This window comes from Bacillus ectoiniformans, assembly GCF_016908875.1.
Classification (GTDB): Bacteria; Bacillota; Bacilli; order Bacillales; family Domibacillaceae; genus Bacillus_BX; species Bacillus_BX ectoiniformans.
Genome location: NZ_JAFBES010000001.1, coordinates 230685 through 346027, shown reverse-complemented (window position 1 = coordinate 346027; position 115343 = coordinate 230685). Strand labels below are relative to the sequence as shown.

The following is a 115343-nucleotide window of genomic DNA, read 5'->3' as shown; positions in this document are numbered from 1 at the left end:
GGCTTGCAGAACCTGCCTACCCAGCTCACGCAGCGCACCTATGAAATTCTTGGATCAGGTGGTGTACTGCTGACGGATGATACACCTGAAGTCAATCGTTTGTTTACACCTGGGAAACATTTGCTTACATCCTCCTCCCCAGAGGAAACGATTGCCCTAATAAATGAATACCTGTCATCTAAAGAAAAAAGGGAGAAAGTCAGAAAGCATGGGATGAAAGCTGTGAGGAAGCATTCCTATAAAAGAAGAGCGGAATATATGATTGATGTGTTATATGATGCAGGAATATTTGATGGCAGACGAAATGCGTATACCATAAAAGCACCTGCAGAAAAAACATTCAACGTCGGAGAATTCGAATGTTACCGCATTCGGAACGGTGAGACATTATCGAGTGTAGCGGCGCAATTTGGTCTATCCGTCCAAACGATTAAAAAATGGAATGGGTTAGATTCGGACATTATTCAAGCTGGTTATCCGTTAAAGGTAAAGAGAGTAGCAGAAAAAGACAAAGAAGCGCCGGGTTCTCAGTTCAGTTATTACACCATTTGTTACGGGGAAACGTTGAGTTTGATTGCGGATCAGTTTGGTGTTTCTGTAGAAAAGCTAAAACAAGACAATCAATTATCCTCTGATTATATTTATGCTGGTCAGCTATTAAAGCTAGATAAAGGAGCGGCAGAAAGCGTATCAGATACCTCTGTATTAATTACGAAAGGAGAGACGAATGAAAAAATGGTCGCTCTAACGTATGATGCGGGGGCGAGTGCGGAAGAAACAGCAGGCATATTAGATGTCCTCAGCGATCATCAGGTTCAAACAACAGTCTTTTTAACAGGAGAATGGGTAGAACGGTATCCAGAATTAGCTAAGCGCATGATTTCAGACGGACATGAATTGGCTAACCACACCTATTCTCACCCAGATCTTACGAAGATATCGACGGTGAATATTATTAAGGAACTAAATAAAACGAGCCGAACGTTTAATAGAATATTAGGGACGAAAGGCAGCCCTATTTTCCGTCCTCCGTTTGGTCATTGGGATAAAAAGGCATTACAAGCGATTGGCCGAGCGGGATTCCCGTTTACTGTTAATTGGAGTATCGATACATTGGATTGGCAGGAGCCTCCTGCAGAAACGATTGTTCAGTCTGTGGTGAACAAAATCCAGCCAGGAGATATTGTCTTGTTTCATTTAAACGGGAAACCAACGGCAGCAGCATCTGACAAAATCATTTCTGAATTGAAACGTCAGGGATATCGATTAGTAAAGGTAAGCGAACTTCTTAATGAATTCCCTTAAAGGTAAGGAGAAAATGATGCAAAGGAGCAAGTTTTCGTGCGGATATTATTTTTGGAAAGTCATCCAATGTGGATTCATGGGCTTCCGAATGGTTTTTGTGATGCTGGACACGATGTGCTTGTATCAGGAGCACTGACGGAAAACGGGATACAGGACATGGTATCCCGTTTTCAGCCAGATTTAATCGTTACTTTAGGTCACACACCAGAGCACACAGAGGAGAAGCAGCAATGGATCCGCAAGTATGTAAAGCCTTCTGGCATTCCTCATGTGTACTGGGCGACAGAAGATCCCGGCTATATTCATACCTTTTCTTTGCCTCTGATTAAAACCACTCAGCCGGATTTTGTTTTTACGATTTGTTTAGAGAAGGTAGCCTTCTATAAGGAACAGGGGATTAGGGCAGCCCACTTAGATTTCGGCTATCATTCCAGTGTTCATCATCCAGCACAGACAGAACAGAGATATGCTGTTAATTTAGCGGTTGTGGCAAATGGCTATCCCATGCTTCATAAAGAAAGACCAGATCACTTTCGCTTTCAGGCAATGAATAGGCTGCTCAGTCCATTTTTAAAAGAAAATAAGCGGATTGATTTTTGGGGGCGTTATTGGGACCAAATGGATCACATCATCGGAAAGCCCATACCGAAAGAATGGATTCACGGATATCTGCCATATACAGAAGCCAATAAAGTGTATAGTTCGGCGGATATTATACTGGGGATTCAAAACCATTTGACTCAAGTCACGCAGCGGACGTATGAAATATTAGGTTCAGGCGGGCTGCTGTTAACAAATGATACGCCAGAAGTCAGACGGATGTTTCAGCCGGGAGAAGATTTGCTTGTCTCTTCATCTGCTGAGGAGACAGTGAAATTAGTGAATTATTATTTAAATCATCCGGAAGAACGCAAAGAAATAGTCAAGTCCGGGGTGGAGAAGGTAAAGAGGCATTCCTATGAACAAAGAGCGCGCTATATCATTAAGACTCTAATTCAAGCCGGCCTGCTCTCTAATGAAAAAGCTAGACCAGGGAAAGGCAGCCTCACAGATTATTCTGCCATGCTTAGTAAAGAATATGAAATCTATCAAGTTCAGCCGAATGATACATTATGGGCTATTTCAATCAAGTCAGGGATCAGTGTGGAGCAGATCAAACGGCTGAATGGGCTAAAGACAGATCTGATTAAAGTCAACCAAACCCTTAAGTTAAAAGAGAAGTAATATTTATTGCCGCTTATCCTACACGCATGATTCCGACTGTAAGTAAACTAGTAGAAAGGAGGAGATTGCATGCGTATTATTTTCTTAGAGAGCAGTCAAATTTGGTGTAATAACCTTCCTGTTGGGTTTCAGGAGGACGGGCATGAAGTGATGATTTCAGGTCCAATCAATAAGGTAAACCTTGAAAAAATGTTCGCTGAATTTCAGCCCGATGTTGCTGTGTCCATTGGCTGGGGGCTAGAGCAAACAACAGAAAAACAGCTGCTTATTCACGAGCAAGTAAAGAAGTCAAACGTACCCCTTGTTTACTGGGCTGTTGAAGACCCTGCCTATACGGACGTATGGTCCATCCCTTTAATTGAACGAATGAAGCCTGATTTCGTCTTTACTCTTTGCCCTAAAACGGTCAGAAGGTATAAGGAGTTAGGAATTCCTGCCGCTCGGCTGGATTTCGGGTTTGAACCTTCCCTTCATTGCCCCGTACAGCCTATCGCTAGATACTGCGCCAATATTGCAGTAGTCGCTAATGCCTACCCTGATATTTTAGATAAGTACCCGGATCATTACCGCCACCAAGCGATTCAGACATTAATCCGCCCGCTGCTCGAACGAAATATTCGCGTAGATTTTTGGGGGAAGAACTGGGATAAGATGGGTGATTATTTTGGCAAAGAAATCCCTTCCCATTGGATTCATGGGCATATGCCGTATCCAGAGGCGAACAAAGTCTACAGTTCAGCCAATATCATGATCGGCTTGCAAAACTATCCCGATCTATTGACGCAAAGAACGTTTGAAATTCTCGGATCAGGCGGATTTCTGTTAACGCTCGATACGCCAGGTGTAAGAAGCATGTTTAAACCAGGAAAAGACGTCGCGGTGTCTGCTTCTCCAGAAGAAACGGTGCAGCTGGTAGAAGACTTTTTAGCACACCCTCATAAGCGTCATGCCATTCAAAAAAAAGGCAGAAAATCTGTTCAGCACCATACGTATCGGGCTCGTGCGAAGCAAATGGTCGATATATTAATTGATTCTGACATACTCTCAATAGAATCAGACCGCCGCCGTAAAAACGGGACACTTATTTATTTCGAACAAGAAAAGGAAGACGACTATCTTTTCTATACAATTAAAAAAGGAGACACCTTATATAGTATTGCTAAATCCTTTGGTGTCACAGTGGCATCCATTCAATCATTAAATCAAATGACTTCTGAGATGATTTATGAGGAACAAAGAATCAAAGTGAAAGATTTGAGAAACGAAGGATAAGAGGAAATCCTAAATATAAACCGATGAAAGGAAGGACAGAATATGTCTGATGCGGCGGAGTTTCATCGTCCGGTTATTGCAGTGACGGGAAGTTCGGGGAAGACAACAACAAAGGAAATGACTGCGTCGATCTTGCACCAGCGATTTAAAACGTTTAAATCACGAGAAAATGGCAACGATGTCTGGTTTACTTCCCAGTATGTCAAACAAATCGAAGAGTCAGATGAAGCTATTGTTTTAGAATACGGCATGCTTCAAGCGGGTCAAATCGCGAAGCATTGCCAACTGATACAGCCAAACATTGGAATGATTACAAATGTCGGAAAAGCTCACATTGGCAATTTCGAAAAGCGGGGAGGATTAGCAGGGGTAGCTGCAGCGAAATCTGAGTTAATACACGGGATGAAGCAGGATGGCTGGCTTTTCATCAATGCTGATGATGAGAATTCAAAGCTATTATCAATCAGCGGCTTTCAAGGGGAAGTCATTACGATTGGAATGAAAGGTTCCGCAGATTATTATGCGAAAGACATTCTTTATACGGAAGATGGGATGTCGTTTAAGGTCTTTTTGAATGGAGAATACATTCTGTTTACTGTTCCTATCTATGGAGTTCACCACATTTATAACGCCCTATTCGCCATTGCAGTTACTCATCGATTAGGGTGCAGTCCACTCGAAATGCAAGCAGGGCTCGATACATTTTGCGACAATTACTCCTCTTACTTCAGGTTAAATGTACACCGTTTAACGAATGGAATGACGTTTATGTATTACACGTTTGACGCGAAGCCTTGTGCAGTCAAAGCAGGACTCGACGTTTTAACGGAAGTCGGCAAAGGTGTGAATATTGCTGTCTTAGGAGACATGCTCAGCCTAGGTATCTATTCCAAAGATGAGCATCTGCAATTAGGAGAGCACGCAGCCAAAAAGAACGTAAATTATTTATATACGTATGGCCAAGAAGGTAAATGGATTGGAGAAGGAGCTCTTGCAAGCGGATTTTCAAAAGAGCAATGGATGCATTTCGAATCTATTGAGGAATTACAAGGGAAAATAATTGAAAAGGCACAGCCGCAGCTTTCCATTCTTCTTATGGGGTATATGAGCATTGAAAATAAAAAAGAAATTGAAATGACTGAAACGGTTCGATACCTGCTTCAAAACCTTCCAACGATCAAGTTAGATCCAGAAAAATATACACAGCCTAAGAAAGAACTGGCTAAAGATGCTCCTGCCATATCAACAGATTCTAAAGCGCCTAAAACATTCTTTGGGTCGATTCAGCAGTGGTTTCCATTTCCCTTCTTTTATAACAAAGAGAAATAGGAACGGAGAAGAATATGAGCAGACATTATGGAATCATTCATGTAAATGGGAACCCGATAGAAACAGAATATTGGATACAAGATGGAAATGTGATGGTTTCTGTGCTTTTTTTTAAAAATACAGGAGCTGCAGTAGATGTGAACCTGGTGCAGCGGATGGCCTATATTTATACTGACGCCCTCTTTTTGGGCGTCTATCGTTCAGGTGAGGATGGACATTTTTTTCTGAGACATCCTGATGGTTTGGTTCAAGGCTCCTTGCGAACACCGTTAGTCGTCAAAAATGGCCGGTTATGTGTCTCGCTAAGAGAAATAGGGAAGAAACTCGGTATGAAAATATGGACGGAAGATCAGCTTTCAATCATTCATGTGTGTACTAACTTATGCGATGATTCCAATCAAGATCTCTATTACAATGGGACTGGTGCATATAAACAGATTGCCCTCTCATTCGATGATGGACCGGATGAAGAATATACGCCTAAAATTTTAGACATTTTAAAAGAAAAACAAGTGAAAGCGACCTTCTTCGTAGTCGGACAACAGGTTAAGTGGTTTCCGGAAATGCTGTGCCGGATCATCGATGAAGGACATGAAGTTGGTAACCACAGCTTTACTCATCCGGAATTTAGTGAATTGACAACGTCTGAATTAATAGAGGAGATCGACCAAACGGAGCAAGTCATCGCGCAAGTGTCCGGCTGTTTTCCAACGGTCATGAGGCCTCCATTTGGAGATGTTACAGCGAATGACATAGAGGTGATCAATGATTTAGGGTTAAAGGTAGTGTTGTGGTCGGTGGATACACAAGATTGGAAAGGGCTTTCTAAAAAGAGGATCATTCATAAGGTGATGGATCAGGCAATGCCTGGTTCAATTATTTTACAGCATTCCCATAACTGTATGCCTTTAGATGGAACAGTGGAAGCACTGCCAGTTATTATTGACCGGTTATCAGAGCAAGGCTATCAGTTTGTTACGATATCTGAAATGATGTTTCTGGATGAGTAATTGAATTGAAAAAAGGTTATCGCTAAAAAGAGATAACCTTTTATCTATTAAGCCAGCTTTTTTATTTCATGTCTTTTTTCAATGCGAGTTTCTATTTTCTCCAATGCCTGCTGATCATTTAACAACTCTTGCTTATTTTCCTTCATGAGTTCTTCAAATGTTTTTTTGCTTTTGCGGCGCATGTGAAACACTCCTTATATTTAATTGATTAAAAAATCAGAAAATAAACTCTTTTTAAAATAATACAACAATTATGAGGTTTTGTAACAGAATAAATTTGACGAAAGTATGACAAATGGTCACATACCTCCGTTTTTAGATGTTAGTTAGGAATAGTGGAACATTTGAGCAGAGAAAAGGATTGACAGAGGGGCTTATAGTCCATTATTATTAATTTTAATTAAATGAATGTGTCTCCTAAAGGGGAGTAGCTTTTACAGCAAAGTCGTCATTACGGTGGTTGGTATGCCCCCCGGCTTTGTTGGCAACCTGACGTTGTTAGCAAGACCTTTACCATGTTGGGTAAGGTCTTTATTTATTAAAAAAACCTTTACCTGAAATGGGTAAAGGTTTTTTCTGTTTAAGCACACAAATGGAGATATAAATAAATTGGAGGATGGTTATGATACTTAGAAGATATATGTCTTTATTGGGAATAGGCTCAGCAAAGATTGATTTAATACTAGAAAAGGAAACTTATAAACCGGGTGAAAAAGTAGAAGGCTACTTTCTGATCAGAGGAGGAACGGTAGAACAGCAGCTAAAAGGGATTAATTGTGATTTAGTCGTGACCGATCATGAAGAAAAAACGGAAACATCAGTTGATACAGTAACGATTTTTACTTCGACGCGCATTCATTCTGAGGAGTTGAATAAAGTGTCATTTACCTTCCGGTTGCCAGAAACTCTGAAAGCGTCCGCTAGCCATTTGTCTTATCGTTTTAAAACAAAGCTTACGTTTAATGAAGGCGTGGAGAGCTATGATCTGGATATGATTCGCATAATTGAATAAATAGAGAAGAGTGCCTGACCTCTTTAGGCCGGGCACTCGTAATCTCTTGTTTAGAAACCGTCTTCAGAGGCAGCAAAAGGTATGTTTAATCTGTTTTCTACTGCTCTTAAACGCTGGTTTAAGCGATTCAGGCGGCGTGTGTGCCGCTGATCATTTTGATTCAGTCGATTAATTTCCTGGTTAATGCGATTGATTTCTCGATTGATTCGGTTGATCTCTTGATTTTGGCGGTTAATTTCTTGAGTTTGACGTTCATTTTGTCTTTCAAGCGCAGTTACTCTTCGCTGCAGCTCCTGACTCGGAGGCTGTCGGTCGTCTTGAACAGATTGATCTTGAAGCTGATAAGAATATGGATCGTATGGCATAAATGAAGCATCCTGCTGGGGGTAATATCCATAAGGAAATTGATATGGATTCATTCGCTTTCGTCTCCTTTTCATAAAAAAATTTGGGTGAATACCTTATAGATTATGTAGGCAAAGGCGAATTGACAGGGTAAAAGCCTAGCAGACAAGAGGGAATAGAGAAAGAAGCCCTCCGATTACTCGGAGGGCTATACACTTTAGTGTCGAGGATCTACATAATCTGGATAGTCTGAAATAATGGCATCTACATTCATTTTTAATAGAAATTCAGCTGTCTCTGGACTGCGGACCGTCCAAGAAGAGATTTGCATTCCTTCTGCATGCACTTGGTCAACCAAGTCTTCTGTTACAAGGGAATAACTCGGATTAAAGTAATCAGCATACTGTGCGAACTCCTTTAAGGCTTCTGGAGTCGTATCCAGCTTAGAGGAGGTTAATACACCGATAGGCACTTTGGGCAGAAGCTCGTCCATTTTTTTCATAGATTCAAAGTTAAAAGATTGAAGAATTGTTTTTTCATTCTGTGGCTGATCCAGCTTTCTTTCCTTTAACTCTTCAGCTACTTGTTCTTCCATCCCTGGATAAAGTTCTGGTGATTTTAATTCGATTAAAATGCCGATCTTTCCGTGATATGTATCTAACACTTCTTCAAATGTAGGAACCTTTTCTCCTTTAAATTCTTCGCCTTTAAAACTTCCGGCATCAAGTTCTCTTATTTGGTCAAAAGTTAAATCTTTGATGTAGCCTGTTCCATCCGTTGTACGATCAACTGTATGATCATGAATAACCACTAATTCGCCGTCTTTGCTTCGTTGCACATCTATTTCGATATAGTCTGCCTTCATTTCCATTGCCTTATCAAATGCGGCCATCGTATTTTCAGGTGCATACCCCGCAGCGCCCCGGTGAGCCACATTATCGACTTGTCTAATCTCTCCGATTGAATCTGTTGCATAGCTTTGTTGAATAGGCTGAACCATAAAAGCTAACGCCATCCCTGCTCCGATTAAAGCTTTTTTCGTCATTCTCTCAGCTCCTCATTATTATTAACTACATCGTCAGTTTATCGATTGGATATTAACCCAGTATGTGGAGTGTGTGGATGTAAGGTGACATTTATATAAACAATAACAGGAAGATTCTCACCTAAATCTTTACAATGGGAACAGGGGCATTGACTGGGAGGAGGCAGAAAATTTTTTAAATAGTCAGCTCTCTCTAGAATTTTATATTGAAATAACAATTGTAAATAGATTGATAATATAAGAATCATTCGTTTTGTCTACTCTACTGTAAAGGTTGATTGTAAAGAAAAAGTAAATATAAAAGAAGGATTATATTACTTTATGTTGAAATATATTATAGTTATAAAGAAATAGTCCATGATATCTGTGGGGGATGTGAATGGGTTATTGTAGCTAAGGAGGGAAAAATGATGGTTGCATTATTTGGTAGGAAATCACAAGAAGTAAAGTGGTTAGAGAATTTGACAGACGTGCCAGTCACCCTTTCTATTGACCATTCTCAATTAGCAGCGAAATTGGAAATGATCCATTTAAAAAAAGAAGATTTACAATTGATCTGTAAAGTGCAGCCTTTAATTAAAGAGTATATTGATCAATTGGTGGAAGAGTTTTACTCAACGATATTAAAAGTAAACGAGTTAAGTGATATGGTTCAAAAGCATAGCAGTGTAGACCGGTTAAGAAATACACTCAGTGACCATTTGATTGATCTATTTAACGGCCGTATCGATCAGTCATTCGTCGAAAAAAGAATCCGAGTGGCAAAAATCCACTACTTAATCGGCTTAAAGCCGGCTTGGTATATGGGCGCCTTTCAAAACCTTCAATACGCCATGCTCCGCTTAATCTTTGAGCATGTCCCGTCAAGAGAAGAAGTAGAAAAGATCTCGTTAGCCATAACAAAATTGTTGAGCTTAGAACAGCAAATTGTGTTAGAAGCGTATGAAACGGAGAGTATTCTTCAAAGAGAGAAGCAGTATGACCAAGTAAAGGGCGAGATTAAAGGGAAAATTCTTGATACCAGTACAGAACTTGTTGCTCTTTCGGAACAGACAACGGCTTCACTAGAAGCATTGATCAGCAATAGCAATGAAGTGACCCAGCTAGTATTTGAAACAAATGAACAGTCCAAGCGTGCGCAGCAATTAGCTTGTGAGGGCCAGCAATTAATAGACGACTTAACGGCAGAAATCCAAGTCATTTTTGATCATAACAGCAAAATGAATGAAATTGTTAATCACTTGATTGAATCATCCAGCCAAATAACAGATGTAGTAAAAATTGTACAAACCATTGCCGATCAAACGAATCTTTTAGCATTGAACTCTGCCATAGAGGCAGCAAGAGCGGGAGAGCACGGAAAAGGGTTTGCGGTTGTGGCCGATGAAGTAAAGAAGCTAGCCGATCAAACGAAAAATTCGATCGCTCAAATTGATCATTTGATTAAGACATCGAATGAATACACGAAGAATGTGAATGAAACATTACAGGAAGTGAATGAATCCGTTCAAGCGGGTAAAGAAAAATCATCGCAAACAAATGAAGCCTTTCACCATATATCCTCTTATATGACAGAAAGTGTAGTGAAGATATCGGAAGTTGGTTCTCAGATGAATACGCTTTCAGAAACAATTAGAGAAATTGGTTCTGCTATGACAGGTGTAGCCGAATCTGCCGAGAATTTAAATGAAGCTGCTAACATGGCTTAATTAAGTGGAAAGCCGTCCGAATAGGATTCGGGCTTTTTTGTCGTTTGCTAAAGTATTCGTTCGTCACAACTCCTTGTTTTTTTGCATTTTTCAACAATAAGTATCAGAGAATTAGCAATAATTTTGCTCTTGTGTCAGCAAACCTTTATAATTGAAGTCAAAGAAATAACTTTTAGGAGGTGCCGGCTTTGAAGAAAGAGTTAGAAACGTTTTACGACATTTTCACAACGACGAAAGCAGCTATTGAAGACTTTATGGGGATGCTTGATCCTGTGATCAATCAGGCAACTGATGAGCATGAGCGGCTTTATTATCATCATATTTATGAAGAAGAAGAGCAGCGGCTTTCAAGGCTTGCTGAATTAATTCCGTTAATTGCGAAGTTTAAACAAGAGGACAATGAAAAAGCATTTTCTCCTGCTAACAATGAGTTCAACCGGCTGTTGCAGGAACTGAATTTAGAAAAATTTGGTCTGCATAATTTTGTAGAGCATCTTGATTTAGCTTTATTTCAATTTAAAGATGAAGAACGCCAGACCCTATTAACAAGCATGCGCGAAGTCAGCTATAAAGATTACCAGCAGTTAAAAGCATGGCTAGCAGAAGTAAACGCGCGATTCGATACGAATTTTCATGATCCGCATGCCCATCATGATGAGCACCATGATCACTTATCCAAGCCAGCATCCAATACCGAATCTGTTCAACCTCCGGCTAAAAAAGGTTTTACAGTCGGCACATTAATTTCTAAACATTGAGGAGGATTTATATATGAATAAAGCCCAGCTATATCCAGATGCACCTTTAAAGAGCCACGATTTCGATTTATTAGATCAAACAGTCATTGAATCCGCAAGAAGACAGCTAGTAGGCCGCCGCTTTATTGAGCTGTATGGTCCGCTTGGAAGAGGCGTGCAAAGCATCCATAATGACATCTACATGGAAAACAGCGAAGCAAAAATGGATGTTCAAGGAGCTTTCGATACCGACTATGAACCCGGAAAACGAGTGAATTACACGATCCCAATGATTTATAAAGATTTTGTTCTATTTTGGAGAGATTTAGAGCAAGCCAAAACATTAGATATTCCGATTGATTTCTCCCCGGCTGCAAATGCTGCCCGTGAAGTAGCAAGACTAGAAGACCAAATGATTTTCCACGGATCAAAAGAATTGGACATTCCTGGACTCATGAACGTAAAAGGACGTCAAACGCACCTGATTGGCAATTGGTATGAGTCAGGAAGTGCATTCCAGGATGTGGTAGACGCCCGCAATAAGTTAATGGAAATGGGACACACTGGCCCGTTTGCCATGGTTCTGTCTCCTGAACTTTACTCATTGCTGCACCGCGTGCATAAGGATACGAATGTATTAGAAATTGAGCATGTTCGCGAACTAATTACAGACGGCGTATTTCAGTCTCCTGTTCTAAAAGGGAAAACAGGCTTAATAGTGAATACAGGCAGAAACAATTTAGATTTGGCTGTTTCTGAGGACTTTGACACCGCTTATTTAGGTGAAGAAGGCATGAATCATCCGTTCCGCGTGTACGAAACTGTCGTGCTGCGTATTAAGCGTCCTTCCGCTATTTGTACATTAGCAGACCCGAAGGAATAAATGGAGGGGTTGGATGACGAAGAAAGCTTTTTCTGTCGGTTCCTTAATTCCAGGGAGAGAAACCGTTCATCAATCGCCTCAGCAGGTAAAGAAGGATGATCATATCCAACTCTCTCAAAAATCAGACGCTGTTCAAGAAATAAAAGGTTCTCAAAAAGGAGTTTCATGGAAAGTTACGCCAATAAAAGGGCAAAGCTTGTTAGAAACTGCATTAGAACAAAAACAACAGATTCAGTATAAGTGCAGGAAAGGAACTTGCGGGGTTTGTACAGTAACGGTAGAAGAAGGACAAGCCTTGCTTTCCGAGCCCAATACTGCGGAAGAAAAGAAGCTTGGAACGGCACTAAAAGATGACTGCAGGCTTGCATGCCAAGCAGCGATTATATAAAGAAAGACACAAGTCGATGCAGACTTGTGTCTTTCTTTCGTTTGCAAAAAAAAAGAGACTCAAAAGAATCTCCTTTATGCAAACAGTTTCTTATTCATCATAACCAGGTTGTTCTCAATAGGGAAAGGAAGCTGAACTTTTCTTTTTTGAAGTTCAGTGACACTAATATCCTGCACAAGCTTTAAAGCTTCTTTCTTGAAGGAATTCGTAACGAAGCCATCATTCACTTCACAAAGCTTTCTTAAATAAAGAAGGGTTTCATCCATCAGCATATTCTTTACATAGGTGTTATTCAGCTGGCAAATTAATTTATGTTCAAGCCCTTTCATAACGGCAATTTGGTCGACATGGGCCATGACGTTATTTCCTTGATCATCAATAAAGCAAAGAGACACATATTGTCCTTTAGACACGTCCACGTTTGTAAACACAGGATGATGATATGTTTCGCCAGAAGCTAAAGTAATTGAGCTGGCCTCGGCAGCTCCGCCAATTTTACGGTGATTGGAAATCACCATCTGAATATCTTTTAAACCATGCAGCATAGAAAGCATGATGTTCCTCCTTCTTCTTGAATATGTATCACAAATCCGAAAGTAGTTAATTTCATTGTAAGGAAAATGATAATCATTGTCAATTGCATTTTTATATAATTATTATTTGCGATTTACTTATTAATTATGACTATTTTTTTAACGAATGCGCAGAAGCTTGAAATGTAAATACACGATACGTATACTAAAACCACAAAGTAACAGGGGGAAATTGAGCATGAAAAAAGTTAGTTTTATCATCGGAGCATCATGTTTAGCGTTAGGATTAGCATCATGCGGCAATGATGAAAAACAGCCGCCAGCGGAAGAAAAAGTGAAGACCGAAGAAAATGCGCAGACGGAAAAAAACTCTAAAGAGAGCCAGAAACCATCTGAAAACCAAACAGTAACCATTGCAAATGATGATTTTTTTCAGCCATTTTCAGGAAAGATGGAACATATACATGGTATGGGCTATGCGGGTAATGAGGACGCTCTTTTTTTCGCTTCTCATCATGGACTAAAAGTGTATGAAGACGGCAAGTGGTTAGAAACGAAAGAACAGAAGCATGATTATATGGGGTTTGCTCCGGTAAATGACGGGTTTTACACGAGTGGCCACCCCGAAGAAGGATCTAGTCTTCCCAATCCTTTTGGCATCAAACGCAGTGTCAATAATGGCAGAACTCTTGAGACCTTAACGTTAGAAGGAGAAACAGATTTTCATGTGATGGGAGTCGGTTATAATCAGCATACAATTTATGTGCTGAATCCGAACAAAAATTCAGAGATGGAAGCAGGAGCTCTTTATTTCAGTGAAGATGATGCCAAGACATGGACGCAAGCGGAAGCAGAAGGATTAGGTAATGAAATTTCGATGATGGCCGTACATCCAGATAACCCTGAGGTTGCTGCAGCTGCTGGAAAAGATGGAATCTATCTGACTGAAGACAAAGGAAAGACGTTTACGTTACTTACAAAGGGTGGGCAAGGAACCTCTGTATTTTTCACGTCTGAATCACTATGGTACGGCAGTTATGACAGCAAACCAGGATTAATTAAACGCTCACTCACTGATGGGACGGAAAAACGTATCGATTTACCGGTAATGGATCAAGATGCAGTCATGTATTTGGCAGTGAATCCTAACAATGAGGAAGAAATTGCCTTTACTTCATTTAATGGGAATGTCTATTTAACGAATGACGGGGCCAAATCTTGGGATATGATTACAGAAAAAGGCAGTATTAAATAAAAACACCGAGCCGTTGGACTGATGAGGTCCAATGGTTTTTTTATTGACGAAATTTGATTATAATTATAAACTTAGTTACATAAAGTAACTTATTGATGATAAAAGGAGTGAGGAAAATGGTTCCATCATTATTTCTAGCTCATGGTTCGCCTATGCTTGCACTTGAGCAAAATGAGTACACCGATTTTTTAGGCAGTCTAGGACAAAAAATTAAACCGAAAGCTATTGTCCTATTTACGGCTCATTGGGAAAGTGAGCAGACGATCATGTCCTATCGTGATGATACGTATGAGACGATCTACGACTTTGGAGGGTTTCCTGATGAGTTATATTCCGTTGAATATCCTGCCGCTGGCTCAAAGAAGATAGCTAATATTGTAATGAACCAGTTAGAAAGCCAGGGAATATCTGTGGAGTTAAATGAAACAAGGGGGCTTGATCACGGCTCTTGGACACTTTTATCCCGCATGTATCCTAAAGCGGATATTCCGGTTGTACAAATGTCTATCAATCCTTATCTTCCTGCAGAAGAACAGTTTAAGCTGGGCCGATCACTTCGAGCATTAGGCGAAAAAGATATATTGGTGATTGGCAGCGGAGTGACGGTCCATAATTTGCGTGTGCTAAAATGGGGAGAAACGGAACCTGAATCATGGGCGACTGAGTTTGATGATTGGCTCATCGAAAGAATGGAGCAAGGAGATACGGAATCATTATTTCAATGGGACACACTTGCACCGCACGCCCAATTAGCTGTACCGAGAGCTGAACATTTTGTGCCGCTTTTTATCGCTATGGGGAGCGGAAATGAGGCAAGAGGAACGGTTATTCACCGCGGGTATCAATATGGAAATTTAAGTTATCTTTGTATGCGGTTTTAGTTCCCATACTAATTTGATAAGAGGAAGACATCTAGGGTATGTTTTTAATGAATTTTGAAACCTTTTAATGTTAAAGATTTTGCGAGTGTTATTTTTCTCGATGTACTCTTATTTTGTTTGGTTTTTTTCTATATAATGTAGAAAACGAAACAGAATAAATGAGGTATAGCATGAGAAGTAAAATATTCAAGCTTACAGAAAGATTATCAACCGTCCAATTAATTGTTCTTTACTATGTCACAGCAGTTGTTATTTCAACCATTTTAATTAGTTTACCGATATCATTGAAATCTAATGTGGATATTTCCTTAATAGATGCGATCTTCACTTCAGTGAGTGCCATCAGCGTAACAGGATTATCAACAATTCCCATAAATGAGGTGCTTAGTGTTCCAGGCACTTTCATTTTTGCGGTTATTCTGCAGTTTGGCGGGATTGGAATTATGACTTTGGGAACTTTTTTTTGGCTTATTCTTGGTAAAAAAATTGGGTTGAGGGAAAGAAAGTTAATTATGACTGACCAAAACCAATTTGCGCTGTCTGGAATAGTAAAGCTCATTCGCCAAATACTTGTGTTGATTATTACAATTGAAGCAATAGGTGCGTTTATTTTAGGAGTTTATTTCCTGAGATATTTTCCTACGTGGCAGGAAGCCTTTCTTCAAGGTTTTTTTGCCTCTGTAAGTGCAACCACCAATGCAGGATTTGATATTACAGGTGAATCTTTAATACCCTTTGCTCATGATTACTTTGTTCAATTTATTAATATTTTATTATTAATCATAGGAGCGATCGGTTTTCCTGTTCTTATTGAAGTAAAAGAATATCTCAAATATAAAGAGAAGGTGCCTTTTCATTTTTCTTTGTTTGCGAAAGTAACCACCTTTACTTTTTTTGGTTTAGTTGTCATAGGGACTATATTGATTTATTTATTTGAATTCAATCACTTTTTTGTAGGTAAGACATGGCATGAAGCTTTCTTCTACTCGTTATTTCAATCAGTAACCTCCCGTAATGGGGGACTGGCGACCATGGATGTAAATGACTTTTCAATCCCAACTCTTGTCTTACTATGTATTTTGATGTTTATCGGAGCTTCTCCAAGCAGTGTGGGGGGAGGCATTCGGACAACCACTTTTGCTATCATGGTATTGAGCATTTATTCTTATGCCCGTGGCCAAAGCAGAGTGAAAGTATTTAAAAGAGAAATTGTATTGGATGATATTGTGAAATCGTATATTGTCATTTCTACGGCAGTAATGATTTGCAGCTTAGCGGTTATGGTGCTTGCCTATATTGAACCTCAATTTTCGTTAATGGAAATTATGTTTGAAGTTTCTTCCGCATTCGGTACAACAGGGCTCTCGATGGGAATTACAGCAGATCTAAGTATAGCCGGAAAAGCTGTAATTATTGTCTTAATGTTTATTGGACGGATTGGAATATTTTCATTCTTATTTTTAATACGAGGAGTGCCAGAGAAAGAAAAGTACCGTTATCCGAAGGAACGAATAATTATCGGATGATGACACGAAGGGTTATTGCAAAGCGTAGAATATTAAAAAAACTGGGGTCTCTTATTCATAGAGACTCCAGTTTTTGGTTAAGCATTTAAAAAATTTCATTAACTATATTTTTCTTCAAGCTGGTCCAGCTTTCGATCATAAATAAAGTTGCCAAATGGAATAAATGCAACAGCGACAGCGATGACCGACCAAATAATATTCCAGCGCACCTTTAATTGGACATAAGCTATGATGACGCAATAAGTGACAAATAGAGCACCGTGAATGCTTCCCACAATTCTTACTGCTTCAGGAATATCTAATCCATATTTTAAAGGCATAGCAATGAACAATAATATAAGCAAGGAAATTCCTTCGAAGTATCCCATAAAGCGAAGCTTGCCAATTGGCGTTTTTAACATCTATTTTTTCCTCCAGTCATAAACGAATAAGCATAGTAAGATTACGATTACTAACATAACGGAAAAATAAAAAAATTTCATCTTTTTTTATTTAAGTTCACTGGATTGTCAGATATATTGGGGATAGATGGTACGGGAAAGAAGCAGAGTGATAGGTCGGTTCTCTGAAAAATGACTGCAAATATCGTTTATCAGCAACTTCAGGGGTAATATCGGCAACTTTGGAGATATATCAGCAACTTCAGGGGGAATATCGGCAACTTTGGAGATATATCAGCAACTTAAGAGGGTATATCAGCAACTCCTAAATATAGACAAGTATGAAGAAAAAGGAGAGGTTACAATGGAGCAGCACATATTTAAGCATATGGATACGATTCGTGCCATTACACTTAATGTACTTAATGAGGTTCCGGAAGAAAAAATGGCCGTTTTGCCGCCGGGATTTAACAACCATATTCTATGGAATGCAGGTCATATAGCGTTTGTCCAGGAAAAAATAGTATTAGGTTTGTCAGGGGATGAAGGGCAATTAACGCCATCTTTTGAGGAATTTTTTGGTGCTGGGACTAAACCCGCAGACTGGGAAGGGACTCCGCCATCCATTAAAGAAGTAAAGGAAGCATTGATCAATTTGCCTAAACGGATTAAGGAGACGATGGCAGGTCGTATAGCAGAACCGCTAAAAGCCCCTTACACGAACAAAACTGGTGTTACATTTACAACAGTGGCCGATGCGCTTTTCTACAGTTTTTACCATGAAGCACTTCACCTTGAAAAAATGAAGCTTATCATGAAACATCTTCTGTAATCGTCTGCGTATGCACTGGTAAAATATTGTTAATAATGGAATAAGCACTTGATTTTAACGTGTGCTTATTTCATTTATTGAAAGGGTGAAACTTTTCGTGGCAATTGTTTACTGGCTGCTCTCGCTTAGTTTTTTTGATGCGTTATTTACGGATGTAGGACTGCAGCATGGAGTGATCGAAGAGGGAAACCCGTTTGCTAAATTTCTTTATGAGATCCATTGGATAGCCTTTTATGGATGGAAACTTTTACTGCCGTTGTTCTTAATATGGATTTATCCATTGGCAGCCTCTCACCGTGCTGTTCCTATCGCTATGAAGACAGCGGTATTCATTTATGCTTTTTTGTTAATATATCATTCGTGCTGGCTTATATTAGCTATAAGGCAACAAGCTTTTTTAAATAATTATACATACTAATAAAACAAACCGGCAGATCATTCTACGATGCCGGTTTGTATAATTTGTACGTCCATCTTATAAGTAATTGGTATACTGGGATACTTAGACTGCCATTCCTTTTCATTAAAACCACGGTTTTGACTGCGAGCATATTCGCCAAGCCCCACCGGATCAACATTTAATTTTTGAAATTTCTTCAGCATATTTTCAGCTTTTCTTTCAGCCTCTTTTTTTAAATCCTCTTCAAGTGATTTTATTGTTTTTTTACGATCTAAAGACAGTCCTGATGCTTCTGTGACTTTCCCTTGCATGGTGACATGAATGGTTGCTTTAGGCTGGTCTGATCCATCTCTCACTTTGATCTTCACTTTAGAAGACAGATTTTCAATTGCAATAAAAGTCCCTTTGGAAGATCGAAATTCAAAGGTTCCATTTTGAAAGTTTTCTAAAATTGTTTTAAAGATAAAGCTATCTTTGAACGGCAATGTGCCAACCAATCGATCATCTTTGAACAAAGCGATTTCTGTAAAGCGAATGTGCTCGCCTTGCGACTTAAGAATAGGCAAAAAAGGATCAGCTCCAGTCCCTTCATATTGAGCGACAAAATGATGCAAATTCGTCTTCGGGATATTTTCCTCTTTATTTTCTGCGATTAAATCTGAGATGTATTGGGTCGTGGTATCGGCAACTGGATAATCCTGATTCAGTATATCCTTTGTTTGACCATCTGCTACGACCAAAAAAACATCTCTCCCTAAGTGGGGTTCACGAAGAATTGAATCAATTAAAGAACTCAGTCCCTTTTCCGCAAGCTTTTTGTTAAAGAGAATGGTATTAAGCCGTCCAATAACAAGGGGAGCGGGAGATTCCCGCTGCAGGCTTTGTTTAATGTCCTTCGTTGTATGTCCTGTTGCAGTGAAGGTGATCGTTTCAGGCTTTGGATTGTCTCCTGCAAAGTAAGCAGGAGAGGCGGCAGTCCCTTGATAAAGGTCTTTATCTACATAATCATAGCCGATAGCTGTGACAAGTTGAACATCCTCTAAAATGTGTGGCCGAATGGAGTAGTTGGTCACAAGGACAATAAAAAATATAATCCATCCATATTTACTCATAAGCTTTTCCTCATTTTATTTTTTACTAGCTGTACGATAAAGATAAAGGGGATGTAAAGATAAATGGTGATGATCCCCATGTTGCCAGACAGTGTATTCAGCTTATCGATTGAAAACCGATCGGTAATTAACACAACTGCCACTAGTGTAATGAATAAAAGTGCGATAAGTGAATCCTTTTGTTTAATAGAAAACAATTGCTTGACTCCTCTTGAGGCAGCCCAGGTGTACATACATAGGTTGGGCAGAATGACGAATAGCCAAATTGCGATTCCCGCATATTCAAATCGTTCAATAAAAGGAAGATCGACAACTTTCCACAAAGTTAGCGTAGCCCATATGGTACGCTGAAGCTGTTCTTGACTGTAATATAAAAAAGAGACGATAGCGGATAACAAGTAAATGAACGTACTGAATAGCACGCCAAAATGGGCCCATTTTTGGGAACTTTGAGCGTTTTTTATAAATGGGTAGAAGAAAAGCAAGGCTTCAAAACCGGCGAAGCTGAATGCCATCGTTTTTGCGCCTTCATAGATCTCAAAGACTGAATGGTCCATAACAGGCAACAGATAGGATGGTTTCGCTTCTTGTAAGGGAAACCACTTTAATGCAAGCAGCGGAATGGTCATGAAAAAACCAAAAAAACAAATCCCAACAACGGCACGAAAGCCGCCAGACACATACATATACGTCAAGGCGAGGAGAATAATGGCCATATACCAAGTGGCCAGGTGAGGAAAAATCCATATTTGGATGACCTCAATATATGTTCGCACATTCGTAATGAGGAGAAGAATGATATAAGCAATAAGGTATAAACTGAACAATCCGCCCAGCCATTTTCCGAATAGCTGTCTGTGTATGACAACAATATCGTTCTTGCCGCTATTTAAAATATAATAGCTCATCCAAATAATGATTTGGATGGATGCTCCTGATAACAAAATCGATATCCATGCGTCATGCCCGGCTGATTTCGCTATATAACGCTCAAACCCAAGCACCGCCACGCCGATTTGGAGGTTATATATAATATAAAACACAAAAAACGGTGATACCTGTCGATTTTGTCCCGGTAATGGCAGCATTATATACACCTCCAATTAAGCTTATTCATCTATGTCCTGCATCTTGGGTTTTTTCGGCTTGGATTCAAATCTTACAGGCTGATTTGATCTCATTTGCAGGGGGCGCGTGGTCTGTGTCTCTAAAGGAAGACGGATAAAAGCATCCTTTAAATCCTTGAACCGGAAAGGATACAGAGGTTCGAGATAGGGTCTTCCAAGAGATGTAAGTTTTAATAAATGTCCAAGCATGCAAGCAAAGCAGACAGCCAGTCCAACCAATCCTAACAGCTGAGCCATGATCAGAAAGGGAAAACGAATTAATCGAATGGTATTGCTCATTTGATAGATAGGTGTGGTAAAAGAGGCTAAAGCACTTAGAGCCACAATGATTAATAGGACGTTGCTCGTGAGTCCTGCTTCCACTGCTGCGGTTCCGATAACAATCCCTCCTACAATCCCGATAGTTTGGCCAATTTTTGTCGGTAGTCTTGCTCCAGCTTCCCGAAGCAATTCAATCGTGATCTCAAGGATAACAGCTTCTAAAATGGGAGGGAAAGGAATCCCGCTTCGGGAAGAGACTAATGTATTTAACAGATCCTGCGGTATCATTTCATAATGGTAAGTAAGAATGGCGACATATGCGGGTGTCGCTAAAACAGAAAAAATCACCGCAAATATCCGGATTAGCCGAAAAGCAGAAGCGATATGCCAGGTGATAAAGTAATCTTCTGTAGCTGAGAAAAACTCAATAAATGTGGTTGGCCCAGTTAATGCATGAGGAGAACCATCTGCGAGAATAATTATTTTGCCCTCCACAAGACTGCCAGCAACCCGATCGGGACGTTCGGTATCGATTAATTGCGGAAATGGCGAGTGCGGATTATCCGTAATCAGCTGATTAATAAATGAACTGTCAATCACTTGGTCATACTCAATCGCCTGAATCCTCTGCATGACGGTTTGAATATTATCCTCATCAGCAACCCCCTTGATGTAGATCACGGCTACACGAGTTTTTGTTAGCTTCCCAACGTGTAATTCTTTAATAGTCAAGTCAAGGATAGGCAGCCGGGATCGTATTAAATTCAAGTTAGTATCTAACGATTCAACAAAACCTTCTTTAGGCCCAACCACACTGTACTCTGTTTCGGGAATAGAGATTTGCCGCTTCTCTTCAAGCGGCGCAGGCAGCAATAAATAGGAATCCAGGTCGTTTTCGAGATGAAATAGGACAAATCCAGTTAAGAGCTTTTCCTGAACCTCATTTAAATCTGTCGTCAATATTGGATTCTCAATAGGTACAGCACATGAAATTTCCGCTAGCGAGGAAACCTCTTTTTCCTGCACATTCGAAAGGATCTCCTGATGAAGCATATCAGCATCTACTAATGTCTTAAAGTAGGATATGGTAACCATTTGCTTGGGATCATATTTATAAGTTAAGAAATCCTTTGATTGCTTACATTTTTCAAGAAGCTGGGACAGCTCAGGACGAAGGGACTCGCGTTTTTTTATGGGAAATTTTTTTCTCATCCATCCTGTCCTCCTTTTCTTTTTTTAGAGGAAAAATCCTCTTAGTGCGAAATAATAATAATATTGTTAAAAAAAACAAAAAAAGTTTAGATGGAAATAAAAATCCAATATATAATATAAGAATGCTAAGACATTTCTTGTAGTTGGTATATAGAAAATATTTATTTAAAGTAAAGATTGTTTTTCAAAAATAGCTTCTCCAAACGGGGAATCAAGTATACAAAAATACAGGATAGTTATATAGCTAAGAACAAAGGAAAGAGTTTAGAGGGGGTTATGAGTTGAAGCATTCAGAAATTATAGATTCTGACGAAAAAAGCCAAGTGCACCAATCAGTCGATTTTATTGTCACAATAGGTCAAGGAGGGCACTTGCGCTATGCTAATCCTTCATTTAAAAAGTGGCTTGGAACCGATCGAGATAAAACTCATTTTGATTGGTACGAAACGATTCATTCTGATGATTTAGCAAACGTTACAGATAAATTAGATCGATGCAGAGAAAACCGATCTGACGAGATTCTATTCATTCGTATCATGAATCATCAGGGAAAATATCGCCGTATGATTTGGCAATTTACATACAATGATAAAGACGGCGCCTATATTGGCATAGGAAAAGAGGCAATTAAGAAAAACACCAAATCATTTATTTCCACGTTTCTCAATACAACAAGAGAAGCTTTAGCTATCTTAAGTCCACAAGGGCATGTTATTAAAGTAAATAAAGGGTTTGAAGAGCTCTATGGCTGGAAACTTGAAGAGATAGAGGGGAAAGAGCTGCCGATTGTTCCTATACAATTCATGGATGAATATCATAGTGTGAAAGAAAAGACGATGGCTGGTAGCACTGTCAATGAACATCAAACCATTCGGCAAAAGAAAGATGGCACGCTTATTTATATTAATTTATCCACAGCACCGATCTATAATGAAGCGGGTCAGCTGCTGGGAATCATAGGGATTACTCGAAATGTGACGGAACAGGTCAAAACGTCTTTGCTGTTAAACCAAAAAGCGGCAGAGCTCAAAGTGAACGAGATGAAATTTCTTGAAATCGCTGAAAATATAAATGAGATCTTTTCTGTATACGACGTGGAGAAGAAAAAAGTCATTTATATTAGCCCCTCTTATGAAAGAATTATGGGTCATTCTGTCAATAAAATATATAAAGATCCTCGAGCTTTTATAGATACGATCCATCCTGAAGATCAAAAGGAATGCATGGAATTTATTAAAGGGAATTCACAGCAGGAAATTGAGTATCGGGTGATCCATAAAGATGGCTCGATTAAATGGATGAGATCAAGGGTGGCGGTTAAAACAAATAGTGACACTCCATTTAGATTGAGCACCATTACTCAAGATATTACCACGCTGAAAGAAAAGGAGTTTCTTTTAAGCAAGAGGGACAAGCTAGGTGTAGTAGGCCAATTAGCAGCAGGCATTGCCCATGAAGTCAGAAATCCTTTGACAGCTGTCAAAGGGTTTGTGCAAATTTTAGGGGAAGAAACAAATAATAAGTATACACAAATTATCTTGTCTGAACTTGACCGAATCGAATCCATCATGCAGGAGTTTCTGTTACTTGCTAAGCCTAATCAAGATTTCTTTTTTGAAAAGGCGGATCTTAATCAAGTGATTAGAGAATCGGTAGAGTTCCTGCAGCCAGAAGCCTTGCTTTATAAGACAGAGCTAAAAATGGATCTTCATAATCTTTCTAAATTAGTTCGGCTTGAGAAAAAGCAAATCAAGCAAGTCATATTTAATTTAATTAAGAATGCGATCGATTCTATGCCAGACGGAGGAGTCGTGTGGGTTAAAACCATTGAATATGATGAGGAGTATGTTGGTATTCAAGTGATTGACCAAGGATTGGGGATCGCGCCAGACAGGATTACTAGGCTCGGAGAACCATTCTTTTCCAATAAAGAAAAGGGAACCGGCTTAGGTTTAATGGTCAGCTTCAAAATTATTGAAAATCATAGCGGAAAGATTTTCTTTACTAGTGAAGAAGGGCAAGGGACAAAGGCAGAGATCTTATTGCCTTATATTTAAAATGAGTTCGAAATAAAGCATCACGAGTGGTCTATGGCGGCTCGTGAGCAGAAAAAATAAAATGATAACGCTTCCAATAATGTTGGAATCAACGTAATATGGTAATAAAGGACAGAGCAAAGGCATAAGGGAGTGTACTCATGAAGAAAGATCAGATGAAGATGGAAACAAGCGTTATTCACAGCGGGTATGATTCAAAAGATTATTTAGGAAGCTTGGCGACACCAATTTTTCAGACGTCTACCTTTACATTTGAAACAGCGGAGCAAGGGGAAAGCAGATTTGCCGGTGAAGAAGAGGGCTATATTTATTCAAGGCTTGGCAATCCGACCGTTCGGTCATTGGAAGAGCGAATTGCGGCATTAGAAGAAGCCGAAGCTGGGCTTGCTTTTGGATCAGGGATGGCTGCCGTATCAGCGATTCTTTTGTCACTGACTAAAGCGAATGATCATGTGATCTGTTCGGATGGAATCTATGGCTGCACATACGGCCTGCTAAAGCTAATGAATGAAAAGTACAATATTTCCACAGATTTCTGTGCGATGCAAACGGCTGAGCAGATCGAACAATTGATTCGTCCAGAAACAGCTTGTATTTATATAGAAACACCGATTAACCCAACAATGAAAATAGTCGATTTAGAATTAGTTGTGAAAGTGGCTAAAGCTCATGGCATTCCAGTAGTAGTAGATAATACCTTTTCTTCTCCATATTTGCAAAAGCCTATACCGTTAGGCTGTGATGTGGTCATTCATAGTGCAACGAAATATATTGGAGGGCACGGCGATGTGATCGCAGGTCTTGTTGCGGGGAAAAAAGAATTCATCCAGCACGTGGCTATGACTACTTTGAAAGATGTAGGCGGAGTCATTTCACCATTTGACGCCTGGCTGCTGCTTAGAGGGGTGAAGACACTCCCTGTACGCATGGATCGTCATTGTGATAACGCTCATTTTGTCATGGAGCAGCTTAAAAAGCATCCATTTGTTAAAGGTGTTTATTACCCGGGAGATTCAGAGCACGCAGATTATAGCGTCGCTAAGAAACAAATGAGAGCAGGCGGCGGAGTCATCGCTTTTGACATCCGGGGCACAAAGAAAGAAGCGCAAGCGGTCTTAAATCACCTTTCCTTAATCAAGATTGCTGTAAGTCTTGGTGATACTGAGTCACTCATTCAGCATCCGGCTACCATGACTCATTCTGGCATTCCAGAAGAGGAGAGAAATAAAATGGGAATTACGGATCAGCTCATTCGCCTGTCCGTTGGTTTGGAAGCGAAAGAGGATATATGGGAAGACCTGAAGCAGGCTTTGGATCAAGTTCAGTCAAATTAAAAAAACAGGCAGCTCTAGATGTGAGCTGCCTGTTTTTTTAGGATTAAACCCCGACTAATTCTTTATTGACAGCAGGAAGGTTCACAATTTCCTGAACTTCACTGCCTTCAAGTGTTTCTTTCTTCAGAAGAGCATCTACGAGCAATTCAAACTGATGGTCATGCGTCCGGATCAATGCTTCTGATTTTTCCAATGCTTTTTGGAAAAGCTCTTGCATCAATACATCGCGATCCGCTTTGCTGAACGTTAATGTAAAGCTGTCTTGCAGGACGCCTGTATCTACCATTTGCTCAATAATCTTCTTCGCTTGCTGCACATCTCCGCTGACGCCGATGCTATGTTCACCAAGGTACATTCTTTCAGCTACACCACCCGCAAGAATCATGGAGACTTGATCCATTAGCTCGCTTGCCGTGGAAAGATGCATTTCCTTAGGAATCGGTGCCACATAACCTAGAGCTTGTCCACGTGGAATGATCGTTGCTTTCCTAACCGATCCCGGTTTCGTTGCTGCCTGAACTAAGGCATGACCCGCTTCATGAATGGCCACACGCCGTTTCGTTTCAGGGTCTTGCAGCGAACGCGAGGTGCTGCCAAGAATCGTGCGGTCTAGCGCATAATCGAGGTCGCTTTTCTCAATGATGTGGCGCCCTTTTCTAATAGCGCTGCGGCTAGCTGTTTCAAACAGCGAGTGCAGTTCGGCACCGGAAAATCCTGAAGTGCTTTCAGCTAATTCGCCAAGTGAAGCTGCTACACTTTCTTCAAGCTGCTTGCCCTTTACATGAATATCAATAATTTCTCTTCTTCCTTTTGTATCCGGAAGCGGAACAAGGAAGGAGAAGTCAATACGGCCGGGACGCAGGAAAGCTTCATCTAACATATCTTTTCTGTTAGTGGCCGCAATAAATAAAATATTGTCATTAGCATATCCGCCATCCAGCTGAACAAGCAATTCAGTCAATGTTTTTTCGCCTTCTTCACCGCCATGAGCTTTGCGGCGTCCGGCTAAAGCATCCACTTCATCAATAAAGATAACAGCAGGAGCTTGCTTTCTCGCTTGCTCAAACAAACTGCGCACTCGGGAAGCACCGACACCAACGAATAATTCGGTAAATGCAGATCCGCTTGCTGAGAAGAAGCTTGCATTTAAATCTCTAGCAATCGCTTGAGCGAGCAGAGTTTTTCCTGTTCCAGGCGGTCCGTAAAGCAGTATGCCTCGCGGTGCCTTAAGACCAACTTTAGATGATTGTTCCGGCTCTTTCATAATAGCCAGTGTCTGAAGAATCTCTTCTTTCATTTCATCCGAAAGTCCGCCGATGTCATCCATCGTAACAGACGGCAGCGGTCTTGCTTTTGAGACCGTATTTTTCATCGATCTTGCGGTGCTTTCGCCGCCTTTTCCTCTTCTGTTCATATAATAGGCGATAGCGATCAAGAGGAGAATAACGCCGCCAATCATCCAGCCTTCATAGGCATTGCTATTAGAATAAGAGTAAGTAATATTGTATTTTTCAATGAGCTTATCTGCTGAGAGAGTGCCCGGTGATATATGTGAAGTGTATTCTCCATCTTGTGTGTGGAGGATCAGTGTTCCATCAAATTTTTCTACGAGAGAAACAGATTGTCCATCTTGCTCTTGAATAATCTTTTCTAATGAAGAATAGGGAACGGTCTTTGTTTGATCAGTGTCTATTATTATCCAAAAGATGCACGCAGCTACTACTAGAAATCCTAAAGCATAAGGAAGTATTTTCTTCGTGAAATTGGATGGTAAATTCAATAACTTCACTCCTTAGAGAATATATTTACCATTATAAAAGGTTAAAAATATTAATAAATAGGAAAATAGAACTATATATTGTGGAGATTATATGAAAAAAGTATTTATAGTTAGCGAGCTGTCCGAAATATTTATGGCTACAAGCAGCTGTTTTAAGATTGCGTTTATATCAAGTATAAATTTTCCTTGTACAGCCAATAACAAAAGCTGAAGGGGGTATTTATTATGAAGGGAATAGTCTTATTTAATAAAGGAATACACGCTCCAAGTCAGAATGGTACTCTTACTAGTATAAATAATTGGCTGTTTCAAGCAGGTATACAGCCAGTTAAACTGAATCGATTTCAATTTAATGCTTTTTATACGATTCCGCATGCCTTATTATATGATTTACAGAAATCAGATCTGTACTTAGACTGCCTTGTAATTGATTCCTTTCTTTCTGTAGAAACATTTATTCACATTTTTCCTGAAAAGTGGGTGCTGTTGACGAGCTATTTTCAAAAGGTAATCTTTCTTCAAGATTTAGACATGACTGGACAAGCTTAAGCAGAATGGTTTTGTTTTCTGAATAAAAAATGCTATGATAAAGCGTAAGTCATTATACATAAAAGGAGATGTTTCTTATGGCAAAAAAAGGATATATCTTAATGGAAAACGGCGAGAAAATTGAATTCGATCTATTTGATGATGCAGCGCCAAATACGGTAGCAAATTTTGAGAAATTAGCAAACGATGGTTTTTATAACGGTGTAGTATTCCACCGCGTCATCCCTGGTTTTGTTAGCCAAGGTGGAGATCCTACAGGAACTGGTATGGGCGGCCCTGGCTACTCTATCGATTGCGAAACAGAAGGCAATCCTTACAAGCATGAAGCTGGAAGCCTTTCAATGGCTCATGCCGGCAAAAACACGGGCGGAAGCCAATTCTTCATCGTTCATGAACCACAGCCGCATTTAAACGGTGTTCACACGGTGTTTGGTAAAGTAACTTCTGGTCTTGAAACGGCTAAAGCAATGAAAAACGGCGATAAAATGGAAAAAGTAGAAGTATTTGAAGCATAATTGAAATCGAACAGAAATCTGCTGGTTTAGCGGGTTTCTGTTTTTTTTGTGGGAAAAGATTTGGGAAAAGGACGAGCGCCGTTAGAAAGTGAAAAGCCGCCGATAGAATTCGAAAAGCCGCCGATAGAATTCGAAAAGCCGCCGTTAGAAAGTCCAAACCCGCCGATAGAACCCCACACGCTGCTAAACGAACTCAATATTTTACTGAAAGTCTCCTTTTAAGAGAATGAGCAGCCGTTTCATTTGTCCCGACGAAACTTTAACCGGTATGATAGTAGTAATAAAAGATAAAGAGGTGTTTCCATTGAAAATTGAAGTATGGTCAGATTATGTGTGCCCATTCTGTTACATAGGGAAAAGACGTTTAGAAGAAGCGATTGAATCCTTTCCACATAAAGACAATATCCAAGTCGTGTTTAAAAGTTTTGAATTAGATCCAGGCGCTGATCGTGATTTGAAAGTAGGCATTCATGAGAAGCTGGCTGCTAAATACAATATGACCATCGATCAGGCGAAAAACTCAACGAAGGAAATGGAAAAACAAGCAAAAGCTGCAGGATTGGATTTTCAGTTTGACGGTATGGTTACGGCCAATACATTGGATGCTCACCGTTTGGCTAAATACGCAGAGGTGCAAGGCAAAGATAAAGAGGTAGCTGAACTGTTGTTAAAAGCTTATTTTACTGAAGCAAAACATATTGGAGAACTAGACGTTCTGTTAGAAATTGCTGAAAAAGCAGAGCTTGATCGATCGGAAACGTCGAAAGTCTTAGAGAGTGGTCAGTTTACTGAAGAGGTGCGTGCAGATGAACAAGCTGCACAGCAAATGAGTGTCCGGGGTGTTCCGTTTTTTGTGCTGAATCAAAAGTATGCGATCTCTGGAGCGCAGCCCGCAGCTGTGTTCCAAGATGCCCTAAAAAAGGTTTGGGAAGAAGAACAGGCGTCACCTCAAATTCAACATTTGTCTTCCGATCAGCAAGAAGTATGCACTGAGGATGGATGCGACATACCAGAGAATAAATAATCGAGGCTCATAGGTTTGACGCTTTTCTTTTTCATAGAAAATAAAGGTATTATTTACTATTTTGTAGAAGTATGTCTTGAAGCACTTAATGTCAAAAGAAATATTTTTCGATTTTATTTTCATCAGAAATATTTTTTGTGCTATTCAAATTTTTAGTGAAAGGGAGAGTGTACGAATGACGGTGACTTCAACAACAACCCTAAAGAACTTTATTAATGGCCAATGGATTGATGCCCAAACGGATTCTTATGAACAGGTGCCTAATCCGGCGACAGGAGAGATTTTGGCGGAAGTGCCTATTTCAACGCAGGAAGACGTTAATCAAGCGGTAGCTGCGGCAAAAGCAGCTTTTAAAACCTGGAGTAAAACGCCGGTTCCAAAAAGAGCCCGGGTCATGTTTAAATATCAGCAGCTGCTGATTGATCACACAGATGAATTGGCAAAAATCATTACGCAGGAAAACGGCAAAAATACGAAAGAAGCGCTCGGTGAAGTGCAGCGCGGAATTGAATGCGTGGAATTTGCGGCCGGAGCTCCTACTTTAATGATGGGAAGCCAGCTGCCGGATATTGCAACAGATATCGAATCCGGCATGTATCGTTACCCTGTCGGTGTAGTTGGAGGCATCACGCCGTTTAACTTCCCGATGATGGTTCCATGCTGGATGTTTCCTCTGGCCATTGCGACAGGAAATACATTTGTATTAAAGCCTTCGGAACGGACGCCGCTTTTAGCTAACCGCTTGGCAGAGCTATTAAAAGAAGCTGGATTGCCGGACGGCGTGTTTAACATTGTCCATGGGGCACATGATGTGGTGAATGGATTATTAAATCATAAAGACGTACCGGCTATTTCATTCGTCGGTTCACAGCCGGTTGCTGAATATGTCTATAAAACCGCTGCAAATAATGGCAAGCGTGTTCAAGCATTGGCGGGAGCGAAGAACCATTCCATCGTTATGCCAGAAGCGGATTTAGACATTGCCGTCAAAGAAATCATCAATGCGGCATACGGTTCAGCAGGCGAGCGATGCATGGCGTGTTCCGTAGTGGTGGCAGTGGGCGATGTGGCAGACAAACTAATCGAACGTCTGAATCAGGCAGCAGATGGACTTACAATGGGAGACGGCCTGGATGAAAATGTCTTTTTAGGACCTGTCATTCGTTCGGAGCATAAAGAAAAAACAGCCGGATACATTCAGTCTGGTGAACAAGCTGGAGCTGTATTGGTGAGAGATGGACGGAAAGATGAATGTCATTTGGAAAAAGGATATTTTATCGGACCGACCATTTTTGATCAAGTGAAACCGGATATGAAAATTTGGAAAGAAGAAATTTTCGCGCCGGTACTATCCATCGTTCGTGTGGACAGCTTAGAAGAAGCAATTGAGCTGACGAATCAGTCAGACTTTGGAAATGGAGCTTGCTTATTTACCACGAGCGGTCATGATGTTCGCTACTTCCGTGAAAATATTGAAGTGGGCATGCTCGGAGTAAACATTGGCGTGCCGGCTCCAATGGCGTTCTTCCCATTCTCAGGCTGGAAGAATTCTTTCTACGGTGACTTGCACGCGAATGGCCAAGACGGAGTCAATTTCTATACGAGAAGAAAAATGCTTACCGCTAGATGGTAATTTTCCGCCCCCGGTGAAGATCTCTTCGCCGGGGGTTTTCTTTTTTGTCAGAACCACTGAAAAAGGTATAATAGGAAGCAAATATTTTTGTTTGACAGGAGCTGTGAAAATGGATTTACACTTACAAGGTAAACACGTACTCATTACAGGCGGATCAAAAGGGATTGGCAAGGCAATTGCTAAAGCATTTGTTTCAGAAGGGGCGATTGTTTCCATTGCGGCGCGCGGGGAAGAGGCGCTTCTGCAAACAAAAGAGGAACTGGGTGGAAGCATGACAATTTTTCCAGTGGATATCACGGATGCTGATGCACGGGAGCGATTGATTCAAACCTACATAGAGCAGCATGGAACGATTGATGTTTTAGTTAATAATGCAGGCGGCAGCAATGGAAGCCAAGCGATGGATACAGATATGGAATTATTTCATCAAGCCATGGAATTAAACTACTTTTCAGCTGTACATTTAAGTAAGCTGGCTGCCGAGGAGATGAGAAAGAACGGTGCGGGTGCCATCATTAATATCACATCGATTTTTGGAAGAGAAAGCGGCGGGAAAGTGACTTATAATAATGCTAAATCAGCGCTGATCAGTTTTACGAAATCTTTCGCTGATGAGGTGATTAAGGATGGCATTCGAGTCAACAGTGTCGCACCGGGAAGTATTTTGCATGAAACAGGCAACTGGAAAAAACGCCTCGAGGCAAATCCGGAAGCGATCAACAAGTTTGTAGAAGATGAAATTCCAGCCGGCCGGTTCGGTACACCGGAAGAAGTGGCAAACGTGGTGGCCTTTCTAGCTTCGGAAAAAGCCTCTTGGGTGGTGGGCGCCAGTTTGAATGTAGATGGCGGACAATCGCGGATGAATTTTTAACTGGTGAAATATACTAACAAACACCCCCAATCGTTTTTGGGGGTGTTTGTTGTAGAAACTTTTTTATACCATTAACAGCATGGGGCAGGTTTAGGGGGTTGAACTTTCGAGAAATTTATTTTCATTTTGACCCGATCAAACCAACTAGTATTTGGCAAGTCTTTCTGATATTTAGTCTGTGATATATAATGTTCCAGTTCTCTCTTTTTTTCGTTCATATGAATTTCATAGTCATGCATCATTTTCTTCGCTCCCTATATCAATTTTTTTTGATTAATTAACCATGGCTTATCTCAGCAGGATGGCCGGAATAAGCAGCAAAGCTCTTCAGATAAAAGGTGATTAATAATTGGCTGGTTTAGCTGGTAGTAGCTCCATGTACCTTTTGTTTCTTTGGTCACGAGGTCTGCATCCAGTAGAATCTTTAAGTGGTAAGACAATTTAGACTGAGGCATATCCATCTTTTCACTCAAATCACAGACGCATTCCGAGCCTGCTTCGCATAAAAGATTTAAGATTTTTAAGCGCTGCTGATCCGCTAATGCTTTAAACTTCTTTTCATATTCAACAAGAGAATCAGATTCAGACAATTGTATAGGTTTCATAATAACCACTCCTTAATCAATATTTTTTGATATATTCACATCATATGCTAAAGTTTGGTAAAAAACAACTATTAAATCAAAAAAATTGATTTAATAACTCGTGTAAATTGATGATTCTTTCCAAAAGTGCCCGTATTCTTTCCGATATGCAGGTTATTCTTTCTAATAAGTAAAATAATCTTTCCAAACTCAGCGTTATTCCTGCCAAAATAGAGAATAATCCGTCCAACACATAGATTGACGCTAATACATAAGTAGTTTATTATATAAGCAATTAATTATATAAAGACAGGAGGTGCTTGGAAATGGTGATCACATCAGTTGATATAGCGAAAGCTTCTGATATTTTAAAGCTTCTAGGTGATAAGACGCGGCTCTCGATGGTGAAGACACTTGATTCGGAAGATGTATGTGTCTGCGAATTTGTTGCACTTTATGAAATGAGCCAGCCCGCGGTTAGCCAGCATTTGCGGAAATTAAAAGACTTTGGACTGGTGAATGAAAAGAAAAGAGGGCAGTGGAAGATCTTTTCTTTGAACAAAGAAAGCGAGTATTATCCATTTGTTCAAAGCTTGCTTGCTCATTTGCCAAGCCAAGAAGATCGTTTAGCAGAACTTGCTCAAAAAGGGTTGCGCATTTCTTGTGAATAATCGAGCGGTCAGACACGTGTAAAAAAGAAAAGAGGGTTAGACAGTGAGTTCAGTTATTTTCGCTTCAATTATTTTTCTATTGACGTTAGTTCTCGTCATTTGGCAGCCGAAGAATCTGTCTATTGGCTGGTCTGCAGTTGGAGGAGCACTCCTTGCGCTTGTTTTCGGAGTTGTTGACTTTAATGACGTCGTAGATGTGACACAAATCGTATGGAATGCGACGCTTGCATTTATTGCGATCATCATTATCTCGTTAATTTTAGATGAAATTGGCTTTTTTGAATGGTCCGCCTTACATATGGCCAGAGCCGCGGGCGGGAATGGATTAAAGATGTTTGTGTATGTATCCTTTCTCGGAGCGCTAGTTGCGGCTTTATTCGCCAATGACGGAGCGGCGTTAATTTTAACCCCGATCGTTCTTGCGATGGTTCGGGCATTGAAATTTGATGAAAAAATGGTCTTTCCGTTTATTATGGCGAGCGGATTTATTGCCGATACGACCTCACTTCCTTTAGTCGTATCCAACTTGGTGAATATCGTCTCAGCAGATTTCTTTGGTATCGGATTTGTCGAATATGCTTCAAGAATGATTGTACCGAACTTCTTCTCGTTGTTCGCAAGTATTCTTGTGCTGTATCTGTATTTCAGAAAACAAATACCAAAAAACTATGAAGTAAAAGATTTAAAACAGCCGTCTGAGGCCATTAAAGATCATCGGATGTTCCGTCTTTCATGGATCGTACTTGGTGTGCTATTAGTTGGTTATTTCGCCAGCGAATTCTTAAGCATTCCTGTTTCCATTATTGCAGGAATCGTGGCAATCTTTTTCTTAATCATGGCCAGAAGAAGCCCGGCTGTTCAAACAGCGCAAGTGGTGAAAGGTGCGCCATGGGCGATCGTGTTTTTTTCCATTGGCATGTATGTCGTTGTTTACGGTCTTAGAAATGCCGGTTTGACGGATGTGCTGGCTGATGTCATTCGCATGGGAGCGGATCAAGGACTGTTTGCGGCTACGATGTCCATGGGATTCATTGCGGCGATTCTGTCTTCAGTGATGAACAATATGCCGACAGTAATGATCGATGCCTTGGCGATTCAAGCAACAGGAACAACTGGCACGATTAAAGAAGCGTTGATTTATGCCAACGTAATCGGGTCTGACCTCGGGCCGAAAATTACGCCAATCGGTTCCTTGGCCACGCTTTTATGGCTTCATGTCTTGAGTCAAAAAGGCGTAAAAATTGGCTGGGGCACGTACTTTAAAACGGGTCTCATCTTAACGGTTCCGACTTTATTTATTACCTTATTTGGCTTATACATCTGGCTGTTAATCATTTAATTAATCAAGAGTTGTGTATAAATCTCAACTGAGGCTTTACTATATAACAATACTTACAATAGGCAATCAAGCCAATACAAAGGAGCGAATCCATCATGACTAAAAAAACAATTTATTTTCTATGCACAGGAAACTCTTGCCGAAGCCAAATGGCGGAAGGATGGGCGAAACAGCATTTAGGAAACGAGTGGAATGTTTATTCAGCAGGAATTGAAGCACACGGGTTAAACCCCAATGCAGTAAAAGCAATGAAAGAAGCAGGAATCGATATTTCTAGCCAAACGTCGGACATCATCGATCCCGAAATTTTAAACAATGCAGACCTAGTGGTGACACTATGCGGAGATGCAGCAGATAAATGTCCGGTTACGCCTCCAACTGTCAAACGCGTTCATTGGGGATTTGATGATCCAGCGAAAGCAGAAGGAACAGAAGAAGAGAAATGGGCGTTTTTCCAAAGAGTCCGTGATGAAATTGGTGAGCGTATCGACCGTTTTGCGAAAACAGGTGAGTAATAGAAAGGGGAAATAAACATGAAAAAAGTTGAAATCTTCGACCCGGCTATGTGCTGTTCAACGGGTGTATGCGGACCGAGTGTAGATCCTGAGCTGACTCGTGTAGCGGCTGCCGTTTCTTCTTTAGAGAAAAAAGGGTATTCCATTGTACGTTACAATCTAGCCAATGATCCAGCTGCCTATGCAGATAATCAAACAGTAAACACCATTCTTCATGAAAAAGGACCGGATGCATTGCCAGTGGTCATGGTTGACGGTCAGGTGGAATTAACAGGAACATACCCTTCAAATGAACAGTTAGCAGAGTGGTTTGCGGTGTCTCCTGAGGAATTAAAAGGAGAGAAACCTCGGATCCGTTTAACATTAAAGACGTCTCAAAATCAGTAAGGAGCGATTCATATGTTTCCTTTATTTAACCCTGACACTTCCGTTCAAACACCTTTTTTATTTTTCACAGGAAAAGGCGGGGTCGGAAAAACGACTGCGGCAAGCTCTACTGCTGTAGCTCTTGCGGATGCTGGCAAGAAAGTGCTGATTGTCAGTACAGATCCAGCTTCCAATTTACAAGATGTATTTGAAGTGGAATTGTCCAACGATCCAAAGCCCGTTCAAGGTGTTGCCAATTTGTTCGCCTGCAATTTAGACCCAGAAGAGGCGGCAAGGTCTTACCGTGATAAAATAATCGGCCCCTATAAAGATAAACTGCCAGATTCTGTGGTTGCTTCGATGGAAGAACAATTATCAGGGGCTTGTACAGTAGAAATTGCAGCTTTTGATGAGTTTACTAATTTACTTTCTAACGAAGAACTGATTCGAGACTTCGATCATATTATTTTTGATACGGCACCGACTGGTCACACGCTGCGTTTATTGCAGCTGCCAAATGCCTGGACCGATTTTTTAGAGGATAACACTCATGGTGCTTCCTGTTTAGGACCGCTGTCCGGTCTAAGTGCAAAGAAAGATCTTTATGCAAAGACGGTAAAGGCTTTATCTAACCCTGATCAAACGACATTAATTCTAGTTGCAAGGCCGGATGCATCTTCACTGGCAGAAGCGGATCGTGCGGCCAATGAATTGAAACCAATCGGCTTAAAGAACCAGGTTCTAATCATCAATGGATTAATGGAAAATTATAAAGCGGGAGATCCGATCGCTGAAGCTTTCCATCAGCGGCAGCAGAAGGCGATTGAGAAGTTGCCTTCGGGATTAAATGAACAGACGATTTATTATCTGCCGTATGTTTCTTTTTCTATTACGGGCATTCAGCAGCTCCGCCGATTTTCGTCACAGAAAGATGAAGAGTCACCAGCAGCGGCTTCTGAACCAAAAGAAGACCTCGTTCTACCTGGTCTGAAAGCCGTAGTAGATGATCTATCAGAAAGCGGCAAACGGGTGATCTTCACTATGGGGAAAGGGGGAGTCGGTAAAACGACCGTTGCTGCGGCTATCGCGGTTGGATTGTCTGAAAAAGCGCATCGAGTACACTTAACGACAACCGATCCAGCTGCTCACCTTGACTATGTAATGGGGGATCGCAGAGAGGAACACTCTTTATCCATCAGCCGCATTGACCCTAAACAAGAAGTAGATCGCTACAAGCAAGAAGTGTTGAATCAAGCGAGTCCGGATTTAGACGAGGAAGGTCTTGCCTATTTAGAAGAGGACTTGAATTCGCCATGTACAGAAGAAATTGCGATTTTTCGCGCATTTGCCGATGTCGTGGCCAAAGCAGATGAGGAAATTGTAGTTATTGATACGGCACCGACTGGACACACATTGCTGCTGCTTGATTCTACCGAGACCTACCATAAAGAAATGGAACGGTCTACTGGAAATGTATCCGACAATGTGAAAAAGCTGCTTCCTCGTTTAAGAAATCCTGAAGAAACAGGAGTCATCATTGTGACACTGGCTGAAACGACCCCTGTATTAGAAGCTGAACGCCTGCAACAGGATTTAAAACGCGCAGCTATTCAGCCGGCCTGGTGGGTCATTAATCAAAGTCTGTATGCGACGAATACGAGTGATCCAATTCTTGCTGGCAGGGCGGCATCCGAAATGAAATGGATTCGTTACACCAGTGACTTGATGCCGGAGAAAACAGCTATTATACGGTGGGCAGCTGAAGAAAAAATTGGCTACGATCAAATGAAAGAGCTTATTTTATAAGGAAAGGGAGAGAAGAAATTGATTATTACCGATACAGCAAAAGCCGTGTTAGAAGAAGTGTTAAAAGAAAATAAAGCAGAAGGCATCCGTTTTTATTCTGAAGCCGGGGGATGCTGCGGACCGCAAGTGGGTCTGTCACTTGATGCACCTGAGGCCAAAGACAGAATCGAAGTGATCAATGGAATCCAAGTCGCTCTTGATGAAGAAGTGGCTCCGTTGGCAACGGATCTAACATTGGATCACCAGGAAGCAGGCGACCAAGCAGGATTTGTTCTGCTTGGCGTGAGTGATTGCTGCTAAGATCAATTATTTTTAAAAGAAATATATATAGCTGCACCCCTATTGTCAGTCAACACGATATTAGGGGTGCAGTTTTTTATATTGAAGGCGGCTTTATAGAAAGCAAATATTTGGGTATATATAAAGAGTTTCAGATCATGTAAATAATATGAAGGCGGGTGGATAGAGTGTCAAGAAATACATTTTTTGTCTTTTTTCTAGGCTTCTCAATAGGTGCGCTTATTTTAGGGTTCATAAAAGGTGAGTTTAATTGGTCGACATGGATTGGAATGATTGCAGGACTGACCTTCTTATATTTGATTATTAATATGATAAAAAAATAGAATGATATGCAAGTATTTTACAGAAAATTTCCTCTATATCGACAATATTGGCAGGAATTTTTTCAATCATAGAGAATGATCAATAGTAAGTCATATAATGAGGTGAATAGGTATGGAAGAAACTAGGTACGAAATAGGAATGAAAAAATTTAGAGAATATACAGCTAATTTGCCTGAGGCAGCAGTCGGGCAAAAAATGAGTGATCCGCTAGATTCAGTGGCGCCAGAATTTAGAAAATGGATTATCGAGTTTGCTTATGGAGACATCTACAGCCGGCCGCATCTTGATAATAAAGAACGAACGTTGATCGTGATTGCCTCTCTAGTTACACAGGGAATGACGACACAAATCGCCACTCATATTAAAAGAGGGCTCGTAGCAGGATTAACTAAGGAACAAATTAGTGAATGTATCATTCAGTTAATCCCTTACACTGGTTTTCCTAAAGTACAGCAGGCGTTAACCACTGCTAAAAGTGTATTTGATGAATCTAACCAATAAGAATACATATAAATGATAAGAATGAGGGGCTGTCTGCTAATGATTAAGTTTAGCAAAGAGGCAGTCCCATTCTCATGCCATAAAAATGGAGATGGGTTATAAAATGGAGTGGATGTTTTCGTGAAGACATGGATTGTATTTATTGTGAGTTTCTTAGCACTTGATCTGTATTTCCAGCTATCCGTCCAGTGGGCGCCGAATGTAGTTTGGAAATTAGCTGCTATAGGTTTGTTTTTCCCGTTTGTTTATTTCGTGATGAAGTGGACCAACAAAGGCGGGTTTAGAGAATTAGGTCTTCATTTTCATGCAAAATGGAGGCGGAATTTACTTTATGGATTTCTAATCGGCTTTTCTTTTTGGGCGAATAAATACGGCATAGAATACGCTTTCGGGGCTTTTGAAATAAAAGGAATAAATGCTGGACCAGATATGGGTTGGATGACTTTAGAAATTGTAGGAGGATTCTTTTTAGGCTCACTAGTGAACGATTTGATCGTACGGGGCTTTGTATTTGCTCAATTAAAAGATAAACTATCGATCCCGCGAATTTTCGTGCTCTCTGTCTTTCTGTATTCAATGGAGGATATTTGGATGGAAGGATTTAGTCTCGGAAATACCATATTTTCAGTTGTTTTAGGCCTGTCTTTAACCTATGCATTTATGTACACAGGCTCCATTTGGGCCAATACCGGCTTGCACTGGGGGTTGAACGTTTGCTATGGAATGTTTAACGGCATGGTGGGCGATGGCGGCGGAGGTATCTTCATCATTGAAAATGGGACTAATACGATTGCTTCTGAACTAACGGGATATATCATTCCGTTGCTCATGTTCTTTTTTGTATGGAAATTTCGTGCGATTTTTTGTGAAAGTTTGACAGCTGATGAGCCTCCTGAAGTAAAAAAGGCTCTCACATCCTAATATTAAGGGAGCTGCATTATGAAAAAAATTATATTAACGCTCGTCGCTGTGGCAATCGGTTTCTTACTTAGTGCTTGCAGCAGCGAAGAGCCTAAAAGTCAGAAAGGATATTTAACAATCGAACCGTCTCAGTTGTTTGTCGGCGACACGAAAAAATTAGAGCCGCACATGGGATTAATAGGAGGAGCGGTGCATTTGAAATATGACGGGGATTATAAAATTCTTCAAACTAAATATGAAATATGGGAAAAAGGAAAGTTAACCAAATCATCGAACGCGTTTGGAACTTCCTTTGAAGAAGGTCTTGACGATGAGTTGACATTTTCTTTGAAAACCAATGAGAACATGTTTGATGCTGTTTTGGCTGTCTCATCAAATAAAAAAGGCTACAGTTCTTCTCATTTTTCCGTACCGAAATTTAATGAAGAGTATGCGTATGGACCTGTTCCTATTGAAGAGTCGATCAAAGTGAAAGAAGGAAAGGATGAAGCCATGTGGGGGCTGATCGCGAATAAAGATGGCCGGATCTCCTCGGAAGGTGATATAAATAAAGCAGCTAAAGTAGCGGATTGGGCGTTTGTTGTTAAGGTATCTATTGAAGAAGAAATGAAATAATGAACACTTTAACAGCTTGAGAGAATAAAATAGATTGCCACTCTTGATAGTTGTGCAACAAAACATATATAAAAGAACCACTCACAAAAATTAACAATGAGTGGTTCTTTTCTTTGGAGAAAGAATTAGCTGTTTGCTTTCTGCAAGCCCTGTGAATTGACTAAGTCTCGATACATCGCGTGCTGATCGTATAGTTCTTCGTGTGTACCCGTTCCAGTCACTTCACCGTTTTCAAAGAAAATGATTTGATCGGCGTGAAGAACGGTAGACAGTCTGTGAGCGATAACGACCGATGTTCGTCCTTCCATTAGCTTGATCAGTGCCTCTTGAATTAAATTTTCAGAAGCAGCGTCCAAGCTTGATGTGGCTTCATCAAGTAAAAGCAGCTCAGGGTCTGCGATTAAGGCTCTGGCAATAGCAATCCTTTGGCGCTGGCCTCCTGAAAGCTTCATCCCTCTTTCGCCAATTTCAGTTTGATAACCATCGGCCAGATCTTCAATAAATGGGTGTGCATTAGCTAAGACCGCCGCTTCAACAACTCTCTCCATAGGAACTGACTCATCTAATCCATAGCAGATATTTTCATAAATCGTGCCGGATAATAACGGACTTTCCTGCGACACATAACCAATGGACTTTCTCCAAAAAGCTAGATCAAACGCCTCTGCAGGACGTTCTCCAAGCAGAATTTCTCCTGCATCTGGCTGGTAAAATTGTTCAATTAATGCGAACAGAGTCGTTTTTCCGCCGCCGCTTGGTCCTGTAATCGCCGTTGTCTTTCCAGGAGGAATCGTAAATGAGACGTCTTTAATAATGTGCTGCTCTTTTGAGTAGCTAAATGATACCCGGTTAAAGTGCAGAGGATCATTGCTCCATTCCTTCAAGCCTCCTTGGTCAAGCGGCTCTAGGGACATTTTGATTATTTCTTGAATACGTTCCGTTGCCCCGGCTGCTTTTTGAAAAGCGGTGAAGGAAGAAGCCATTTGTGTAAAGGGAACAATGATTTGAAACAAATAAAAGATAATCGCTACAAGCGTGCCGGCAGAGAGTGCACCTTCAGATACCCGCACGCCGCCATACCCTAAAATGACAACGAGAACAGCCATAATGATAAATGTCATGACAGGTGAAATGATGGAAAGGATTTTTGCTTCTTTTAAGCCAAGTGTGTAGAGAGAGTCAATGCCATTATTTCCTTTGACCTCCTCTTTATTCTCCGCGTGGAAGGACTTCACCAATCTGATTTCGGACAGTGTCCGGCCAAGAAGTCCGGAGAAATTAGAGGTTTCATCTTGAGTACGCCGAGAAATCTTATACATCATGGCGCCAAGTGGCCGAATAATCAGCAACATGACCGGAACACTTGTCAGCATAATAAGTGTCATTTTCCAATCAAGCACAAGCAGGAATGCGATGGAACCGATTATGGAAATGATTCCGGTGATCACATTAATTAAATGGCCGGTAATTAAATTCTTTAGTGCCCCAGTATCCTGCGTAATCCGGCTCATAGTCTGCCCAGTCTCATGGCTGTCAAAGTAACTGACAGGTAAGCGCAGTACGTGTCCCCATAAGCGGTTGCGCAGCTGTTTGACAATGGTCTCTCCGATTTTAGATAAGAGATAGTAGGAAAACCCACCCGAGATTCCTTGAAGCAGAAAGACGGTAATGAGTATGGCGATTCCCTGCCATTGAAAAGTCTCTCCAGTCAATCCATCGACGAGGCGCATCGTGAAAAGAGGGACTGCGAGTTTAAAGAAAGTTTCGGCTAAAGCAAGAATAAGTGCAATGATCACCAGTTTTCTTGGCCAATGAATGGATTGCAGAAATGCCCAAAGTGAACGCAGGGAAGAGCGAGAGGCTTTTGATTCGTCTCTCTTCATCTTTTAGCCTCCCAGTAATATTCTGCCGCCTCTTGAAACCACTTCGTTTCTTGTTCGGATAAAGGGTATGGAAAGAGTGCTTCTTCCTGATCGATCGCTTGGTTTAACTCTTCTAGATCATCCTGTTCGCGGACAGAATTTAACGGGAAGTAAGCGGAGATTTCCGTAATAAATTCATGAATAAATTGCTCGGCCACCGGCTCATTTGGAGCAACGGATTGCTTCATTAACTCCTGCATGGCTAAAAGCTTATTGACATATATCTTCTCGATCTCAATTTTATCAGCATCTGAAATATGTAAGATAGGCTTCAAGTTTTCTGGCATTTTATCCGCCAGTACTTCCATTTGCTTGTTTTCTAACTGAGCATTTCGCACAAACGAAAATAGAATGGAATCATTTACGTTCTCATTCCCATCAAGAAGGGCCGCTGTATGTTCAATAGAGCGAATCCTTTGCTGCAATTCAAGCTGTTTTTTCTCTAATAATTTCTTTTGCCATTGCAGGGATTCCTTTAACGTTCCGCGATCCGCATGCAAAAGCTTTTTCATTTCGTCTAACGGGTAGCCTAAGTATTTTAATGTAGAGATCTTGACCACTGCGGCAAGTTCTTTATCGCTATATTTGCGCCGTCCAATTGCATCGATGTGCGCTGGTTTCAGCAGTCCAATTTCATCATAATAATGGAGCGTCCGAATCGTCATGCCTGTTTTCTTGGCGAATTGTCCAATGGAATACATATATTTCACCCTTTCGTTACTTCTATGATAAATCATAATGTAACGTCAGATACAAATATTTTTTCAAAGAAAAGGAAAGAGCACCAATCGCTACGATTCATAGTAACGGCTGGTGCTCAATGTACTTATCTCGCGTTTGGAAACACTCTTCTCGTTGTTTCAGTAAATTCATCGTAGAATCCATCTACAGGCTCGCCGCGCTGAATTCGATCGCCGTATCCAGTCATACGGTTCATGAAATCAGGGTCCGTTGACACATACACATTATCAATGTCATTGTCAGCTGATTTCACTGCACGAGAGATTTTTTTCTCGATCTCTTTCGTCATTTCACCTTCGTAATTATCCGTTAGATCGGCTGACACATAGGCATTGTTTTCAGTGACAATCACGTTAGCCTCTTTTACTTCTTTTAAGTCGACTACTTCCTTCGCTGCATCATCAGCTACTTCCATGCGTGTTTCGTTTCGAGTTACATCATTTTGGTCCATATCCATGTTACCATCATTCACATCTCTGACATCGTAACCGACATTATTGTAACGAACGTCACGAGTCTCCATGCCTTGGTTCGTGTCATTTCTGCCTTCCTCATTACCAGCACAAGCAGCGAATAAAGGGATAGCTAATAAAAAGGTGAAGCCTAAAGATAATTTTCTCATTGAATTTCCTCCTTCTTTTTGATTCTTTATTAAGGTCAACAGAATTCACAGAAAGATACGGTGTAAATATTGTAAAAAAAGAAAAAACTCCTGCATGAAGGCAAGAGTTTAATGATCAACTGCTTTATTAATTTTCACTTTCTGAATCCGGTTGTATTCCATCTGCAGAATTTCAAAATGTAAATCTTCATACTTTAAAGAGGCACCAGGCTTTGGAACGTATCCAAGTTCATGCAATATAAACCCTGCGACAATGCCTTCTTCTTCGGGTAAATCTGTATGGAACACTTCATTTAAACGATAGAGGGGAAGGCGGCCGTTACAAACGATGTAAGAATCGGTTATTTCTTCGATCAGTTTATCTTCCTCAACATCCGTTTCATCTTCAATTTCCTGTCCGATCATCGCTTCAATAATATCTTCATGGCTGATAATTCCTGATGTGCCGCCGTATTCGTCAAGGACAATGGCTAAATGCTTTTTCTCTTTTATCATCATTTTAAATACTTTTTCAATCTGAGTGGATTCTACCACATACAAGGGATGATTATCGGTGAAATCTTCTAATTTTTGATCGGGGTTTAATGCCCAATTTAGCAAAAGCTTTGAGTGAAAAACACCAACGATGCTATCCATATCCCCATCATATACAGGATATCTGGTGTAGTTATTATTTAAAATAATATCTTGTGCCGCCTTGAAATCGCTTCCCAATGGGATGCCGACAATGTCCATACGGGGGGTTTTAAGGGCATCACGAACACCTTTTGTATAGAAGTCGATCACACCTTTAATTCTTTCCGTCTCATCTATTTGAAAGGTTCCTTCCGTTGAAGCAATATCCATCATCACTTTTAATTCTTCTTTTGAAAAAGAAGCTTCTTTTACTTTTCCTTTAGATAAAAATGAAATGATGATTCCAGTAAATTTTGATAATAGAAAAGTAAGCGGTTTAAGAACAAATACCAGCAACGAAATAATTGGGGCTACAATGTAGGCAATTTTCTCAGAGAAAGTGGCCGCGATTGTTTTAGGAACCACTTCTGCAAACACAATGAGTGCAACAGTTAATATTCCAGTAGCGATCCCGACATTCCAGCCATACTTTAAGGCAATAATCGTCACGAGGGTAGGAAGCATAATATTGGCAATGTTATTACCAATTAATATCGCAGTAATTAACTCATCGGGTTTAGAGACAAGGTCTAATAGTTTTTTTGATTTCACATCACCGTTTTCGGCCTTTGTTTTAATTTTCATTTTATTTACTGCAGTTAAAGCTGTTTCGCTTCCTGATAAAAAGAAGGACATAAGCATAAAAAAAAGTATCGCGAATAACAAGTAAATTCCTCCTTAAATATGTATCGATCATGTCAGGTATGGGCTATTCTTCACACCTGGGCAAACGGCTTTTACTTTTCGGTGTGTCTAGTAAAAGCCGTTAGGTGCTTGGGTCAAAAGATCTTTAACCCTAAAGGCAAAGAGCGCCTTTTGGGTTAAAGCCTATTTGCCCTTCACACCTGGGCAAACGGCTTTTACTTTTCATTTTTCCCTTAATGATAAGGATAAACCTTTATGGTGTAAAGATAATTGCTTTTTGGCAGCGGATTTATTTGAACCGGTGCTGTTTGGTGTGCATAGGATGAACAGTGAATAGGAAAAGGGGGCGAATGGTTTGAATAAAGAGAGCTATGTGGATCAGATGAAACAGTGGACGGAAGATCTTCTGAAGCAGCAGGAAACATTCATCGATCTATGTGATCAAAGGGAACATGACAAGTTAGCAGCTTGGAAAGAGAGAGTAGAGAAGTTTCGCGATTCACTAAATGACATAGAGGATATAGAAGGTGAACAGCTGAAAAAGATGGCTGAAGATTTATATCTTGAAGGTGAACAGGTTTATACAGGTATTTCTTTTACTCAGCCATTTAATGAATTAGATTTGGGAGAGGTTCAGTTTGCAGAAAGACAAATGGCCGTACCTATTGGCCAGCATAAACTTCCGCCTCTTCCCTATCCATATAATGCGCTTGAACCTCATATTGATCAAAAAACGATGAGGCTGCACCATGATAAGCACCATCGAAGTTATGTGGAAGGTCTTAATAAAGCAGAAAAAGCATTGCAGCAAGCTCGTCTGGTCAATGATTACCAGCTAATTAAGCATTGGGAAAGGGAGCTGGCTTTTCATGGAGCGGGTCACTATTTGCATACAATCTTTTGGGAGATTATGTGTCCAGAAGGTGGAGGGAAACCGTCTGGCGAGCTGCTGCAAGAGATAAATGACGCGTTCGGAAGCTTTGCTCAGTTTCAGAAGCAGTTTTCTGAAGCGGCAAAAGCTGTGGAAGGCTCAGGCTGGGCGATTTTAGTATGGGCGCCACGAGCACATAGGCTGGAAATTCTTCAGGCGGAAAAGCATCAAAATCTTAGTCAGTGGGACGTCATTCCTCTTCTTGTTTTAGATGTTTGGGAGCACGCGTATTATTTGAAGCATCAAAATAATCGGGCGGGCTACGTGGAAGCATGGTGGAATGTGGTTTGCTGGAAGCAAGTGACTAAACGGTTTAATGAAGCAAAGAAATTGAAGTGGAAACCGTATTGATGAATAACTAATTTTTTTTGCCTATTAACAATTATCGAATTTTGTCGATTTTAATATTATTGAAAAAAATAGTAGCAGGATATAACATAATGAAATTTTTATATATCTTACAGGGGTCAGAAAAGGAGAAAAACTAATATGAAAAAGAGTAAAAGTATTTCCTTAAAACTTTCCGGGCTGATTATTGGATTGTTTTTATTATTGTTTATGATTTATTCAATTGTAACGAATGTTAATTTGTATAAATCCAGTACAACCAGCACCGAAAAAAGTACAGTAGAACATACTGAACTTTACGCAGCTCAAATAGAGAAAAGGTTCAATCAAACAAATGAAACATTACGAACAACGAAGCATATTTTTGAATCATTAAATGCGGAAGGGGAACTTACTGCCAGTACAACATTAAACGTAATTGAAAACAACTTAAAAGAGAACCCAGATATTTTTGGAATGGCTATGATTTTGGAAAATGGGACTGTACCAATCGAGCCTGATGTCAACAAGCAATTAGTAGATGGAAATCAGCGTTTTGTTCCTTATTTATATAGAGACGGTGAGAATGTAAAAGTCGAACCTTTAAGTGATTACGAAGAGGATGGCAGCGGGGATTGGTATTTAATTCCCAGAAAAGAAAACCGAGCAATTTTAACAGAGCCCTACGAATATCAAGCCGGTGGATCCAGCGTTTTAATGGCGACCATTTCTGTACCTTTATCAGCAGAAGATGGTACATTCCTAGGAGTCATTACAGCGGATTTTTCAATTGACTTTCTGAATGACTTAGTGAAAAGCATGAAACCGGCTGGCGGATATGCAAGTATTGTGACGGATCAAGGTTTTCTAGTCGCGAACAGCATTAATCAAAAGTTAATTGGTTCGAATATGAAAGATTCTATTGATTGGAAAAGTATAAAATCTAACTTGGATAATGACAAAACTTCTACTCTGAATGTAGACTCTAAACAATTAAAAGAAGAAGCCTTCAATGCATTTGCACCTGTGGAGGTTGAAGAGATAAAGGAAACTTGGTCTGTTCAAACAGTCGTTCCACAGTCAACTATTCTTCAACCGTTTATGACGAATTTAATGATGACAATCACAGCAGCCATTTTAATGATTATTTTGATGTCTAGTGTGACGTTCTGGTTTATCCATAAACAATTGAAGCCGCTGACTTATTTGCGTGAATCGCTGGAAATGGCGGCTTCTGGTGATTTGACCAAGGTTGTAAACGAGTCTCATATTCGCGAAGATGAAATTGGAGCGGTGGCTGTTGCTTTTAATGATATGCTGCAAAAAACAAGTGACGTCATCCATACTGCTAAAGGATCTTCACATCAGTTAAATTTATCTGCGCAGAAAGTTCATGACATATTTGAAGAAGTTGTTGCTTCTAGCCAGGAAGTGTCGGTTGCTGTTGATGAAATTGCACAAGGTGCTTCACAACAATCGGAAGACACGGAAGATACGAACCATCAAATGGTTGATCTTTCTGAGCAAATCGATTTTCTCTCAACTATTTCTGATGAAATGTACGACTTATCTCAAGAAACAGCTCAATCGACTAAACAGGGAATGGAGCAAGTAAAGCTGCTTCGTGAGCATAATATTGCTACAAATGACATGAACGAAAAGATTCAGCAACAAATTCAGGCATTATCTATTAAGATTTCAGATATTGATAAGGTGATTGAGTCTATTCATGGGATCACTGCTCAAACAAATTTATTAGCATTAAATGCAAGTATTGAAGCAGCGAGAGCGGGTGAACATGGGAGAGGCTTTGCTGTTGTAGCGGAAGAGGTACGAAAATTAGCGGAGCAATCCAGTAAAGAAACAGATATTATTCAAAAAACCGTACAGGAAATCTTAAAAGAGATGAGTCAGACAGTATCAATTATTACAGAGAATATTCAACTCATGGAAGGTCAAAACCAGTCTGTTTCTGATACGGAATCAGCCTTTACTCATAATGCAGAGCTTGCATATAATCTTGGTCAATCAGTCAGTGACCTTACTGCTAAATTGAAAGATATGATCGGCTACAAAGAAAAAGCGATGCTCTCTATTCAAAGTGTTTCTGCTATTTCCGAACAAACGGCTGCTTCTGCTGAACAGGTTAGTGCATCGGCTTCAGAGCAGCAAAGAGAGCTTGAACGGGTGGCAGAGACAACTGAACAAATGAATCAAATTGCTAATGAATTAGAAGAAGTCGTTAATCGCTTTACTCTATAGTTATTTACTCTTTTCAAATGATTCGGAATCATTTATACTATAGTCGCAGTCAGATAAGGAGATTGCTTTTATAAAAAAATAATCTTTACTACTAGGGGTGCCTGTTTGGCTGAGAGAAAAGCGAATGCTTTTCAACTCTAAGAACCTGATCTGGTTTGTACCAGCGTAGGGAAGTAGTGTGAAAACGCCTATTTTCTTATGCACATATTTAAACCAGATCCTATATACCGGATCTGGTTTTTTTACGTTAAGAAAGGGAGGTGAGATAGCTGAGAAAGGTTAACCATTTAACTGTAATGGCGTTATTTGTTGCGATTGCAACATTTGGATCATCTTTTTTAGCGATTCCGGCTGGAGTGGCTAAAGCATACCCAGTACAGCATGCAGTGAATGTGATAGCAGGTGTACTTCTTGGCCCCGGTCCGGCCGTCATCATTGCTTTTGTAACTGGGCTGTTAAGAAATGTATTAGGAACAGGTTCCTTATTAGCCTTTCCAGGAGGCATGATCGGGGCCTTTGCTGCGGGGTGGCTATATCATAAAACGAATCGAACTTGGAGTGCTTCGGTTGGTGAGATGATTGGCTCAGGAATGATGGCGCCGCTATTTGCTGTACCATATGCCAAACTATTCATGGGCACAACGGCTGGCTTTTTCTTTTTCCTGCCTTCTTTCTTTGTCAGCAGTTTGATTGGAGCAGTAATAGGTTTTGTGCTTGTTCAGCGGCTTTACAAGCTAAAGGTTTGGAAAGCGTCAATAAACTAATGCGTAAAAGTTACCTCCATTTCAGTGCGATCGTTAAATGGCAGCAGTCATACCCATTCGTTTTTCCAATGAAGTTTAAATGAAGACCGTCAGGCGTAAATGATGTTTCAACTGTCGATTGAATACCAGTTGATTGAATGAGGCGATCTACTTCTTTATTATTTGACTGCTGAGCAGCCGACATGATCTTTTGATCAAGATCTTTAGACGCGGCTAATTTTTTTATAAGCAGCTGAGCATCCTTCATTAGATTTTCCATCTCAATGGCTGATTGATTAAAAAGTGAAGCATCGACCTTTGGAAATTGCCTAGAGGCAACTGGCGTAAAGTAAATAGGGTGAGAGTAAAAGGCCGGGTGGCCGCAATGATAGGGGCAGTTAAAGATCATCCGCGCATTCCTCCTATTTATTCATCTTTTACAATATACGGTGAAATGTTTTTTGAGTGTATGATTCAGGCGATTAGACAGAAGCAATTCGGCTTAACACTAGAGGCTGATCAAAAAATTTAACTCAAGTTTTTTTTAGCCTTCTATGTTACAGTCGGAAAAACAGAAAATTTGAATGAGGTGACTGTCTTGGCAAAAGGATTGAATAATAAGCGTATCGTCATTGCGGGTTCGCGAAAAGTCGAGGAAATGAGTACATTAATTGAAAAGCAAGGCGGACATCCGGTTTCACGTCCGCTTCAGGGAACCATTTTTTTGGCAGAAGAAGATGTATTGCCGGATTTAAAGCAATTGATTAAGCGGCAAACAGACTGGTTTATATTCACAACAGGGGTTGGAACGGATGCTCTTGTTGATATGGCGGACAAATTAAATATTCGCAATGAATTTCTGACTGTCATCCAAAAGGCAAACATAGCATCAAGAGGATATAAAACCGTAGCATCACTAAAGAAGCTGGGAGTTCAGCCAATTGTTACAGATGATGATGGTACGACAAATGGGTTGATTCGCTCTTTACAAGGTCACGACTTTAAGAATAAGCGCGTAACGATTCAGCTTCATGGAGAAACGGCTCCTGTTTTAACCGAATTTCTTGAAAGCAATGGAGCGGAAGTTCTTTTACTTCTTCCTTATCAGCATATTCCCGCTGACGATCATATAGCTGAAACATTATACAAAGAACTGATTGACAGTAAGGTTGATGCAGTATGCTTTACTACAGCGGTTCAGGTTCGATCGCTTTTTGAGTTTGCAAGAAAAAGAGGAGTTAAACAAGAAATTATTCGCTTATTCAATGAACATGTGGAAGCTTGTGCGGTAGGAAAAGTGACGGCAGAAGCATTGAAGAATGAAGGGGTCAAAAGGGTGCTGACACCTGAAAAGGAGAGAATGGGTGCGCTGATTATTGAATTGTCTCGTTATTATGAGTCTAAAAAAGAACATGGAGATTGAAAGAAAATATAAAATCAAAGGGGATAAAAAAATGGATGTATCTGCGGTGAGTCAAACATTCTCAAAAGTGAGAGAAGGAAATCCTCTCATTCACAATATTACCAATATAGTAGTGGCTAACTTTACAGCCAATGGATTATTAGCTATAGGGGCATCTCCCATTATGGCAGACGCAGTAGAGGAAGTAGCTGACATGGCCAAGGTCGCTGATGCACTGGTGTTAAATATGGGGACAATTGATGAAACAAAAGTAAAGGCTATGATTATTGCAGGACAATCAGCTAATCGGCATGGAGTGCCAGTCATATTTGATCCTGTAGGTGCAGGGGCCACTCCGTACCGGACAGAAATGGCGAAAAAAATCTTGCGGGAAGTTAAGGTGTCCCTTATGCGGAGCAATGCGGCTGAGGCGGCCAATGCAACAGGTCGACATTGGGCGATTAAGGGAGTCGATTCTGTTCAAGGCCAAGGCGATCCTCAGCAGCTGGCTGAAACAGTAGCAAGAGAGTTTGGAATTTTAACAGTGATTTCAGGAGAGACAGATATCATTACAGACGGCAGCCGGACATGCCTTGTGGAAAATGGCCATCCGCTGCTGACAAAAGTAACAGGAGGAGGCTGTTTATTAACTTCGGTAATCGGTGCATTTTTAGCTGTTGAATCGGACTATTTCACCGCTGCTTATTCGGCCGTTTCAGCCTATGGGGCAGCAGCAGAAAAAGCCGTTGAAATAGTGGGAAGTGAAAAACCGGGCAGCTTCCAAATAGAATTTATAAATCAGCTGGCTCTTGTTTCAGCTAATGATTTGACTAAACGAGCTCGATTTAACGTCATACATACAAAGGATTCAGAGAATGACACCATTTAAAGCGTTAACAATAGCGGGATCAGACAGCGGAGGCGGAGCAGGCATTCAAGCCGATCTGAAAACATTTCAAGAGCTCGGGGTATACGGCATGTCCGCCGTTACAGCGGTAACCGCTCAAAATACGACAGGTGTACATGGAGTATATCCGTTATCTGCTTCAGCTGTGGAGGAACAATTATATGCCATAGGGACAGATCTTGAGCCGCAGGCAGTAAAAACGGGCATGCTGTTCAGCGGTGAAATCATTATGGCCGCAGCCAATCAAATCAAAAAATTCGGCTGGAAAAATGTCGTAGTTGACCCTGTTATGATTGCCAAAGGCGGAGCTTCTCTGCTGCAGCAGGAAGCGGTTCAAGCTTTAAAAGAGCATCTGCTTCCTCTAGCCACAGTCATCACTCCTAATATACCGGAAGCGGAAGCGTTAACTGGTATGGCGATTCGAACGCTGGATGATCGTAAAGAAGCAGCTAAAAGGCTGCATCAGCTTGGGGTGAAATATGCAGTCATCAAAGGTGGACATGCTGAGGATTTAGAAGAAACCGGGGAACTGATAGACTTGTTGTCTGTCGGCAAAGAATTAATTTACTATACAAGCCGCCGCATACCCACAAAAAATACACATGGAACAGGGTGCACATTCGCTGCTGCCATTACAGCAGAGCTAGCCAAAGGTCGAAGTATAAAACAAGCTGCTGAAACAGCTAAATGCTTTATCCAGGCTGCGATTGAAGATGATCTTCACATCGGGAACGGGAATGGACCAACCAACCACTGGGCGTATAAGCAAAGAAAAAAGCAGAGAGGCGGCTGACAATGACCATATCGAAAACGATACAAGAAAGACTCAGTCTATACTTCATTATGGGAAGTATAAACAGCAAAAAACAGCCAGTAGATGTGTTAAAAGAAGCGATTGATGGCGGAATTACGCTTTTTCAATTTAGAGAAAAAGGAGCCGGTGCATTGACAGGCCGTGAAAAATATCTTCTAGCGGAACGGCTTCAGCGAGTGTGCCAAACACAGGATATCCCCTTTATCGTTAATGATGATGTAGATTTAGCCGTTCAGCTCGGAGCCGATGGTGTGCATATTGGCCAGGATGATGCGCCAGTTGATGCAGTACGAAATAAAATAGGCCGCAAATGGCTAGGTGTATCCGTTCATACATTAGATGAAGCTCAAACGGCTATTTCACTTGGAGCAGACTATCTTGGAATAGGTCCCATATTTCCAACGACTACAAAGCAAGATGCTAAATCTGTGCAAGGAACCAAACTGATTCAGCAAATTCGAAATGAAGGTTGGACAATTCCGATTGTAGGTATTGGCGGTATCCATGAAGATAATGCCCAAGAAGTAATACGGGCGGGAGCGGATGGGGTATCTGTTATTAGCGCAATTAGTTTATCGGAGTCACCCAAGGACAGTTCAAAAAAATTAATAAAAATGGTGCGTGAGGCTGAAATAAAGAATAAAGACTAATGAAATTGCTTAAAAGTTAAACCTTTCAGTATACAAAGGTTAAGCTTTCAAAATGGAGTATAAAACGATAAAAAGTTTTGTACTCCATTTTTTTGTTTCTTGCATTTGAATCTATTTTTTATATAAAAAAATGGAATAGGGTTGAGCAGGATCCTTGCAGCTAATAATCAAAAAAGAGCTCAGATCGAAAGTCAGATCTGAACTCTTTTTGTGAGAAATGAAGGGAATTAGCTTAATATTTTGGCACAATAATAATTAATTAAAAACAAGAGAAATGATGAAAAAATTTTTTATTAAAGATTTTTTGCAGGGGTATTTTTTAATTTTCAATCTCTTGAATGTATTTTTCCGCTTCCATAAACAATTCTTCTGGTGAATCAGCTACGATATTTTCTCCGTTAATTAACACATAGGGCTGCACTAGACATTGCCCGCAATAATTCAAACAGCGCTCTTCAATTACTTCTGTATTAGGCATTTGACTCAGTTTTTCCTTGACTTCATCCAGTTCATCTTCAAAATTGCAGGGGCAGAATTTAGCTATAATCTCCATGTTAGCAGGCTCCTTTTTTTAGAAAATATTTGATTTATATATTAAAAGATGTGCAGAAAATATCTCAAGTATGTGCGACAACGCAACTATGCTTTATCGCGTTAAATAAATAATACAGGAAAGAGAAAACGCGTTAATGTAAGCGCTTGCAAGATGGAAATGTATGTTATAACATTTAAAACATTACAAATAGTTGTTTGAATTAAACTATTTGAAAAAATTAAATTTTTATTTTGTGGAGGGGATATATATGTCTCAAAATCTTAAAGAAAAAAATCAGAAAAAAGAAGAAGTATTTCCAGTTCAAAGCATTCACCATTTAGAGATTTATGCAGGGAATGCGAAACAATCTGCCTACTACTATGCAAAAGCATTTGGCTTCAGTATTAAAGCATATAGAGGACTAGAAACAGGATGCCGTGATCGTGTGTCTTATGTTCTTGAACAAGGAGCTATTCGCCTAGTTATCACTGGTGCTTTGCAATCAGACACGGATGTGGCTGAATTCGTTAAGCTTCACGGCGAAGGAGCAAAGGATATTGCCTTAAAAGTTAAAAATATTGAAGAAGCATATAAAGGTGCAGTGGAGCGCGGCGGCATCGGCCTTCGTGAGCCTTGGACGGAAGAAGACGAAAACGGTAAAGTCAAAAAAGCAATCATTGGAACATACGGAGACACGATTCATACTCTTGTTGAAAACGTAGATTACAAAGGTGCGTTTATGCCAGGTTATGTATCTTACGAATTCGAGGTAAACTCTGAAACTACTGGATTGATCGGTGTTGACCATATTGTTGGAAACGTAGAAGTCATGGATGAGTGGACTTCTTATTACGAAAAAGTATTTGGATTTAATGTACTGAAGCATTTTGATGATGAAGACATTTCAACTGAATATTCCGCTTTGATGTCAAAAGTTATGATGAATGGAACTGGACGCATTAAATTCCCAATTAATGAACCGGCTGAAGGAAAACGCAAATCTCAAATTCAAGAGTATCTAGAATTCTATAATGGTGCAGGAGTTCAGCATTTAGCTCTTTTAACAAACGATATCATCGGAACGATCAGCGCACTTAAAGCCAATAATGTGGAATTCTTAGAAACGCCGGCTACTTATTATGAAGAGTTAACGAATCGTGTTGGGGAAATTGATGAAGATGTGAAGAAGCTGCAGGATTTAAACATCTTAGTTGACCGTGACGACGAAGGTTACTTGCTGCAAATCTTTACTAAACCGATTGTTGACCGTCCGACATTCTTTATCGAAATTATTCAGCGTAAAGGTGCGCAAGGATTCGGAGACGGAAACTTCAAAGCTCTTTTTGAATCTATTGAGCGTGAGCAGGAACGCCGAGGCAACATTTAATCACATTCGAAATTAGGAGGGAGAACGCTTTTGAAGGCAGAACATGTTACTTCATCAGTTACACATGCGAGCACTCAAGCATTCTTGTCAACATTAATTGACTATGCCGGCTTATTTCCGCCGGCTAAACTTCCGCTTAATGAAGCGGTGCAGAATTATGCTCATTATTGCCGCGGGGAACACGCTTGGATGCTCGGCCCATTTATTATACCAGCAGCGCAATTAGCGGACCTTTCTCCGTTCCTTTCCATGTTCTCAAATGAACAGCCGATGACGATATCTGCCATTGGACAAAAAGGATTGGACGAAAAAAATGCCATCCAAAACTTGAAAATGAACATGAGCCATATTCAATCATTTAGAAGCCAGTTTTCCGAAGAAGCGAAGGTAGAGGTATTTGAACTTCCTCTTCCTGCGATTGAACTAAATCAGTCATTATTATCAGAGATTGCTAGTCAAACAGGTGAATTAGAGTTAAAGACATTTTGTGAGGTCTCTGTTCCAGAACATCTAGATTGGCACACTGGTTTAACTCAAGCTTTAGATGCCCTGGCTTTACATAACAAAGCGAATGAGCGCACACTCGGCGTGAAAATGAGAATGGGCGGGCTGACACCAGACGCTTTTCCAGCGCCAGAACGAGCTGCTGACGTATTAATTGGCTGCCGTGATAGAGGGCTGTCTTTAAAATTTACGGCTGGCCTCCATCACCCGATCCGGATGTATCGAGACGAAGTTCAAACCAAAATGCATGGATTCTTAAATGTGTTTGCGGCTGGAATGCTTGCACATAGACACAATTTAACGAAAGAACAAGTGATCGAGATCTTAACAGACGAAGCACCGGGACACTTCACTTTTTCTAGTGATCAGCTAGCTTGGAAAGATGCAAGCCTGACTGCTGAAGAAATAAGCGGATTAAGAAAGAAATTTGTCTGCTCCTACGGAAGCTGCAGCTTTGATGAACCGCGTGAAGACCTAGAAGCTCTTGGGATTTTATAACAGAAAGGAGAACAACTATGAAACGGTCTTTTATTGAGGTAAAGTCTGAATCGCATTTCCCCATTCAAAACCTTCCTTATGGGGTCTTTCAGACGAAGGATAAAGAACCCCGAGTCGGAGTAGCCATCGGAGAGTATATCTTAGATTTAGCCGTATTAGATGAAGCGGGTCTTTTCAATCAAACAGGTGTGGCTCAGAAAGAAGTATTTAGCCAGCCGTCTTTAAATGCGTATATGGCCCTTGGGAAGAAAGTATGGAAGGAAGTCCGCAGCCAAATCCAGCACTTATTAAGTGAAGATGTGCCGACACTTCGAGATGACTCAGAATTAAAGGAGCAAGCACTTGTTCTGCAGTCTGAGGCAACGATGCTGCTCCCGGCAGAAATTGGTGACTATACGGATTTTTACGCCTCTAAAGAACATGCAACAAATGTGGGGATCATGTTCCGCGGAAAAGAAAACGCGCTAATGCCGAACTGGACGCGTTTGCCTGTTGGGTATCATGGCCGTGCGAGCTCGGTTGTTGTCAGCAACACAGATGTTCGCCGTCCGATGGGTCAAATGAAAACGCCTGACAGTGATGAACCTATTTACGGTCCGTGCCGCCAGCTGGACTTTGAATTAGAAATGGGCTGGTTTATCGGAGAAGGCAATCAGTTAGGGGAGCCTGTTTCTATTGAAGAAGCAGAGGACAGAATCTTTGGCCTGACACTTGTGAATGATTGGAGCGCGCGTGATATACAAGCGTGGGAATATCAGCCGCTTGGTCCGTTTTTAGGGAAAAACTTCGCGACATCTATTTCTCCTTGGGTGATTCCTGTAGAAGCTTTAGAAGACTTTAGAACGGCAGGACCCAATCAGGATCCGAAACCGCTTCCTTATTTACAGACGGATAAACAAGGCGCGTTCGATATTCAATTAGAAGTTCATTTGCAAGGGGAAGAGATGGAAGAATCATCTAAGCTTGCTGTCAGTAACTTTAAATACTTGTATTGGAACATGGCGCAGCAAATTGCTCACCATACAGTAAATGGGTGTAACCTGCGTCCGGGAGACTTGCTGGCCTCTGGCACAATCAGCGGACCTGACAAAGAAAGCCGAGGCAGTATGCTAGAGTTATCATGGCGAGGAGCAGAACCGATTCAACTTCCTAACGGCAAAGAGCGTGTATGGCTTGAAGATGGGGATCGCTTAACGATGACAGGCTGGTGTCAAGGTAACGGATATCGAATTGGCTTCGGCGAAGTGACAGGAAAAATACTTCCTGCTCATGGAAACGTGTCTGCATCTAAAGGATCAATGGTCAAAGCATCTAAATAAATTCGAGATGATAATCGCGGGGGGATTGGCATGGCACTGCTTGAACAAAAAATTACAGCTAGAAAAGAATTAGACGGCCTCGGCGTTTATAAACCGGGTAAGCCGATCGAAGAAGTGAAAAGGGAATTAGGGCTTGAGCGAGTGATTAAGCTTGCTTCAAATGAAAATCCGCTGGGCTATTCTAAAATGGCGAAAGAAGCGATGATGAAAGAACTTGAAAATATTGCGTTTTATCCAGAGGGAACGGCTCCTGTCTTAGCTGAAGCACTGGCGAAAAAACTAAACGTACAGCCTGAACAGCTCATTATCGGGAATGGGTCAGATGAAATTCTTCATTTAATTACACGCAGCTACATCCGCACAGGTGATGAAGCGGTGATGGCCAATGTCACATTTCCTCGATACGACACGAATGTACGAATTGAAGGAGGGACGCCAGCCATTGTTCCTCTCATTGATGGTGTACACGACTTAGATGGCATGCTTGCTGCTATTAATGACCGGACACGCATGGTGTTTGTCTGCAACCCTAATAACCCGACAGGTACGATTGTCGGCAAGCAGGCGTTAGAGGCATTTATTTCGAAAGTACCTGAGCATGTGCTGATCGTCGTTGATGAGGCGTATTTTGAATATGTGACAGAAGAGGATTATTTAAATACAGTTCCTCTTGTTGCCTCATACCCGAATTTAATTGTACTTAGAACATTTTCGAAGATCTATGGCCTCGCTGCATTACGCATCGGCTATGGTGTGATGAATCCTTCAATTGTACAGGAATTAATGAAAGTAAAAGAACCTTTCAATACGAACCGAATGGCTCAAGCGGCAGCAATCGCTTCTCTTCAAGATGAAGAGTTCCTTCAAACATGTATTCAATCGAATGAGGAAGGACGCAAATACATCTCTTCAGAAGCTGAAAAGATGGGATTAAGCTATTTCCCATCACAAGGAAACTTTGTCATGATCCAGTTGGGACGAAGCGGGGATGAAGTGTTTGAAGCACTGCTTAAAAAAGGGATTACCGTCCGTTCAGGCGGCGTTCTTGGCTATCCGGAAACAATTCGGGTTTCAATTGGTACGGAAGAAGAAAATGAAACGTTTATAAAAACATTAAAAGAAGTGCTGAACTAGAGAGGAGAATCTTACATGCCGCATTATGTAAAGATGGGAACTATCCCTCATAAACGCCATGTGCAATTCAGAAAAGAAAATGGAGAATTATATTATGAGCAAGTGATGGGAACAAAAGGGTTTTCTGGCATTCAATCGATTATTTATCATGCACACCCGCCAACACAGATTCGGGCTGCGAAAAAGCTAAAAGAAATTAAATATGAATATGAAGCGAAAGATGCGCTGAAGCATCGTCATTTTCGCACGTGGGATACAAAAGCTGGAGGAGATTTCTTAGAAGCGCGAAAGATCTTTATGGCAAATGATGACCTAGCTATAGGAATCGCGAGGCCAACAGAACAGATGTCTTATTTCTACCGTAATGGAGAAGCAGATGAAATGCTGTTTGTTCATGAAGGGAAAGGAAAAATCGAAAGTATTTTCGGTGAGCTATCATTTGTGCCTGGTGATTATGTTGTCATTCCTATTGGCACTACTTACCGAGTAGTACTTGAATCAGAGGAAGCTAGAATCTTGATCGTTGAATCGAATTCTGCCATTATGCCTCCGAAGCGTTATCGTAATGAATTCGGCCAGCTGCTGGAACACTCACCATTTTGTGAGCGAGACATTCGTCCGCCTGAAAAGCTTGAAATGAAAGATGAAGCAGGCGAGTTTGAAGTTCGTGTCCGGGCGCAGGGCATGATCACTTCTTATACTTATGACTACCATCCTCTAGATGCGATCGGATGGGATGGCTACCTGTTCCCGTATGCCTTCAGTATTCATGATTTTGAGCCAATTACAGGAAGAGTTCATCAGCCGCCGCCAGTACACCAAACGTTTGAAGCGCATAATTATGTTATTTGCTCTTTTGTTCCAAGATTATATGATTACCACCCAGATGCTATTCCTGCCCCATATGTACACAGCAATGTAGAGAGCGACGAGGTTCTATACTATGCTGATGGTGATTTCATGAGCCGCCGAGGAATTGAAGAAGGATCGATTACTCTTCATCCAAGCGGATTACCGCATGGCCCTCATCCAGGAAAAGTGGAAGAAAGTATTGGCAAGAAAGAAACGAAGGAATTGGCAGTCATGATTGATACTTTCCGTCCGCTCTATATTGTCACAGAAGCTCATTCGTATGAAGATGATTCTTATATGTATAGTTGGCTCCCTGAATAATAAGTAACAGGAATGACTGCTTTTTTAGCAGTCATTCCGCCTATTAATGTTTGTAAGCGTTACCAGTGAGTAGCATATTGAAATAATTTGTGAAAGAGGGGCTCATATGCCGAAAAAACTGAATTTTTCTACTTCTCTTATTCTTCTTTTTGCGGTCATTGCATTAATGATTTACAGTTTACTTATTCTTAAGCTAGAACCTCATATTCCTATCGTTATGGCGGCAGTGTTGGTGGCTGTTGTTGCCTTTGTGAAGGGGTGTTCATGGAAACAAATTGAGCAGGGACTGACAAAAGGTATTGCTTCAGGCGTTGTTCCAATGATCATTCTTTCCCTAGTCGGTATGCTGATCGGTGTCTGGATGATGAGCGGAACCGTGCCGACATTGTTATACTATGGCTTTCAAGTTATTTCTCCAGAATGGTTTGCAGTTAGTGCTTTAACATTGACCATTATTGTTTCCTCGTTTTCGGGAAGTTCATTTACTACCATCGGAACAGTTGGCGTTGCTTTAATAGGGATTGCCATTGGGTTGGATATCAATCTTGGTATAGCTGCGGGAGCTATTGTTTGTGGAGCTTGTTTCGGAGATAAAATGTCTCCATTATCTGACACAACTAACTTCGCTTCCAGTGTATCTTCAGTAGATATTTTTGATCATATTCGCCATCTGATGTGGACAACCGTTCCAGCTTTAATTATCACATACGTGGTGTTCTTCTTTATTGGAAGAGAATCAGGAGGCGCAAGTATTGAACAAATTACTGCGGCAAATCAAGCACTGCAATCATCATTTTCCATTTCATGGTTAACTCTTCTTTCTCCATTATTAGTTGTTGTGCTTGCTTATCGTAGAATGCCGACGATACCAGTAATTATCATCGGGTTAATCAGCGGTCTTTTAACAGCAGCTTTATTGCAGGGAGCTGTTAATCCAGCAAACTTAATGAATACGATACAAAATGGATTTACTCTTGAGTCAGGAAATGAAATTATCGACGGAATTGTTAACCGTGGCGGATTCCAGTCAATGATGTGGTCTGTATCTTTAATATTTGTTGCATTGGCTTTTGGCGGAGTCATTCAAGAAGTGGGTCTGCTTCAAAGTTTAATTGAAAAAACAGTGGCGGGCATTAAAAACACGGGAGCGATTGTTTCTCAAACTGTAGCTGCTTCTATAGGTATTAATCTATTAACGGGAGAGCAATATTTATCCATTTTATTGCCGGGTCAAACGTTTAAGCCAGTATATGAGCAGGCAGGACTTTCGAGGCTAAACCTTTCCCGAGCACTTGAAGATGCAGGCACTCTTATTAATCCTTTGATCCCTTGGGGAGTGAGCGGAGCTTTCTTTGCAAGCACGCTTGGTGTACCTGTCTTAACTTACCTGCCATATGCCATCCTTCTTTACTTGTGTCCGATTTTCTCTATTTTATTAGCATTTACAGGTATCGGGATAAAAAAAGAACTAGCAACCTTAGAAGCAGTTAGTTTGGATCAGCAAAAAATGAATGATTCTTCAAATAATTCTTCAGTTATATGAATCACTAAACACTAGGCGGACTTTGTCCGGCTAGTGTTTTTAGTTGTGCTTAAAATGGATGTCAGATCTATAACGGAAGGACATCTTCCATTTGACTGTTTAACGTGAAGAATGTCTGTGAAAAAAGAGAATTGTTATTTGAATAATCTTATTCTATGCTTTTAGCCGAAAGTTACTAGATTTCACTTGACTAAACAGCAGAAATAGTAATATTCTAATAAGCGTAATGATTCCTATTTAATGTGATTAGCGCATATAGTTTTTTTATAGAACGGTTAATAAGAAAGGAGAAGGAGAATGAAATCCTTTATTTATCTATGTATATCAATGATCATTTTTTCACTTGTACTCAGCGGATGCGGGACTGGTGAGAACAAGCAGGAGAGTGAAGAAAAATCAGAAGATAAAAAAATACAAGTCTATGCAACGATTTTTCCCTTGAAAGATTTCACTGAAAAAATTGGCGGCAAACATGTTGAAGTGAAAAGTGTGTATCCCGCAAATGTAGATGCCCATTCTTATGAACCAACGCTTAAAGAGCTCAAAAGTATGGCAGATGCAGATATGTTCATATACAATGGGGCCGGTTTTGAAGGGTTCTCTGATAAAGTCAGTGAGATGCTGAAGAGTGAAGATGTTACAGTGGTGAAAGCAACAGAAGGAATGGACTTAGGACACGAAAATGAGGCGGCTCACAGTGAAGAAGAACATGGTCATGAGGAAGAAGCTCACAGCGAAGAACAACATCATGATCACGGTGATACAGATCCTCATGTTTGGATTGACCCGGTTCTATCCATTGAACTTGCTCATACTATTAAAGACGCATTAGTAAAAGAAGATCCTGCCCATAAAGAAACATACGAAGAGAATTATAAAAAGGTAGAAGCTGAATTGAAAAAAGTGGATCAGGAGTTTGCAAAGATAGTCAATGAATCGAAACAAAAACATGTTTTAGTTTCACACGCTGCCTATGGATATTGGGAAGAGCGCTATGGAATTAAGCAAATTGCAATAGCAGGCTTATCTCCAACTCAAGAGCCGAGTCAAAAACAATTGAAAGAAATTATCGAGCAGTCTAAGAAACATGATGTAAAGTACATTTTATTTGAGCAAAATGTATCTTCTACCGTAGCCGACATTATTCAAACGGAAATTGGAGCAAAACCTTTATCGCTTCATAATCTTGAATCGGTGACTAAAGAAGATATTAATAACAAAGAAGATTACTTTAGCATTATGAGAAAAAATATTCAGGCGATCAAGACAGCATTAAGCGGGAAATGAACTGAAAGAACGTGAGACTGATTCATTAGTCTCACGTTCTTTTTTATGGACTCAAATGTCCATGTGGAGGGGGCATATCCCTAATTCATCTCCCGTTCTGCAGATCTCATGAATGGCTTCAGTAAGCTGTTCGTCACTGTGAGTAGCCATGATTGTAAAGCGAATACGGCTTTTTCCGACAGGAACCGTAGGAGGGCGGATCGCTGGAGCGAATATTCCTCTTTCTTCTAATAACTTTGAAAAATGCAGAGCTTTTTCGGCTTCTCCTACAAGCAGAGCAATAATAGGTGTTTGACCGGGAACTAGCTGAAATCCATGTTTGAGCAAGCCACTTCTAAATGAAGAGGAAAGGGAAAGCAGTCTTTCTCTGCGTTCAGGCTCCCTTTGAAGGATGTCAATAGCAGCGATGCTCGCTCCAACGACACCAGGAGATAAAGAAGTTTGAAATATAAAGGGACGGGAACGGTTTTTTAAATATTCCACAATGTCGTGAGAAGCTGCGACAAAACCACCTTCTGTTCCAATCGCTTTGCTGAGCGTACCCACTTGTATCTGAATTCCAGTTTCGATCCCAAAAAATTCTGCTGTGCCTCTCCCATGCTTCCCTAATACTCCAGTAGCATGAGCATCGTCGACCATCACCCAAGCTCCATAAGCTTTAGCAAGATTCACGATATCGGGAAGCGGAGCCAAGTTGCCATCCATGCTAAACACTCCGTCTGTCACGATCAATTTCTTAGAATGTCTAGGCAGGGCAGTCAATTTTTGTTCAAGATCTAAGACATCTGTATGCCGGTATATGACTGTAGTTGCTTTACTTAACCGGCATCCATCGATAATGCTTGCATGATTTAATTCATCACTTAAAATATAATCTCCTTTTCCCATGAGAGCCGAGATCGTTCCAATATTCGCTAAGTAACCACTGGAGAAGAGCAGAGCAGACTCCGTTTTTTTCCATTCGGCTATTTTCTGCTCCAGCTGCTCATGAATAGAGAAATTTCCTGTCGTTAATCTTGAACCGCCTGACCCAGTGCCATAAACATCGATCGCTTGAATGGCTTGTTTCTTTAGTTCAGGATGTGTAGACAGACCTAGATAATTATTAGTGGAAAAAAGCCGGACAGGATTTCCTTCGAGAATCACTTCCGGTTCGCTGGGAGAGTCTAGCTTGCGAACTTTGCGGCGCAAATGCAATTTGTCTAATTCCTTTAATTCTTTTTCTAAGTTAAACAATTTCACTCACCTCCTTTGTCACCATTACGGGTACTTTAGTTAAGTAATGAATTAGCTGGTCTATGTTTGCCTCTCCTTTGACAAAGAATACTCTGCCGCCAGAGTAACAATTCTTCTCTTTAAGCGGAGTTAGTCTGATATAACCGACACTTTGGCTGGCTACATAGCCCGTTAAATAGCCTGGGTCATCTGACCAGCATAATTCTGCCGCAATGAATGGAGAAGCTGCCGTTTTAGAGGCTAAAGCGACGGCTTCGCGAATTCTAGACAGACTATGTACAGCATGGGTCTTGGACCATTCTGAGAAATTACGTTCATCCCAGTCAATCTGAGACACTCTTATCGCTTTATTAAAGGGGTTTAATATCTTACCTGTTTCAGCATCCAATAGGTAAGCTCCGGGAAAGTCTTCAGCATTGGCTAATAATGAAACAGCCATATTAGCAGCAAGTTGTGCAACGCCGGATTTCAATAAATACTCTTGGGCTCTATTGCGAGACTCTGCCACATCACGGCAATCGACCGTTTTGGGAATGAGGGCAGGAACATATTCAATAAGACTTGTATCTATTTTTTCAATCGTAATTTGGATAAAGTCTGCTTGTCCGCGTTCATGGATCATGGCTCTTTTAACTAGTTTTTGTGCTTCTTCTTCTAATTGTTCTTTCGCCACAATTCTTTCCGCTCCTGAAATGTGCATACCGCCTGCCTCGTGAGCACCGCCTTCAGCGGATCTCATTCTTATGCTGTAACGGTCGTTGTACAAGCTGAACACCTGCCCTTTGAATAGTTAATTTAAGTGCTTTATATAATGGCCATGATAGTAGAACAGTAAAAATCATGCCGGGTACTGCCGCTAAAAGAAGCGGGATGAAAGGAACACCTAGAGTGAGAGATAACACTAAGCGGGCAAACAAAGTGCTAAGAGGTCCGGCTATGGACACAATCAAAAAGCGAGTGCCGAACACGCCAATAAGAGCAGCGGCTGCCACGCGAAAGGCCATAGCAACTTCGACGTTAATAATTGTATGCAGACCCAATAGTAATAAAATGGAGCTCGCAATTACTCCTGCACATAAATATCTCCATATCCCAAATGCTGCCGCAATCGCCACTCCGATGGGGGCAGAAAGCTGAAATTCCGCACCGGGAATAATGGAAGGAAGTTTTATCATTCCTGTGACGGCAATCAGGGCTGCTAATAGGCTGGTTAAAGCAATTTCTTGAGGGGAAATTTTCATCAAAGCGATCCTCCTTGGTTTTATGTTAACTTAAATTCACTCTACGTTAACATTTTATAAGGTTTATAGTATTTGGTCAATATAGATTAAATTAGAAAGATGTTAATTAAGCAGAACCCTCCGGTAACCCAAATACTATTTTATAAGGTTGTTTATTTTGTTATAAAAATAGCTTTTAAAACTGATAAAATATGGTTACACATAAAGTTTGGGCATCAAGCAGAAACCAATTTGAAATGATGAATAGTAAAAGAAATAGAAATGATCATTGTGCAGGGGAGGGCGGGCTGTTTGTATGTAGTGGTAGTGAATGAAAAAGCGGGGAATGGGCGGGCTTTAAAGCAATGGCAAGAGCTTGAAACCATATTCACATCAAAGCAAGTAGACTTCCAGCTAGTGTTGACTGAATCAGCAGTTGAAACGAGAGAAAGGTTATGGGAAGTGAAGAAAGCAAGTCTAAAGATCAAAGCAGTCATTATTATTGGAGGAGATGGTACAGTCCATACGGTCATTCAAGATATAGCGGAAACAGCTATTCCAATAGCCATTCTTCCAACAGGCTCAGGAAATGATTTAGCCAAATCGTTAAAACTTTCTTCTTCACCGAAGGTTTTTGCTGAAGCACTTTTACGGCACCAAGTGAGAGGAATGGACGTATTGCATGTGAATGGAAGTTATTGTATAACTGTAGCTGCGGCGGGAATGGATGCTGAAATAGCGGATCATGTCGATCGATCTGTCTATAAAAGATGGCTTAATACTGTAAAAGCTGGTTCTTTAGCGTATGTGATAGGCACTCTTGCTATAGTAAGAAAGTTTAAACCGGCACATGCCGACATATTCATAGATGATGAAAAGTACATAGCCGAAAATGTTTGGCTTCTAGCTTGCGGAAATACGACAAGCTACGGGGGTGGGATGAACATTTGTCCCCTTGCTCATCCGGCAGATGGACTTATTGATATTACCTTTCTTCATAGCGTCAGCCGAATGTCTATATTATGGAAGTTGCTTCCTAAAGTATTTTTAGGGACACATTTGAATGAAAAGGGTGTGGCAAATTTTAAAGGGAAGAAAATCATGATCTCTGCCAATAGACCGCTGAAAGTTATTGCGGATGGGGAAGTAATTAGTGAAACACCCGTCACTATACAAGTGAAAGAAAAGGGCATTAAAATTTTGCTGACGAGTAAAAAATAACAAAAAAATGGTGCCCGTTTTAGGGGCACCTTAAGAAAAATAGGGAGTATAGTGTTGCCTGATACAAGTTCTTAAAATCAGTTATCTGTTAAGCAACTTCACTTTGTTTAGAGTGAACTTTTTGCATGAACAAGTTAACATCAGATGGAACTTTGCGATCCAATTTAGAAACAACGTATACAGTTAAGAAACCAATCGGCACTGTGATGATGCCAGGCACTTTAAATTGAAGCGCTGCTGGTAAAGAAGAAGCAAAGAAGATCATGATCATAGAAGCGGCAAGACCGACTAGTAGGCCTGCAATAGCTCCTTTTTCAGTAATTCCTCTCCACCAAATGCCGAATAAGAATACAGGTGTGAATGTACTAGCGGCAACTGTAAAGGCAAGTGCAACCAAGTGACCGATAGATTGACCTTTAACTAATAGACCAAGAGATCCGTATAATACACCAAGTACAACGATAGCTAATTTACCAGCCATAACACGCTGCTTTTGAGTTAATTCCTTTTTAGAGAATGATGCATATAAATCGTGAGCTAATGCTCCAGAACTAGCGATGAATAGACCTGAAAGGTTAGAGAAGATTGCGGCGAATGCACCAGCGATAACTAGACCTAACAGCCATTTGCCTCCTAATACTTCAGCAATGGATGGAATAACCATGTTGTCTCCGCCAGTAACTAGGTTTTTCATTACTTCAGGGCTGATGTTGCCTTCAAGAATGATCGCACGTCCAACAACGCCTAAGTATACAGCGAATAAGAAGAACGCACTGGCAATTCCAATCGCCATTAATGCTGATTTACGAGCTGCTTTCGCACTTGGGTTCGTATAGAAACGAAGCAAGATATGCGGAAGGCCGATCGTACCAAGTGATAAACCAAGGACAAGTGAGAACGTGTGTAAGAAGTTAGGTGTGATAACACCAGTAGTACCCCAAGCAGCACCATTAAACATGATATCTTTGCCGTCTTCAGTGAAAGCGGCAGTGTTAGCGATTGTACCTGTAAACTCAGTGATAGATGCAAGAATTTTGTGGTAGTGAAGTCCGCCGTAAATTGCAGCTCCTACCATTAGAATAAATGCTCCGACACGAATCCAAAGCTCAAGAGCCTGATTGAGTGTCGTTCCTTTCATTCCGCCGACGCCTACATACAAAATCATTACTGAGCAAGTAAAGATAATACCGAATTCATAAGAAGTGCCAAAGAACATGCTCAAAATTTGAGCTGCGCCAAGCAGCTGAGGAGCTGCATAGAATCCAGAGATAGCCAGTACGACAAGAACGGCTACTAGTCGTGCGCGTTTGCTGTGGAAACGGTAGGCGACAAAGTCAGCAATCGTGTAAGCTCCGAACCTTCTAAGAGGACCTGCAACGAAAATGGCTAATAGAGTTAAACCGATAGAGAAACTGAAAGTGTAGAATGCGCCATCGTAACCAATGGCAAATGTTAAACCAGCTAATCCTAAGAAGGTAGCAGCAGATAGATAGTCACCTGCGATGGCTGAACCGTTTGTGAACCAGCCGAACGAACGTCCGCCAACGAAGAAATCACTGGCACTGGAGCTTTTTTTAGATAGGTAAGTAATGTAGACAATCGTTCCCATTAAAATAAAGGTGAAAAGATATTTAGGCTCAAGAAACGTTTCCATCATGCCGTATTCCCTCCTTTAATAGAGTCTTTGTTTTCATTTGAAGAAGAGGCCGGCTGATACAATTCAAGGCGGCTTTCATATTTCTTCGTGTGGATAGCAGCAATAGCAAATGCCATGACCATTCCGACGATCGTTGTTAAGAACCAAGTAAACGTCATGCCACCCCATATGCGATTGAAAGCGAAGTCTTTGAAGAACCAGTTAATGACCGGGATGAAGAAAATAAACACATAATAAATGGATGATAACCCTAAGCCTGTTTTAAACTCAGACTTCATGATATTACTTGTATCCTGATCCATCGGCTCCAGTTTGCTTACATCAACTGTACCCAAACTAGTATCTGTCATTTGATACTCTTTCATATTCTCATCTCCTCCTTATTTCATAATTATAAATGACAAAATAATGAAAACCCTTACAATTTGATGTCTGAATATTATAAAAAATTGCTTGTTTTTGAAATATTTGAAAGGTAATATATAGGTAGAGAGGAGGGTTAAAAATGAAATATACCATTTGCCTCAGCGGGATAAAAGATATTGATCAAGAGCCGCTGAAGAGGTGGGTTGAAGAAAATTATCATGAGAGATTTCGCATTCTAACCAATGAATTTTCAGATAACCCTATACATGTTCGCGTGTTTCAGATACGCGACATCTATGACTGGGTCAAATTATCCAGAATGAAAAAGCATTATAATTGCTACTACATAGTTATTTTAGATCAGCATCTATTACACACCTCTCCGCTTGCCGTCCGGTTACAAGTTCAATCTTTAATCATTAACCCTTTTAAGAAATCTGCTTTTTTTAGAGAGATGGGTATAGCTTTAAAAACATTAGATCAGCAGCAAATTGCTCTGATCCAGTTCGAAGGCAAAAAGATTATTTCTGTACATAAACCTAAAGCTATGGTAAATGAATCAATGGAAGTTTATATGCTCAGGAGGCTTCTGCACGGGGACGTACATTCGGAAAATGAAATTTTAGAAGCGCTGTCTATCTTTAAAGAAAATGATTTCCCTAACACGGTTTGTTATGTACAGGGATTTGTTCATTTAGATCACGACCCCTTAGAAAGCAATCGTTCCGTACAATTTATCTGCTCCTATTTTGAAAAGGAGTTTAAAGATATCGTTCCAAGATTGTACTTTATCCCTTTTCGCAAGTCGCTCCTGGTATTATTCAGGCAAACCGAAAATCTGCATTCCATCAGTAAATGGGAGGAAGGAAGAGCAATTTTTGAGAAAATTGTTTCAACGCTGCTTGAAAAACACAGAATTCAACTTTATATAGGAGTGGGATCGCTAAATAATAATCCCCATATGCTTCACCATTCTTTTAAAGAATCAAAGATTGCCAGAAGTCTGCCTCCTTATCATGAAGTGTCATTAAGGTATTATGAAGAAATATCGAAGGAACCAAGCATTATCAAAAGCACCCGATATATAGAAGATCATTTTTCAGAAGAAGTAACAGCGAAAGACGTTGCTAACCATGTCAACTTAAGCTATTCACATTTTGTGAGACTTTTTAAGAAAGAGACAGGAAATACATTTTCCAATTATTTAACCTTTGTGAGGCTGCGAAAAGGAGTATGGAATTTAAGGTATACAGACAAGACGATTGAAGAAATATCCGACCTTGTGGGGTTTAATACGCCAAATTATTTCAGCTCGACTTTCAAAAAGTATGTGGGCAGCACCCCAAGCGAGTTTAGATTGACGAAAGAGATTCTTTTTACATAAACTGATTAGTCGGTCGATCAGGCAAACTGCTCGGGATGTTTAATTGATATACATGAGGGAACACAATTAATATATAAATAGACTTTGGTTGGAAAGCCATTCTCACATAAAGGGGAATGGTTTTTTTTGTGTGACGGGAAATGATTCAATGCATAGAGTATGGAAAGATATGAATTTCTGGTTTTTTGCCTCAATGTAAAAATGAGCGATTTAAAATATTTACATTGTTGTAATAGGAATATGCTTTTTCAGAATTGAATACTGTAAAAGTTGGGTAAAGATAAATAAGAATATTATTTTGATGGGAGGGAGCAGCAATGGATCTAGGGTCAGTCTCACTTACAGAAGTGTATGAGTCATTTGGCTACGCGGGTTTACTAATATATGGATGGCTAGGTCTGCTTGGCTTGCCTCTCCCTAATGAAATGATTGTTATGACAAATGGCTATATGGCAGAGAAGGGATTATTTCAGCCGGTGCTGGCATTTATCTTAACCTATGCCAGTGTGATTTCTGTTATCTATCTCAGCTTTTTAACCGGCCGGATACTCTCAGCCTTTTATTCCCATATACTTGAGCGCCGAATGTTTCAAAAAAGCCGGCAAAGAATCGAAAAACATGGAGCAAAGGCATTATCGATAAGTGTGATCGTGCCAGGTCTCCGGCTCCTTCTGCCTTGCGCCGCAGGCTTTAGCGGATTTTCACATAAAGATCTGCTGAAATATTCATTCATTCCTAACTTTATCTGGGCGCTTGTCTATTTCTTATTGGGCTATTATTTCTTTAGTGAAATTCATATAAAAAGCATTCAGATTGGCGTAATTTCTATAGCGGCTTTACTTATTCTTGCTATGATCATCCCTAAAATGAGTAAAGACAAAAAACTTCAAGAAAATTAATAAACTAATTAATAAATAAAATTTTTCGAAAAATAATTGACAAAAAAGTAATATTTATATAATATTGCTTTAACAAATAAATAACGCATATCTCTTATTAAGAGTGGTGGAGGGACTGGCCCTGTGAAACCCGGCAACCGTTCTTGCGGCTAAGCAAGAAAAGGTGCTAAATCCTGCAAACGAAAGTTTGGAAAATAAGAGAGGAACTTCTTTTACTTTGATATGAAAGAGCCTCTCGAATTTTCGAGAGGCTTTTATTTTTGTACAATAAGACCTCTCTATAACCTAAGAGAAAGGAGAAGAATGTAGAATACTACATACTTAAAACCAACTATACTTATAAAATTAATTGATATTACGGAGGAGAATTTATTATGAAAAAGTATTTATGGTCATTCATTCTGATTTTAGCAGTTGGACTTTTATCTGCATGCGGAGGAGAAGAAAAGAAAGAAGAAGCAGAAGCTAATGATAGTAAAAAAGAAAAAATTGTTGTGGGCGTTACTGCTGGCCCACATGAACAGGTAGTAGAAAAAGTAAAAGAAGTGGCAGCAAAAGATGGTTTTGACATTGAGTTAAAAGTGTTCAATGAGTACGTTATGCCGAATGTCGCATTAGACGAAGGGGAATTGGATCTTAATAGCTTCCAGCATGATCCATATCTTGAGCAGTTTAAGGCAGACCGTAATCTAGATTTAACAAACATTGCAGATACAGTTAACTTTCCGATGGGGATTTACTCTAATAAGCTGAAAAGTGTTGAAGACATTAAAAAAGGCAGCAAGATCGGTCTTCCAAATGATCCGACAAACGGTGCTCGTGCCTTATTATTGTTCGAGCAAGCGGGTTTAATTAAATTGAAAAAAGATGCAGGTGTGAAAGCAACAGTGAAAGATGTAGAAGAGAATAAGCTAGATTTAGAATTAATTGAATTGGAAGCTTCTCAGATTCCTCGCCAGTTAGATGAACTCGATGCAGCGGCAATCAATACGAACTTTGCAGTTGAACATGGCTTTACGCCGGCTAAGGACTCAATCTATATTGAACCGAAAGAAAGCCCTTGGGTAAATGTAGTAGCTGTCCGCACAGAAGATAAGGATGCAGAATTCGCGAAGAAATTTATTAAATACTATCACACGGATGAAGTCAAACAATTTATTGAAGAAGAGTTCTCAGGCTCTGTCATTCCATCCTGGTAAACGTTCTTTAGAGGAGGCGCTGTAAATGATTCAGCTCAAACATGTATCGAAAGTGTTTAAAGGTAAAAAAGGAGATATCCATGCGTTAAAAGATGTCTCTCTCCATGTGAACAAAGGAGAAATATTTGGTGTCATAGGCTATAGTGGAGCTGGAAAAAGCACTTTAATTCGTTGTGCTAATCTGTTAGAGCGTCCTTCCTCTGGAAATATTCTGGTTAATGACATAGATTTAACAAAGCTTTCGGCAGGCAAGCTTCGGGAAGCACGGAAAAAAATCGGTATGATCTTTCAAGGGTTTAACTTATTAAAAACGGCTACCGTTTATGATAACGTTGCTATTCCGCTAAAGCTTTCTGGATTAAATAAACAGGAGGTAAAAGACCGTGTAGATCAATACTTGTCGATTGTGGGGCTCGAAGATAAACGGCATTCATTTCCCGGGGAACTATCCGGGGGTCAAAAGCAGCGGGTAGCGATTGCCCGTGCTTTAGCCCACGAACCAGAAGTGCTTTTATGTGATGAAGCCACAAGTGCTTTGGATCCTGACACCACGGAAGCGATTTTAGATTTACTTTTAACAATCAATCAAGAGTTTGGCATTACGATCCTCTTGATTACTCATGAGATGAACGTGATTCAGCGGATTTGTGATCGAGTGGCGGTTATGGAAAACGGGGAAGTGATTGAGCAGGGACCGGTTAGTAAAATATTCAGCTCTCCTGTTGAAGCAACAACGAAAAAGTTTATCCGCAGCGTGTTTTCACATCATATTCCTGATGAGATATTACAGAATTGCCAATCAAGCGGACAAGTGGTTCTTCTCTCATTCTTTGGCTATTCGCCTGAAGAGCCGGCTTTGGCGCTTGTCAGCAAGAAGTTTAATGTGTATCCAAATATCCTGTCCGGATCGATGATTCAATTAAAGCAAGAACCATATGGGCAATTGCTCGTTCATTTAAAAGGTGAGTCCTTAGAAGTTGAAAGAGCGATACGTTTTTTGAGTGAACAGGGAGTGAAAGTGGAAGGAGAGAGCAGAGATGGCATTAAAAATCAGCGAATTTCTTAACCTGTGGGGGGAAGATATCTGGCTTGCCACCATTCAGACTTTCCAGATGGTCTCTATGGCACTTTTACTGTCCATTCTGATTGGTCTTCCGCTTGGGATCTTGCTTGTTTTAACAAGACCTGGCAAAGGATTGGATAATAAATATATCTACCAGACACTAAATATCTTCATTAATATTATCCGCTCGATTCCTTTTATCATTTTATTGTTCTTTATTTTGCCTTTTACAAAGTTCATCGTGGGTACATCGATTGGGGTAAAAGGAGTAATTGTGCCTCTCGTTGTATACACGGCGCCATATATTGCCCGTTTGATGGAGTCAGCCGTTTTAGAAGTAGATCGAGGAGTGGTAGAGGCCTACGAAGCAATGGGTATGAAAACAAGGCAGATTATCTGGCATGTATTAATAAGAGAATCGAGAAGTTCGATCATTTTGGGGTTAACAATCGCAACGATCGGCTTGATTGGAGCTACAGCAATGGCGGGATTAGTAGGCGGAGGAGGGCTCGGAGACCTTGCATACAGGTACGGTCATTTGAGATACGAAGCTGATGTCATGTATGTAACCGTTGCTCTTCTTATTGTACTTGTCCAAGGACTTCAATCGATTGGAAATGCGGCGGCAGCTAAATTGAAAAAAGAATAGCATGAAAAAACCGGCCTTATTTTAGAAGGGCCGGTTTTTTTATGCTATTTAACGATGCGGAATAATTGGCGTTGTTTCATGACAGGTTTAATTTTGAAGAGTATATGCTGTAGGATTTGACGCTTATACACAGATGCTAAAGCTGGGGAGAGAGAAAGTGATTTTAAAAACAGGGAGGTTCGTCTCTCGATGAGCCGGTCAATTTGATCTTGGTAAAATATCGTCCGATTGCTCATCATATCTTGAATTTCTTTTGATAATTGCACAGCAAATTGAGTGACAGAATAATCGGTAGTTCCACAGAATTCATGTAATGTCATTTGAAGTGCCTCCTTCCTCTTATCATATTATGAAGTAATTATCTAATATATTAACATAAAATTTACAATAACTTAACAATAAAAGCCTTTTTTTATTTAGAGGAATTTTTCAGAAAAAATATTTTTATACAATTTTTGTATGATTATGTCGTTTTTCTCAGTGGGTGAAATTTGTAATTTTTAGAATATTTCGATTGGAGCTTGCTAATTTCTAGAGGTTTTCCTATAATAGATGAATACATACCGAATAACGGAATTTAAGTTCCGAAATATGGAACGAGAAAGGAGGGGGAATATGTCGAATAAAACGGTGTTGAAGTCGATGGAGATCATTAAGTTATTTTTTCAGCACGAAGAGTTGACGCTGCAACAAATTGTTAAGCAAACAAATCTTCCAAAAACCTCTGCTCATCGAATGGCCGAATCGCTGGAAGAGATGGGGTTTTTACAAAAAACGAATGAAGGCGGTTACAAGCTGGGACTGATGTTTTTGCAGCTTGGAACGCTTGTAGCCGATCGTTTAGATATTCGTCAATTAGCTTACCCAGTCATGAAACAGTTAAAAGAAGAAACGGGAGAAGCAGCCAATTTAGTTATTCGAGACGGGGATGAAGCAGTCTACATAGAAAAAGTGGATACAAGCGAGCGGGTGAGAGTGTATACACAAATTGGCCGGAGAGCTCCTTTATATGGAGGTGCGTGTCCAAGAATACTGCTTGCTTTTATGCCTGAGAATGAAAGAGAACGATTCATTGATGCGGCAGATATCCAAGCGTATGCGTCAGGGACGGTAACGGATAAAACGCGCTTAAGAGAAATTTTGCAATTCAGCCGTGAACATGGATATTCAATCAGCCATTCGGAACTTGAGGATTATTCGTCTGCTATCGCTGCTCCTATCATGAATCATAAAGGAGAAGTCATCGCAGGATTAAGTCTTGTAGGACCTGAAATCCGCTTCCAAGATGAGCAGCATCTGCAGGTGCTGATAAAAAAAATAAAAAATGCAGCCAAGGAAATTTCGATATTGTCCGGCTGGAAAGAAGGTGCAGAATGATTGAATCGAACATTTATCCGCTAGGAGATAAAGCAGTAACCGTCCAATTCGGGAGCCAAATTGATAAGGATACGCATAAAATTGTCCGTACGTTTGTCCGTCATTTAGAAACAGAATCATGGCCAGGCGTGCTTGAATGGGTGCCAGCTTTTACAAGTGTGACATTATACTATGATCCGATGCAAACTGATCTGGACAAATTAACTGACCATATTCAACAAGATATTCAGCAAATGGAACATGAGGAGGAAGAAGCACCTCGTCTTCTTGAGATTCCTGTTTGTTACGGGGGCGAACTTGGAAAGGACCTTGAATATATCGCCGATTATCACCAGATGACGACTGAAGAAGTCATTAAGCTTCATACAGAGCCAGAGTATATTGTGTATATGATCGGATTTGCACCAGGGTTTCCTTATATCGGCGGATTATCTCCAAAGCTTGCGACACCAAGAAAAACTTCTCCTGACTTACGAATTCCAGCAGGCTCTGTCGCCATCGGCGGCCAGCAAACAGGCGTGTATCCGATCGAATCTCCTGGAGGCTGGCATATTATCGGTCAAACTCCATGGGAATTATTTAATCCGGGTCATCAGCCTCCTAGTCTTTTGCGTGCGGGAGATCGAATTAAATTTACTCCAATTGACTTTAAGCTATTTGAGCAGGAAAGAGGGAAAACTCCATGGGAATGACAATTACACGTCCAGGTCTGTATTCAACCGTTCAAGACCGTGGAAGAATAGGCTATCGTCAATACGGTGTAGTGGTTTCGGGTGCGATGGATGATGTGTCCCATCGAATTGCCAATTGGCTTGTGTTAAATGATGGTGGGGCAGCAACAGTCGAAATGACTATGACTGGCATCAGTGCGGTTTTTGAAGAAGATACCTTTGTGGCCTTTACTGGTGCTGACGCAAAGATTCAGGCCGACGGCAAAGAGATCCCTATGTGGAGACCTGTCTTTTTGCCGGCTCAATGTGAGATTCATGTGAAGCAAATGAAGCAAGGCAGCAGAGTGTATATGGCGGTCGCGGGCGGAATAGATGTTCCTGTAGTCCTTGAAAGCCGTTCTACCTTTCAAAGAGGAGGTTTCGGAGGCTTTAACGGCCGGATATTGGCCAAGGGTGATGAATTAGAGATCGGCGAGAGCAATAAAACAGTCCAAAGTGTAACTGACAGTCTCTCCTCCGAACACCCGAAAGTAATGGGGACTAATTGGGGAGTGGCTTACGGTGTATACAGCTGTTTAAACAGTGATTCCATTCGCTGCATTAAAGGAAGTGAGTATGAATTTTTTGATCAAGCAGCAAAAGATTCATTCTTTAATAAACCATATCAGATTACACCAAAATCAGACCGGATGGGTTTCCGGCTTGAAGGTTCTGAACTGACACTTCAGGAAGCAAAAGAAATGATCTCCGAAGCCGTAGCTTTTGGTACCGTTCAAGTTCCATCGGATGGACAGCCGATTATTTTAATGGCAGACAGGCAAACGACAGGCGGCTATCCTAAAATCGCAAATGTAATTGGAGCGGACCTTTCATGTCTAGCACAAAAACTTCCCGGAAACACAATAACTTTTAAAGAAGTCAGTCTCGCAGAAGCTCATCGAATTTACAGAGACAGAGAACATGAATTGAAAACTTTACGAAATTCTATTGAGCTAAAGTGGAGAAAGGAGATGAAGAAATGAAGGTTGACATCAATTGCGACATGGGAGAAGGGTTTGGTTCTTATGTAATCGGACAAGATGAAGAAATCATGCCCTATATTACTTCAGCGAATATAGCATGCGGATTTCATGCAGGGGATCCAGATGTAATGAAAAAGACAGTGAAGCTTGCTGTTCAACATGGCATTTCCATTGGTGCGCACCCCGGGCTTCCGGATTTGGCGGGGTTCGGACGCCGCCCGATGAAAGTATCCGCCGATGAAGTGTACAGTATGGTTCTGTATCAGATGGGGGCCCTTTATGCCTTCGTTAAAGCAGAGGGTGGGAAGATTTCACATGTAAAACCTCACGGCGCTTTGTATAATATGGCAGCTAAAAGCAAAGAATTGTCTAATGCCATTGCAAGTGCCGTACAAGATTTCGATGATCAACTCGTTCTCTTTGGACTTTCAGGAAGTGAATTAATTAAAGCTGGCAAAGCAAAAGGTCTTCGAGTGGCTGAAGAAGTATTTGCTGATCGAACGTATCAAGCAGACGGCAATTTGACGAGTCGCCGTGACCCCCATGCTTTATTGACGAGCAATAAAGAAGCGGTGGATCAAGTGGTGCGCATGGTGAAGGAAGGCAAGGTGCGTGCTGTCACAGGAGAAGACGTTTCTATCGCAGCGGATACTATTTGTATTCATGGTGACGGAGCTCATGCTTTGGAATTTGCTCAATTTATTAAAAATGAATTAGAGAAGAATGGCATTGTTATACAAGCAAATTAAAAGTCAGGAGGAAGATAAATGAAACAGCAGGGAAAACCGGCGGTACCGCCAGCGGGCGGAAAAATTGATATTACTCTATTACTGGGGGCAGCTTTCTTAATGGCTACCTCAGCTATCGGACCAGGCTTTTTAACACAAACAACGGTCTTTACTCAACAGCTGGCAGCAAGCTTTGGTTTTGTTATTTTAATTTCGATTATTTTGGATATTGGAGCGCAAACGAATATTTGGCGGATATTAATTGTCTCTGAAAAGCGTGCACAAGATGTCGCTAACCTCGTTTTACCGGGGCTTGGATATTTTGTGGCAGCATTGATTGTACTTGGGGGCATTGCTTTTAACATTGGGAATGTCGGCGGAGCTGGTCTTGGAGCCAACGTTATTTTTGGCGTATCACCTGTTACAGGTGCGGTCATCAGCGCAGTGATTGCCATTACTATTTTCTTAGTGAAAGAAGCAGGAGTGCTGATGGACAAGTTCACACAAATATTAGGATTTGTCATGATCGGATTAACATTATTTGTGGTATTTAAAGCTCAGCCGCCAGTTGGGGAAGCAGTCATCAAAACATTTGCTCCTGATACAATTGATATGCTGGCCATTGTTACACTTGTTGGAGGAACGGTCGGAGGATATATTACCTTTGCAGGCGGTCATCGCTTACTTGATGCTGGAGTTAAAGGGATTGATGCCATTCCTCAAGTTACGAAGAGTTCTGTTTCCGCGATCGGGATTGCATCCATTATGCGTATTTTCCTTTTCTTAGCTGCATTTGGTGTTGTAGCTCAAGGGTTTACATTAAATCCGGATAACCCGCCAGCTTCTGTTTTCCAGCACGCAGCTGGTAACATTGGATATAGATTATTCGGAGTAGTTATGTGGGCCGCAGCCATTACTTCTGTTGTAGGAGCTGCATATACTTCTGTTTCTTTTATCCGTACATTCCACCCTTGGATTGAGCGCCATCACAAAGCCTTTATTGTTGGGTTCATTATTCTTTCAACATCTATTTTTGCTACGATCGGAAAGCCAGTTAAAATGCTGATTTTGGCTGGATCTCTAAACGGACTCATTTTGCCTATTGCACTAGGAGTTATGCTGATCGCTGCTCATAAAAAGTCGATTGTTGGTGAGTACCGCCACCCAGTGTGGATGACTATTTTTGGAGTTCTTGTTGTTCTCTTAATGGCTTACATGGGTGGATATACGTTAATTACACAACTTCCAACATTGTTTGCTTCATAAAAACATGATGAAAGCCCTGCTGAATTTGACAGCAGGGCTTTCTGTTTCTGATGCATATAGATCTTTCTTTTCTAACGGCTAACAAGCATCGGCCGGAGTATAGGCCATTTAAATGATAACTTCTGCAGGCTTCACTTGAATAGCAGAGAGCTGATAGGTTTTATTTCGCAGCGAGTCAATATCAATATGTTTTCTCGCTACACCGGAATCCATTGCTGCTTTTGCGACCGCAGCCGCCACTTCAGGAGCTACACGCGGGTCAAATGCAGATGGGATGATATAATCCTCTGATAATTCATATTCTGCCACGAGAGAAGCGATGGCATAGGCTGCTGCCACTTTCATTTCTTCATTAATATCTCTAGAACGGGTGTCAAGCGCGCCTCTGAAAATCCCTGGGAAAGCAAGCACGTTATTGACTTGATTAGGGAAATCAGAACGGCCTGTGCCAATGATTTTTACACCAGCTGCCTTCGCGTCTTCTGGCATAATCTCAGGGTTAGGGTTTGCCATTGCAAAAACGATAGGGTCGCTATTCATCGATTGGATCATCGAAGGAGTTAAAGCCCCAGCGACAGATACGCCTATAAAAACATCGGAGTCTTTCACGGCATCTTCTAATGTGCCCTCTAAGCGGCTTTGATTAGTGAAGGCAGCAACCTCATCTTTAATCGGGTTCATCCCGTAAGGACGGCCTTCAAAGATCGCTCCTTTGGAATCACACATAATAATTTCTTTTACATTAAAGTTAATTAATAGTTTAGCAATGGCAATACCTGCCGCCCCAGCACCATTAATGACAACTTTAAGATCGGTAAATTGCTTATTAACTAATTTCAGCCCATTAATTAAACCGGCCAGTGTTACAATGGCAGTTCCGTGCTGATCATCATGAAAAACAGGAATATCGAGCTCTTTCTTTAATCTTTCTTCAATAATGAAGCAGTTCGGTGCTTTAATATCTTCAAGGTTGATTCCTCCGAAAGAAGACGTTAACAGCTTCACTGTTTTAATTATTTCTTCTTCATCACTTGTGCTGATACAAATTGGAAAAGCATCAACCCCTGCGAAGTTTTTAAATAAAATGGATTTCCCTTCCATAACAGGCAAGGAAGCATCCGCGCCAATATCTCCTAACCCCAATACGGCTGTTCCGTCGGATACAACAGCGACCGTATTGGCTTTCATTGTATATTCATAAATTTTTTCAGGTTCAGCGTGAATTTCAAGGCATGGTTCAGCCACGCCAGGAGAATAAACCAGACTTAAATCTTTTAAGTTCTTCACATTTAATTTAGCGGATGTTTCCAGCTTTCCTTGGTGGTGGCGGTGAATCTCTAAAGCTTCTTCTTTTAAATTCTTCATGATTAACTCTCCTCTATATTTATATTTTCTGTATCAATACAGTTTATAATAATGTTTTTTATTATATAACAGTAAAAAAGGAGAATCAACAGAGTTTTCAGAAAATTTATTAATTTTTTAGAAACTTTGTCAGATTTGTTAAAAAATTTATTTAACCAATTGACATCCTAGGCATAGAGTATATAATACTTATAAATCCGATAATACAAATAAGAATAATAAGTTGGGTGGTTAAAACATGTTTTTAGAAATTAATCATGTGAATAAACAATACAAAAAAGATAAACAAACGAATGACGTGTTAGTTGATATTGATACATCTGTAGCAGAAGGGGAATTTGTTTCAATTCTTGGGCCATCCGGCTGCGGGAAATCGACTTTACTTTCTATTGTAGCGGGACTGGATCAAGTGACTTCTGGAGAGATTCGCTTAGATGGGAAGCTCATTAAAAAGCCGGGCAAGGACCGCGGAATGGTGTTTCAGCAAGCAGCACTATTTCCATGGCTGACTGTAGAAGATAACGTCATCTTTCCGCTTCGTAAAGAAATGACGAAAAAAGAGGCTCAAAAAAGAGCGCAGGAATATTTACAAATGGTTCAGCTATCTAATAGCGCTAAACAATATCCGCATGAATTATCCGGCGGCATGCAGCAGCGAGTGGCCATTGCGAGGGCACTTGCTATGAATCCAAAAGTGTTATTAATGGATGAACCATTTGGCGCACTGGATGAACAAACGAGAGCAAGAATGCATGTGGAGCTCGAGAGAATTTGGCTTGAAACAAAGAAAACCATTTTATTTGTGACACACAGCATTTCAGAATCAATCAAATTATCTGACCGGATTATTGTGATGGGGACGCGACCTGGAACGATCATTGCCGATATCCAAGTAGAGTTGCCTAGACCTCGCCGTTTCGATCAGAAGGAAACGATCCAGCTTGAAAAACAAATCAACCAATTATTGAAAAAGGAAATCGATAAAGTGGTGGAAGAGGAGCTAGCATATGCTGCGAACCAGTAAGCAAATCATTTTTTTTCTAACATTATTAATCGCATGGGAATTGATCGTGCGTGCAGGGGGCTGGACAGCCGACGTCATGCCAAAACCGACAGATGTTTGGGAAGCTCTTATTCGTGGATTCAGCGACAACACGTTAACGTATGATCTAGCCGCGAGCTTTCAAAGACTGGCGATTGGATTGGCTATTTCCCTGCTGCTAGGAATGGGCCTTGGGATCTTACTCGCTAAATCAAAAACAGCGGATGACACGCTTGGAACGCTCGTACTTGCGTTGCAAAGTGTGCCGAGTATCGTATGGCTTCCTTTAGCGATTATGTGGTTCGGGTTAAATGAAAAATCCGTCATCTTTATCGTGGTGCTCGGCGGGACGCTTGTCATGACGATCAATATGCGTATGGGAATTAAAAATGTTTCGCCTCTATACTTGCGGGCAGCTCAAACGATGGGGTCTCGTGGAGTCGATTTATTTGTTAAAGTGATCTTTCCTGCAGCGATACCATATGCAGTGACTGGAATGAGGCTTGCTTGGGCGTTTGCGTGGCGTGCATTAATGGCTGCGGAAATCTTAAGCACAGGTCCAGGGCTTGGCTATACGCTGAAATATGCCTCGGATTTTGGAGATATGAGTCTCGTGATCGCTGTCATGATATTAATAGGAATTATCGGCACGCTAGTAGATCTCGTGTTGTTCCAGCGCATTGAAAAAAATGTCATGCGCCGCTGGGGATTGGAAAGCAGCTAAACTCAATGATAACTGGCTATAAAAAGAATAAGGCCAAAGTGATAAAAAGAAAGATAGTGGAGGGAAGAACATGAAAAAAAAGTGGGCGTTTATTGGGGTATTTTTAATATTGGCAGCAGGAATTCTTTCAGCTTGCAACTCAAATGAAAAAAGCGGAGAAGAAGGAAAGAAAAAAGTAGTGATAGGCTATTTTCCAAATCTTGATCACGTTCCGGCGATGATTGCGAAAGAAAAAGGGTTTTATGAAAAAGCGCTTGGTGAAGATGTAGATATTGAATACAAGTCATTTCCGGATGGAGGCGCCTTTATGGTCGCGCTGAAAACGGGAGATGTGCATGCCGGATTAGTAGGGCCGGGTCCAGTTATGAACAACTTCTCCAATGGAGCCGATGTGAAGATCGTGGCAGGCGGTTCATCAGGCGGAACAGTCATTGTCGCCCGTAAAGGCAGTGGAATTAAGTCAGTAGAAGATTTTGCAGGTAAAACGTTTATTACACCGGGTGTCGGCTGTACTCATGACGTTCAAATGGAAACGTTTATTAAAGATTACGGCATTAAATCTAATCGTATTGGCGGAAATTTAAAGCATACGACTGGTAAGCCGGCTCAGTATGCAGGATTATTCGAGTCTGGGAAAGTGGATCTAGCTGCTGTGCCGGAGCCATGGGGGACTTTACTTGTAAAAGAGCAGGGTGCAGAAGTAATTGTAGACAGCAAGGAAATATCATTTGGTACGACACTTCCAAACTCTGTCTTAGCTACGAGCGGCAAGCTGATTGAGGAAGATCCGAAATTAGTTCAACAAATTGTAGACGCTCATCAGGAAGCCATTAATTTTATTAACGAAAATCCAGAAGAAGCGAAAAAGCTGACAATTGCAAGCATTAAAGAGGCGACAAAACAAGAGCTTGATAAAGATGTGGTGGATGCTGCTTGGGAAAGAATTACGTATACGTCTGACGTAAATAAAGAAGTTGTTCAAGAATTTGCTAATTCTTCTTATGACCTCAAGTTCTTAAAAAATCAGCCGGACTTCGCCAAGTTAATTGACTCTCAATTCGTTCAATAAAAAATATTGAATCAATGGTTGTAATTTCGATCATTTTACTGTACATTAGAACAAACCTTAAAAATTTCATAAGCTCTTATCCAGAGAAGCGTAGGGACTGGCCCGATGATGCTTCAGCAACCGGCTTTAATTAGTCAAGGTGCTAATTCCAGCGGACGAATGTGTCCGAAAGATGAGGAGAAGCTATTTTAAAAAAAGCCTTCTTCTATAAGAAGGCTTTTTATTTTTTTGTAATGTACATAGAAGGAGCGATCATGATGACAAACACACGAATTGAAACAATATTAGCTCAGATAGGCAACCGAAGTGAGGAAGCCACGGGGACGGTTAATCCGCCTCTATATTTATCTACTGCCTATCGTCATGAAGGCATCGGCCGTTCCAGCGGATATGATTATGTAAGAACAGGGAATCCAACAAGAGAAATTGTGGAGCAGGCGATAGCTGATTTAGAAGAGGGAGATGCGGGGTTCGCCTTTTCATCAGGCATGGCGGCAATTCACACACTGCTTTCACTATTCGACCCCGGCGATGAGTGGATCGTATCTGCAGACATCTACGGAGGAACGTACCGTCTATTTGAAAGAGGATGGAAAAAGTTTGGCTTTTCATTCTTTTATGATGACTTTCAAAATCTTGCTGAAACAGAAAAAAAACTTACCGATCGAACGAAAGTTATTTTCTTAGAAACACCAACTAATCCGTTAATGCAAGAAGCGGATATAGAAGCGATTGCAGCCTTCGCTTCCAAACATGGATTGCTTTTAATTGTTGACAATACCTTTTACACACCTCTTTTACAGAAGCCCCTGACAAAAGGTGCAGACATTGTCATCCATAGCGCCACAAAATATTTAGGCGGGCATAACGATGTACTGGCTGGCTTGATTGCTGTAAAGGGAGAAGAACTTGCTAAACAAGTAGGAGAGTGGCAGAACTCGATTGGGGCCGTCTTGTCGCCGTTTGATTCATGGCTCCTGATTCGCGGAATGAAGACGCTCAGCCTGAGAATGAAGCAGCACGAAGCGAATGCTAAGCAAATTAGCGAATTTCTTCGATGTTGTCCGGAAATTACAGATGTGTTGTATCCGGGCCGTGGCGGTATGCTTTCGTTCCGAGTTCAATCAGAAGAGTGGGTCGATGCCTTCTTGCAAAATTTAAAATTGATTACATTTGCTGAAAGTCTTGGAGGAGTAGAGAGCTTTATTACATACCCGGCTACCCAAACCCATATGGATGTTCCGGAAGAAGTGCGTATGAAAAACGGCGTTTGCAACCGTCTGCTTCGCTTTTCCATTGGTATTGAGCACGCGGAGGATTTAATTGACGACTTAAAGCAAGCATTTAAAAAAATGAAGGAGTGATCGGATATGACGAACAACTATTCTTTTCAAACCAAGCTATTGCATAATAAACATAAGTTCGAGGAAACGACAGGAGCTGTCAGTGTTCCGATCCAGCATGCTTCAACATTTCACCAAAATGATTTTGATCAATATGGAAAGTTTGACTACAGCCGTTCGGGAAACCCGACAAGAGCCGCTCTTGAAGAAGCGATTGCTGAATTAGAGGGCGGAGCGAGAGGGCTTGCTTTTTCATCGGGAATGGCCGCTATTTCTACAGCATTTCTGCTTCTTTCACAAGGGGATCATGTATTAATCACAGAGGATGTGTATGGGGGAACTTATCGTATGGTCACTTCCGTGCTAAATCGTTTCGGGATTGAGCATACGTTTGTTGATATGACGGACCTTCACGAAGTTGCCCGCCACATCAAAGAGAATACAAAGCTGCTTTATATTGAAACGCCTTCAAATCCTCTGCTCAAGGTGACAGATATTGAAGGTATTGTAAAGCTTGCAAAGGCTCATGACTGCCTGACATTTGTTGATAACACCTTCTTAACGCCAGCCTTGCAGCGTCCCCTAGATTTGGGGGTGGACGTTGTATTGCATAGCGCGACTAAGTTCTTATCTGGACATAGTGATGTGCTGGCTGGTCTTGCTGTCACAAAAGATGAGGAGCTCGGACAGCGTTTATATCAGCTGCAAAATTCATTTGGAGCCGTTCTAGGCGTTCAGGATGCTTGGCTGGTGTTAAGAGGGATGAAAACACTTCATGTGAGACTGGAGCAATCTTCTAAAACTGCAGAGGCACTGGCAAATTTCTTGCAAAAACATGAGCTGGTCAAAAAAGTGTACTATCCAGGGTTAAAGGATCACCCGGGGCATGCGGTTCATACCTACCAGACGAATGGAGCTGGCGCTGTTCTTTCGTTCGAATTAGAAGATCAAGAAGCAGTAAGGCAATTTGTGAATTCGGTTAAAATTCCTGTGTTTGCGGTTAGTTTAGGGGCCGTTGAATCGATTCTATCCTATCCGGCTAATATGTCTCACGCAGCAATGTCTAGAGAAGAAAGGTATAAAAGGGGAATTACAGACGGTTTATTGCGCTTATCTGTTGGTTTAGAATCTGCGGAAGATTTGATTGCAGATTTTGAAGAGTCATTTCTTGCGGTAAATAAAGAAAAAGTGAATCAATAATATAACAAAAGAACACCCGGTCATTTAAATGACCGGGTGTTCTTTAAGAAAAAAATCAATTATGCATGACTCATTTTTTTCATGATAAAGCTTACGACAAATACTAAAATAATTGCACCAATTAAAGCAGGGATAATAGCCATACCGCCTACAGTTGGTCCCATGTCACCAAGTAATGCTCCACCAATCCAAGCACCAATAATACCTGCAATAATGTTACCGATAATTCCGCCTGGTACGTCTTTACCTAGAATCATTCCAGCTAACCAGCCAATGATTCCACCTACGATTAAGAAAATAATGAATCCCATTTTTGTTTCCTCCTTCAAAAGTTTTTCTTGATTACTTGCTTGGTTTATGTATTCCCCAGAAACGAAATATAAAACATAAATTATAAATAAAAAATTATTTAGATTTTTCCGATAAAAGTAAAGAAATAAAAAAAGAAGCGGATTTCCGCTTCTTTTTAGATATTCTACAATTTTCGCACCAGTAATTCACATTCCCCTTCAAGCGCTTTGAGAAGCGGGCAGAGGCCGCTTGCTTCATCAAACACACGCTGGTCTAATATGTCACTGTATCGTCCTCCGAAAAGCTTCACTAAAAGGGTAATTCGCAGTTTAAATCCTCCGCGTTCCGGGTCTTTAAGAACGTCGATTTGTGTAGCAACATCTGCAAATGCTTCTTCAACATGGTCATCGATTCTCGCCGCTTCTTGAAGGGCGTTGCTGTAGCAAGAAGCAAGTGCTGCACCTAAGAGGTCCAGATAGCTTCCTTTTGGTGTACCTTGACCGCCGAATGCCTCAGGAGTTGTAATGTCTAAATTAAAGTTTCCATGATCAGAAGATACATTGCCCTCTCTGCCGCCTTTAACGGTTACTAATGTGGAATAAACTGCATCGTTCAAATCCATTCATATCTCTCTCCTTATCAGTTGTGTTATAACTGTTATCTCCCCTTTTACAGAAGAGGATAAACTAAACAGAGAGCATCGAAGACACCTATGAACGAATTAAATCAGCATTCCAGCAATAGCCGCACTTAACAGTGAAGCAAGCGCTCCAGCAAGTACCGCTTTTAGACCAAGCCTTGCGATATCAGAGCGTCGGTTTGGGGCTAAATTTCCAAGTCCTCCAAGAAGAATCGCCATTGAAGACAAGTTGGCAAATCCGCATAAAGCGAAACTTAGGATAGCGACAGTTTTATCTGATAACTGATCAATTTCTGGAGCAAAGTTTGAATAGGCTACATATTCATTAATAACAAGTTTTTGGCCGATAAAGTTTCCGGCTTGAACCGCTTCTTCCCATGGCACTCCGATCGCAAAAGCCAATGGAGCAAATACATACCCTAGAATTAATTCGAGTGAAAGCTGTCCAAAACCGAACCAGCCTCCAATTAAGCCGAGAATACCATTCAGCATCGCAACTAAAGCAATAAACGCAAGAAGCATCGCACCAATGTTTAAAGCTAGCTGCAACCCAACGCTGGCTCCTTTGGCTGCTGCATCAATCACATTTGTTGTATCCTTGTCCATTTCCATCTGAATATCGGCTGGTTCCGGTGTTTCATCGGTTTCAGGAATAAACAGCTTGGCCATGACAAGACCAGCTGGAGCTGCCATAAAGCTTGCAGCCAGTAAATACTCAAGAGGAACACCTAATAAAGCGTATCCAATAAGAACTGAACCTGCGACTGAAGCCAAACCGCCAGTCATCACCGCAAATAGTTCGGACTCTGTCATGCGGTTAATGTAAGGACGGATGACCAGTGGCGCTTCCGTCTGCCCAACGAAGATATTAGCAGCTGCTGAAATAGATTCTGCTTTTCTAGTTCCAAGCAGCTTAGCAAGAGCACCGCCGATAATCTTGATAAAAAACTGCATAATTCCTAAATAGTACAAAACAGAAATTAAAGCTGAAAAGAAAATGATAACCGGCAATACATTTAAGGCGAATACGAAGGTGATATTTGATTCATCTGTATACAGACCGCCAAATAAAAACTTAATCCCTTCATTCGAATATTCAATAATGGCATTAACTACCATTGTTAACCCTTGCATTTGCTCTTTGCCCCATTCCCATTTGAGAACGGTGAAAGCAAAAAGAAGCTGAACGGCTAAGCCTCCGAGTACTGTGCGCCATTTAATATGGCTTCTGCTGACAGAAAACGCATAACCAATACCAAGAACTACCAAGATGCCGAATATTCCCCATACATAAGTCAACGCGCTCACTCCTTCATAATTATTTTGTTTTCCAAAGATGCAAGTGTATAGTTTATAATGAAATGATAAGTAATACAATGCGCTATAAGACAGATTTTATGAGCCGAAAAATTGTGAAAATTGTCTGCTATAGTTATATTCTTTTAAGAGGGTGAGTAAACGTGAAGATCAGAAAGACAGTCTTACAAGATCAGGAAATAAAAGTATATATTTACGAAAATAAAAAGGAAGAATCCTTTATGGTCGCCGTGCCGGCACAGGAATGGTCTGCTGCTTTTTCATATGAAGAAATGGATGCAGAACTTGTAAATAAACTTAACGGATCTTTTTTAAACAGAGGCTTAGATGAGGAAAGCGCCTCACAAATCGCCTGGAGAATTAACCAATGGGTTCGGGAAATGTAATAGACTTTTTTAGGTGATTTCGCTATAGTAACATTTTGCACACAGCCTAAAAAGAAGGTAAATAAAATAAAGTTAAATAGAAGATTTTTATTTTGAAAGGATTGGACATACAATATGGCTTCATTAAAAGAAGAAGTTCTTTCTAGAAGAACATTCGCAATTATTTCCCACCCGGATGCCGGTAAAACGACGTTAACAGAGAAGTTGCTGCTATTCGGAGGAGCGATCCGAGATGCGGGTACCGTAAAAGGAAAAAAAACAGGGAAGTATGCGACATCAGACTGGATGGACATCGAAAAGCAGAGAGGGATCTCGGTTACTTCTTCTGTTATGCAATTTGAGTATGACGGATATCGTGTAAACATCTTAGATACACCAGGACATCAAGATTTCAGTGAAGATACATACCGTACGCTGATGGCAGTTGACAGCGCGGTGATGATCGTCGACGCGGCGAAAGGGATTGAGGCGCAGACACTAAAGCTGTTTAAAGTGTGCCGTATGAGAGGGATTCCGATCTTTACATTTATTAATAAGCTTGACCGTCAAGCGAAACAGCCGCTGGAATTGCTGGCTGAGCTAGAAGAAGTGCTTGGTATTGAATCTTATCCAATGAATTGGCCGATCGGTATGGGAAAAGAATTCTTCGGAATTTATGACCGCTTTAATAACCGCATTGAACAATTCCGGACAGAAAAAGAGGAAGACCGTTTCTTGCCTTTAAATGATGAGGGCGAATTAGCTGTTGATCATGAGATTAAGCAATCTGATTTATATAATCAGACACTAGAAGAAATCATGCTGCTTGAAGAAGCGGGCAATGAATTTTCTGAAGAACGAATTGCTAATGGAACGTTGTCACCAGTGTTTTTCGGAAGTGCGCTTACGAACTTCGGTGTGCAAACCTTTTTGGAAACCTACCTTCAATTCGCTCCGGCACCGCAGCCGCGTATGTCAGATCAAGGAGAAATCGACCCGGTAAGCGAGCAATTCTCAGGTTTTGTATTTAAAATCCAAGCCAATATGAATCCGGCTCACCGTGACCGTATCGCTTTCTTCCGCATTTGTTCAGGGAAATTCGAAAGAGGGATGAGCGTCACATTAACTAGGACAGGTAAGTCATCAAAGGTGTCTCAATCGACCCAATTTCTAGCAGATGACCGCAGCACCGTGAATGAGGCAGTAAGCGGCGATATCATCGGTCTTTATGACACAGGCACTTATCAAATTGGGGATACACTGGTTGGAGAGAAGCCGTTGCTTCAGTATGAAAAGCTTCCTCAGTTCACGCCTGAACTGTTTATGAAGGTTTCAGCGAAAAATGTCATGAAACAAAAAAGCTTCCATAAGGGAATTGAACAGCTGGTGCAAGAGGGTGCGATTCAGCTGTACAAAACGCTAAGAACAGAAGAATATATTCTTGGAGCGGTAGGCCAGCTGCAGTTTGAAGTATTTGAGCACCGCATGAAAGGTGAATACAATTCAGAAGTGATGATGCAGCCGATCGGTTCAAAAATCGCCCGCTGGATAGAAAATGAAGAGGATGTAAATGAAAATCTTTCTAATTCACGCAGCATGCTAGTGAAAGATCGTTTTGACCGTTTAGTCTTCTTATTTGAAAACGAATTTGCTCTTCGCTGGTTCCAGGATAAGAACGAACAGATTAAACTATATAGTCCAATGGAATAGAAATGAAGAGATTGTGCAGTAATTAAGCCTGGGGGTGTAAGTAAATGACTGGATGTATTCATTGCGGTATCCACATTCCGCTCTACAATAAAGGGTATTTATATGTAAAATCTGATAAAGAATTGAACCCATTTGATCAAATGGAGATTCCTTATCAGCGTGGTTACTATCAGCTGTCATATACGAGCAGTGAAGCGCTGGCTGAAAGAATGGAAAGCTGGACAGCCAGAAGTGATTTTTCTGCTATTCTAGCGGGTTTATCCCAAACGTCAGACCAGCCGCATCCAGATCGCCTTATTCCTTTTGGGGAATTGCTCAACCGGCTCAAAAATAAAAAAGTGATCGATTTTATACAAACAGGAAATATGGTGGCTCATCTTCAGCCAATTATTAACTTGCAGAATATGCAGCTTTACGGGTATGAATCACTTTTACGATCAGGCTCGAAGGACGAGAACTATTCTCCGATGGAAATTTTTCGCACAGCCAATGAAACGGGGTTGCATTCCCTGCTTGATCAGCGGGCAAGGGAAGCGGCGATTAAAACGAGGAAAGAAAAAGTGCCAGCTGACCTGAAAAGCTTTATTAACTTTCTTCCTTCTACCATCTATAATCCGGAGTTTTGTTTGAAGCATACTTTTAAGATCGTTGATGCCTATGGGGTTGACCCCGCTAACCTAGTATTTGAAGTGGTTGAAACGGAAAATATCGTCGATGTTCCGCATTTAAAAAACGTCCTGGATACATATAAAAGAGAGGGAATGAAAGTCGCTCTTGATGATGTGGGATCAGGGTTTGCTACAGTTGAAATGCTGAAAAAGCTTCAGCCTGACTACGTTAAAGTAGACCGGTCTTATATTTCATTCTGTGATCAGGATGAACAGAAACAACAGTTCCTTCATGAAGTGCTTTCTATCTCAAATGGTTTAGGGATTACCATGCTCGCAGAAGGGATGGAACGGCAAGAAGAAATGCAATATTGTCAATCCATCGGTATTCCTTTGGCACAAGGCTACTACATTGGCAAACCAAGTCCAGAGGCGCTAGTGCCTAACCTGATTTAACAATAAAACCAGTCTGTTCCAGTGGAATAGGCTGGTTTTTCGTATAAAGAATACAAATGTTGAAAATATTATTGACACGTAACCTATCATGCTTAATAATTATAATTGCTGCTAAATCACTTTATTGCATAAAAGCGTTTAAGCAGAAAAGTTATCTACTTACATGAGGAGTGTCATCTATGTTTAAAATTGTACCGGTCACCAGGCCATCTTTAGCAGCGGCTATAGGCATGACGATCGTCATCATGGCAGTTATCAGTTCTTCTATCATTTGGCTTGAATCTGTACCGCATATTCCGATTTTACTTTCTATCTTTCTATTGGCTGCCTATGGAATGGGGAAGAAGATATCGTTTGCAAAATTGAAAGAAGGTATGATCGATGGGGCAAAATCAGGCATGGATGCTGTATTCATCTTCTTTTTAATTGGAATTCTTATCAGCAGCTGGATTATTTCTGGAACAATTCCTACGATGATTCATGCGGCTTTCGGACTTGTGACTCCATCCTTTTTTTATAGCATTGTATTTATCGTTACAGCCATCGTCGGAATTGGAATTGGGAGTTCGCTTACAACAGTTGCAACCATCGGTGTTGCGTTTATAGGCGTCAGCCAAGCAATCGATGCAAGCGCTGCCATCACAGCAGGAGCTATTGTTTCAGGTGCATTCTTTGGAGATAAAATGTCTCCGTTATCAGATACAACTAACTTAGCGGCATCAGTCGTAGGGGTAGATTTATTTGAACATATAAAAAATATGGGCTGGACGACGATTCCTGCTTTCTTCCTGTCCCTTGTTCTGTTTGGCGTGATTTCTCCAAAAGCCGGGGAAGTGCAATTCCCTAAAATTGATATGATTAAAGCTACCTTAGTACAAGAGAATTTAGTTCATTGGTATGCGTGGATTCCGTTACTGATATTATTTATCATGTCTATTAAAAAAGTCTCACCATTCATTACGCTTGCTGTCAGCTCTATTGCTGGTGTGTTGTTGTCATTCTTTCATTCCAATCAGACATTGGCTAGTGTTTTTCAAGTGCTATTTTCTGGTTATACAGCAAAAACAGGGAATGCCGAAGTAGATGCACTGCTGACCAGAGGCGGAATAGAAAGTATGATGTTTACCGTTTCGCTTGTTTTATTATCTCTTAGCCTTGGCGGTTTATTGTTTACTCTTGGGGTTGTGCCAAGAATGTTTGAAGCAGTAGAGCAGCGATTAAAAAAGGCGAGTACGACCGTTACTTCTGCTGCGGCATCGGCAATTGGAATTAATCTCGTGATCGGTGAACAATATTTATCTATTTTGCTGACAGGAGAAGCTTTTCAAAAACAGTTTGAAAAAGTGAAACTGGCCAAAAAGAACCTGTCAAGAACGCTTGAAGATGCCGGAACGGTGATCAACCCCCTTGTTCCATGGGGAGTGTGCGGAGTATTTATTACGAATATGCTGGAAGTGAAAACAATCGATTACTTGCCATTTGCTTTCTTTTGTCTGTTAAGCCCCATTTTAACACTTGTGTTCGCATGGACAGGCTGGACACTGACTAAAACAGAAAGTAAATAAGTTTTTTTGGAAGCATCAGGCGCTGAAATGCCTGGTGCTTTTATTTCGTTTATTTTTTGTCAAAAATAAGCAGGATTATCTATAAATTAGCGTTTTAAAGTTGAATAACAAAACGCTGGTGATTTATAGTTAGTAAAGCAAGTATTTACAGGAAGATGGAACAGCAGAAGAAAGGGGATTGTTTGTTGAGAATCAGTAATTTTTCAATTAAGAGACCGGTATTCACCACAGTCATCATGTTTTTAGTCATCATTTTAGGTGTCGTGTCTCTTTTAAAAATACCATTAAAACTTATACCGGATATTAATCCGCCAATTGCCGTCGTCGTTACTTCTTATGAAGGAGCAAGTCCTGCAGAAATTGAAGAGAAAGTGACCAAGCCATTAGAGGCAAGTTTAGCTACTCTTCCTGGCATTCAAAATATCACTTCGACGACGAGGGAAGGCTCTAATTTAATACTAATGGAGTTTTCTTGGAGCACCAAAATTGATGAGGTGCAATCAGACGTATTGCAGCGAATTGACCGAACTCCTATACCAAGTGAGTCTAATAAGCCGCAATTCTTTAAGTTCGACCCTTCACAATTTCCAATCATTCAATTGTCACTTCAGTCAACAAAAAGTAAAGATGAACTTCAAAAACTGGCTAAAGAATTAGAGCAAGATTTAACGACAGTTGAAGGGGTAGCGAATGTCAGTGTGACGGGTTCTTTAGAAGAAGAACTTCAAATTAAACTGGATGAAAAAAAGCTTGAGGAATATAACTTGTCGCAGTCAGATGTGGTTCAGCTGATTCAAGCCAATAATATTTCACTCCCGGGTGATCCCGTTGAGTCTGACGGCATGTCACTTACTACAAGAATAGTCAGCAAGCTTACCAATGTTGAAGACATTAAAAACCTTGTGATGTCTGTTAATCCTCTAAGCGGAGAAGAAGTAAAGGTGTCGGATGTAGCAACTGTAGAAATTACACCTAAAAAAACAGGATCTATTACAAGAGCGAATGAAAATCCCGCTTTACTTCTAAGTGTGCTTCAGCAAGCAGATGCGAATACAGCGGAAGTGTCCAAACAATTTCAAACAAAACTAGATGAATTGTTAAAAGAGGATCAATATAAAGATGTGGATGCAGACATTTTATTTGACCAGGGAGACTATATTCGATTATCTATAGGAAATATCGGAAATTCGCTGCTCTTAGGTGGAGCTTTTGCGATGCTTGTTCTCTTTGTGTTTTTGAGAAATGTAAAGAGTCCGCTGATTATCGGTGTAGCCATTCCTTATTCCGTTATCGTCACCTTTGTTTTAATGTATTTTGCTGATTTTAATTTAAATATTATGACCCTAGGTGCTTTAGCATTAGGGATCGGTATGCTTGTCGATAATGCTATCGTGGTTATAGAAAATATTTACCGTCATTTATCTATGGGCAAAGACTCGAAGGAAGCTGCTAGAGAGGGAACGAAAGAAGTAGGAGGCGCGATTACCGCTTCTACTTTAACGACAGTCGCTGTATTTTTGCCGGTCGTGTTCATTTCAGGTATTCTTGGCCAAATCTTTAAAGAGTTTGCCTTAACTATCTCATTCAGTTTGATTGCTTCATTAGTGGTGGCCTTAACTGTTATCCCAATGATCGCAAGCAGATGGCTGAAAAAGCCTAGAGAGACAGCAGAAAATAAAAAAGCTTCTAAATCATCACTGCAGTTTGAGCGTTCTATTAAGTGGGCGCTGCGTCACAGACTTTTGGTTCTGTTCATGGCTTTCGTCTTTTTAGTCGGCGGAGGATTGGGCTTAACTACTGTCGGCTCACAATTTTTACCGCCAACAGATGAGGGGTTTTTCAATGTAAAAGTAGAAGTGGAAAACGGAACGTCCCTAGCTGAAACAGATAAGGTAGTAAAAGCTATGGAAAAAGAGTTCAGCAAAGAGAAAGATACTGACGTCTATGTAAGCCTTATTGGATCTACACAAGAAGATTCATTCAGGGGCACAGGGTCAACGAATGTGGCAGAGCTCTATGTTAAACTAACAGATCTAGATAAGAGAGACCGTTCTGTATTTGCCTATGTAGATGATGTCAAGCCGGACGTTGTAAAAGCGGCTCAAAAAGTGAATAAAACAGCTGAAGTAACGTTTAACTTGCAATCTGCATCGGGTTCCAGCCCGCAAACGGTTGTGTTTAACGTGCGAGATACGGATAAACAGCGTTTAAACCAAGCGGTTAAAGATATCGACAAAGCTATTACAAATATTGATGAGATTACGGAAGTATCAACTGATCGTGAGGAAACAGTAAAAGAAATTCAAATCCAGGTAAACCGGGCGAAAGCAACAGACGCCGGCCTGGCACCGGCTCAAATCGCTACAATCGTGAACAACGCCACGCGCGGTGTCTTAACTACGCAAATAATAGATGAGACATCTTCGGTACAAACGGTGTATGTCAGATATGATGACCGTGTGACCCAAAATATAGAAGAATTAAAAAAATTATTAGTCAAAACACCATCAGGAAATTATATGGAATTAAATGAACTGGCGGATATAACGATCAATCAAGGACCCGTCAGCATCAAGCGTATTAATCAGCAGGAAGCGGTCCAATTTACGGCTAAATACTCCTCAGCTACCAACCTTGGAGCAGTCTCCAAACGGATAGATGAAGAGATCGCTAAACTGAATATTGCGGATGAAACAAAAATTACGTTCGGCGGTGACAGAGACCTATTAGAAAGTTCAATTGATGATATGGTGTTAGCCCTGCTGTTAGCAATTGTGCTTATTTATATCGTCATGGCTGCACAATACGAATCATTTAAATATCCATTCGTCATCATGTTCACTGTTCCACTGTGTGTGGTCGGGGTAGCTGTTGCCCTTACAGTCACCAGAACGCCGATCAGTATTCCAGCTGTCATTGGTGTCTTGATCCTCGCGGGGATAGTAGTTAATAATGCCATTGTTATCGTGGATTATATTATTCAGAGGAAACAATTGAATATGAGCAGCTATGAGGCCATTGTCGAGTCTGCTAAAGACCGGGCACGGCCGATTCTTATGACGGCGCTGACAACGATCCTAGGACTAGTTCCGCTTGCAGCAGGTATAGGAGGAGGCACAGAGATCAATCAGCCAATGGGTATTACAGTCATCGGCGGGTTAATTTCCAGCACATTCTTAACCCTTTACGTCATTCCAGTGGTTTATAGTTTCTTCGATAAAGAAACGAGAAGAATGAATAAAAAACAGGCTGAGTAATGTAAATGAGTTTACTTTGAATCAAAAAATGATTATAATATCTTTAACAGACAACTGAATCTTCAATGACGTAAGTCAAAGGGGAGTAGCGTTAGGTATTTACCTAAAACAAAGTCGTCAATTCGTGGATCTTGATCCATCGGCTTTGTTGGCATGATTGTGATTATGCTCAGCAAGACCTTTGCCTATTATGGCAGAGGTCTTTTTTGTTTGTTTGAAGGTTTTTGGGTATATATAAAAAGATACGTTTGTAGGAGGAGATCACATTTATGGATGGAGCAATGATGCTGGAATACGGCTGGGTGCTGCTTGTGCTAATAGCTCTTGAAGGGATTCTAGCTGCAGATAATGCCGTGGTTATGGCTGTCATGGTGAAGCATTTGCCAAAAGAGCAGCAACAGAAAGCTTTATTCTATGGGTTATTGGGAGCGTTTGTCTTCCGTTTTCTAGCACTATTTCTAATATCGTTTTTAGTAAAGGTATGGCAAGTACAGGCTATTGGCGCTCTTTACTTGTTCTTTATAGCTTTTAACCATTTATATAAAAAATGGAAGCATAAAGAGGATCATATTGAAGGGCACGGAATTCAAGAAAAGAAGGGCTCTTCATTTTGGATGACTGTATTAAAGGTTGAAGTAGCGGATATTGCATTTGCAATTGATTCCATGCTTGCTGCAGTTGCGCTTGCAGTTACGTTGTCTCCTACGGGCTGGTTCCAGGTCGGAGGAATTGATGGAGGTCAATTTTTAGTCATGCTTCTTGGGGGGCTGATCGGCGTTGTCATTATGCGATTTGCTGCAACATGGTTTGTAAAAGTGCTTCAGAAATATCCTACACTTGAAACGGCTGCTTTCTTGATTGTCGGCTGGGTAGGTGTTAAACTGGCTGTCTTTACGCTTGCGCATCCAAAGGTACAGATTCTTAATGAACATTTCCCGGAATCGACTCCTTGGAAGCTGACATTCTGGGTCGTGCTTATCGGTATTGCTGTTGGAGGATACCTTGTTTCCAGAAAACAGGGAGCTGTTGACGAAACCGCTCATTAATCCTTTGCCTTAAAAGCAGGTACATGCTGCTTTTAAGGCTTTTTATATAAAATGAGAAATCACAAAAAAGGTTCTTGCTGTTCATTGTGAATTGAACGGCAAGAACCTTTTTTAGTGGTTAGCTAGAGTGCAATTGTTCCTTTTTCAGGTTAAAAGGGCGCGGTTTATTGACAGCGGGGTCAAAATATATGACAAGCAAATGATCATGTTCCGACCATTGGCCATTCTCTTTTACCATTGTCATTTCTTCCAAAAGTGTGTGTTTATACAAATCTTTCTCGGATAAGCCTAATTGAACAAACTCTTCACCTAAGAGAGAGGGGTTCTCTAAAATTTGCTGATAAATAACGGAGCGATCTTTCTTCTCCATAGTAGGCGTCCACCAAGTTTTTCTTGGTTTGTATCGCTGATTAATTAAGTAATCATATTTCATAATGCTTTCTACATGATGAATATCAGGCAGATCAGTCGTTCTGAGATAACTGGACAATCGTTTAAATAAATCTTCTAATTGATGCCCAATTCGTTCCCAGCCTTGTTCTTCCCAATAGGAGCCGAACGCTTGAAAGAAGTCGAAAGGGGTTGGGAATACATGCTGAACTAAATGCTCGATGGTTTCATCCATTCGATGATCGTTCCAATATTTCTCCAAGACGTCTTCCACTTGTTTAATCTTTACCATATCAGCAAATGAAAGAACATTATTCTTTAATATTTCATATGGGGCATGATCCATATATACATAGTCGTGTTCATGCGCCCGAATGCGAAGTCCTGTTCCGCGCAGCATTTTTAAAAAGCCAAGCTGAAGCTCTTCAGGGCGCAGGGCAAATACATCATTAAAGGTTTGGCGGAAGGAATGATAATCTTCTTCAGGCAAACCGGCAATTAAATCAAGGTGCTGATCAATTTTTTTTCCTTCTTTCACCATTAGAACAGTTCTCGTCAGTTTAGACCAATTTTGCTTTCGCATGACAAGATCGTTCGTTTCATCATTGGTTGACTGAACCCCTATTTCAAATCGAAACAGGCCGGCAGGGGCATTATCATTTAAAAACTCTATGACCTCTGGCCGCATGATATCCGCTGTAATTTCAAATTGAAAGACAGTTCCGGGAAGATGTTCATCAATCAAAAATTGAAACATTTCCATTGCATAGCTGCGGCTGATATTGAATGTGCGATCGACAAACTTAATTGTTTTAGCTCCGTTTTGCATTAAGTAGCGAATATCTTCTTTGACTTTTTCTCGATTAAAGTAACGCACGCCGACTTCTATAGAAGACAAGCAGAATTGACAACGGAACGGACAGCCACGGCTTGTCTCAATATAAGTAATTCGTTTACCCAACTGTTCTTTATCTTCTTCAAAACGGAAAGGGGAAGGCACTTCACGTAAATCAAGTTTATTTCGCTGAGGATTTACGTGGGGTTTTCCATCACGGCGGTAGCCGATGCCAGAGACGGATTCAAAGTTTTTAGAGCCGCTGATTTCATCAAGCAGCTGCTTAAACGTTTCTTCCCCTTCTCCTATAGCTATAAAATCAGCTTCTGGTATACGATCTAGCCAGTAGGGAACATCATAAGTGACTTCCGGTCCACCCAAAATAATTATGGTGTCAGGACTGACCTTCTTATACATTTCAATCACTTTGATCGTTTCTTCAATGTTCCAGATATAGCAGCTGAAGCCGAGAACATCAGGTTTCTTCTTATATAAATCTGTCACAATATTAATAGAAGGGTCTTTGATTGTGTATTCTGCGAGATCTATATGATATTCAGGCTCCGCATAAGCCTTTAAACAGCGGAGAGCCAGGTTCGTGTGGATATATTTTGCATTTAATGTGCATACAGCAACATTCATAAGTGAATTGTCTCCTTCTTACTTTTCTTTAATATTCTTCGCTTCTGGCTCTCTTTTTAACATTCTTTTCAGCCTTGACCATTTGGTTTCAATTAAAGGCTGTGTGATGGTAGTAACCACAGGAGAAGAGAGAAGCATCGTCAATAACAGTGAAACGGTTAAGAGAAGCACTACTGATTCAGCCGTATTAACGACTTCACTGTTTCTGAACGTCTTAATGATAAATCCGTGCAGCAAGTAAACATACAGCGTGTTTTTGCCCCAGTCCGTAAAGAAAAATTTCTTTCTTGGTACATAAGCAAAAAAAGCGGCAATCATTGTAAAGCTTAATACGTAGATAGCTACTCGCATGAGAATGCCTTCTAAGTCAGATGCTCCCAAATCAGCAAACGAAGAAGAACCTAGCAGCCATTTCTGATCAATATCAGAATGAGTATAAGCGAAATAATAAATCATTAATGAAACAACGACTAACACCGTTCGAATTGTTTTTCCAGATAAATAGGTAAAGTGTTCTTTCTTTAAGTAGTATCCAACTAAGAAGAACGGGAAAAAGACAAACGTACGGGCAAAGCTTAAGACACTGAGATTATGTTCAATGACACCAATAAAGATCCCAATGATAAATGCTGCCGATATTGCGATGACGGGCTTAAGTTTAAGCCACTTCACAGAAACCAGCAACAAGACGTTCCAGAAAAATAAACTTAATAGAAACCACAGTGACCAATGCGGTATGAGTAAATTAAACTCAAATGCTTTTTCCTCATAAAGAAAGAAATAAAAGATTGAATAGACAAGCTGAAAGATAAAAAAGGGCAGTAAGATCTTTTGGGAGATCTTCTTAATGTAACCCTTCTTGTAAAAGCTTTTTGCGAAAAATCCAGATACTAAGATAAACCCTGGCATGTGAAATAAATAAATGGTTGCGTACAAAGCAAATATGGTAGGATTATCTCCGATATATGATCGGATCAAATGACCAAATACGACAAAGAAAATAAGTATAAATTTTGCATTGTCGAAATAATAATCCCTTTTAGACATTGTAAATTCACCTGACTTCAGTTAGTTTAAATGAACTATCTTTTTACTTATTAACTCTGTAAACACATCCTAGCATTATACATGATTTTATCTTAAACTGCTAATAAAACATGATGGCAAAGGAAGGATCAAAATGGAACATATCTATACTATTATTGACAGTCCGATCAACAAACTAACCGTTACCCGTAATTCCAAAGGGATTTGTTCTGTTTCGTTTGGCGAACGGGAAGAAGCTCCTGGATTCGTTTACTCTCAGAATGATCCGCTGCTACTTGAAGCAAGTAACCAGCTTCACAAATATTTCCAAGGAAAGCTGCACACCTTTGATTTGCCTCTGGACGTGCAAGGCACACCGTTTCAGCAATCGGTGTGGGATGCGCTGCGAACGATTCCGTTTGGAAAGACAGTGTCTTATCAGGAAATAGCCGCTTTAGCTGGTAATAGCAAAGCTGTGCGAGCAGTAGGACAGGCGAATAAAGCGAACCCAGTGCCTGTCATTATTCCATGTCATAGAGTGATCGGGAAGAACAGGAAGCTCGTCGGCTACGCTGGCAGCAGGGTAGACATGAAAGAAATTCTCTTAAAGATAGAAGGGACCCTGTAATTCAATCATGCTAAAAAAGCCAGATCCTGAACTCTCAACTGCTAAATGCAGTATGACGTCTTCAGACCTGGCAGTCATTGTCATTTATGATGTTTTAGGCAAAGAGTAATACTCTTCTAATTCTATAGAAATTCGAATCGCTTCATGGGCAATATCCGTTTTCATTCCATTGATTGAAAGAGAGCGGGTGCTGGCCTTCAATAATCGAGTAAGAAAATCAGAAATGGGGGCCTCGCTTTTAATTAAATCTTTTAAGCATTGGCTCTCACGCTGTATCTCCTGTTTAAATCGTTCAATCTCAGTTTCTGAACAATTATCGGCGATGCATTTCATAGCAAATATGGTGGCGATCGTACAAACGAATGGATCAGATGTCACTTGCAATAATTGTTTAGCTTCGGAATAGCTTGAAAGTGTACGGCGCGTTTGTGTCGCTGGATCAAAAAAAGTGACATGCCGTTCTCCCCACTCTAATGCGGGAGCAGGCGTTGCTGGGATATCCATGGCTGTTTCTCCTCTTTCTTTATATCAGTTCTATTATATGACTTATACATCACTAGAAATTATTATTTATCTATAATATTCACTTTACTATATTACCTTTGAAAGACTGTCTTAAACTCAGCTCCTCTATAAAATGATAATTTTTTTAGGTTTTTTTACTGAAAACAAATAACGCACATGCCATTTACTATGACATGTGCGTTATTTGTTTTATTGGCAAGCTTATTTTTGATGCAGCGGCAGTGTAATATAAATGTTTGTACCATTTCCTTCTTCACTGTCTACTTCAATTATTCCATCAAAGGAATCGATAATACGTTTGCAAACGACAAGACCAAGGCCGGTTCCATTTTCTTTAGAAGTATAGAATGGTTTAAAAATGAGTTCGAGCTGATCTTGTTCAATCCCGATGCCTGTATCGGAAATCGTCAGCTGACAATGTGCTGGCCCTTTATCAACGACTAGACTTAAATGACCGCCTTCGCTCATGGCTTCAAATGCATTCTTTGTTAAATTTAATATCACTTGCTTCAATTGATCGACATTAATCTTAATAAGGGTTTCTTCATCTGGCAAGACCATATTAAATTCCATGGAGTACAAGTTGGCTTCTGATGAGATTAATGGGCTGACGTCTGATAGTATGTCTCTGATGTCAATCACTTGAATTCTTTGGGCTGTGGGCTTGCCTAATATAAGAAACTCACTGACGATTTGGTTTATTCTCGCGATTTCTTTATTAATAATAGAATAATAGTATTCATCCTCAGGATCGTTATATTTTTCATTCAGCAGCTGCACAAGCCCTTTGATTCCTGTAAGCGGATTGCGTATTTCATGAGCCGTGCCTGCAGCGAGCGTACCGATTAATTCCAGCTTTTGTGATTCTTGCTGCATTTTCTCGACTTTCGTCTGCTGCTTAAGCATAACGTATTTTAAGAGAACAAAGGCTATATGCAGAGTCACCATGACAATAGCTGCGAATAAAAGGGTAAGAGGCATGACATTCTTCTCAAACATTCTGCCATCGGAAATCACAATATTCCACGGAAGCTGAGAAAGTGGATATTTAACTGAATTCTCGGAAGAAGACTTTTCTTTGCCGCCATCCACAGTGAAAATAGGAATCTGCTTGGCATTTTCAAAAACGATGTGCTGATCAGGTGTCAATAAGCCAATAATATTCCTCATATAATCCAGCCGCATATGAGCCATTAATATAGCTGATACCTCATCTTCTTTCATTACGGGTGTAGCAATCGCAATGACGGGCTGATTATTCGTCAGAGTTTCTGCTTCATTGGAAATGACGATATCTTTCGTTAACAGCACATCTTTAATATAAGGCTTATTTCTCAGGTTATATTGTTTCAGCAGATCGTTGGTGCCTGTTTGCACATTGCCTTCAAAGTCTAATATGTATATTCCTCCATACCGAGGATCTTTTCCAGCTGTTTTTTTGAGGGTATTCTGCACTTTATTCAAATCAGTTAGCTGATCTTCAGCACTGACCGCTAATATACTAAGACTTACTTTGATCTCACTAATGAACTGATCCATTTGATTCTTGTGAATATTGGCGACCCATTCTAGGTGAGTATTCCGCTGTTCTTCCGCCCGATCCTGGAGTACTTGGTAGAAAAATAGAATGGATAGAAGGGTTGGAATAATCACAATGGCTAAATATATCATACGTGTCTTCTTATTTTTCATAGGGTTGTCGTCCTTTTACTGTCATTATTACTATTATAGCAAAACTTTCTTGTTTTCTCTTAATAAGTTAAAAGAACCAGTCTCTGTGATCATTTACTACTTTAAAAAGACAGTGAAAACGTGTAAGTTTGAAGTAAGAGAAAGAACGAGGGGGACACTGTATGAAAGAGAAATTAATTATTCTCGAAACGAGTGATATTCACGGAGCAATCTTGCCGATCCAATATGGAACGAATAGCCGCACGGATGTTGGTCTGGCTAAATTGTCTTCCTATATTAAAGAACTTCAACAAACGGATGAACATGTGCTGCTGATTGATAATGGAGATTTCTTGCAGGGGACGCCATTAGCTGCAAATTATGTCAGAAGCAATCAAGAAGAGGCACATCCGATGGTGAAGGCGATGAATCATTTAAGCTATGATGCGGCGATTCTCGGAAATCATGAGTTTAACTATGGCCTTGGAGTTCTAGAAAGAGCGGCTCGCGATGCAGACTTCCCATTCTTAAGCTGCAATATTGTGAATGAAGAAGAGGAACCTTTTCTTGGCTGTCCTTATATTATAAAAGAATTTGCTAATGGGATGAAAGCAGCCGTGTTAGGAGTTTCGACACATTACATACCAAATTGGGAAAAGCCGGACCACATTTCAGGGCTGAAGTTTTTGGATGCCGTGGAATCTGTGAAAAAATGGGTTGAGTATATTCATCGTCATGAACAACCTGATGTGATGGTTGTTTCTTATCATGGCGGATTTGAAGTCAATCTGTCCAACGGCGAATGGATTGAGCGAAAAGAAAAAGGGGAGAATCAGGCTTACCGTATTTGTACGGAAGTGGATGGAATTGATATTCTGCTGACAGGCCATCAGCATAGGAGAATGGCTGAAACGGTGAATGGAGTAACGGTGGTGCAGCCGGGGTTCTCTGGTGAAAGCATCGGACAAGTGACGCTGGAACTTGCCAAAGGGGATGGCCGTTATATCATAGAGTCTGCCACTCCACATCTGATCGATGCGAAAACGCTGAAAACCGATCAAGACCTCATTAAGCTTGTCGAACGTGAAGAAAGAGACACGCAAAGATGGCTTGATGAGGTGATTGGTTATGTAGAGGGAGATATGAAAATTGATGATCCGCTAACGGTAAGGCTTGCGGAACATCCTTTAATTGAATTGATTAACCGCGTGCAGATGGAAGCAGCCGGGGCTGATATTTCAAGTACAGCTCTATTTCATAATGGATCTCCCGGTCTTCCAAACCAAGTGACGATGAGAGATATTGTCGCGAACTACATTTATCCCAATTCTTTAATGGTTATTGAAATATCTGGAGATGATATGAGAAGAGCTTTAGAGCGTTCGGCTTCCTATTTTTCCCTAGATCATGAGGAGAGACCCGTCGTAAATCCGAAATTTATTTACCCAAAGCCTCAGCATTATAATTATGATATGTGGGAAGGGATCTCGTATTGTATTGACTTAACAAAAGCAGAGGGCAGCCGTGTCGTATCCTTGACTCATCAAGGGGAAGAAGTTAAATCAGACAGGATGTATCAAGTGGTGATGAATAATTACCGTGCAGGAGGCGGGGGAGACTACTTCATGTTTAAGGGCAGAAAAGTATTGAAGGAAATTCAAACAGATATGTCGGAACTTCTGGCTCGGCATTTTAAAAAACATGGCAAAGTCGAAGCAGCCGTGAATCACAATTGGACGATTTGGTATCCAGGAAAATAAGTGAATGCTTGATGAACCAAAAGAGTTAATTTACAGAAATGAGAGGCACTGTATGAGTCATATGGATGAACGTAAACAATCGTTAAAATTATTTATTGTCCTATCAAGAGCATATAAAGTCTTAAATGAACAAGTGAATGAATATATTTACGAATCTGGATTAAACCCTACTGAATTTGCTGTTCTTGAACTTTTATATCATAAAGGTCCTCAGCCCCTTCAGCAAATTGGCAGTAAAATCCTGCTTGCCAGCGGCAGCATCACATATGTAGTAGATAAGTTAGAAAAGAAATCTTTATTGAAGCGGGTCGCGCATCCGGCTGACCGGCGGGTGACATATGCAGAGATTTCTGAAGAAGGCAAACACTTTATAGACCGTATTTTTCCTCAGCATGAAGAAAACATTCATCAATTAATGCAGACTTTGAGTGAAGAGGAACAGCAAACGGCCATTGAGCTTTTAAGGAAGCTCGGTTTATCCATCAGGGATTTATCCTAGGTTTAGAAAGGGGAACAGGATGAAGTTTAAAGACTATCAATACAAGCGTCCGGACTGGACAACTGTTGAAACTGAAATTGAATCATTACTAACCGGGTTATTATCAGCTTCATCTGCCACTGATCAAATTGAAATATTAAAGAGAATTAATAAAATCAGAAGCGGAGTCAGTACCATGATGGACCTCTGCTATATTAGACATACAATTGATACGAACGATGAATTTTACAAGCTGGAACAGGATTATATGGATGAATTGTCTCCAAAAATGGAGGGAATTGCTTCACGTCTGAATAAAGCTTTATTATCTTCGTCCTACCGAAAAGAGCTAGAAGAGACTTTTGGCAAACAGTTATTTCTGCTGGCGGAATCACAAGTGAAAACATTCTCGGACGACATTCTGCCTTTGCTTGAAAAGGAAAATAAACTGTCTTCTCAATATACTCAGCTGGTCGCTTCTGCTCAAATTGATTTTAATGGCAAAGAGTTAACGCTGGCTGAACTCGAGCCTTATTTGGAAGAAGAAAATCGCACGCTTCGCAAAAAGGCAGCAGAAGCCCGTTTTTCTTTTTTTGCTGATCATGAAAGTGAGTTTGACCAATTATTCGATGAATTGGTGAAGGTGAGAACGGAGATGGCAAAAAAGCTAGGGTATGCTAACTTCGTTGAACTAGGCTATCACCGGCTATCGCGAGTTGATTACGGGGCGGAACAGGTGAAGGTCTACAGAGAACAAATTAAAAAACATATCGTACCACTGGCTTCCAAACTTAGACACCGTCAGCAAAAAAGGATCGGCGTCGATTCACTAAAGTTCTATGATGAGAGTTTTCAATTTACGAGCGGGAACGCGAAGCCAAAGGGCGATGCGGAGTACATTATTGAAAATGGCAAGTTAATGTATCAGGAGTTATCAGAAGAGACGAGTGACTTCTTTCAATTCATGCTAGACCGTGAATTAATGGATCTTGTTGCAGTGAAAGGAAAAGCTGGCGGCGGATATTGCACTTTTCTAGAAGACTATCATTCTCCTTTTATCTTTGCTAACTTCAATGGAACTTCAGGTGATATTGATGTGTTAACTCATGAAGCCGGCCATGCCTTTCAAGTGTATTCCAGCCGAGACTGCGAGGTTCCGGAATATTTATGGCCTACCTATGAAGCATGTGAGATCCACTCTATGAGCATGGAGTTTTTTACATGGCCATGGATGGAACGGTTCTTTAAAGAAGATACAGACAAATATAAGTTTTCTCATTTGAGCAGCGCCCTTCTTTTCTTGCCTTACGGTGCAGCTGTAGATGAGTTTCAGCATCGCATCTATGAAGAGCCGGAATTAACACCGGAAGAAAGAAAAATGATCTGGAAAGAAATTGAGAAAGAGTATTTGCCTGAGCGGGACTATGAAGGCATTCCCTTTCTTGAAGCGGGAGGATACTGGCAGAGACAAGGACATATTTATGAAGTGCCATTTTATTATATTGATTACACGCTTGCTCAAGTCTGCGCGCTGCAATTTTGGAAACGGATGCGTGAGAATAAGGAAGAAGCCTGGGAGGATTATTTGGCGATTTGCCGCATTGGCGGAAGTCTTTCTTTTACAGAAATCGTGGAGAAGGCCCAGCTGATTTCACCTTTTGAAGCGGATTGCATGGAATCTGTTGTTGAGCCGATTTCAAAATGGCTGGATGCAGTAGATGATATCAAAATAGATAAGCGGTAAAAAATAAACAGATGCCATGTAAACTGCGGCCCCTGTAAATCTGTCGATATTTTCATTTTCTTTGTTGGATCTTAAACAAAAAAGCCGGAACAATTCCATTTTAGGAATGATCCCGGCTTTTTTCTTATTTCCCGCTTTATATTACTTAATATTTACCCCAACAGCTTTAGGATTCTTTTTACATTCTAGTCATTTGGTTAAAGTTACTGGTCTCATAGTACTAAAATGATTGGAACGGAAGGTGCGAGACTCCTGCGGGATCAGCGTGACAGGTGAGACCCCGCAGGCGCTTTAGCGCTGAGGAGGCTCACCGCACGCCCCGCGGAAAGCGAAGCATCCTGAAGTGGAAATCAAACCACACCAATTTAACAAAAAATTTTCAGTGGTCTCCTGTGAACTGGCACCATCTTTATTCATTGTGTGGCTTTAAGGAAATGTCTCTGTTTTCTACGACAGCTATTACATCCTTCACTTCTGGATCATCTAAAATCAAGTCTGCAATCCGGTCTTCAAGCTGTTCTTGAATCACCCGGCGAAGCGGACGAGCACCAAATGCAGGGTGATATCCAAGCTCTGCAAGCTGATCTTTCGCTTCCGGTGTTACAGTCAGAGTCATGTTCTGCTCGGACAGCGCAGCAGTTAACTCTTCAAGCATCAGATCAACAATTTGGTGCAGATCTTCTTTTTGCAGCTTATTAAATTCGATAATATTGTCAAATCGGTTTAAAAATTCCGGTTTGAAAAACTGGCTTAGAGAATCTAATAGAGAACTTTCTTTCATCGCTGAATTGCTGCCAAATCCAACCTTCACTGTTTTGTTGGCTACTCCGGCATTGCTTGTCATAATAATGACGGTATCTTTAAAGCTGACTGTGCGTCCTTGGCTGTCCGTCAGGCGTCCATCTTCTAATATCTGCAAGAACATATGCTGCACATCAGGATGAGCCTTTTCAATCTCATCTAAGAGAATGATGCTGTATGGATTGCGGCGCACTTTCTCGGTTAATTGGCCGGCTTCATCATGACCAACATATCCCGGAGGAGAACCAATTAATTTAGACGTGCTGTGCTTCTCCATGTATTCACTCATATCTAAACGGATCATCGCTTCACTAGATCCGAATAATTCTTCCGCCAGCGTTTTTGTGAGTTCCGTTTTCCCGACACCTGTAGGACCGACGAATAAGAAGGAACCGATTGGCCGGTGCTTCGACTTTAATCCAGCACGGCTGCGGCGAATTGCTTTCGCTACTTTTTTGACTGCATCTTTTTGACCGATTACTTTTCGAGTCAGGTTTGCCTCTAGATCGCGCATTTTTTGCTGCTCATCCTGCTGAAGCTTGCCAATAGGTATACCGGTTTTCTTTTCAATTAACTGCTGAATCGTTTCTACTGTAACCGTCGGGCGTTCTACAGGTTTGCCCTCCATGTTGCTGTATGCTGCTTCTTCATCTCGTAATTGAGCCGCTTTTTCGTAATCTTCATTTTTCAGCGCGGCTTCTTTTTCAGCGGCAATTCGTGCTAAGCGCTCCTGGATGGATTCTTGGTCTTCTGTATTGATTGTTAAATTCAGCTTCGCACCCGCTTCATCCATTAAGTCGATCGCTTTATCCGGCAGGAATCGATCTTGAATATAGCGGTGAGATAGGTGAACACATGCTTCTAGTGCTTCTTGTGTAAATGTCACTTCGTGAAAATCTTCATAGCGTTTTTGCAATCCTTTTAAGATATGAACAGCTTGCTCTGCAGTAGGCTCACTGACGATCACCGGCTGGAATCTGCGCTCAAGAGCCGCATCCTTTTCAATTTGACGGTATTCTTTCAATGTGGTTGCACCGATGACTTGAAGTTCACCGCGTGCAAGAGCAGGTTTAAGAATGTTACCGGCATCCATAGAACCTTCAGCTGAACCTGCGCCTACTAGCTGATGAATTTCATCGATAAAGAGAATGATGTTTTTCTGCTGCTGCAATTCAGTAATTAACTGCTTCATTCTTTCTTCAAATTGTCCGCGAATACCTGTGTTAGCTACGAGTGACGCGACATCTAAAAGATAAACCTCTTTATTTTTTAATTTTAGAGGCACTTGGCCCTCAGCTATTTTTAAAGCCAGACCCTCTGCGATCGCTGTTTTACCGACACCTGGCTCACCAATGAGCACCGGGTTGTTCTTATTTCTGCGGTTTAGTGTTTCAATCACGCGTTCGATTTCTTTTTCTCTGCCGATCACAGGGTCAATTAATCCTGCTTTAGCTAAGTCGCTTAAGTTTTTTCCATACTCCTGCAAAAAGCCGTTGCCTCCGTGGTGACCGTCATGCTGTGTGTGGAGTGGGCGTTCTGCCTGTGGCTTTTCACTCGAATGAGGAAATCCAAAGCCTTTCATAAATTCATCTAGTGGAAATCCACCGAATTGCTGAAAATTCATTGGGCTGCCTCCTATCGCTTGTTTTTCTTTTTTATAGCAGTCTGAACATAAGTGAAAGTGTTTTCCTTTACCGTTTGTATGAATACGCAGCTGAACATTTGCTTGGTTTTGCTGGCAAATTTGACATAACATTTTTGTTCATCTCCTTTTGTATATATATTTGACTTTTTTTGACCTTTGGGCTGAAAAAATGTCCCGTTTATTTAACAGGAGAGGTTTGACCTTATTTGATCTTGTTTGACTTTATTATAATTTGACCTTTTTTGACTTTCAAGTATTTTGTTTAAAAAATTTTTCAATCTCTTCTTAATCGGGAGAGACAAGCATAAGGTGAATTAATGTCAAAGAGCGGGGGTGGATCATGAAAACCTGGATCGGAGCCTTTCAAATAGCGGCTGTCTATATAGGCACCATTATTGGAGCCGGTTTTGCCACTGGGAAGGAAATCTTTCAATTTTTTACTCAATTCGGCTTTTATGGCATGCCTGCGATTTTATTCAGCGGCTGCTTATTTATATTTTTAGGAGCAAAGATGATGATCACTGCCATCGATCTAAAAGCTGCTTCTTACCGGGAGCTCAACATACATTTATTCGGACAGCGGATAGCGGGATGGGTGAACCTTTTGCAGTTTTTCATGCTGATCGGAGTGACTGGAGTCATGCTCTCTGGAACGGGAGCCTTATTTGATGAACATTTTAATTTGCCTGGAAACAGCGGAATTCTGTTGACGATTGCAGCAGGTTTTATAGTGGTGAAAAAGGGAGTAAAAGGTTTGCTGGCTGTAAATGTTGTTGTGGTGCCATTAATGATCATTTTCCACTTGCGTTTAGCTGGGGCAGCGGTAACAGAACCGGATTTTTTAACCGATCTTTTGTTAGGAAAGGATGAAGATCACACATGGCGCACCTGGCTTTCTCCTTTAAGCTATACAGCATTAAATCTTGCTTTAGCCCAAGCTGTGCTAGTTCCGCTTGCCAGTGAAGTAAATGATAAAAAAGTTATCAAAAGAGGCGCGTTTTTAGGTGGTGGAGCTTTAATGCTGCTCATGCTTGCCAGTCATGCCTGTTTAATTCAAGTGGAAGATATCGCTTCTTATGAAATTCCGATGGCTTATATTGTGGAGCAGTTTCTTCCGGCATTTCACTATCTGTATGCTTTTCTAATCTATGGTGAAATTTTTACATCGGTGATCGGAAACGCCTATGGATTAAAGCAGCAAATGTCTCAGAAGGTTCATTGGCCTCCTGGCATACTATATTTAATTATTTTTTCAGCGGGCTTTCTATTAAGCCAAATCTCATACGGCACCTTGCTTGGATTCTTGTATCCTATTTTTGGATGCATCAGTCTAGTGTTTCTATTTTTACTTTGGAAGAAATAATAATTGGGGCTTCTGAGGTTCATATAAAAAGCCCTTGTTCCAGAATGAATTTGGAAACAAGAGCTGATGATGGCAAGTCTAATTTTAAGGTTATTTAAGCGATAATGTTTCTGCCATCGTTAAAAAAGCTGATTGATAGCGCTGTTTGCTATTATCAAACACCGTTAATTTAATGGTCTTATTTCCTGAAGGAATCAAGTAGGCAGTGACTGTTGAATCATCTGCTGCGCTTTGGAAAATACGTGCATTTGAAAGCCAGGCTCCTGCCTCGGAAGCGGGAAGCTCTTGAACGTTAGGGTTGACTGTGGACAGGGCAGTATTCACTTCTTCAATAAGGCTGTCTGGCTCCTTGACGGAAAGCACTTCGATGCGCATAAAATACTGATCTTCCTGTTTACTGAAGATGACATCTTTTTGTGGTTCTTCGGCTGTGAATTCAAAATTCTGCAAGACATAAAGCGAGTAGGGCTGATGATCACTATTTTTTAAGAAAGCTGTTTCCGTGTTTGTCTGGCCATCAAGTTTGTAAGTTAACTGTTTTTCCAGCAGCCGGATTTTTTCGTTTTCTTCAGAAGGCACTTCTTTCATTTCTTCTGCTTCAGCAGGAGGGTCTGCTTTCTCCTCATCACTGCTGCAGCCGCTTAACATGGCGAAGGGAATAACCAGGGAAAGCCACATGCTTCTATTCCACTTTTTCATCTGACACTCTCCTTTTGAACACGTTTGATCTTGTTAGTCTAAAGTAAATGGTGTTATATCCATTTTACTTTATTATTCACCAATTTTTGCTTGAATGAACAAAAAAAAGAGCCCGCAGGCTCTTTTTTCTAAATTATCTCAAGGGTAAGATGACGATTAGCAGCAGTGTAAATACTAAATGGGAGATAATCAGCATCGGTATGCTGCGTTTCCATACATAAAGAGCGCCCCAATACAGTCCGCCAATGAAGGCTGCGATGACCCAAATCCATTTATCAGAATAAATAAATACAGAAGCATATAGCGCTGAGGTAACTAGAATCGCAGTTAAATCATTAAAGTAATGAGAGAGCTTTTTTTGAACATAGCCTCGCCAAAATAATTCTTCCCCAGGAATGAAGATAAGAATAAGTACAATATAGTGCCAGATAAACTGCGGCGAATACCAGCTGTACATTTTTGATACTTGACGATCCCATGAAAACGGGAGGTAAGGAAGCAGTAAGTGGCCGATCCAAAACAACCCATATAATAACAAGCCCGACAGCAAACCATATTTAATAAAGCTTCGGGTTCTCTGCTTGTCATCAATCTTTTCATTCATTATAGCCAAGCTAATGAAAAATAAATTAGCAGCGGTATAAATATACCAAAAAATATCACGGTCAGAAAAAGTGATATATAAAAGAATATGGGCTAAAACGATGCTGCTTAGCAATCGCCAGTCTTTTAATATAAACATGAAACAGATACTCCCTCCTTCAATCACAGGCATTATTGTAACAAAATCCCGAACAAAATGGTAATAAAATATATGATTCATAGAGTAGGGGAAAGGATCTCTTCTCTATAGGAGGAAAATTGCCACTGATATAGCACTAACGGCGGCTTTGGGCATTCTATCAGCGGGTAACCCAACTCTAACGGCGGCTTTGAACATTCTATCAGCGCTTAACCAAATCGCCAGTCCCGCTCAACTCAATAATCTGCAAGGAGCAGGCGATTGGTTCAGTGAGGAAGCGGTCATAACAAAAGCTTAAAAAAACCAGCGAGCAGAAGGCTCGCTGGCTAGGCATTAACAGAAGGTTGAATAATAGTGTAATTCTTATGATTGACTACGGTTTTTTCTTCTAACTCCAAGTATCTGAAGTTTTCCATGATGGTTAAATCTACGATTACAGAGTTTTCGTTGATCTTTTCAACAATTCCTCGTAATCCTTCTTTAAATTCGATTACATTCCCCACTTCTGCCTTAGTCATCTTTCTCTCTCCTTCTTCTTCATTTGTAAACGTTTACTTTTTGTTGTTCCTCCATTAAACCGATATAATAATACAAAGGGGAAACAGATGAGGAAGGTGTTCCGCCTTTTTCTTATTATATGCAGGTAATTGTATTACTTTACAGTTTGCCTTATTTAGTTAAAAGAGTAAAGTATTTTTGTGGGAATTATATGTATTTTTTAAATTATTCAATTATTTCAAAAGGAAGTGATGAAATGTCTAGCGAAAACATCGTGCAGCAAATGGAACAATTAAAAAATGGAGAAATAAAAGAGTGCTTTGTCAGCAAAGAGAATTTCCTAGAATTTCGGAAAGTGCTAGTGAAGAGGGAAGACTTTAAACATTTTAGGGGAATCGCACAGCGCGGGGGGAACGTCATTTATACCTATCTAGAAGAACCAAGGAGCTGATGCCTTGTATGTATAGGTTCTGATTCCGCAACAAAAAATAACATGCGGAGAGAATATAGAAAGAAGCGGAAAATTGATTAGCAAGACGTACTAGTCAAGTTCCCGCTTTTGATCCTTACCTTCTTCTCAGCTGTTTCTTGGTGTACATTTTCAGTTCATTCACAATTAGCTGTTTCGTTTGATCATCATCATTGCCGCTGAAGCCATATTCAAATTTCGATCCCATCTTTTTTTTCCAATTGATGTGTCCATTTATTTCAATTGTGGCCTCTGACAATAGAAAGCGAATGCGTACAAGCGGATCTTCTGCCCGGTCGATATCGAGATCAGAAACCATTTTTAAGCCATTGGGACTTAGGTCCAGAATATCTGCTGTTGAGCTGTCGATACATACAAGCGACTGGTCTGCTTTTTGGTAAATTTCAAGGGAAGCTTCTACCGGTTCTTGAAAAGCGTATCGAAAGGCTTCGTGTCTTTTGTAATACATGTCTATCAACCCTTCCATATTTCCACTTTATTGTAAAACAAAGTGATCAAAATGATCAATATAATAATGCTTGATAATTGAGCTCAAGAGCAAGTAATGATATTCTCTAAGAAGGCACAACCCGTCTATTTATTACGATTATCGCAACTTGTAAATACAAGTATTGCAGATAAGATATTTTTCATGTAATGTAAAAATGCAAATATAGTTCTAAGATGTAAAGGAGAAGATAAAAATGGCACAACAATCATTCAAAGTAACAGCTGAAACAGGTATTCATGCTCGCCCGGCAACATTATTAGTGCAAACAGCGAGTAAATTCTCAAGCGACATTAACTTAGAATATAAAGAGAAAAAAGTAAACTTAAAATCAATCATGGGTGTTATGTCTCTTGGAATCGGCCAAGGGGCTGATATTACAATTACAGCAGAAGGCAGCGACGAATCGGAAGCGATTGCAGAATTAAAGGATGTATTAACTAAAGAAGGTTTGGCGGAGTAATGTCAACCATTCTTAATGGAATTGCTGCTTCTAATGGAATTGCGATTGCTAAAGCTTACCGATTAGTAGAACCTGACTTATCATTTAATCAGTCATCTGTTTCCGATCCAGCGGAAGAAGTCAATCGATTTCAGACTGCTCTTCAAGCGGCAAAAACGGATCTTGAAACGATTAAAGAAAAGGCATACAAAGATCTTGGCGCGGATAAAGCGGCCATTTTCGAAGCTCATTTACTGGTTTTAAGTGATCCTGAACTCATTCAGCCAATTGAGGAAAAAATCAAAACAGATTCTGTCAACGCAGAACACGCTTTAAAAGAAACAGGGGATATGTTCATTGCGATGTTCGAGTCGATGGACAATGATTATATGAAGGAACGCGCTGCTGACATTCGCGATGTAACTAAGCGAATCCTTGCTCATTTACTGCAAGTTCAACTGGCGAATCCAAGCTTAATTGCTGAAGAAGTCATTATCATCGCTGAAGATCTCACCCCTTCAGATACCGCTCAATTAAATCGTGAATTTGTTAAAGGGTTTACAACTGATATCGGAGGCAGAACGTCTCACTCGGCGATCATGGCCCGTTCAATGGAGATCCCTGCAGTCGTTGGAGCGAAAGAAGTGACTCAGCAAATTGAAAATGGCGACATGGTCATAGTGGACGGATTAAAAGGACAAGTACATATTAATCCGACTGAAGAATTGCTGGCTGAATACCGCGAGATTTCTGCACAGTATGAAGAGCAAAAAGCAGAGTGGGCAAAACTCGTGAATGAGAAAACGGTTACTGCCGACGGATATCATGTAGAACTGGCTGCGAACATTGGCACGCCTAAAGATTTAAAAGGTGTGATTAATAATGGCGGAGAAGGCATTGGACTGTATCGAACCGAATTTCTTTATATGGGCCGAGACCAATTGCCGACCGAAGACGAACAGTTCGAGTCCTATAAAGCCGTGCTTGAAGGAATGGATGGTAAGCCGGTTGTCGTCCGCACATTAGATATTGGCGGAGATAAAGAGCTTCCTTATTTAGATTTGCCAAAGGAAATGAACCCTTTTCTAGGATTCCGGGCCATTCGTTTATGCTTAGAGGATCGAGATATTTTTCAAACTCAGCTTCGAGCCTTGCTTCGTGCAAGCGTCTATGGAAATTTAAAAATTATGTTTCCTATGATCGCTACATTAGATGAATTCCGTGAAGCGAAAGCGGCACTTGAATCGGCGAAGCAATCATTAATTGATGAAGGTGTCAGCGTGTCAGAAAATATTGAAGTAGGAATCATGGTCGAAATTCCGTCAACAGCTATCTTAGCTGATCAATTTGCGAAAGAGGTCGACTTCTTTAGCATCGGGACGAATGATTTAATTCAATATACGATGGCAGCGGATCGGATGAATGAAAGAGTGTCTTATTTGTATCAGCCTTATAACCCATCCATTCTGCGCTTAATCAAAATGGTGATTGATGCCGCTCATAAAGAAGGCAAATGGGCTGGCATGTGCGGTGAAATGGCTGGAGATGAAGTGGCTATACCTATTCTGCTCGGATTAGGTTTAGATGAATTCTCAATGAGTGCTACATCCATATTAAAAGCTCGCTCACAATTGAAACGCCTTTCAAAAGCTGAGATGGAAAATCTGGCAGAAGAAGCACTAAATTTGCGAACTTATGGTGAAGTCATCCAAGCGGTAAAAAAAGTTTCTAAATAAATGTTTCATTTATGTGTTTAATACGAAAAAAGTGGGTATAAATGATATAACAGCATATGAGAAGACTCACTTAGCCTTTTCATTCTCATTTTCCCCCACTTTTTTGGTCCAGGCAATTCATTGCCTGGATTTTTTTTGTTTTTATTAAGAAAAGCAGACAAGAAAAATGCACGAAAATTCAAACTATATTATAATAGTAAACAGATTAACAAGTGGGAGGCATACATACATGAATCAATTTCAAGGAAAAACTGCTTTAGTATTAGCTTCAAGTCAAGGACTAGGAAAAGCCATTGCGCAAAAGCTGGCGCAAAAGGGAGCCAATGTCATGCTTGCTAGCCGCTCAGAAGATAAATTGTCTGAAGTTCAAGCAGAAATTAAATCACAATACGATGGACAAGTCGAATATATGGTATGTGATATAACGGATCCGACTCAGATAAAAAAACTGACAGAAGAGACAGTGAAGCATTTCGGAACAATTGATATTTTAATAAATAATGCAGGAGGTCCAAAGGCTGGCAAGTTTGAAGACATGAGCGATTCAGATTGGCAAAGTGCATTTGAATTAAATCTGCTTTCTTACATACGAGTGATTCGTGAAGCACTGCCGTATTTAAAGAAACAGGGAGGGAAAATTATTAACATTGCCTCTTCCTCTATTAAAGAGCCTATTCCGGGTTTAATTCTTTCAAATACATTCCGCACAGGCATTGTCGGTCTATCTAAAACGCTGGCAGAGGAATTCGCTAATGATAACATCCTTGTCAATACAGTAGCCCCAGGAAGAATTGCTACAGACCGTGTCCGTCATCTTGATGAATTCAATGCGGATAAACAAGGAATTTCAATTGAGCAGCAGGAAGAACAAATGAAGAATAAGATTCCTCTTGGCAGGTATGGAAAGCCTGAAGAGTTTGCCAATGTGGTGGCTTTCCTCGCTTCAGATGAGAATACCTACATGACTGGAAGCAGTTTTCTAGTAGATGGCGGAATGGTGAGATCTATTTAAAAATTTTTTTATCAATATGGGTTTAAAAAGACAGGGGCCGGGGAACGATATAATTAAGCATTATCAATTGGAGATTCTCACTCACACCCCCCCTTTTCTTGGGACCTGTCTTAGCGGCAGGTCTCTTTTTTTGATTTAATAAGTTAGGCAAAATGATTAGGGAATGAGGCTATAAAAATGAAAGATAAACAAACCATTGGTTTTATTGGAATAGGCGTTATGGGGAAAAGTATGGCCCGTCATATTCAACAAGCTGGTTATCCGTTAGC

General features: G+C 40.6%; 113 protein-coding genes, 1 pseudogene and 4 riboswitches (2 of these 118 cut by a window edge). Of the genes and pseudogenes, 79 read left to right on the top strand and 35 right to left on the bottom strand.

Annotated elements, in window-relative coordinates:
- The 5 genes from JOC78_RS01735 to JOC78_RS01715 all read left to right on the top strand — a co-directional run.
- A protein-coding gene (locus JOC78_RS01735) for a DUF3880 domain-containing protein (RefSeq protein WP_204552411.1) crosses the window boundary here: on the top strand, window positions 1–1305 show its 3' portion. It extends 687 nt beyond the left edge of the window; the window shows 1305 of its 1992 coding nt (coding positions 688–1992); the start codon falls outside the window, past its left edge; its stop codon occupies window positions 1303–1305.
- 36 nt (window positions 1306–1341) lie between these two features.
- Window positions 1342–2529: a DUF3880 domain-containing protein gene (locus JOC78_RS01730; protein ID WP_204552409.1), complete on the top strand. Its 1188-nt coding sequence runs from the start codon at window positions 1342–1344 to the stop codon at window positions 2527–2529.
- A gap of 69 nt (window positions 2530–2598) precedes the next feature.
- The gene (locus JOC78_RS01725) at window positions 2599–3801 is read left to right on the top strand and encodes a DUF3880 domain-containing protein (protein ID WP_204552407.1); all 1203 of its coding nucleotides are present in this window, start codon (window positions 2599–2601) and stop codon (window positions 3799–3801) included.
- Between the two features lie 42 nt (window positions 3802–3843).
- A complete protein-coding gene (locus JOC78_RS01720) occupies window positions 3844–5130 on the top strand; it encodes a UDP-N-acetylmuramoyl-tripeptide--D-alanyl-D-alanine ligase (protein WP_204552405.1) in 1287 nt (428 codons plus the stop codon).
- Window positions 5131–5144: 14 nt separating this feature from the next.
- Complete coding sequence (locus JOC78_RS01715; protein ID WP_204552404.1) at window positions 5145–6140, top strand: polysaccharide deacetylase family protein; 996 nt, start codon at window positions 5145–5147, stop codon at window positions 6138–6140.
- A gap of 47 nt (window positions 6141–6187) precedes the next feature.
- Here the strand turns inward: JOC78_RS01715 and JOC78_RS01710 are convergent, their stop codons facing one another.
- Window positions 6188–6322, bottom strand: a complete 135-nt coding sequence (locus tag JOC78_RS01710) for an FbpB family small basic protein (RefSeq protein ID WP_204552402.1) — start codon at window positions 6320–6322, stop codon at window positions 6188–6190.
- Window positions 6323–6762: 440 nt separating this feature from the next.
- Here JOC78_RS01710 and JOC78_RS01705 point away from each other — a divergent pair, with 440 nt between their 5' ends.
- A complete protein-coding gene (locus tag JOC78_RS01705; protein WP_204552400.1) occupies window positions 6763–7152 on the top strand; it encodes a sporulation protein in 390 nt (129 codons plus the stop codon).
- 50 nt (window positions 7153–7202) lie between these two features.
- Here JOC78_RS01705 and JOC78_RS01700 read toward each other — a convergent pair whose 3' ends face one another.
- Both JOC78_RS01700 and JOC78_RS01695 read right to left on the bottom strand, forming a co-directional pair.
- Complete coding sequence (locus tag JOC78_RS01700; RefSeq protein ID WP_204552398.1) at window positions 7203–7571, bottom strand: hypothetical protein; 369 nt, start codon at window positions 7569–7571, stop codon at window positions 7203–7205.
- A gap of 143 nt (window positions 7572–7714) precedes the next feature.
- Window positions 7715–8542, bottom strand: a complete 828-nt coding sequence (locus JOC78_RS01695; protein WP_204552397.1) for a glycerophosphodiester phosphodiesterase — start codon at window positions 8540–8542, stop codon at window positions 7715–7717.
- A gap of 407 nt (window positions 8543–8949) precedes the next feature.
- Here JOC78_RS01695 and JOC78_RS17785 point away from each other — a divergent pair.
- The 5 genes and pseudogenes from JOC78_RS17785 to JOC78_RS01675 all read left to right on the top strand — a co-directional run.
- Window positions 8950–9483 (top strand): annotated as a pseudogene (locus tag JOC78_RS17785) (protoglobin domain-containing protein); the annotation flags it as partial.
- Window positions 9472–10251, top strand: a complete 780-nt coding sequence (locus JOC78_RS17780; protein ID WP_420829892.1) for a methyl-accepting chemotaxis protein — start codon at window positions 9472–9474, stop codon at window positions 10249–10251. The pseudogene JOC78_RS17785 and the gene JOC78_RS17780, both read left to right, overlap by 12 nt.
- A gap of 188 nt (window positions 10252–10439) precedes the next feature.
- Window positions 10440–11009, top strand: coding sequence for an IMEF encapsulin system ferritin-like cargo protein (locus JOC78_RS01685; RefSeq protein ID WP_204552395.1), 570 nt, complete (start codon window positions 10440–10442; stop codon window positions 11007–11009).
- Between the two features lie 13 nt (window positions 11010–11022).
- Entirely contained in the window at window positions 11023–11871 is an 849-nt protein-coding gene (locus JOC78_RS01680) for a family 1 encapsulin nanocompartment shell protein (protein ID WP_204552393.1), read from the top strand.
- A gap of 13 nt (window positions 11872–11884) precedes the next feature.
- Window positions 11885–12259, top strand: a complete 375-nt coding sequence (locus JOC78_RS01675; protein ID WP_204552391.1) for a 2Fe-2S iron-sulfur cluster-binding protein — start codon at window positions 11885–11887, stop codon at window positions 12257–12259.
- A 74-nt stretch (window positions 12260–12333) separates the two neighbouring features.
- Here the strand turns inward: JOC78_RS01675 and JOC78_RS01670 are convergent, their stop codons facing one another.
- Window positions 12334–12813, bottom strand: coding sequence for a hypothetical protein (locus JOC78_RS01670; RefSeq protein ID WP_204552389.1), 480 nt, complete (start codon window positions 12811–12813; stop codon window positions 12334–12336).
- Between the two features lie 217 nt (window positions 12814–13030).
- Between JOC78_RS01670 and JOC78_RS01665 the strand changes: the two genes are divergently transcribed.
- The 3 genes from JOC78_RS01665 to JOC78_RS01655 all read left to right on the top strand — a co-directional run bounded on the left by JOC78_RS01665 (window position 13031) and on the right by JOC78_RS01655 (window position 16454).
- Window positions 13031–14047 carry a F510_1955 family glycosylhydrolase gene (locus JOC78_RS01665; RefSeq protein WP_204552387.1) on the top strand — a complete coding sequence of 339 codons (1017 nt, stop codon included), beginning with the start codon at window positions 13031–13033 and terminating at the stop codon, window positions 14045–14047.
- 116 nt (window positions 14048–14163) lie between these two features.
- Window positions 14164–14928 carry a DODA-type extradiol aromatic ring-opening family dioxygenase gene (locus JOC78_RS01660; RefSeq protein WP_204552385.1) on the top strand — a complete coding sequence of 255 codons (765 nt, stop codon included), beginning with the start codon at window positions 14164–14166 and terminating at the stop codon, window positions 14926–14928.
- Window positions 14929–15098: 170 nt separating this feature from the next.
- Window positions 15099–16454 carry a TrkH family potassium uptake protein gene (locus JOC78_RS01655; protein ID WP_204552383.1) on the top strand — a complete coding sequence of 452 codons (1356 nt, stop codon included), beginning with the start codon at window positions 15099–15101 and terminating at the stop codon, window positions 16452–16454.
- A gap of 98 nt (window positions 16455–16552) precedes the next feature.
- On the opposite strand, the gene JOC78_RS01650 is transcribed toward JOC78_RS01655, so the two are convergent.
- Window positions 16553–16855, bottom strand: a complete 303-nt coding sequence (locus JOC78_RS01650) for a DUF3817 domain-containing protein (protein WP_204552381.1) — start codon at window positions 16853–16855, stop codon at window positions 16553–16555.
- A 343-nt stretch (window positions 16856–17198) separates the two neighbouring features.
- On the opposite strand from JOC78_RS01650, the gene JOC78_RS01645 reads away from it, so the two are divergent.
- Together JOC78_RS01645 and JOC78_RS01640 are read left to right on the top strand one after the other, a co-directional pair.
- Complete coding sequence (locus tag JOC78_RS01645; protein ID WP_204552379.1) at window positions 17199–17666, top strand: DinB family protein; 468 nt, start codon at window positions 17199–17201, stop codon at window positions 17664–17666.
- 97 nt (window positions 17667–17763) lie between these two features.
- Window positions 17764–18084: a DUF5658 family protein gene (locus JOC78_RS01640; RefSeq protein ID WP_204552377.1), complete on the top strand. Its 321-nt coding sequence runs from the start codon at window positions 17764–17766 to the stop codon at window positions 18082–18084.
- Window positions 18085–18101: 17 nt separating this feature from the next.
- On the opposite strand, the gene JOC78_RS01635 is transcribed toward JOC78_RS01640, so the two are convergent.
- Genes JOC78_RS01635 through JOC78_RS01625 form a run of 3 tightly spaced genes read right to left on the bottom strand, consistent with a single transcriptional unit; the run spans window position 18102 to window position 21778 of the window.
- On the bottom strand, window positions 18102–19178 hold the full coding sequence (locus tag JOC78_RS01635) for a Ger(x)C family spore germination protein (protein WP_204552375.1): 1077 nt from the start codon (window positions 19176–19178) through the stop codon (window positions 18102–18104).
- Complete coding sequence (locus JOC78_RS01630) at window positions 19175–20266, bottom strand: GerAB/ArcD/ProY family transporter (protein WP_204552373.1); 1092 nt, start codon at window positions 20264–20266, stop codon at window positions 19175–19177. The genes JOC78_RS01635 and JOC78_RS01630 overlap by 4 nt, the downstream gene beginning before the upstream one ends.
- A 21-nt stretch (window positions 20267–20287) precedes the next feature.
- Window positions 20288–21778: a spore germination protein gene (locus JOC78_RS01625; RefSeq protein WP_204552371.1), complete on the bottom strand. Its 1491-nt coding sequence runs from the start codon at window positions 21776–21778 to the stop codon at window positions 20288–20290.
- 281 nt (window positions 21779–22059) lie between these two features.
- Between JOC78_RS01625 and JOC78_RS01620 the strand changes: the two genes are divergently transcribed.
- On the top strand, window positions 22060–23835 hold the full coding sequence (locus tag JOC78_RS01620; protein WP_204552369.1) for a PAS domain S-box protein: 1776 nt from the start codon (window positions 22060–22062) through the stop codon (window positions 23833–23835).
- A gap of 140 nt (window positions 23836–23975) precedes the next feature.
- Window positions 23976–25169: a methionine gamma-lyase gene (gene megL / locus JOC78_RS01615; protein ID WP_204552367.1), complete on the top strand. Its 1194-nt coding sequence runs from the start codon at window positions 23976–23978 to the stop codon at window positions 25167–25169.
- 43 nt (window positions 25170–25212) lie between these two features.
- On the opposite strand, the gene JOC78_RS01610 is transcribed toward megL, so the two are convergent.
- Entirely contained in the window at window positions 25213–26949 is a 1737-nt protein-coding gene (locus tag JOC78_RS01610) for an AAA family ATPase (protein ID WP_204552365.1), read from the bottom strand.
- Between the two features lie 225 nt (window positions 26950–27174).
- On the opposite strand from JOC78_RS01610, the gene JOC78_RS01605 reads away from it, so the two are divergent.
- The 6 genes from JOC78_RS01605 to JOC78_RS01580 all read left to right on the top strand — a co-directional run bounded on the left by JOC78_RS01605 (window position 27175) and on the right by JOC78_RS01580 (window position 31541).
- Complete coding sequence (locus JOC78_RS01605) at window positions 27175–27498, top strand: hypothetical protein (protein ID WP_204552363.1); 324 nt, start codon at window positions 27175–27177, stop codon at window positions 27496–27498.
- Window positions 27499–27575: 77 nt separating this feature from the next.
- Window positions 27576–28013 carry a peptidylprolyl isomerase gene (locus tag JOC78_RS01600; protein ID WP_204552361.1) on the top strand — a complete coding sequence of 146 codons (438 nt, stop codon included), beginning with the start codon at window positions 27576–27578 and terminating at the stop codon, window positions 28011–28013.
- A 60-nt stretch (window positions 28014–28073) separates the two neighbouring features.
- Entirely contained in the window at window positions 28074–28235 is a 162-nt protein-coding gene (locus JOC78_RS01595) for a hypothetical protein (protein WP_204552359.1), read from the top strand.
- A gap of 82 nt (window positions 28236–28317) precedes the next feature.
- Window positions 28318–29037, top strand: coding sequence for a DsbA family oxidoreductase (locus tag JOC78_RS01590; protein WP_204552357.1), 720 nt, complete (start codon window positions 28318–28320; stop codon window positions 29035–29037).
- Window positions 29038–29212: 175 nt separating this feature from the next.
- A complete protein-coding gene (locus tag JOC78_RS01585) occupies window positions 29213–30670 on the top strand; it encodes a CoA-acylating methylmalonate-semialdehyde dehydrogenase (RefSeq protein ID WP_204552355.1) in 1458 nt (485 codons plus the stop codon).
- A gap of 109 nt (window positions 30671–30779) precedes the next feature.
- Complete coding sequence (locus JOC78_RS01580; protein ID WP_204552353.1) at window positions 30780–31541, top strand: SDR family NAD(P)-dependent oxidoreductase; 762 nt, start codon at window positions 30780–30782, stop codon at window positions 31539–31541.
- Window positions 31542–31834: 293 nt separating this feature from the next.
- On the opposite strand, the gene JOC78_RS01575 is transcribed toward JOC78_RS01580, so the two are convergent.
- Entirely contained in the window at window positions 31835–32146 is a 312-nt protein-coding gene (locus JOC78_RS01575) for an ArsR/SmtB family transcription factor (RefSeq protein ID WP_204552351.1), read from the bottom strand.
- Between the two features lie 305 nt (window positions 32147–32451).
- Here JOC78_RS01575 and JOC78_RS01570 point away from each other — a divergent pair, with 305 nt between their 5' ends.
- From JOC78_RS01570 to JOC78_RS01530, 9 genes are all read left to right on the top strand, one after another.
- Window positions 32452–32796: an ArsR/SmtB family transcription factor gene (locus JOC78_RS01570; protein ID WP_204552349.1), complete on the top strand. Its 345-nt coding sequence runs from the start codon at window positions 32452–32454 to the stop codon at window positions 32794–32796.
- Window positions 32797–32839: 43 nt separating this feature from the next.
- Window positions 32840–34135, top strand: coding sequence for an arsenite/antimonite efflux transporter (locus JOC78_RS01565; RefSeq protein ID WP_204552347.1), 1296 nt, complete (start codon window positions 32840–32842; stop codon window positions 34133–34135).
- A 95-nt stretch (window positions 34136–34230) separates the two neighbouring features.
- Window positions 34231–34650, top strand: a complete 420-nt coding sequence (gene arsC / locus JOC78_RS01560; protein ID WP_204552345.1) for an arsenate reductase (thioredoxin) — start codon at window positions 34231–34233, stop codon at window positions 34648–34650.
- A gap of 18 nt (window positions 34651–34668) precedes the next feature.
- On the top strand, window positions 34669–35037 hold the full coding sequence (arsD, locus tag JOC78_RS01555) for an arsenite efflux transporter metallochaperone ArsD (protein WP_204552343.1): 369 nt from the start codon (window positions 34669–34671) through the stop codon (window positions 35035–35037).
- Window positions 35038–35049: 12 nt separating this feature from the next.
- Window positions 35050–36822 carry an arsenical pump-driving ATPase gene (gene arsA / locus JOC78_RS01550; protein ID WP_204552341.1) on the top strand — a complete coding sequence of 591 codons (1773 nt, stop codon included), beginning with the start codon at window positions 35050–35052 and terminating at the stop codon, window positions 36820–36822.
- A gap of 18 nt (window positions 36823–36840) precedes the next feature.
- Window positions 36841–37122 carry an adhesin gene (locus JOC78_RS01545; RefSeq protein WP_204552339.1) on the top strand — a complete coding sequence of 94 codons (282 nt, stop codon included), beginning with the start codon at window positions 36841–36843 and terminating at the stop codon, window positions 37120–37122.
- A 435-nt stretch (window positions 37123–37557) separates the two neighbouring features.
- Window positions 37558–37947, top strand: a complete 390-nt coding sequence (locus JOC78_RS01540) for a carboxymuconolactone decarboxylase family protein (RefSeq protein ID WP_204552338.1) — start codon at window positions 37558–37560, stop codon at window positions 37945–37947.
- Between the two features lie 120 nt (window positions 37948–38067).
- Window positions 38068–38868, top strand: a complete 801-nt coding sequence (locus JOC78_RS17695) for a CPBP family glutamic-type intramembrane protease (RefSeq protein ID WP_204552336.1) — start codon at window positions 38068–38070, stop codon at window positions 38866–38868.
- Between the two features lie 18 nt (window positions 38869–38886).
- Window positions 38887–39483 (top strand): membrane lipoprotein lipid attachment site-containing protein, encoded by a 597-nt coding sequence (locus JOC78_RS01530; RefSeq protein WP_204552334.1) that lies wholly within the window; start codon window positions 38887–38889, stop codon window positions 39481–39483.
- Window positions 39484–39608: 125 nt separating this feature from the next.
- Here JOC78_RS01530 and JOC78_RS01525 read toward each other — a convergent pair whose 3' ends face one another.
- The 4 genes from JOC78_RS01525 to JOC78_RS01510 form a co-directional block, all read right to left on the bottom strand.
- Window positions 39609–41366, bottom strand: a complete 1758-nt coding sequence (locus JOC78_RS01525; RefSeq protein WP_204552332.1) for an ABC transporter ATP-binding protein — start codon at window positions 41364–41366, stop codon at window positions 39609–39611.
- On the bottom strand, window positions 41363–42106 hold the full coding sequence (locus tag JOC78_RS01520) for a MerR family transcriptional regulator (RefSeq protein ID WP_204552330.1): 744 nt from the start codon (window positions 42104–42106) through the stop codon (window positions 41363–41365). Before JOC78_RS01520 ends, JOC78_RS01525 begins: the two co-directional genes overlap by 4 nt.
- Before the next feature lie 125 nt (window positions 42107–42231).
- Window positions 42232–42768: a YhcN/YlaJ family sporulation lipoprotein gene (locus JOC78_RS01515; RefSeq protein ID WP_204552328.1), complete on the bottom strand. Its 537-nt coding sequence runs from the start codon at window positions 42766–42768 to the stop codon at window positions 42232–42234.
- Window positions 42769–42876: 108 nt separating this feature from the next.
- Window positions 42877–44109 carry a hemolysin family protein gene (locus tag JOC78_RS01510; RefSeq protein ID WP_204552326.1) on the bottom strand — a complete coding sequence of 411 codons (1233 nt, stop codon included), beginning with the start codon at window positions 44107–44109 and terminating at the stop codon, window positions 42877–42879.
- A 334-nt stretch (window positions 44110–44443) separates the two neighbouring features.
- On the opposite strand from JOC78_RS01510, the gene JOC78_RS01505 reads away from it, so the two are divergent.
- The 3 genes from JOC78_RS01505 to thiW all read left to right on the top strand — a co-directional run bounded on the left by JOC78_RS01505 (window position 44444) and on the right by thiW (window position 48372).
- Window positions 44444–45370: a superoxide dismutase gene (locus tag JOC78_RS01505; RefSeq protein ID WP_239586926.1), complete on the top strand. Its 927-nt coding sequence runs from the start codon at window positions 44444–44446 to the stop codon at window positions 45368–45370.
- A gap of 138 nt (window positions 45371–45508) precedes the next feature.
- A complete protein-coding gene (locus JOC78_RS01500; RefSeq protein ID WP_204552324.1) occupies window positions 45509–47608 on the top strand; it encodes a methyl-accepting chemotaxis protein in 2100 nt (699 codons plus the stop codon).
- A gap of 83 nt (window positions 47609–47691) precedes the next feature.
- Window positions 47692–47797, top strand: a riboswitch (TPP riboswitch).
- Window positions 47798–47904: 107 nt separating this feature from the next.
- On the top strand, window positions 47905–48372 hold the full coding sequence (thiW, locus tag JOC78_RS01495; RefSeq protein ID WP_204552322.1) for an energy coupling factor transporter S component ThiW: 468 nt from the start codon (window positions 47905–47907) through the stop codon (window positions 48370–48372).
- A 10-nt stretch (window positions 48373–48382) separates the two neighbouring features.
- Here thiW and JOC78_RS01490 read toward each other — a convergent pair whose 3' ends face one another.
- Entirely contained in the window at window positions 48383–48760 is a 378-nt protein-coding gene (locus JOC78_RS01490; protein ID WP_204552320.1) for a YuzC family spore coat inner layer protein, read from the bottom strand.
- A gap of 189 nt (window positions 48761–48949) precedes the next feature.
- On the opposite strand from JOC78_RS01490, the gene JOC78_RS01485 reads away from it, so the two are divergent.
- The 4 genes from JOC78_RS01485 to thiE are packed head-to-tail and all read left to right on the top strand — an operon-like array spanning window position 48950 to window position 52124.
- The gene (locus tag JOC78_RS01485) at window positions 48950–49774 is read left to right on the top strand and encodes a uroporphyrinogen-III synthase (RefSeq protein ID WP_204552318.1); all 825 of its coding nucleotides are present in this window, start codon (window positions 48950–48952) and stop codon (window positions 49772–49774) included.
- A 31-nt stretch (window positions 49775–49805) separates the two neighbouring features.
- Window positions 49806–50642 (top strand): hydroxyethylthiazole kinase, encoded by an 837-nt coding sequence (gene thiM / locus JOC78_RS01480; protein ID WP_204552316.1) that lies wholly within the window; start codon window positions 49806–49808, stop codon window positions 50640–50642.
- Window positions 50629–51453, top strand: a complete 825-nt coding sequence (thiD, locus tag JOC78_RS01475) for a bifunctional hydroxymethylpyrimidine kinase/phosphomethylpyrimidine kinase (RefSeq protein WP_204552314.1) — start codon at window positions 50629–50631, stop codon at window positions 51451–51453. The genes thiM and thiD overlap by 14 nt, the downstream gene beginning before the upstream one ends.
- Window positions 51454–51455: 2 nt before the next feature.
- Window positions 51456–52124: a thiamine phosphate synthase gene (gene thiE, locus JOC78_RS01470; RefSeq protein ID WP_204552312.1), complete on the top strand. Its 669-nt coding sequence runs from the start codon at window positions 51456–51458 to the stop codon at window positions 52122–52124.
- Window positions 52125–52443: 319 nt separating this feature from the next.
- Here the strand turns inward: thiE and JOC78_RS01465 are convergent, their stop codons facing one another.
- The gene (locus tag JOC78_RS01465; RefSeq protein WP_204552310.1) at window positions 52444–52677 is read right to left on the bottom strand and encodes a DUF1450 domain-containing protein; all 234 of its coding nucleotides are present in this window, start codon (window positions 52675–52677) and stop codon (window positions 52444–52446) included.
- A gap of 250 nt (window positions 52678–52927) precedes the next feature.
- On the opposite strand from JOC78_RS01465, the gene hppD reads away from it, so the two are divergent.
- The 7 genes from hppD (at window position 52928) to JOC78_RS01430 (ending at window position 61504) form a co-directional block, all read left to right on the top strand.
- Window positions 52928–54046: a 4-hydroxyphenylpyruvate dioxygenase gene (hppD, locus tag JOC78_RS01460; RefSeq protein WP_204552308.1), complete on the top strand. Its 1119-nt coding sequence runs from the start codon at window positions 52928–52930 to the stop codon at window positions 54044–54046.
- Window positions 54047–54076: 30 nt separating this feature from the next.
- The gene (locus JOC78_RS01455) at window positions 54077–55048 is read left to right on the top strand and encodes a hypothetical protein (protein ID WP_204552306.1); all 972 of its coding nucleotides are present in this window, start codon (window positions 54077–54079) and stop codon (window positions 55046–55048) included.
- 17 nt (window positions 55049–55065) lie between these two features.
- Window positions 55066–56367 (top strand): fumarylacetoacetase, encoded by a 1302-nt coding sequence (gene fahA, locus JOC78_RS01450; protein ID WP_204552304.1) that lies wholly within the window; start codon window positions 55066–55068, stop codon window positions 56365–56367.
- A gap of 30 nt (window positions 56368–56397) precedes the next feature.
- Window positions 56398–57501, top strand: a complete 1104-nt coding sequence (gene hisC / locus JOC78_RS01445; protein ID WP_204552302.1) for a histidinol-phosphate transaminase — start codon at window positions 56398–56400, stop codon at window positions 57499–57501.
- Window positions 57502–57516: 15 nt separating this feature from the next.
- Window positions 57517–58674, top strand: coding sequence for a homogentisate 1,2-dioxygenase (locus JOC78_RS01440; RefSeq protein ID WP_204552300.1), 1158 nt, complete (start codon window positions 57517–57519; stop codon window positions 58672–58674).
- A 106-nt stretch (window positions 58675–58780) separates the two neighbouring features.
- Window positions 58781–60217 carry a Na+/H+ antiporter NhaC gene (gene nhaC / locus JOC78_RS01435; protein ID WP_204552298.1) on the top strand — a complete coding sequence of 479 codons (1437 nt, stop codon included), beginning with the start codon at window positions 58781–58783 and terminating at the stop codon, window positions 60215–60217.
- 297 nt (window positions 60218–60514) lie between these two features.
- On the top strand, window positions 60515–61504 hold the full coding sequence (locus JOC78_RS01430; protein WP_204552296.1) for a metal ABC transporter substrate-binding protein: 990 nt from the start codon (window positions 60515–60517) through the stop codon (window positions 61502–61504).
- Window positions 61505–61555: 51 nt separating this feature from the next.
- Here the strand turns inward: JOC78_RS01430 and bioF are convergent, their stop codons facing one another.
- The 3 genes from bioF to JOC78_RS01415 are packed head-to-tail and all read right to left on the bottom strand — an operon-like array spanning window position 61556 to window position 63981.
- Window positions 61556–62740 (bottom strand): 8-amino-7-oxononanoate synthase, encoded by a 1185-nt coding sequence (bioF, locus tag JOC78_RS01425; protein WP_239586925.1) that lies wholly within the window; start codon window positions 62738–62740, stop codon window positions 61556–61558.
- Complete coding sequence (locus JOC78_RS01420) at window positions 62733–63506, bottom strand: 6-carboxyhexanoate--CoA ligase (RefSeq protein ID WP_204552292.1); 774 nt, start codon at window positions 63504–63506, stop codon at window positions 62733–62735. The genes bioF and JOC78_RS01420 overlap by 8 nt, the downstream gene beginning before the upstream one ends.
- The gene (locus JOC78_RS01415) at window positions 63466–63981 is read right to left on the bottom strand and encodes a hypothetical protein (RefSeq protein ID WP_204552291.1); all 516 of its coding nucleotides are present in this window, start codon (window positions 63979–63981) and stop codon (window positions 63466–63468) included. Before JOC78_RS01415 ends, JOC78_RS01420 begins: the two co-directional genes overlap by 41 nt.
- 300 nt (window positions 63982–64281) lie before the next feature.
- Between JOC78_RS01415 and JOC78_RS01410 the strand changes: the two genes are divergently transcribed.
- Entirely contained in the window at window positions 64282–65181 is a 900-nt protein-coding gene (locus tag JOC78_RS01410; RefSeq protein ID WP_338023159.1) for a diacylglycerol/lipid kinase family protein, read from the top strand.
- An 88-nt stretch (window positions 65182–65269) separates the two neighbouring features.
- Here the strand turns inward: JOC78_RS01410 and JOC78_RS01405 are convergent, their stop codons facing one another.
- Window positions 65270–66838 carry a sodium/solute symporter gene (locus JOC78_RS01405; RefSeq protein WP_204552287.1) on the bottom strand — a complete coding sequence of 523 codons (1569 nt, stop codon included), beginning with the start codon at window positions 66836–66838 and terminating at the stop codon, window positions 65270–65272.
- Window positions 66835–67203 carry a hypothetical protein gene (locus tag JOC78_RS01400; protein ID WP_204552285.1) on the bottom strand — a complete coding sequence of 123 codons (369 nt, stop codon included), beginning with the start codon at window positions 67201–67203 and terminating at the stop codon, window positions 66835–66837. Before JOC78_RS01400 ends, JOC78_RS01405 begins: the two co-directional genes overlap by 4 nt.
- A 140-nt stretch (window positions 67204–67343) precedes the next feature.
- Here JOC78_RS01400 and JOC78_RS01395 point away from each other — a divergent pair, with 140 nt between their 5' ends.
- From JOC78_RS01395 to JOC78_RS01375, 5 genes are all read left to right on the top strand, one after another.
- Complete coding sequence (locus JOC78_RS01395) at window positions 67344–68588, top strand: helix-turn-helix transcriptional regulator (RefSeq protein WP_204552284.1); 1245 nt, start codon at window positions 67344–67346, stop codon at window positions 68586–68588.
- Between the two features lie 317 nt (window positions 68589–68905).
- Window positions 68906–69487 (top strand): DedA family protein, encoded by a 582-nt coding sequence (locus JOC78_RS01390; protein WP_204552282.1) that lies wholly within the window; start codon window positions 68906–68908, stop codon window positions 69485–69487.
- A gap of 91 nt (window positions 69488–69578) precedes the next feature.
- Window positions 69579–69688: riboswitch (SAM riboswitch) on the top strand.
- Between the two features lie 173 nt (window positions 69689–69861).
- Window positions 69862–70686: a MetQ/NlpA family ABC transporter substrate-binding protein gene (locus JOC78_RS01385; protein WP_204552280.1), complete on the top strand. Its 825-nt coding sequence runs from the start codon at window positions 69862–69864 to the stop codon at window positions 70684–70686.
- 25 nt (window positions 70687–70711) lie between these two features.
- The gene (locus JOC78_RS01380; RefSeq protein WP_204552277.1) at window positions 70712–71752 is read left to right on the top strand and encodes a methionine ABC transporter ATP-binding protein; all 1041 of its coding nucleotides are present in this window, start codon (window positions 70712–70714) and stop codon (window positions 71750–71752) included.
- A complete protein-coding gene (locus tag JOC78_RS01375; protein ID WP_204552275.1) occupies window positions 71724–72398 on the top strand; it encodes a methionine ABC transporter permease in 675 nt (224 codons plus the stop codon). The genes JOC78_RS01380 and JOC78_RS01375 overlap by 29 nt, the downstream gene beginning before the upstream one ends.
- Before the next feature lie 44 nt (window positions 72399–72442).
- Here the strand turns inward: JOC78_RS01375 and JOC78_RS01370 are convergent, their stop codons facing one another.
- Window positions 72443–72718 carry a hypothetical protein gene (locus tag JOC78_RS01370; protein WP_204552273.1) on the bottom strand — a complete coding sequence of 92 codons (276 nt, stop codon included), beginning with the start codon at window positions 72716–72718 and terminating at the stop codon, window positions 72443–72445.
- Between the two features lie 295 nt (window positions 72719–73013).
- Here JOC78_RS01370 and JOC78_RS01365 point away from each other — a divergent pair, with 295 nt between their 5' ends.
- From JOC78_RS01365 to JOC78_RS01345, 5 genes are read left to right on the top strand one after another with little or no spacing between them, the layout of a single operon-like run.
- The gene (locus JOC78_RS01365) at window positions 73014–73775 is read left to right on the top strand and encodes an IclR family transcriptional regulator (protein WP_204552271.1); all 762 of its coding nucleotides are present in this window, start codon (window positions 73014–73016) and stop codon (window positions 73773–73775) included.
- Window positions 73772–74467 carry a 5-oxoprolinase subunit PxpB gene (gene pxpB / locus JOC78_RS01360; protein WP_204552270.1) on the top strand — a complete coding sequence of 232 codons (696 nt, stop codon included), beginning with the start codon at window positions 73772–73774 and terminating at the stop codon, window positions 74465–74467. Before JOC78_RS01365 ends, pxpB begins: the two co-directional genes overlap by 4 nt.
- Complete coding sequence (locus JOC78_RS01355) at window positions 74458–75468, top strand: 5-oxoprolinase subunit C family protein (RefSeq protein WP_204552268.1); 1011 nt, start codon at window positions 74458–74460, stop codon at window positions 75466–75468. Before pxpB ends, JOC78_RS01355 begins: the two co-directional genes overlap by 10 nt.
- On the top strand, window positions 75465–76217 hold the full coding sequence (locus JOC78_RS01350) for a LamB/YcsF family protein (protein ID WP_204552266.1): 753 nt from the start codon (window positions 75465–75467) through the stop codon (window positions 76215–76217). The genes JOC78_RS01355 and JOC78_RS01350 overlap by 4 nt, the downstream gene beginning before the upstream one ends.
- 18 nt (window positions 76218–76235) lie before the next feature.
- A complete protein-coding gene (locus tag JOC78_RS01345; protein WP_239586924.1) occupies window positions 76236–77462 on the top strand; it encodes an NRAMP family divalent metal transporter in 1227 nt (408 codons plus the stop codon).
- Window positions 77463–77570: 108 nt separating this feature from the next.
- Here JOC78_RS01345 and JOC78_RS01340 read toward each other — a convergent pair whose 3' ends face one another.
- Complete coding sequence (locus JOC78_RS01340; protein ID WP_204552264.1) at window positions 77571–78827, bottom strand: NAD(P)-dependent malic enzyme; 1257 nt, start codon at window positions 78825–78827, stop codon at window positions 77571–77573.
- 238 nt (window positions 78828–79065) lie between these two features.
- Here JOC78_RS01340 and JOC78_RS01335 point away from each other — a divergent pair, with 238 nt between their 5' ends.
- The 5 genes from JOC78_RS01335 to metC all read left to right on the top strand — a co-directional run bounded on the left by JOC78_RS01335 (window position 79066) and on the right by metC (window position 84205).
- Window positions 79066–79851: an ABC transporter ATP-binding protein gene (locus tag JOC78_RS01335; RefSeq protein WP_204552262.1), complete on the top strand. Its 786-nt coding sequence runs from the start codon at window positions 79066–79068 to the stop codon at window positions 79849–79851.
- Window positions 79835–80593: an ABC transporter permease gene (locus JOC78_RS01330; protein ID WP_204552260.1), complete on the top strand. Its 759-nt coding sequence runs from the start codon at window positions 79835–79837 to the stop codon at window positions 80591–80593. Before JOC78_RS01335 ends, JOC78_RS01330 begins: the two co-directional genes overlap by 17 nt.
- A 70-nt stretch (window positions 80594–80663) precedes the next feature.
- Complete coding sequence (locus JOC78_RS01325; RefSeq protein WP_204552258.1) at window positions 80664–81662, top strand: ABC transporter substrate-binding protein; 999 nt, start codon at window positions 80664–80666, stop codon at window positions 81660–81662.
- A 73-nt stretch (window positions 81663–81735) separates the two neighbouring features.
- Window positions 81736–81841: riboswitch (SAM riboswitch) on the top strand.
- A gap of 75 nt (window positions 81842–81916) precedes the next feature.
- Window positions 81917–83026 (top strand): methionine biosynthesis PLP-dependent protein, encoded by a 1110-nt coding sequence (locus JOC78_RS01320; RefSeq protein WP_420829886.1) that lies wholly within the window; start codon window positions 81917–81919, stop codon window positions 83024–83026.
- A gap of 6 nt (window positions 83027–83032) precedes the next feature.
- Window positions 83033–84205 carry a cystathionine beta-lyase gene (gene metC / locus JOC78_RS01315; protein WP_204552254.1) on the top strand — a complete coding sequence of 391 codons (1173 nt, stop codon included), beginning with the start codon at window positions 83033–83035 and terminating at the stop codon, window positions 84203–84205.
- Window positions 84206–84264: 59 nt separating this feature from the next.
- Here the strand turns inward: metC and JOC78_RS01310 are convergent, their stop codons facing one another.
- From JOC78_RS01310 to JOC78_RS01300, 3 genes are all read right to left on the bottom strand, one after another.
- A complete protein-coding gene (locus JOC78_RS01310; protein ID WP_204552252.1) occupies window positions 84265–84516 on the bottom strand; it encodes a GlsB/YeaQ/YmgE family stress response membrane protein in 252 nt (83 codons plus the stop codon).
- Window positions 84517–84680: 164 nt separating this feature from the next.
- Window positions 84681–85118 carry an OsmC family protein gene (locus tag JOC78_RS01305; RefSeq protein ID WP_204552251.1) on the bottom strand — a complete coding sequence of 146 codons (438 nt, stop codon included), beginning with the start codon at window positions 85116–85118 and terminating at the stop codon, window positions 84681–84683.
- A gap of 99 nt (window positions 85119–85217) precedes the next feature.
- Entirely contained in the window at window positions 85218–86435 is a 1218-nt protein-coding gene (locus JOC78_RS01300; protein WP_204552249.1) for a NupC/NupG family nucleoside CNT transporter, read from the bottom strand.
- A gap of 161 nt (window positions 86436–86596) precedes the next feature.
- Here JOC78_RS01300 and JOC78_RS01295 point away from each other — a divergent pair, with 161 nt between their 5' ends.
- From JOC78_RS01295 to JOC78_RS01270, 6 genes are all read left to right on the top strand, one after another.
- On the top strand, window positions 86597–86839 hold the full coding sequence (locus JOC78_RS01295) for a YueH family protein (protein ID WP_204552248.1): 243 nt from the start codon (window positions 86597–86599) through the stop codon (window positions 86837–86839).
- A gap of 114 nt (window positions 86840–86953) precedes the next feature.
- Window positions 86954–88528: a peptide chain release factor 3 gene (locus JOC78_RS01290; protein ID WP_204552246.1), complete on the top strand. Its 1575-nt coding sequence runs from the start codon at window positions 86954–86956 to the stop codon at window positions 88526–88528.
- A gap of 44 nt (window positions 88529–88572) precedes the next feature.
- A complete protein-coding gene (locus tag JOC78_RS01285) occupies window positions 88573–89592 on the top strand; it encodes an EAL domain-containing protein (protein WP_204552244.1) in 1020 nt (339 codons plus the stop codon).
- Between the two features lie 179 nt (window positions 89593–89771).
- Complete coding sequence (nhaC, locus tag JOC78_RS01280; protein ID WP_204552243.1) at window positions 89772–91157, top strand: Na+/H+ antiporter NhaC; 1386 nt, start codon at window positions 89772–89774, stop codon at window positions 91155–91157.
- 185 nt (window positions 91158–91342) lie between these two features.
- Complete coding sequence (locus JOC78_RS01275) at window positions 91343–94414, top strand: efflux RND transporter permease subunit (RefSeq protein WP_204552241.1); 3072 nt, start codon at window positions 91343–91345, stop codon at window positions 94412–94414.
- 68 nt (window positions 94415–94482) lie between these two features.
- Window positions 94483–94585: riboswitch (yybP-ykoY riboswitch) on the top strand.
- A gap of 98 nt (window positions 94586–94683) precedes the next feature.
- Window positions 94684–95460 carry a TerC family protein gene (locus JOC78_RS01270; RefSeq protein ID WP_204552239.1) on the top strand — a complete coding sequence of 259 codons (777 nt, stop codon included), beginning with the start codon at window positions 94684–94686 and terminating at the stop codon, window positions 95458–95460.
- Window positions 95461–95578: 118 nt separating this feature from the next.
- Here JOC78_RS01270 and JOC78_RS01265 read toward each other — a convergent pair whose 3' ends face one another.
- Complete coding sequence (locus JOC78_RS01265) at window positions 95579–97327, bottom strand: B12-binding domain-containing radical SAM protein (protein WP_204552237.1); 1749 nt, start codon at window positions 97325–97327, stop codon at window positions 95579–95581.
- An 18-nt stretch (window positions 97328–97345) separates the two neighbouring features.
- Window positions 97346–98374, bottom strand: coding sequence for an acyltransferase family protein (locus tag JOC78_RS01260; RefSeq protein WP_204552235.1), 1029 nt, complete (start codon window positions 98372–98374; stop codon window positions 97346–97348).
- Between the two features lie 133 nt (window positions 98375–98507).
- On the opposite strand from JOC78_RS01260, the gene JOC78_RS01255 reads away from it, so the two are divergent.
- Window positions 98508–98981 carry a methylated-DNA--[protein]-cysteine S-methyltransferase gene (locus JOC78_RS01255; protein ID WP_204552233.1) on the top strand — a complete coding sequence of 158 codons (474 nt, stop codon included), beginning with the start codon at window positions 98508–98510 and terminating at the stop codon, window positions 98979–98981.
- Window positions 98982–99065: 84 nt separating this feature from the next.
- On the opposite strand, the gene JOC78_RS01250 is transcribed toward JOC78_RS01255, so the two are convergent.
- Window positions 99066–99485 (bottom strand): hypothetical protein, encoded by a 420-nt coding sequence (locus JOC78_RS01250; RefSeq protein WP_204552231.1) that lies wholly within the window; start codon window positions 99483–99485, stop codon window positions 99066–99068.
- A 222-nt stretch (window positions 99486–99707) separates the two neighbouring features.
- The gene (locus JOC78_RS01245; protein WP_204552229.1) at window positions 99708–101198 is read right to left on the bottom strand and encodes a PAS domain-containing sensor histidine kinase; all 1491 of its coding nucleotides are present in this window, start codon (window positions 101196–101198) and stop codon (window positions 99708–99710) included.
- Between the two features lie 161 nt (window positions 101199–101359).
- On the opposite strand from JOC78_RS01245, the gene JOC78_RS01240 reads away from it, so the two are divergent.
- The 3 genes from JOC78_RS01240 (at window position 101360) to JOC78_RS01230 (ending at window position 105159) form a co-directional block, all read left to right on the top strand.
- Window positions 101360–102937 carry a bifunctional metallophosphatase/5'-nucleotidase gene (locus JOC78_RS01240; protein ID WP_204552227.1) on the top strand — a complete coding sequence of 526 codons (1578 nt, stop codon included), beginning with the start codon at window positions 101360–101362 and terminating at the stop codon, window positions 102935–102937.
- A gap of 61 nt (window positions 102938–102998) precedes the next feature.
- Window positions 102999–103436, top strand: a complete 438-nt coding sequence (locus JOC78_RS01235) for a MarR family winged helix-turn-helix transcriptional regulator (RefSeq protein WP_204552906.1) — start codon at window positions 102999–103001, stop codon at window positions 103434–103436.
- A gap of 19 nt (window positions 103437–103455) precedes the next feature.
- On the top strand, window positions 103456–105159 hold the full coding sequence (locus tag JOC78_RS01230) for a M3 family oligoendopeptidase (RefSeq protein ID WP_204552225.1): 1704 nt from the start codon (window positions 103456–103458) through the stop codon (window positions 105157–105159).
- A 409-nt stretch (window positions 105160–105568) separates the two neighbouring features.
- Here JOC78_RS01230 and JOC78_RS01225 read toward each other — a convergent pair whose 3' ends face one another.
- Complete coding sequence (locus JOC78_RS01225; RefSeq protein WP_204552224.1) at window positions 105569–107716, bottom strand: ATP-dependent Clp protease ATP-binding subunit; 2148 nt, start codon at window positions 107714–107716, stop codon at window positions 105569–105571.
- 229 nt (window positions 107717–107945) lie between these two features.
- Between JOC78_RS01225 and JOC78_RS01220 the strand changes: the two genes are divergently transcribed.
- Entirely contained in the window at window positions 107946–108968 is a 1023-nt protein-coding gene (locus JOC78_RS01220) for a YkvI family membrane protein (RefSeq protein ID WP_204552222.1), read from the top strand.
- Between the two features lie 90 nt (window positions 108969–109058).
- Here JOC78_RS01220 and JOC78_RS01215 read toward each other — a convergent pair whose 3' ends face one another.
- The 3 genes from JOC78_RS01215 to JOC78_RS01205 all read right to left on the bottom strand — a co-directional run bounded on the left by JOC78_RS01215 (window position 109059) and on the right by JOC78_RS01205 (window position 110927).
- Window positions 109059–109667, bottom strand: coding sequence for a hypothetical protein (locus JOC78_RS01215; protein WP_204552220.1), 609 nt, complete (start codon window positions 109665–109667; stop codon window positions 109059–109061).
- Between the two features lie 133 nt (window positions 109668–109800).
- Entirely contained in the window at window positions 109801–110409 is a 609-nt protein-coding gene (locus JOC78_RS01210; RefSeq protein ID WP_204552218.1) for a CPBP family intramembrane glutamic endopeptidase, read from the bottom strand.
- Window positions 110410–110735: 326 nt separating this feature from the next.
- On the bottom strand, window positions 110736–110927 hold the full coding sequence (locus JOC78_RS01205) for a YkvS family protein (protein WP_204552216.1): 192 nt from the start codon (window positions 110925–110927) through the stop codon (window positions 110736–110738).
- Between the two features lie 236 nt (window positions 110928–111163).
- On the opposite strand from JOC78_RS01205, the gene JOC78_RS01200 reads away from it, so the two are divergent.
- A complete protein-coding gene (locus JOC78_RS01200) occupies window positions 111164–111358 on the top strand; it encodes a hypothetical protein (RefSeq protein ID WP_204552214.1) in 195 nt (64 codons plus the stop codon).
- A 115-nt stretch (window positions 111359–111473) separates the two neighbouring features.
- Here JOC78_RS01200 and JOC78_RS01195 read toward each other — a convergent pair whose 3' ends face one another.
- The gene (locus JOC78_RS01195) at window positions 111474–111845 is read right to left on the bottom strand and encodes a PilZ domain-containing protein (RefSeq protein ID WP_204552213.1); all 372 of its coding nucleotides are present in this window, start codon (window positions 111843–111845) and stop codon (window positions 111474–111476) included.
- A gap of 235 nt (window positions 111846–112080) precedes the next feature.
- Between JOC78_RS01195 and JOC78_RS01190 the strand changes: the two genes are divergently transcribed.
- The 4 genes from JOC78_RS01190 to JOC78_RS01175 form a co-directional block, all read left to right on the top strand.
- Window positions 112081–112347: a phosphocarrier protein HPr gene (locus JOC78_RS01190; RefSeq protein WP_204552211.1), complete on the top strand. Its 267-nt coding sequence runs from the start codon at window positions 112081–112083 to the stop codon at window positions 112345–112347.
- On the top strand, window positions 112347–114062 hold the full coding sequence (gene ptsP / locus JOC78_RS01185; RefSeq protein WP_204552209.1) for a phosphoenolpyruvate--protein phosphotransferase: 1716 nt from the start codon (window positions 112347–112349) through the stop codon (window positions 114060–114062). The genes JOC78_RS01190 and ptsP overlap by 1 nt, the downstream gene beginning before the upstream one ends.
- Window positions 114063–114291: 229 nt before the next feature.
- Complete coding sequence (locus JOC78_RS01180) at window positions 114292–115074, top strand: SDR family oxidoreductase (RefSeq protein WP_204552207.1); 783 nt, start codon at window positions 114292–114294, stop codon at window positions 115072–115074.
- A 177-nt stretch (window positions 115075–115251) separates the two neighbouring features.
- Window positions 115252–115343, top strand: the 5' end (the start) of a protein-coding gene (locus JOC78_RS01175) for an NAD(P)-dependent oxidoreductase (RefSeq protein ID WP_204552205.1). The gene runs 778 nt beyond the window's last position; only the first 92 of its 870 coding nucleotides appear in the window; it begins with the start codon at window positions 115252–115254; its stop codon lies beyond the right edge, outside the window.

Bases quoted from the DNA above. Each gene is read 5' to 3' on its own strand.
- JOC78_RS01650 (WP_204552381.1), bottom strand. From the start codon at position 16,855: ATGTTAAAAACGCCAATTGGCAAGCTTCGCTTTATGGGATACTTCGAA.
- JOC78_RS01585 (WP_204552355.1), top strand. From the start codon at position 29,213: ATGACGGTGACTTCAACAACAACCCTAAAGAACTTTATTAATGGCCAA.
- JOC78_RS01225 (WP_204552224.1), bottom strand. From the start codon at position 107,716: ATGTTATGTCAAATTTGCCAGCAAAACCAAGCAAATGTTCAGCTGCGT.
- JOC78_RS01215 (WP_204552220.1), bottom strand. From the start codon at position 109,667: ATGAAAAAGTGGAATAGAAGCATGTGGCTTTCCCTGGTTATTCCCTTC.
- JOC78_RS01525 (WP_204552332.1), bottom strand. From the start codon at position 41,366: ATGAAGAGAGACGAATCAAAAGCCTCTCGCTCTTCCCTGCGTTCACTT.
- JOC78_RS01725 (WP_204552407.1), top strand. From the start codon at position 2,599: ATGCGTATTATTTTCTTAGAGAGCAGTCAAATTTGGTGTAATAACCTT.
- arsD (WP_204552343.1), top strand. From the start codon at position 34,669: ATGAAAAAAGTTGAAATCTTCGACCCGGCTATGTGCTGTTCAACGGGT.
- JOC78_RS01330 (WP_204552260.1), top strand. From the start codon at position 79,835: ATGCTGCGAACCAGTAAGCAAATCATTTTTTTTCTAACATTATTAATC.
- hisC (WP_204552302.1), top strand. From the start codon at position 56,398: ATGGCACTGCTTGAACAAAAAATTACAGCTAGAAAAGAATTAGACGGC.
- JOC78_RS01320 (WP_420829886.1), top strand. From the start codon at position 81,917: ATGATGACAAACACACGAATTGAAACAATATTAGCTCAGATAGGCAAC.
- JOC78_RS01195 (WP_204552213.1), bottom strand. From the start codon at position 111,845: ATGTATTACAAAAGACACGAAGCCTTTCGATACGCTTTTCAAGAACCG.
- thiE (WP_204552312.1), top strand. From the start codon at position 51,456: ATGACCATATCGAAAACGATACAAGAAAGACTCAGTCTATACTTCATT.
- JOC78_RS01260 (WP_204552235.1), bottom strand. From the start codon at position 98,374: ATGTCTAAAAGGGATTATTATTTCGACAATGCAAAATTTATACTTATT.
- JOC78_RS01465 (WP_204552310.1), bottom strand. From the start codon at position 52,677: ATGGAGATTATAGCTAAATTCTGCCCCTGCAATTTTGAAGATGAACTG.
- JOC78_RS01365 (WP_204552271.1), top strand. From the start codon at position 73,014: ATGTCGAATAAAACGGTGTTGAAGTCGATGGAGATCATTAAGTTATTT.
- JOC78_RS01660 (WP_204552385.1), top strand. From the start codon at position 14,164: ATGGTTCCATCATTATTTCTAGCTCATGGTTCGCCTATGCTTGCACTT.
- JOC78_RS01235 (WP_204552906.1), top strand. From the start codon at position 102,999: ATGGATGAACGTAAACAATCGTTAAAATTATTTATTGTCCTATCAAGA.
- JOC78_RS01310 (WP_204552252.1), bottom strand. From the start codon at position 84,516: ATGGGATTCATTATTTTCTTAATCGTAGGTGGAATCATTGGCTGGTTA.
- megL (WP_204552367.1), top strand. From the start codon at position 23,976: ATGAAGAAAGATCAGATGAAGATGGAAACAAGCGTTATTCACAGCGGG.
- JOC78_RS01680 (WP_204552393.1), top strand. From the start codon at position 11,023: ATGAATAAAGCCCAGCTATATCCAGATGCACCTTTAAAGAGCCACGAT.
- JOC78_RS01530 (WP_204552334.1), top strand. From the start codon at position 38,887: ATGAAAAAAATTATATTAACGCTCGTCGCTGTGGCAATCGGTTTCTTA.
- JOC78_RS01500 (WP_204552324.1), top strand. From the start codon at position 45,509: ATGAAAAAGAGTAAAAGTATTTCCTTAAAACTTTCCGGGCTGATTATT.
- JOC78_RS01210 (WP_204552218.1), bottom strand. From the start codon at position 110,409: ATGTTTATATTAAAAGACTGGCGATTGCTAAGCAGCATCGTTTTAGCC.
- JOC78_RS01180 (WP_204552207.1), top strand. From the start codon at position 114,292: ATGAATCAATTTCAAGGAAAAACTGCTTTAGTATTAGCTTCAAGTCAA.
- JOC78_RS01355 (WP_204552268.1), top strand. From the start codon at position 74,458: ATGGGAATGACAATTACACGTCCAGGTCTGTATTCAACCGTTCAAGAC.
- JOC78_RS01270 (WP_204552239.1), top strand. From the start codon at position 94,684: ATGGATGGAGCAATGATGCTGGAATACGGCTGGGTGCTGCTTGTGCTA.
- JOC78_RS01605 (WP_204552363.1), top strand. From the start codon at position 27,175: ATGAAGGGAATAGTCTTATTTAATAAAGGAATACACGCTCCAAGTCAG.
- JOC78_RS01375 (WP_204552275.1), top strand. From the start codon at position 71,724: ATGGCATTAAAAATCAGCGAATTTCTTAACCTGTGGGGGGAAGATATC.
- JOC78_RS01625 (WP_204552371.1), bottom strand. From the start codon at position 21,778: ATGAGAAAAAAATTTCCCATAAAAAAACGCGAGTCCCTTCGTCCTGAG.
- JOC78_RS01415 (WP_204552291.1), bottom strand. From the start codon at position 63,981: ATGAAAATTTCCCCTCAAGAAATTGCTTTAACCAGCCTATTAGCAGCC.
- ptsP (WP_204552209.1), top strand. From the start codon at position 112,347: ATGTCAACCATTCTTAATGGAATTGCTGCTTCTAATGGAATTGCGATT.
- JOC78_RS01380 (WP_204552277.1), top strand. From the start codon at position 70,712: ATGATTCAGCTCAAACATGTATCGAAAGTGTTTAAAGGTAAAAAAGGA.
- thiD (WP_204552314.1), top strand. From the start codon at position 50,629: ATGACACCATTTAAAGCGTTAACAATAGCGGGATCAGACAGCGGAGGC.
- JOC78_RS01405 (WP_204552287.1), bottom strand. From the start codon at position 66,838: ATGATGGAAACGTTTCTTGAGCCTAAATATCTTTTCACCTTTATTTTA.
- JOC78_RS01290 (WP_204552246.1), top strand. From the start codon at position 86,954: ATGGCTTCATTAAAAGAAGAAGTTCTTTCTAGAAGAACATTCGCAATT.
- JOC78_RS01245 (WP_204552229.1), bottom strand. From the start codon at position 101,198: ATGAAAAATAAGAAGACACGTATGATATATTTAGCCATTGTGATTATT.
- JOC78_RS01695 (WP_204552397.1), bottom strand. From the start codon at position 8,542: ATGACGAAAAAAGCTTTAATCGGAGCAGGGATGGCGTTAGCTTTTATG.
- JOC78_RS01325 (WP_204552258.1), top strand. From the start codon at position 80,664: ATGAAAAAAAAGTGGGCGTTTATTGGGGTATTTTTAATATTGGCAGCA.
- JOC78_RS01705 (WP_204552400.1), top strand. From the start codon at position 6,763: ATGATACTTAGAAGATATATGTCTTTATTGGGAATAGGCTCAGCAAAG.
- JOC78_RS01710 (WP_204552402.1), bottom strand. From the start codon at position 6,322: ATGCGCCGCAAAAGCAAAAAAACATTTGAAGAACTCATGAAGGAAAAT.
- nhaC (WP_204552298.1), top strand. From the start codon at position 58,781: ATGCCGAAAAAACTGAATTTTTCTACTTCTCTTATTCTTCTTTTTGCG.
- JOC78_RS01715 (WP_204552404.1), top strand. From the start codon at position 5,145: ATGAGCAGACATTATGGAATCATTCATGTAAATGGGAACCCGATAGAA.
- JOC78_RS01655 (WP_204552383.1), top strand. From the start codon at position 15,099: ATGAGAAGTAAAATATTCAAGCTTACAGAAAGATTATCAACCGTCCAA.
- JOC78_RS01645 (WP_204552379.1), top strand. From the start codon at position 17,199: ATGGAGCAGCACATATTTAAGCATATGGATACGATTCGTGCCATTACA.
- JOC78_RS01370 (WP_204552273.1), bottom strand. From the start codon at position 72,718: ATGACATTACATGAATTCTGTGGAACTACCGATTATTCTGTCACTCAA.
- thiW (WP_204552322.1), top strand. From the start codon at position 47,905: ATGGCGTTATTTGTTGCGATTGCAACATTTGGATCATCTTTTTTAGCG.
- JOC78_RS01670 (WP_204552389.1), bottom strand. From the start codon at position 12,813: ATGCTTTCTATGCTGCATGGTTTAAAAGATATTCAGATGGTGATTTCC.
- JOC78_RS01720 (WP_204552405.1), top strand. From the start codon at position 3,844: ATGTCTGATGCGGCGGAGTTTCATCGTCCGGTTATTGCAGTGACGGGA.
- JOC78_RS01400 (WP_204552285.1), bottom strand. From the start codon at position 67,203: ATGAAAGAGTATCAAATGACAGATACTAGTTTGGGTACAGTTGATGTA.
- metC (WP_204552254.1), top strand. From the start codon at position 83,033: ATGACGAACAACTATTCTTTTCAAACCAAGCTATTGCATAATAAACAT.
- JOC78_RS01540 (WP_204552338.1), top strand. From the start codon at position 37,558: ATGGAAGAAACTAGGTACGAAATAGGAATGAAAAAATTTAGAGAATAT.
- thiM (WP_204552316.1), top strand. From the start codon at position 49,806: ATGGATGTATCTGCGGTGAGTCAAACATTCTCAAAAGTGAGAGAAGGA.
- JOC78_RS01205 (WP_204552216.1), bottom strand. From the start codon at position 110,927: ATGACTAAGGCAGAAGTGGGGAATGTAATCGAATTTAAAGAAGGATTA.
- JOC78_RS01635 (WP_204552375.1), bottom strand. From the start codon at position 19,178: ATGAGTAAATATGGATGGATTATATTTTTTATTGTCCTTGTGACCAAC.
- JOC78_RS01390 (WP_204552282.1), top strand. From the start codon at position 68,906: ATGGATCTAGGGTCAGTCTCACTTACAGAAGTGTATGAGTCATTTGGC.
- arsA (WP_204552341.1), top strand. From the start codon at position 35,050: ATGTTTCCTTTATTTAACCCTGACACTTCCGTTCAAACACCTTTTTTA.
- JOC78_RS01240 (WP_204552227.1), top strand. From the start codon at position 101,360: ATGAAAGAGAAATTAATTATTCTCGAAACGAGTGATATTCACGGAGCA.
- JOC78_RS01345 (WP_239586924.1), top strand. From the start codon at position 76,236: ATGAAACAGCAGGGAAAACCGGCGGTACCGCCAGCGGGCGGAAAAATT.
- JOC78_RS01335 (WP_204552262.1), top strand. From the start codon at position 79,066: ATGTTTTTAGAAATTAATCATGTGAATAAACAATACAAAAAAGATAAA.
- JOC78_RS01230 (WP_204552225.1), top strand. From the start codon at position 103,456: ATGAAGTTTAAAGACTATCAATACAAGCGTCCGGACTGGACAACTGTT.
- JOC78_RS01515 (WP_204552328.1), bottom strand. From the start codon at position 42,768: ATGAGAAAATTATCTTTAGGCTTCACCTTTTTATTAGCTATCCCTTTA.
- JOC78_RS01305 (WP_204552251.1), bottom strand. From the start codon at position 85,118: ATGGATTTGAACGATGCAGTTTATTCCACATTAGTAACCGTTAAAGGC.
- JOC78_RS01600 (WP_204552361.1), top strand. From the start codon at position 27,576: ATGGCAAAAAAAGGATATATCTTAATGGAAAACGGCGAGAAAATTGAA.
- JOC78_RS01430 (WP_204552296.1), top strand. From the start codon at position 60,515: ATGAAATCCTTTATTTATCTATGTATATCAATGATCATTTTTTCACTT.
- JOC78_RS01265 (WP_204552237.1), bottom strand. From the start codon at position 97,327: ATGAATGTTGCTGTATGCACATTAAATGCAAAATATATCCACACGAAC.
- JOC78_RS01440 (WP_204552300.1), top strand. From the start codon at position 57,517: ATGCCGCATTATGTAAAGATGGGAACTATCCCTCATAAACGCCATGTG.
- JOC78_RS01630 (WP_204552373.1), bottom strand. From the start codon at position 20,266: ATGCTGCCATTACCGGGACAAAATCGACAGGTATCACCGTTTTTTGTG.
- JOC78_RS01665 (WP_204552387.1), top strand. From the start codon at position 13,031: ATGAAAAAAGTTAGTTTTATCATCGGAGCATCATGTTTAGCGTTAGGA.
- JOC78_RS01570 (WP_204552349.1), top strand. From the start codon at position 32,452: ATGGTGATCACATCAGTTGATATAGCGAAAGCTTCTGATATTTTAAAG.
- JOC78_RS01675 (WP_204552391.1), top strand. From the start codon at position 11,885: ATGACGAAGAAAGCTTTTTCTGTCGGTTCCTTAATTCCAGGGAGAGAA.
- JOC78_RS01340 (WP_204552264.1), bottom strand. From the start codon at position 78,827: ATGAAGAATTTAAAAGAAGAAGCTTTAGAGATTCACCGCCACCACCAA.
- pxpB (WP_204552270.1), top strand. From the start codon at position 73,772: ATGATTGAATCGAACATTTATCCGCTAGGAGATAAAGCAGTAACCGTC.
- JOC78_RS01520 (WP_204552330.1), bottom strand. From the start codon at position 42,106: ATGTATTCCATTGGACAATTCGCCAAGAAAACAGGCATGACGATTCGG.
- JOC78_RS01285 (WP_204552244.1), top strand. From the start codon at position 88,573: ATGACTGGATGTATTCATTGCGGTATCCACATTCCGCTCTACAATAAA.
- JOC78_RS01190 (WP_204552211.1), top strand. From the start codon at position 112,081: ATGGCACAACAATCATTCAAAGTAACAGCTGAAACAGGTATTCATGCT.
- fahA (WP_204552304.1), top strand. From the start codon at position 55,066: ATGAAACGGTCTTTTATTGAGGTAAAGTCTGAATCGCATTTCCCCATT.
- JOC78_RS01350 (WP_204552266.1), top strand. From the start codon at position 75,465: ATGAAGGTTGACATCAATTGCGACATGGGAGAAGGGTTTGGTTCTTAT.
- nhaC (WP_204552243.1), top strand. From the start codon at position 89,772: ATGTTTAAAATTGTACCGGTCACCAGGCCATCTTTAGCAGCGGCTATA.
- JOC78_RS01255 (WP_204552233.1), top strand. From the start codon at position 98,508: ATGGAACATATCTATACTATTATTGACAGTCCGATCAACAAACTAACC.
- JOC78_RS01580 (WP_204552353.1), top strand. From the start codon at position 30,780: ATGGATTTACACTTACAAGGTAAACACGTACTCATTACAGGCGGATCA.
- arsC (WP_204552345.1), top strand. From the start codon at position 34,231: ATGACTAAAAAAACAATTTATTTTCTATGCACAGGAAACTCTTGCCGA.
- JOC78_RS01200 (WP_204552214.1), top strand. From the start codon at position 111,164: ATGTCTAGCGAAAACATCGTGCAGCAAATGGAACAATTAAAAAATGGA.
- JOC78_RS01700 (WP_204552398.1), bottom strand. From the start codon at position 7,571: ATGAATCCATATCAATTTCCTTATGGATATTACCCCCAGCAGGATGCT.
- JOC78_RS01490 (WP_204552320.1), bottom strand. From the start codon at position 48,760: ATGATCTTTAACTGCCCCTATCATTGCGGCCACCCGGCCTTTTACTCT.
- hppD (WP_204552308.1), top strand. From the start codon at position 52,928: ATGTCTCAAAATCTTAAAGAAAAAAATCAGAAAAAAGAAGAAGTATTT.
- JOC78_RS01575 (WP_204552351.1), bottom strand. From the start codon at position 32,146: ATGAAACCTATACAATTGTCTGAATCTGATTCTCTTGTTGAATATGAA.
- JOC78_RS01385 (WP_204552280.1), top strand. From the start codon at position 69,862: ATGAAAAAGTATTTATGGTCATTCATTCTGATTTTAGCAGTTGGACTT.
- JOC78_RS01395 (WP_204552284.1), top strand. From the start codon at position 67,344: ATGAAATATACCATTTGCCTCAGCGGGATAAAAGATATTGATCAAGAG.
- JOC78_RS01250 (WP_204552231.1), bottom strand. From the start codon at position 99,485: ATGGATATCCCAGCAACGCCTGCTCCCGCATTAGAGTGGGGAGAACGG.
- JOC78_RS01220 (WP_204552222.1), top strand. From the start codon at position 107,946: ATGAAAACCTGGATCGGAGCCTTTCAAATAGCGGCTGTCTATATAGGC.